101 protein-coding genes are annotated in these 109,900 nt (G+C 61.9%); 56 read left to right on the top strand and 45 right to left on the bottom strand.

All coding sequences use genetic code 11. The features are described from left to right. The 3 genes from LCF59_RS08710 to LCF59_RS08720 all read left to right on the top strand — a co-directional run. Positions 1–385 (top strand): bifunctional adenosylcobinamide kinase/adenosylcobinamide-phosphate guanylyltransferase (locus LCF59_RS08710; RefSeq protein ID WP_292287072.1); only part of this gene is annotated, 385 nt, incomplete at its 5' end. Then, positions 369–1,385 carry a nicotinate-nucleotide--dimethylbenzimidazole phosphoribosyltransferase gene (gene cobT, locus LCF59_RS08715; protein ID WP_292287073.1) on the top strand — a complete coding sequence of 339 codons (1,017 nt, stop codon included), beginning with the start codon at positions 369–371 and terminating at the stop codon, positions 1,383–1,385. The genes LCF59_RS08710 and cobT, both read left to right, overlap by 17 nt. Continuing rightward, positions 1,382–2,116 carry an adenosylcobinamide-GDP ribazoletransferase gene (locus LCF59_RS08720; RefSeq protein ID WP_292287074.1) on the top strand — a complete coding sequence of 245 codons (735 nt, stop codon included), beginning with the start codon at positions 1,382–1,384 and terminating at the stop codon, positions 2,114–2,116. Before cobT ends, LCF59_RS08720 begins: the two co-directional genes overlap by 4 nt. Positions 2,117–2,316: 200 nt before the next feature. Here the strand turns inward: LCF59_RS08720 and LCF59_RS08725 are convergent, their stop codons facing one another. The 3 genes from LCF59_RS08725 to egtD all read right to left on the bottom strand — a co-directional run bounded on the left by LCF59_RS08725 (position 2,317) and on the right by egtD (position 5,022). Beyond that, complete coding sequence (locus LCF59_RS08725; protein WP_292287075.1) at positions 2,317–3,789, bottom strand: sodium:solute symporter; 1,473 nt, start codon at positions 3,787–3,789, stop codon at positions 2,317–2,319. A 3-nt stretch (positions 3,790–3,792) separates the two neighbouring features. Continuing rightward, complete coding sequence (locus tag LCF59_RS08730) at positions 3,793–3,972, bottom strand: hypothetical protein (protein WP_292287076.1); 180 nt, start codon at positions 3,970–3,972, stop codon at positions 3,793–3,795. Between the two features lie 93 nt (positions 3,973–4,065). Continuing rightward, positions 4,066–5,022, bottom strand: a complete 957-nt coding sequence (gene egtD, locus LCF59_RS08735; protein ID WP_292287077.1) for an L-histidine N(alpha)-methyltransferase — start codon at positions 5,020–5,022, stop codon at positions 4,066–4,068. Positions 5,023–5,156: 134 nt separating this feature from the next. On the opposite strand from egtD, the gene LCF59_RS08740 reads away from it, so the two are divergent. From LCF59_RS08740 to LCF59_RS08750, 3 genes are read left to right on the top strand one after another with little or no spacing between them, the layout of a single operon-like run. Further along, positions 5,157–6,143, top strand: coding sequence for a phytanoyl-CoA dioxygenase family protein (locus LCF59_RS08740; protein WP_292287078.1), 987 nt, complete (start codon positions 5,157–5,159; stop codon positions 6,141–6,143). Beyond that, positions 6,140–6,982, top strand: a complete 843-nt coding sequence (locus LCF59_RS08745; RefSeq protein ID WP_292287079.1) for a methyltransferase domain-containing protein — start codon at positions 6,140–6,142, stop codon at positions 6,980–6,982. The genes LCF59_RS08740 and LCF59_RS08745 overlap by 4 nt, the downstream gene beginning before the upstream one ends. A 25-nt stretch (positions 6,983–7,007) precedes the next feature. Then, positions 7,008–7,910: a class I SAM-dependent methyltransferase gene (locus LCF59_RS08750; protein ID WP_292287080.1), complete on the top strand. Its 903-nt coding sequence runs from the start codon at positions 7,008–7,010 to the stop codon at positions 7,908–7,910. A gap of 107 nt (positions 7,911–8,017) precedes the next feature. Here LCF59_RS08750 and LCF59_RS08755 read toward each other — a convergent pair whose 3' ends face one another. Both LCF59_RS08755 and nth read right to left on the bottom strand, forming a co-directional pair. After that, positions 8,018–9,010: an adenosine kinase gene (locus LCF59_RS08755; RefSeq protein ID WP_292287081.1), complete on the bottom strand. Its 993-nt coding sequence runs from the start codon at positions 9,008–9,010 to the stop codon at positions 8,018–8,020. Further along, on the bottom strand, positions 9,007–9,651 hold the full coding sequence (gene nth / locus LCF59_RS08760; protein ID WP_292287169.1) for an endonuclease III: 645 nt from the start codon (positions 9,649–9,651) through the stop codon (positions 9,007–9,009). Before nth ends, LCF59_RS08755 begins: the two co-directional genes overlap by 4 nt. Positions 9,652–9,773: 122 nt before the next feature. On the opposite strand from nth, the gene LCF59_RS08765 reads away from it, so the two are divergent. From LCF59_RS08765 to LCF59_RS08775, 3 genes are all read left to right on the top strand, one after another. Further along, positions 9,774–10,625, top strand: coding sequence for a methylated-DNA--[protein]-cysteine S-methyltransferase (locus tag LCF59_RS08765; protein ID WP_292287082.1), 852 nt, complete (start codon positions 9,774–9,776; stop codon positions 10,623–10,625). A 168-nt stretch (positions 10,626–10,793) separates the two neighbouring features. Further along, the gene (locus LCF59_RS08770) at positions 10,794–11,462 is read left to right on the top strand and encodes an OmpA family protein (RefSeq protein WP_292287083.1); all 669 of its coding nucleotides are present in this window, start codon (positions 10,794–10,796) and stop codon (positions 11,460–11,462) included. Positions 11,463–11,609: 147 nt separating this feature from the next. Beyond that, positions 11,610–12,164: an NADPH-dependent FMN reductase gene (locus tag LCF59_RS08775; RefSeq protein WP_292287084.1), complete on the top strand. Its 555-nt coding sequence runs from the start codon at positions 11,610–11,612 to the stop codon at positions 12,162–12,164. Here the strand turns inward: LCF59_RS08775 and LCF59_RS08780 are convergent, their stop codons facing one another. Then, positions 12,165–12,854, bottom strand: coding sequence for a sugar transferase (locus LCF59_RS08780; protein ID WP_292287085.1), 690 nt, complete (start codon positions 12,852–12,854; stop codon positions 12,165–12,167). A gap of 905 nt (positions 12,855–13,759) precedes the next feature. On the opposite strand from LCF59_RS08780, the gene LCF59_RS08785 reads away from it, so the two are divergent. From LCF59_RS08785 to LCF59_RS08810, 6 genes are all read left to right on the top strand, one after another. Continuing rightward, positions 13,760–14,374, top strand: a complete 615-nt coding sequence (locus tag LCF59_RS08785) for a ribonuclease H-like domain-containing protein (RefSeq protein ID WP_292287086.1) — start codon at positions 13,760–13,762, stop codon at positions 14,372–14,374. Between the two features lie 16 nt (positions 14,375–14,390). After that, on the top strand, positions 14,391–14,984 hold the full coding sequence (locus LCF59_RS08790; protein WP_292287087.1) for a hypothetical protein: 594 nt from the start codon (positions 14,391–14,393) through the stop codon (positions 14,982–14,984). Between the two features lie 14 nt (positions 14,985–14,998). Continuing rightward, positions 14,999–15,466, top strand: a complete 468-nt coding sequence (gene lptA, locus LCF59_RS08795; protein ID WP_292287088.1) for a lipopolysaccharide transport periplasmic protein LptA — start codon at positions 14,999–15,001, stop codon at positions 15,464–15,466. Then, positions 15,466–16,224: an LPS export ABC transporter ATP-binding protein gene (gene lptB / locus LCF59_RS08800; RefSeq protein WP_292287089.1), complete on the top strand. Its 759-nt coding sequence runs from the start codon at positions 15,466–15,468 to the stop codon at positions 16,222–16,224. Before lptA ends, lptB begins: the two co-directional genes overlap by 1 nt. Before the next feature lie 225 nt (positions 16,225–16,449). Then, complete coding sequence (gene raiA / locus LCF59_RS08805; protein ID WP_292287090.1) at positions 16,450–17,013, top strand: ribosome-associated translation inhibitor RaiA; 564 nt, start codon at positions 16,450–16,452, stop codon at positions 17,011–17,013. A 39-nt stretch (positions 17,014–17,052) separates the two neighbouring features. Continuing rightward, positions 17,053–17,517 (top strand): PTS sugar transporter subunit IIA, encoded by a 465-nt coding sequence (locus LCF59_RS08810; protein ID WP_292287091.1) that lies wholly within the window; start codon positions 17,053–17,055, stop codon positions 17,515–17,517. A 12-nt stretch (positions 17,518–17,529) separates the two neighbouring features. On the opposite strand, the gene LCF59_RS08815 is transcribed toward LCF59_RS08810, so the two are convergent. The 8 genes from LCF59_RS08815 to cysQ form a co-directional block, all read right to left on the bottom strand. Next, complete coding sequence (locus LCF59_RS08815) at positions 17,530–18,966, bottom strand: sulfotransferase family 2 domain-containing protein (RefSeq protein WP_292287092.1); 1,437 nt, start codon at positions 18,964–18,966, stop codon at positions 17,530–17,532. A 4-nt stretch (positions 18,967–18,970) separates the two neighbouring features. After that, positions 18,971–20,677 (bottom strand): beta-1,6-N-acetylglucosaminyltransferase, encoded by a 1,707-nt coding sequence (locus LCF59_RS08820; protein WP_292287093.1) that lies wholly within the window; start codon positions 20,675–20,677, stop codon positions 18,971–18,973. Further along, entirely contained in the window at positions 20,674–21,684 is a 1,011-nt protein-coding gene (locus tag LCF59_RS08825; protein WP_292287094.1) for a glycosyltransferase family 2 protein, read from the bottom strand. Before LCF59_RS08825 ends, LCF59_RS08820 begins: the two co-directional genes overlap by 4 nt. A gap of 43 nt (positions 21,685–21,727) precedes the next feature. Next, positions 21,728–22,945: a glycosyltransferase gene (locus LCF59_RS08830; RefSeq protein WP_292287095.1), complete on the bottom strand. Its 1,218-nt coding sequence runs from the start codon at positions 22,943–22,945 to the stop codon at positions 21,728–21,730. Next, positions 22,926–23,906, bottom strand: a complete 981-nt coding sequence (gene galE / locus LCF59_RS08835; RefSeq protein WP_292287096.1) for a UDP-glucose 4-epimerase GalE — start codon at positions 23,904–23,906, stop codon at positions 22,926–22,928. Before galE ends, LCF59_RS08830 begins: the two co-directional genes overlap by 20 nt. Before the next feature lie 3 nt (positions 23,907–23,909). Then, a complete protein-coding gene (gene galU / locus LCF59_RS08840) occupies positions 23,910–24,800 on the bottom strand; it encodes a UTP--glucose-1-phosphate uridylyltransferase GalU (RefSeq protein ID WP_292287097.1) in 891 nt (296 codons plus the stop codon). Between the two features lie 124 nt (positions 24,801–24,924). Beyond that, the gene (locus LCF59_RS08845; RefSeq protein WP_292287098.1) at positions 24,925–26,148 is read right to left on the bottom strand and encodes a glycosyltransferase; all 1,224 of its coding nucleotides are present in this window, start codon (positions 26,146–26,148) and stop codon (positions 24,925–24,927) included. A gap of 8 nt (positions 26,149–26,156) precedes the next feature. Next, positions 26,157–26,954 (bottom strand): 3'(2'),5'-bisphosphate nucleotidase CysQ, encoded by a 798-nt coding sequence (gene cysQ / locus LCF59_RS08850; RefSeq protein WP_292287099.1) that lies wholly within the window; start codon positions 26,952–26,954, stop codon positions 26,157–26,159. A gap of 124 nt (positions 26,955–27,078) precedes the next feature. On the opposite strand from cysQ, the gene LCF59_RS08855 reads away from it, so the two are divergent. After that, positions 27,079–27,909, top strand: coding sequence for an ABC transporter permease (locus LCF59_RS08855; RefSeq protein WP_292287100.1), 831 nt, complete (start codon positions 27,079–27,081; stop codon positions 27,907–27,909). On the opposite strand, the gene LCF59_RS08860 is transcribed toward LCF59_RS08855, so the two are convergent. Next, a complete protein-coding gene (locus tag LCF59_RS08860) occupies positions 27,910–28,512 on the bottom strand; it encodes an alpha-ketoglutarate-dependent dioxygenase AlkB (RefSeq protein ID WP_292287101.1) in 603 nt (200 codons plus the stop codon). 210 nt (positions 28,513–28,722) lie between these two features. Here LCF59_RS08860 and dnaK point away from each other — a divergent pair, with 210 nt between their 5' ends. From dnaK to radC, 3 genes are all read left to right on the top strand, one after another. Beyond that, positions 28,723–30,648, top strand: a complete 1,926-nt coding sequence (gene dnaK / locus LCF59_RS08865) for a molecular chaperone DnaK (RefSeq protein WP_292287102.1) — start codon at positions 28,723–28,725, stop codon at positions 30,646–30,648. A 78-nt stretch (positions 30,649–30,726) separates the two neighbouring features. Then, a complete protein-coding gene (dnaJ, locus tag LCF59_RS08870) occupies positions 30,727–31,884 on the top strand; it encodes a molecular chaperone DnaJ (protein WP_292287103.1) in 1,158 nt (385 codons plus the stop codon). Between the two features lie 109 nt (positions 31,885–31,993). Continuing rightward, positions 31,994–32,722, top strand: a complete 729-nt coding sequence (gene radC, locus LCF59_RS08875) for a DNA repair protein RadC (RefSeq protein WP_292287170.1) — start codon at positions 31,994–31,996, stop codon at positions 32,720–32,722. Positions 32,723–32,745: 23 nt separating this feature from the next. Here the strand turns inward: radC and LCF59_RS08880 are convergent, their stop codons facing one another. The 3 genes from LCF59_RS08880 to secA form a co-directional block, all read right to left on the bottom strand. Then, complete coding sequence (locus LCF59_RS08880) at positions 32,746–34,305, bottom strand: phosphate ABC transporter substrate-binding/OmpA family protein (RefSeq protein WP_292287104.1); 1,560 nt, start codon at positions 34,303–34,305, stop codon at positions 32,746–32,748. 21 nt (positions 34,306–34,326) lie between these two features. Continuing rightward, positions 34,327–35,289 (bottom strand): translocase, encoded by a 963-nt coding sequence (locus tag LCF59_RS08885; RefSeq protein WP_292287105.1) that lies wholly within the window; start codon positions 35,287–35,289, stop codon positions 34,327–34,329. A 114-nt stretch (positions 35,290–35,403) separates the two neighbouring features. Continuing rightward, the gene (gene secA, locus LCF59_RS08890) at positions 35,404–38,115 is read right to left on the bottom strand and encodes a preprotein translocase subunit SecA (protein ID WP_292287106.1); all 2,712 of its coding nucleotides are present in this window, start codon (positions 38,113–38,115) and stop codon (positions 35,404–35,406) included. Between the two features lie 173 nt (positions 38,116–38,288). Here secA and LCF59_RS08895 point away from each other — a divergent pair, with 173 nt between their 5' ends. From LCF59_RS08895 to mutT, 3 genes are read left to right on the top strand one after another with little or no spacing between them, the layout of a single operon-like run. Further along, positions 38,289–39,140, top strand: a complete 852-nt coding sequence (locus LCF59_RS08895; protein WP_292287107.1) for a peptidylprolyl isomerase — start codon at positions 38,289–38,291, stop codon at positions 39,138–39,140. Positions 39,141–39,142: 2 nt separating this feature from the next. Next, entirely contained in the window at positions 39,143–40,372 is a 1,230-nt protein-coding gene (gene argJ, locus LCF59_RS08900) for a bifunctional glutamate N-acetyltransferase/amino-acid acetyltransferase ArgJ (protein WP_292287108.1), read from the top strand. Between the two features lie 4 nt (positions 40,373–40,376). Next, positions 40,377–40,775 (top strand): 8-oxo-dGTP diphosphatase MutT, encoded by a 399-nt coding sequence (gene mutT, locus LCF59_RS08905; RefSeq protein WP_292287109.1) that lies wholly within the window; start codon positions 40,377–40,379, stop codon positions 40,773–40,775. Positions 40,776–41,127: 352 nt separating this feature from the next. On the opposite strand, the gene infB is transcribed toward mutT, so the two are convergent. The 7 genes from infB to LCF59_RS08940 form a co-directional block, all read right to left on the bottom strand. After that, complete coding sequence (gene infB / locus LCF59_RS08910) at positions 41,128–43,617, bottom strand: translation initiation factor IF-2 (RefSeq protein ID WP_292287110.1); 2,490 nt, start codon at positions 43,615–43,617, stop codon at positions 41,128–41,130. Continuing rightward, positions 43,614–44,261: an RNA-binding protein gene (locus LCF59_RS08915; protein WP_292287111.1), complete on the bottom strand. Its 648-nt coding sequence runs from the start codon at positions 44,259–44,261 to the stop codon at positions 43,614–43,616. Before LCF59_RS08915 ends, infB begins: the two co-directional genes overlap by 4 nt. Before the next feature lie 32 nt (positions 44,262–44,293). Then, a complete protein-coding gene (gene nusA, locus LCF59_RS08920) occupies positions 44,294–45,982 on the bottom strand; it encodes a transcription termination factor NusA (RefSeq protein ID WP_292287112.1) in 1,689 nt (562 codons plus the stop codon). Between the two features lie 5 nt (positions 45,983–45,987). Next, a complete protein-coding gene (gene rimP / locus LCF59_RS08925; protein ID WP_292287113.1) occupies positions 45,988–46,557 on the bottom strand; it encodes a ribosome maturation factor RimP in 570 nt (189 codons plus the stop codon). Positions 46,558–46,764: 207 nt separating this feature from the next. After that, entirely contained in the window at positions 46,765–50,850 is a 4,086-nt protein-coding gene (locus tag LCF59_RS08930; protein ID WP_292287114.1) for a translocation/assembly module TamB domain-containing protein, read from the bottom strand. Between the two features lies 1 nt (position 50,851). Further along, positions 50,852–52,612 (bottom strand): autotransporter assembly complex family protein, encoded by a 1,761-nt coding sequence (locus LCF59_RS08935; protein ID WP_292287115.1) that lies wholly within the window; start codon positions 52,610–52,612, stop codon positions 50,852–50,854. Between the two features lie 241 nt (positions 52,613–52,853). Next, complete coding sequence (locus LCF59_RS08940) at positions 52,854–53,339, bottom strand: hypothetical protein (protein ID WP_292287116.1); 486 nt, start codon at positions 53,337–53,339, stop codon at positions 52,854–52,856. Between the two features lie 187 nt (positions 53,340–53,526). Between LCF59_RS08940 and LCF59_RS08945 the strand changes: the two genes are divergently transcribed. Then, a complete protein-coding gene (locus LCF59_RS08945) occupies positions 53,527–53,811 on the top strand; it encodes a hypothetical protein (RefSeq protein WP_292287117.1) in 285 nt (94 codons plus the stop codon). Beyond that, positions 53,783–54,487 (top strand): hypothetical protein, encoded by a 705-nt coding sequence (locus LCF59_RS08950; RefSeq protein ID WP_292287118.1) that lies wholly within the window; start codon positions 53,783–53,785, stop codon positions 54,485–54,487. Before LCF59_RS08945 ends, LCF59_RS08950 begins: the two co-directional genes overlap by 29 nt. 268 nt (positions 54,488–54,755) lie before the next feature. Here the strand turns inward: LCF59_RS08950 and LCF59_RS08955 are convergent, their stop codons facing one another. The 4 genes from LCF59_RS08955 to rbfA all read right to left on the bottom strand — a co-directional run bounded on the left by LCF59_RS08955 (position 54,756) and on the right by rbfA (position 58,082). Further along, positions 54,756–55,535 (bottom strand): 3'(2'),5'-bisphosphate nucleotidase CysQ, encoded by a 780-nt coding sequence (locus tag LCF59_RS08955; RefSeq protein ID WP_292287119.1) that lies wholly within the window; start codon positions 55,533–55,535, stop codon positions 54,756–54,758. Then, entirely contained in the window at positions 55,522–56,868 is a 1,347-nt protein-coding gene (locus tag LCF59_RS08960) for a TldD/PmbA family protein (RefSeq protein ID WP_292287120.1), read from the bottom strand. Before LCF59_RS08960 ends, LCF59_RS08955 begins: the two co-directional genes overlap by 14 nt. A gap of 79 nt (positions 56,869–56,947) precedes the next feature. Beyond that, positions 56,948–57,712: a phosphodiester glycosidase family protein gene (locus LCF59_RS08965; protein ID WP_292287121.1), complete on the bottom strand. Its 765-nt coding sequence runs from the start codon at positions 57,710–57,712 to the stop codon at positions 56,948–56,950. After that, the gene (gene rbfA / locus LCF59_RS08970; protein WP_292287122.1) at positions 57,687–58,082 is read right to left on the bottom strand and encodes a 30S ribosome-binding factor RbfA; all 396 of its coding nucleotides are present in this window, start codon (positions 58,080–58,082) and stop codon (positions 57,687–57,689) included. Before rbfA ends, LCF59_RS08965 begins: the two co-directional genes overlap by 26 nt. 85 nt (positions 58,083–58,167) lie before the next feature. Here rbfA and dapB point away from each other — a divergent pair, with 85 nt between their 5' ends. After that, on the top strand, positions 58,168–58,986 hold the full coding sequence (gene dapB, locus LCF59_RS08975) for a 4-hydroxy-tetrahydrodipicolinate reductase (protein ID WP_292287123.1): 819 nt from the start codon (positions 58,168–58,170) through the stop codon (positions 58,984–58,986). Between the two features lie 85 nt (positions 58,987–59,071). Beyond that, entirely contained in the window at positions 59,072–59,434 is a 363-nt protein-coding gene (locus LCF59_RS08980) for a dihydrodipicolinate reductase (RefSeq protein WP_292287124.1), read from the top strand. 3 nt (positions 59,435–59,437) lie between these two features. Here the strand turns inward: LCF59_RS08980 and LCF59_RS08985 are convergent, their stop codons facing one another. After that, positions 59,438–59,620, bottom strand: coding sequence for a DUF1674 domain-containing protein (locus LCF59_RS08985; protein WP_292287125.1), 183 nt, complete (start codon positions 59,618–59,620; stop codon positions 59,438–59,440). A gap of 79 nt (positions 59,621–59,699) precedes the next feature. On the opposite strand from LCF59_RS08985, the gene LCF59_RS08990 reads away from it, so the two are divergent. The 7 genes from LCF59_RS08990 to LCF59_RS09020 all read left to right on the top strand — a co-directional run bounded on the left by LCF59_RS08990 (position 59,700) and on the right by LCF59_RS09020 (position 68,281). Then, positions 59,700–60,980 carry a transcription antitermination factor NusB gene (locus LCF59_RS08990; RefSeq protein WP_292287126.1) on the top strand — a complete coding sequence of 427 codons (1,281 nt, stop codon included), beginning with the start codon at positions 59,700–59,702 and terminating at the stop codon, positions 60,978–60,980. Positions 60,981–61,063: 83 nt separating this feature from the next. Further along, positions 61,064–62,812 carry a heparinase II/III family protein gene (locus LCF59_RS08995; RefSeq protein ID WP_292287127.1) on the top strand — a complete coding sequence of 583 codons (1,749 nt, stop codon included), beginning with the start codon at positions 61,064–61,066 and terminating at the stop codon, positions 62,810–62,812. Between the two features lie 21 nt (positions 62,813–62,833). Next, a complete protein-coding gene (purH, locus tag LCF59_RS09000) occupies positions 62,834–64,423 on the top strand; it encodes a bifunctional phosphoribosylaminoimidazolecarboxamide formyltransferase/IMP cyclohydrolase (protein ID WP_292287128.1) in 1,590 nt (529 codons plus the stop codon). A 43-nt stretch (positions 64,424–64,466) separates the two neighbouring features. Next, positions 64,467–64,937 (top strand): signal peptidase II, encoded by a 471-nt coding sequence (lspA, locus tag LCF59_RS09005; protein WP_292287129.1) that lies wholly within the window; start codon positions 64,467–64,469, stop codon positions 64,935–64,937. 59 nt (positions 64,938–64,996) lie between these two features. Further along, positions 64,997–65,521, top strand: coding sequence for a DUF3035 domain-containing protein (locus LCF59_RS09010; protein ID WP_292287130.1), 525 nt, complete (start codon positions 64,997–64,999; stop codon positions 65,519–65,521). Positions 65,522–65,636: 115 nt separating this feature from the next. Then, complete coding sequence (locus LCF59_RS09015) at positions 65,637–66,980, top strand: pitrilysin family protein (protein WP_292287131.1); 1,344 nt, start codon at positions 65,637–65,639, stop codon at positions 66,978–66,980. Beyond that, positions 66,977–68,281: a pitrilysin family protein gene (locus LCF59_RS09020; protein ID WP_292287132.1), complete on the top strand. Its 1,305-nt coding sequence runs from the start codon at positions 66,977–66,979 to the stop codon at positions 68,279–68,281. The genes LCF59_RS09015 and LCF59_RS09020 overlap by 4 nt, the downstream gene beginning before the upstream one ends. Before the next feature lie 100 nt (positions 68,282–68,381). On the opposite strand, the gene dapA is transcribed toward LCF59_RS09020, so the two are convergent. Continuing rightward, positions 68,382–69,257, bottom strand: coding sequence for a 4-hydroxy-tetrahydrodipicolinate synthase (gene dapA, locus LCF59_RS09025; protein WP_292287133.1), 876 nt, complete (start codon positions 69,255–69,257; stop codon positions 68,382–68,384). Positions 69,258–69,388: 131 nt separating this feature from the next. On the opposite strand from dapA, the gene LCF59_RS09030 reads away from it, so the two are divergent. Then, positions 69,389–71,353 (top strand): lytic transglycosylase domain-containing protein, encoded by a 1,965-nt coding sequence (locus LCF59_RS09030; protein WP_292287134.1) that lies wholly within the window; start codon positions 69,389–69,391, stop codon positions 71,351–71,353. On the opposite strand, the gene LCF59_RS09035 is transcribed toward LCF59_RS09030, so the two are convergent. Both LCF59_RS09035 and mnmD read right to left on the bottom strand, forming a co-directional pair. Continuing rightward, positions 71,318–72,184, bottom strand: a complete 867-nt coding sequence (locus LCF59_RS09035; protein WP_292287135.1) for a DMT family transporter — start codon at positions 72,182–72,184, stop codon at positions 71,318–71,320. The two genes, LCF59_RS09030 and LCF59_RS09035, sit on opposite strands and share 36 nt — an antisense overlap. 3 nt (positions 72,185–72,187) lie before the next feature. Then, positions 72,188–72,862, bottom strand: coding sequence for a tRNA (5-methylaminomethyl-2-thiouridine)(34)-methyltransferase MnmD (mnmD, locus tag LCF59_RS09040; protein ID WP_292287136.1), 675 nt, complete (start codon positions 72,860–72,862; stop codon positions 72,188–72,190). A gap of 47 nt (positions 72,863–72,909) precedes the next feature. Here mnmD and LCF59_RS09045 point away from each other — a divergent pair, with 47 nt between their 5' ends. Then, positions 72,910–73,962: an FAD-binding oxidoreductase gene (locus LCF59_RS09045; protein WP_292287137.1), complete on the top strand. Its 1,053-nt coding sequence runs from the start codon at positions 72,910–72,912 to the stop codon at positions 73,960–73,962. Here the strand turns inward: LCF59_RS09045 and LCF59_RS09050 are convergent. The 4 genes from LCF59_RS09050 to LCF59_RS09065 form a co-directional block, all read right to left on the bottom strand. Next, complete coding sequence (locus LCF59_RS09050; RefSeq protein ID WP_292287138.1) at positions 73,940–75,424, bottom strand: PLP-dependent aminotransferase family protein; 1,485 nt, start codon at positions 75,422–75,424, stop codon at positions 73,940–73,942. The two genes, LCF59_RS09045 and LCF59_RS09050, sit on opposite strands and share 23 nt — an antisense overlap. Before the next feature lie 120 nt (positions 75,425–75,544). Continuing rightward, on the bottom strand, positions 75,545–77,020 hold the full coding sequence (locus LCF59_RS09055) for an ABC transporter substrate-binding protein (protein ID WP_292287139.1): 1,476 nt from the start codon (positions 77,018–77,020) through the stop codon (positions 75,545–75,547). Between the two features lie 150 nt (positions 77,021–77,170). Next, a complete protein-coding gene (locus LCF59_RS09060; RefSeq protein ID WP_292287140.1) occupies positions 77,171–78,445 on the bottom strand; it encodes an acetylornithine deacetylase/succinyl-diaminopimelate desuccinylase family protein in 1,275 nt (424 codons plus the stop codon). A 53-nt stretch (positions 78,446–78,498) separates the two neighbouring features. Next, complete coding sequence (locus LCF59_RS09065) at positions 78,499–79,476, bottom strand: DUF2125 domain-containing protein (protein WP_292287141.1); 978 nt, start codon at positions 79,474–79,476, stop codon at positions 78,499–78,501. Positions 79,477–79,543: 67 nt separating this feature from the next. On the opposite strand from LCF59_RS09065, the gene LCF59_RS09070 reads away from it, so the two are divergent. From LCF59_RS09070 to LCF59_RS09080, 3 genes are all read left to right on the top strand, one after another. After that, on the top strand, positions 79,544–80,074 hold the full coding sequence (locus LCF59_RS09070; RefSeq protein ID WP_292287142.1) for a gamma-glutamylcyclotransferase: 531 nt from the start codon (positions 79,544–79,546) through the stop codon (positions 80,072–80,074). 72 nt (positions 80,075–80,146) lie between these two features. After that, entirely contained in the window at positions 80,147–81,337 is a 1,191-nt protein-coding gene (locus tag LCF59_RS09075) for a biopolymer transporter ExbB (RefSeq protein WP_292287143.1), read from the top strand. A gap of 3 nt (positions 81,338–81,340) precedes the next feature. Continuing rightward, positions 81,341–83,539, top strand: a complete 2,199-nt coding sequence (locus LCF59_RS09080; RefSeq protein ID WP_292287144.1) for a peptidoglycan -binding protein — start codon at positions 81,341–81,343, stop codon at positions 83,537–83,539. Positions 83,540–83,542: 3 nt separating this feature from the next. Here LCF59_RS09080 and LCF59_RS09085 read toward each other — a convergent pair whose 3' ends face one another. The 3 genes from LCF59_RS09085 to gloB all read right to left on the bottom strand — a co-directional run bounded on the left by LCF59_RS09085 (position 83,543) and on the right by gloB (position 87,743). Continuing rightward, the gene (locus LCF59_RS09085; RefSeq protein ID WP_292287145.1) at positions 83,543–84,391 is read right to left on the bottom strand and encodes a M23 family metallopeptidase; all 849 of its coding nucleotides are present in this window, start codon (positions 84,389–84,391) and stop codon (positions 83,543–83,545) included. Between the two features lie 101 nt (positions 84,392–84,492). Next, a complete protein-coding gene (clpA, locus tag LCF59_RS09090) occupies positions 84,493–86,817 on the bottom strand; it encodes an ATP-dependent Clp protease ATP-binding subunit ClpA (RefSeq protein WP_292287146.1) in 2,325 nt (774 codons plus the stop codon). A gap of 158 nt (positions 86,818–86,975) precedes the next feature. Then, positions 86,976–87,743: a hydroxyacylglutathione hydrolase gene (gene gloB, locus LCF59_RS09095; protein ID WP_292287147.1), complete on the bottom strand. Its 768-nt coding sequence runs from the start codon at positions 87,741–87,743 to the stop codon at positions 86,976–86,978. Positions 87,744–87,805: 62 nt separating this feature from the next. On the opposite strand from gloB, the gene LCF59_RS09100 reads away from it, so the two are divergent. The 8 genes from LCF59_RS09100 to LCF59_RS09135 all read left to right on the top strand — a co-directional run bounded on the left by LCF59_RS09100 (position 87,806) and on the right by LCF59_RS09135 (position 96,562). Continuing rightward, complete coding sequence (locus LCF59_RS09100) at positions 87,806–88,669, top strand: methyltransferase domain-containing protein (RefSeq protein ID WP_292287148.1); 864 nt, start codon at positions 87,806–87,808, stop codon at positions 88,667–88,669. Positions 88,670–88,899: 230 nt separating this feature from the next. Continuing rightward, entirely contained in the window at positions 88,900–89,466 is a 567-nt protein-coding gene (locus LCF59_RS09105; protein WP_292287149.1) for a F0F1 ATP synthase subunit delta, read from the top strand. Next, on the top strand, positions 89,467–91,005 hold the full coding sequence (atpA, locus tag LCF59_RS09110; RefSeq protein WP_292287150.1) for a F0F1 ATP synthase subunit alpha: 1,539 nt from the start codon (positions 89,467–89,469) through the stop codon (positions 91,003–91,005). A 12-nt stretch (positions 91,006–91,017) separates the two neighbouring features. After that, the gene (locus LCF59_RS09115; RefSeq protein WP_292287151.1) at positions 91,018–91,896 is read left to right on the top strand and encodes a F0F1 ATP synthase subunit gamma; all 879 of its coding nucleotides are present in this window, start codon (positions 91,018–91,020) and stop codon (positions 91,894–91,896) included. Between the two features lie 16 nt (positions 91,897–91,912). After that, positions 91,913–93,337, top strand: coding sequence for a F0F1 ATP synthase subunit beta (gene atpD, locus LCF59_RS09120; protein ID WP_292287152.1), 1,425 nt, complete (start codon positions 91,913–91,915; stop codon positions 93,335–93,337). 63 nt (positions 93,338–93,400) lie between these two features. Then, a complete protein-coding gene (locus LCF59_RS09125; RefSeq protein ID WP_292287153.1) occupies positions 93,401–93,835 on the top strand; it encodes a F0F1 ATP synthase subunit epsilon in 435 nt (144 codons plus the stop codon). 106 nt (positions 93,836–93,941) lie between these two features. Continuing rightward, entirely contained in the window at positions 93,942–94,292 is a 351-nt protein-coding gene (locus tag LCF59_RS09130) for an H-type lectin domain-containing protein (protein WP_292287154.1), read from the top strand. A 257-nt stretch (positions 94,293–94,549) separates the two neighbouring features. Beyond that, on the top strand, positions 94,550–96,562 hold the full coding sequence (locus LCF59_RS09135) for a M3 family metallopeptidase (protein ID WP_292287155.1): 2,013 nt from the start codon (positions 94,550–94,552) through the stop codon (positions 96,560–96,562). Between the two features lie 48 nt (positions 96,563–96,610). Here LCF59_RS09135 and LCF59_RS09140 read toward each other — a convergent pair whose 3' ends face one another. Then, positions 96,611–96,943 (bottom strand): metalloregulator ArsR/SmtB family transcription factor, encoded by a 333-nt coding sequence (locus tag LCF59_RS09140; RefSeq protein WP_292287156.1) that lies wholly within the window; start codon positions 96,941–96,943, stop codon positions 96,611–96,613. A 230-nt stretch (positions 96,944–97,173) separates the two neighbouring features. On the opposite strand from LCF59_RS09140, the gene LCF59_RS09145 reads away from it, so the two are divergent. The 5 genes from LCF59_RS09145 (at position 97,174) to LCF59_RS09165 (ending at position 99,739) form a co-directional block, all read left to right on the top strand. Next, on the top strand, positions 97,174–97,521 hold the full coding sequence (locus tag LCF59_RS09145) for an AtpZ/AtpI family protein (protein WP_292287157.1): 348 nt from the start codon (positions 97,174–97,176) through the stop codon (positions 97,519–97,521). Continuing rightward, the gene (locus LCF59_RS09150; RefSeq protein ID WP_292287158.1) at positions 97,505–98,254 is read left to right on the top strand and encodes a F0F1 ATP synthase subunit A; all 750 of its coding nucleotides are present in this window, start codon (positions 97,505–97,507) and stop codon (positions 98,252–98,254) included. Before LCF59_RS09145 ends, LCF59_RS09150 begins: the two co-directional genes overlap by 17 nt. Positions 98,255–98,314: 60 nt before the next feature. Next, on the top strand, positions 98,315–98,539 hold the full coding sequence (locus LCF59_RS09155) for a F0F1 ATP synthase subunit C (protein WP_292287159.1): 225 nt from the start codon (positions 98,315–98,317) through the stop codon (positions 98,537–98,539). Positions 98,540–98,624: 85 nt separating this feature from the next. After that, positions 98,625–99,170 (top strand): F0F1 ATP synthase subunit B', encoded by a 546-nt coding sequence (locus tag LCF59_RS09160; protein WP_292287160.1) that lies wholly within the window; start codon positions 98,625–98,627, stop codon positions 99,168–99,170. Then, complete coding sequence (locus LCF59_RS09165; RefSeq protein WP_292287161.1) at positions 99,167–99,739, top strand: F0F1 ATP synthase subunit B; 573 nt, start codon at positions 99,167–99,169, stop codon at positions 99,737–99,739. The genes LCF59_RS09160 and LCF59_RS09165 overlap by 4 nt, the downstream gene beginning before the upstream one ends. Before the next feature lie 146 nt (positions 99,740–99,885). On the opposite strand, the gene LCF59_RS09170 is transcribed toward LCF59_RS09165, so the two are convergent. The 3 genes from LCF59_RS09170 to LCF59_RS09180 form a co-directional block, all read right to left on the bottom strand. Further along, on the bottom strand, positions 99,886–100,545 hold the full coding sequence (locus tag LCF59_RS09170) for a YggS family pyridoxal phosphate-dependent enzyme (RefSeq protein WP_292287162.1): 660 nt from the start codon (positions 100,543–100,545) through the stop codon (positions 99,886–99,888). Then, complete coding sequence (locus LCF59_RS09175; RefSeq protein ID WP_292287163.1) at positions 100,536–102,005, bottom strand: tetratricopeptide repeat-containing sulfotransferase family protein; 1,470 nt, start codon at positions 102,003–102,005, stop codon at positions 100,536–100,538. Before LCF59_RS09175 ends, LCF59_RS09170 begins: the two co-directional genes overlap by 10 nt. Positions 102,006–102,103: 98 nt before the next feature. Further along, the gene (locus LCF59_RS09180; RefSeq protein WP_292287164.1) at positions 102,104–103,033 is read right to left on the bottom strand and encodes a porin; all 930 of its coding nucleotides are present in this window, start codon (positions 103,031–103,033) and stop codon (positions 102,104–102,106) included. 401 nt (positions 103,034–103,434) lie between these two features. On the opposite strand from LCF59_RS09180, the gene LCF59_RS09185 reads away from it, so the two are divergent. Further along, on the top strand, positions 103,435–103,818 hold the full coding sequence (locus LCF59_RS09185) for a DUF3576 domain-containing protein (protein WP_292287171.1): 384 nt from the start codon (positions 103,435–103,437) through the stop codon (positions 103,816–103,818). A gap of 128 nt (positions 103,819–103,946) precedes the next feature. On the opposite strand, the gene LCF59_RS09190 is transcribed toward LCF59_RS09185, so the two are convergent. Further along, on the bottom strand, positions 103,947–105,209 hold the full coding sequence (locus LCF59_RS09190) for a glycosyltransferase family 4 protein (RefSeq protein WP_292287165.1): 1,263 nt from the start codon (positions 105,207–105,209) through the stop codon (positions 103,947–103,949). A gap of 174 nt (positions 105,210–105,383) precedes the next feature. On the opposite strand from LCF59_RS09190, the gene leuS reads away from it, so the two are divergent. The 4 genes from leuS to LCF59_RS17785 form a co-directional block, all read left to right on the top strand. Beyond that, a complete protein-coding gene (gene leuS, locus LCF59_RS09195; RefSeq protein WP_292287166.1) occupies positions 105,384–107,966 on the top strand; it encodes a leucine--tRNA ligase in 2,583 nt (860 codons plus the stop codon). After that, a complete protein-coding gene (lptE, locus tag LCF59_RS09200; RefSeq protein WP_292287167.1) occupies positions 107,953–108,447 on the top strand; it encodes an LPS assembly lipoprotein LptE in 495 nt (164 codons plus the stop codon). The genes leuS and lptE overlap by 14 nt, the downstream gene beginning before the upstream one ends. Beyond that, positions 108,444–109,469, top strand: a complete 1,026-nt coding sequence (gene holA / locus LCF59_RS09205) for a DNA polymerase III subunit delta (RefSeq protein WP_292287168.1) — start codon at positions 108,444–108,446, stop codon at positions 109,467–109,469. Before lptE ends, holA begins: the two co-directional genes overlap by 4 nt. A 308-nt stretch (positions 109,470–109,777) precedes the next feature. Further along, positions 109,778–109,900: 2Fe-2S iron-sulfur cluster-binding protein (locus LCF59_RS17785; RefSeq protein WP_367273373.1), on the top strand; the 123-nt coding region annotated here is incomplete at its 3' end.

Genomic DNA, 109,900 nt, shown 5'->3' on the forward strand with positions numbered 1-109,900 from the left:
CGATCGCAAAGCCCGACGCCCACCCGAGGCCTGGACCAACCTCGAAGCACCCATCGACTTGGCCGAGGCGCTGCACGCAACCGATGGCGACGTGCCCCGGCTGGTGGATTGCCTGACCCTGTGGCTCACCAATCTGATGCTGGACGAGGCCGATTGGCGGGCCGAGACCGACACGCTGATCAAGACACTGGCCGAGCAAAGCGCGCCGGTCGTGCTGGTGTCCAACGAAGTCGGTTTTGGTATCGTCCCCGAAAACAAGCTGGCCCGCGCGTTTCGCGATGCGGCAGGTCAGGTCAATCAGGCCGTGGCCGCCGCCTGTGAAGAAGTCTGGCTTGCCGTGGCGGGTCACCCTGTGAAGGTAAAACCCAATGACACTCCTTTCTGAAATCCAGTCGTTGGCGGCTGTCGAAACGCTTGCCGAAACCCTGCCTTCGCATGATACCGATTCGGTGCGTGCGGCCATCGACCGTCAGAACAGCCTGACCAAACCGCCGGGTTCCCTTGGCCGGCTCGAAGGCCTGGCGGCTTTCATGGCCGGGTGGCAGGGCACGGCCCGCCCAACGATTGACCGTGCGCAAGCGGTTGTTTTTGCGGGGAACCACGGTGTTTGCGCACAGGGCGTGAACCCGTTCCCGCAAGACGTCACCGCACAGATGGTGGCGAATTTTGAAAATGGCGGGGCGGCCATCAACCAACTCTGTCGAGCGACCGGCGCCGAGCTTTCGGTCGTTGCGCTGGACCTTGACCAGCCGACGGGTGACATCACCCAAGGGCCCGCCATGTCCGAGCAGGAAACGCTCGTGGCGATGCGGCGCGGGGCCGCGGCCGTGGAGGCGCGGGCGAATGTGCTTGTCCTAGGCGAGATGGGTATCGGCAATTCGACAATCGCCGCGGCCTTGGCCTTGGCGGGTTTCGGAGGTGGCGCCGAAGACTGGGTCGGCCGCGGCACCGGCTCTGACAAGGCCGGTCTCGCGCGGAAAACCGATGCGGTCGCCCGCGCTGTCGCGCGTCACGCGGACGCGACTGGCCTGGGTATGCTGGCCGCATTGGGTGGGCGCGAACAGGCCGCGATCTGCGGTGCCGTGCTTGGGGCGCGGGCGCTGCGCATTCCGGTGATCCTCGACGGGTTCATTTGCACTGCCGCGACGGTGCCTCTTTACAAGGTTGACCGGCGTTTTCTTGATCATTGCGTCGTGGGCCATCTGAGCCGCGAACCCGGACATGCGCGGCTGATTTCCGCGTTGCAGCAAGAGCCGATACTCTCTCTCGATATGGCGCTGGGCGAAGGGTCCGGAGCGGCGCTTGCCCTGGGCGTGCTGCGTGCCGCGCTGGACTGTCACAATGGCATGGCAACATTCGGGGAAGCCGGCGTAGCGGACGCATGAGCCTGGGAACGCGCTTGGCCGAACTGCAGGTGGCGATCATGCTGCTGACACGTCTTCCGGCGGGGAAGATCAATGGCGCGGTGCCGGACCTGGCGGCGGCGCGGTGGGCCTTCCCCATTGTCGGGGGGCTCATCGGCTTCTTGACCTGGCTTGCCTATGCGGGCGCCCTGGCCATTGGCGCGCCGCCTGCAATCGCCGCGGTGTTGGCCGTGGCTGCCTTGACGTTGCTCACCGGTGCGCTGCATTTCGACGGGCTTGCGGACTATGCTGATGGTATCGGTGGCGGCCGGGACAAGGCCCATGCCCTCGAAATCATGCGAGACAGCCGCGTCGGCAGCTATGGTATGCTGGCAATGATCATCGTGGTCGGTCTGTGGACCGTCTCGGTCAAGACCGCGGACCCCGGCCCGCTGGCCTTTGTGGGCGCCGCAATGCTGAGCCGTGCGGGAATGGTCGTCGTGCAGGAAATATTGCCCCCGGCGCGGCCTGACGGGATGGCGCAGTTGGCATCCGGACAGTCCCGGGCGGCGCGGGTCGTTCTGGCAGCGGTGGCCGTTGGCGCATTGCTGTTCTGGACTGTGCCTCTTGGCGTCTGCATTGCCGCGGTGACAGTGGTTGCGTGGCAGGCGCGCCGCAAGATCGGTGGCCAGACCGGCGATGTCCTTGGGGCTGTGCAACTTCTGTCAGAGACGGCGATCTGGGTTGCGCTTGCGTGTATGGCAGGGTCGTGACAGCCGTCGCTGCACGTGAAAGTCGGGGGTCCCGGTCGAGGGGCGCAAGCCGTCCTTGCCGCAGGGAGCGACATCCACGCGGTGATGCTGCTCAGTGACGGACTGCACAAACCATGGGCCGTCCTGCGGCGCTCACATGGCGGTCGTGTCCCGGTGTGCTGCGTGCCGGTCTTCCGTGCCAGGCAGGACGGATCAAGACGCTACCAGGCCCCCATCCGGTCAAGTTCGGGGCGCAGCGTGCCCTTGAAATCGAGCGCCTCGGCCCGGGGCCGGGTGACGAGGCTCACGCCGACAAAGAGCGCCACCGTCACACCGATCACGCTCAGCGCGAGCGTGGGGTCGAAAACGCTTACGCCGGCCCCCATCGCCATCCAGATCGCCGTTGCCGCGCCGCCCAGGAGCGAGGCCAGCACGCCCAAGGCGGTGCCGCGACGCCAGAAGAAGGCGCCGATCGTCGCGGGCACCGTCACGATCAGACCCGCCGCCGAAAGGGCTGCCAGTTGATCGACGATCGCCGCCTCGCGCACTGCGAACCCGGCGGCGAAAAGCACCACCAGAACAACCACCACGCGGCCGATGAAGATCTGGCTTGCGTCGCGCCCGTCGCCCTGGCGCAGAAGGTCGCGCGCGACCATCGAGCCCAGCGTCAACGCGATGGAATCGAGCGTGGACACCGCGGCTGACAGGATCCCGACGATCAGCAAGAGGCTGACCGCGACGGGCACCGCCCCCGAGCTCAGCAGCGCCGGCGTCGCGTTGGCCGGGTTATCGAGTCCGGGTGCGATCACCAGCGCCGCGAAGCCCCAGATCACCGCGATTAGTGTGAACACCAGGCCAAAGCCCAGCACCCAGAGGATCATCCGCCGCATCGCGGCCATGTCCTCGACAACGAAGAGCCGTTGGCTGACCTGCGGGTTGGACAGCGGGAAGAAGAACCATGGCAGCGCCAGCGCGATGAAGGTCGGGAAAGACCAGAGCCCCGGACCCGGCACGTCGAGCCACGGGCCGCTCTGCTCTGTCACCTCGGTCGTGAAGGCGTCGAGCCCGCCGATGTAGGAGATCGCGAAACCGACGGCCAAAACCCCTGAAACCAGCATCACCGCCGACTGGCCCGCGTCGGTCCAGGCGACCGCACGAAGACCGGCTGCCAGGGTCCAGAAGATGGCCAGTACCGCGCCGATGGCGATCGCCACCGGCAGGCTGATCTCGCCACCTGTCACGCCGGACAACAAAAGCCCGATCCCGGCCATTTGGGTCGTGCAGTAGGGCATCAGGAAGATCAGGCTCAGTACCGCCACAAGCCGCGCGATGTTGCGGTCGCCATAGCGCGCGCCCAGCATCTCGGCGGGGGTGATGAAGCCCCATTTCTGCGCTGCCAGCCAGAAGCGCGGACCGAAGACGACCAGAAGCGTGAGGCCGGAAAAATAGACCAGTTCGAACCCGAGCGCGCCGATCCCGCCACGATACGTCAGCCCGGTCAGCACCACGAGCATGAACGCCGAATAGGTTGTCGCGGCGTAGGACAGCCCCGAAACCATTCCGCCAAGACGCCGACCGCCAAGATAGTAGTCGGACGCGGTCCCGGTATTGCCACGCGCCGCCGCGTAGACGATGGCTCCGCCGATCACCGCAAAGGCGATCACCGCGCCCCAGACGAGATAGGGGTCGATCATGGCTCAGACCCTCCAGCGCGAGACGCCGCCAACGATCAGCACGACGATGGCCACGCCGAAGGCGGACCAGAACCAGAAGACGTCCAGGGCGGCTGCGCTGCCGCCAAGCAGCCCGTAAGGCACCGTGATGCCGGCGAGGATGACCGCGCCCACGAGCACCAGCCAGGTTGTGAATCCGTTCATCTGTTCCGATCCCGTTCGTTTCATGCTGCCACGCGGCACCCCGAAGTTTACAGGACCGGGGCAGGCTTTCAACTGGCCGCCGTGCCGATTGTGTCAGGTGCGGTGCAGGATCGCGACCGCGAAGAGCGCCTGCGGGTCCGTCAGAACCTCGGCCAGGTGCCAGCCCGCCGTCCGGGCCAGCTCCGACAGGCTCTCGACGGAGTATTTGTGGCTGTTCTCCGTATGGATCGTTTCGCCCGCTGCGAATTCCACGACATGATCGCCGATCTGCACGCTTTGGTCTTCAAGGCTTTGCAGATGCATCTCCACCCGGGCCTCTGTCGCGTTCCAGATCGCCTTGTGCCGGAATGTCTCGAGGTCGAACTCGGCTCCGGCCTCGCGGTTGAGCCGCCTGAGAAGATTGAGATTGAAACGGGCCGTCACCCCGCTGGCATCGTCATAGGCCGCAACGAGTGTCTCGGGCGCCTTTACCAGATCGACGCCGAGGATCAGCGTGTCGTGATCCGGCCATTCACCCAGCCGCATCAACAGCGCCCGCGCGGCATCAGGACTCAGGTTGCCGATGGTCGAGCCGGGAAAGAACCCGACAACCGGCTGCCCCCCGAGATCGGGCAGGGGGACGGGCTGCATGAAGTCGGCGACCACCGGCCGGACATCGAGGCGGGGAAAGTCCGTGGCGAGCTCTGCTGCCGAGGCGTGCAGGAAATCCTCCGAGATATCGACGGGCACATAGGTGGAAAGGCCTTTCAGCCCGTTCAGCAGCAAGCGCGTCTTGACGCTCGCGCCACTGCCGAGTTCCACAAGCGCGGCGCCTGCGGGCACATGCGCCTCTATCCGTGCCAGCCCGGTCTCCAGGATCGCGCGTTCGGTTCTCGACGGGTAGTATTCGGACAGCTGCGTGATCTCTTCGAAGATCGCGCTGCCGCGGTCGTCGTAAAACCATTTCGGCGAAAGCCCCTTGGGGCTGCGTGACATCCCCGCGATCACATCCGAGTAAAGGGCGCTGTTGCCGATTTCCGGTTTGCGAGGCTCCATCGTGCGTGCATCCATGATATCTCCGATCGGTTGTGGCAACCCGACGTGACCTAACCCGCCGGATCGAAATATCCAGCCGATGCCGGTATCCGGCTTGCCGGTGCGGCGTGATGCTTTAGGTCCGTGCGCAGATGATGAAAGGACCCGACATGGCCGAAACGACCACGCCCGAGAGCGATGCCACCGATGTGAGCCAACCCTGGGATCAGGACAACCAGGCCTGGTGGGACTGGTATGTCAGTCTTGCGGAGAACGATGGCGCCGACGAGGCGGTCCTCGCCGCTGCGCCCTTGCCGGATGTGGCGATCCCGACAGATGACGAGGTCATCGCGGAACTGGCGGCGCCCTACACCCTGACCGAAGACCAGATCGCGTTTTTCCGGGAAAACGGCTTCATCAAGCTCAAGAAGGTGTTTTCGCCGGGGACTGTTCTGAAGCTGCGGGCCGAGTTGATCCGGTTGTTGAAGGCTGAATTCGATGTCGACCCGGACACCGGCGCGCGCGACCGGTTCCTGAGCCTCGAAATGGTCTGGCCGGATAATCCGCTGCTGCGGGCCTATGTTCTGTCGCCCCGTCTGGGGCAGATTTCGGCGGACCTGCTGGAGGTGCCGGCGGTGCGGCTGTACCATGACAACGTTCTCGCCAAACAGGCCGGGTGCGGGCGCACGCCGTGGCATTTCGACGATCATCACTTCCCGCTCGATACGCATGACGTCGTGACCGCCTGGGCCCCGGCCCAGCCGATCCCTGTGGAGATGGGACCGCTGGCCTTCGCCTACCCGCTGGACGTGCACAAGCTGGTCGATGCGGTGACCTTCGAAAAGACGGGCACCGGCTATGATCGTGGCGTGGCCGAGGTGTTTGCCCGCAACGGCGTGACCGTGGACGAGACCCCGTTCGAGATGGGCGAGGTCAGCTTTCATCACAACCTGAATTTCCACACCGCCGCGCGCAATCGCACGGATCGCAGTCGGGTGGTTCTGGCCAACACCTATTACGCTGACGGCGCGCGTATCGTGGATGCACCGACGATGGTGTCCGGCGACTGGCAGAAATTCATGCCGGGTGTCGGGCCGGGTGATATCGCGGCCAGTCCGCTCAACCCGGTCTGCTGGCCGGTCGGGGATGCCGAATGAGCAGCGATATCCTGACGCGCAGCAGCACCCATTGGTCCGAGGCCGGCCGCGCCGGGATGGATGCGTTTTACACACTTGCCACCGACGACTACAGGCATCTGGCCGAGGCGCGCGACTGGGCGACCTGGATGTCGGAGGCGCAGTCACGGGCGGGTGGCCGGTCCCTGCGGCTGCTCGACGTGGCCTGCGGATCGGGCAAGTTTCCCAACGCGCTCGTCCGGCATGCGGGCGTGGCTGAGGCTGGGCTGAACAAGATCGCAACCGACCTGTTGGACCCTTCGGCGTTTTCCATCGCCGAGGCGCGCGCGGCTCTGCCCGTGCCCTTCGCGGCAAGCGCGGAACATGAAACGACCCTGCAGGATTTCACTCCGCCGCCGGAGGGGTATGATATCGTCTGGGCGACCCATGCGCTTTACGCCGTGCCCGCCGCGGATCTGCCTGCCGCCGCCCGGCGCTTCTGCGATGCGATTGGCCCCGGGGGGCGCGGCGTGATTGCCCATAGTGCCGCCGCCGGGCATTACATCGAGTTTCACCGCCGCTATCTTGAGGCTTTCGCCGCAGCGGAGGTCGCCCCCTATATCTCGGCCGAGGATCTGGCGGCCGCGCTGCGTGACAGCGGTGCCGAGGTTTCGGTAACAGAGGTGCGCTACGAGAGCGTCGCAGGGCCGGACGATACGGCGGCTGTCGAGGGATACCTGCAACGCTGCGTCTTCGATGACAGTGTTTCGCTCGCGGAGATGCAGGCCCGCGACCCGGTGACAGAGTGGCTGACGGCGGCGCAGGCCAAGGACGGCTGGCGCTTTCCGCAGCTGGTGCACCTGATGGATATCACCGTCTGACCCCCCGAAGAACTGGAGATTGCGAGTGAATGATCACAGCCCCCTGAGGTCTGCCTGGACCGACAGTCTTGTCCGTGGCCAGCGCCCCGACGCGGCTGCCTTGCGCGCCCATCTGCGGGCCGTTCATCGTGACCATGCGGGGTTTACCGAAACCTGCGCGCGGGCCTGCTGCGATGCCGCCGGGCGCACCAGCTACGACTGGCTCGCCGAAGCGGTGCCGGAAACAGACGGAGCACGGGTGCTCGATCTCGCTTGCGGGTCCGGTCCGCTGCTGGACATCCTGCACCATCGCAATGCGGGGCTGCGCCTGACGGGTCTGGACATGTGCCCGGAAGAACTGGCTCTGGCGCAGGCGCGTTTGCCTGCGGGGTCGGCCGATTTGATGCAGGCCGAAGCGCAGGACATGGAGCGCATTTCGGACGGGTCGCTTGACGCGGTTCTGTGCCACTGGGCGTTGACGCTGATGGACCCTGTCACGCCGGTGCTTGACGAGGTGCGGCGCGTCCTGGCGCCGGGCGGGCGGTTCGTGGCGCTGGTGGATGGCCCGATGGAAGCCGCGCCGGGGTATACTGCGGTGCATGATCTCATTTACGGGTATGTGCAGTCTGAACTGCCCGGCTATGGCGAGATCGATCTGGGCGATCCCCGGATACGCGGAACTGACAGCCTGAGCGATCTGGTTCGCGCTGCCTTTCCCGCCGCGACAGTGACTGTCGAGACCAGCGTGGTCACGATGGAGGGCGCCGCCACGGACGTGGCCGAGGCGGCGGCCGGTTTCTTCTATGCGGCGTTCATCCTGTCACCCGCATCGCGCGAGAAGATGCTGACAGAGCTTGCGGGTCTGCTCTCAACCTCCGGGCCGGGCGGGAGCGCCGTGCCACAAGGCAGCTTCGCAATGCCGATCAACCGGCTTCTGGTCACGACCTGACCGTGACGATGCCGATCGCGCTCTGCCTCACGGAGTGCGCGGGCACCATCGAGCGCAAAAGGTGGTCTTGCGGAACGTGACGCGCCTCCGGGCCTTGGGTCCCGCGGTCAAACCAACCCGGCAGTTTTGAACATCTGTTGCAGGTCCGCCTCGGGTCGCGGCCCGATATGAGAGATCACTTCGGCGGCGGCGACGCATCCCATGCGCCCGCAGGTTTCCGTATCGCGGCCCGTGGCCAATCCATAGAGGAAGCCGGCCGCGAATTGGTCGCCGGCCCCTGTCGCGTCCACCGGGACCACTTTTTCGACCGGGATATTGACCCGTTCACCTTTGTGGATGATCGACACCCCATCGCCCGACCGGGTGCAGACCACCAGCGGGCAGATCGCGGCAACGGCGGCCAGATCGGCCTCAAGGTCGTTGTTCTGGTAAAGCGACATGATCTCGGCCTCGTTGCCGATGACATAATCCATCTCGTTTTCGATCAGGTCCAGGAAATCCGCGCGGTGCCGTTCGACGCAGAACGGGTCGGAAATCGCGATCCCCGCCTTGCCGCCCGCCGCGCGGCAGGTGCGGGCGGTGCGGATGAAGGCGTCTTTTCCCTTGTCCTTGTCGAAAAGGTAGCCTTCGAGGAACACGATCTCGGCCTGCGACGCCACGTCTTCTGACACGTCCTCGGGACCGAGTTCGGCCGAGATGCCAAGGTAGGTGTTCATCGACCGTTCGCCATCGGGCGAGACAAAGATCATCGACCGCGAGGTGGGTAGCTCGCCTCCGGCGATGGGTGCGTTGACGAAATCCGTGCCGCCGTTTTTCATCGCGTCCGCATAGAACCGGCCCAGCGCGTCGTCATGCACCCGTCCGATGAACCCTGTGCGCAGTCCCAGATTGCCCAGACCGGCCAGCGTGTTTGCGACCGATCCACCGGGGGTCTGCGTGCGTTCGGTCATCGCGGCATACAGCGTCTCGCCCCGGGCGCGTTCGACCAGTTGCATGATGCCTTTCTGAATGCCCATCTGGTCCAGAAACGCATCCTCGGCGCGTGCGATCACATCGACAACGGCGTTGCCGATGCCGACAACCTGGTATGTCTTGCTCATGTCGTTTTGTCCTCGAATTTACAAAGATCGCGGATCACGCAGGCGCCGCATTTGGGTTTGCGGGCGACGCAGGTGTAGCGGCCGTGCAGGATCAGCCAGTGATGGGCGTGATGCTGAAAATCGACCGGGATATGATCCTCGATCGCACGTTCGACCGCCACCACGTCCTTGCCGGGGCAGATCCCGGTGCGGTTGCCGACGCGAAAGATGTGGGTGTCGACCGCCTGCGCGGGATAGTGCCACCACATATTGAGCACGACATTCGCGGTCTTGCGACCCACGCCGGGCAGGCTTTGCAACGCGGCGCGGGAATTGGGCACCTCGCCGTCATATTGATCGACCAGGATTCGGCTGAGCTTTATGACATTCTTGGCCTTGTTGCGGTACAGCCCGATGGTCTTGATATGCTCGATCACGCCGTCTTCGCCAAGTGCGAGCATCTTGTCCGGGGTATCCGCGACCTGAAACAGCGTTTTGGTGGCCTTGTTCACCCCGGCATCCGTGGCCTGCGCCGACAATGCGACGGCCACGACGAGGGTATAGGCGTTCACATGATCCAGCTCGCCCTTGGGTTCGGGTTCGGCCGCTTGGAAACGGGTAAAGATTTCTCGGATCGTGTGATAATCGACTTGCCGCGCCATGACCGCCGGTATGCCGCGCAGGCGCGCGTGGGACAAGTCCTCAGATTGCGCAGGTTTCGGGTCGCCCGTGGCCATGACTGTGGGATACAGATTGCGCCACAGCAGCACGAAGGACCGAGTGGATGACCCTGACCCATCTCGCAGACGACAGCCAAGGCTACCATTTCCACGTCATGCGGCGCGCGCTCGATGTGATAGACACCAAAGGTCCGAACGTGTCGCTTGATGAACTGGCGTCCGAGATGAACATGAGTCCTGCGCATTTTCAGCGCGTGTTCTCGCGCTGGGTGGGCGTCAGCCCGAAACGGTACCAGCAATACCTGACACTGAGCCACGCCAAGGCGCTGTTGTCGGATCGTTTCACGACGCTGGGTGCGGCACATGCCACTGGTTTGTCGGGGGGCGGACGATTGCATGACCTGTTCCTGCGATGGGAGGCGATGAGCCCCGGAGATTTCGCCCGAAAGGGCGCGCATCTGACCGTGTACTGGGGCTGGTTCGAAAGCCCGTTCGGCCCCGCCCTTGTCATGGGGACCGGGAAGGGTCTCTGCGGGATCGGCTTTGCCTCCGAATGCACCGAGGACGAGGCGATGCGGGATCTTACCAGCCGCTGGCCCAACGCCCTCTATGTCGAGGCGCCGGACCGGCTCGAACCCTGGGTGCGGTCCGCTTTTGGCCAAGCAAAGAGCGATGTGCCGCTTTTCATGATCGGCGCCCCGTTCCAGATCAAGGTCTGGGAAGCCTTGATGCGGATCCCGTCCGGGCATGTCACCACCTACTCGGAAATCGCCGAATTCATCGGCCATCCGAAGGCGGTCCGCGCGGTGGGGACGGCGGTGGGGCGCAACCCGATCAGCTTTCTGATTCCGTGCCACCGTGCCCTGCGAAAATCCGGCGGGCTGGGCGGCTATCACTGGGGCCTGCCGGTCAAACGTTCCATCCTCGCCTGGGAATCCGCCCGCGCCGACGCATGACTGCCGTGCGCGGAATGACGCATGACTGCCGTGCGCGGAATCAAGCCGATTTCACCGGGACAGAAGGCGTTTGTTCGGGTATGGTATGGGGTGTTTGTTCGGGTATGATATCGCATAGCAACGATAAAACCCTTACCTACAGGCGCAGTTGGAAGAGGCAAAAACACTATGACACTATCGAAATTCTCACTGGCTACGGCGCTTTGTGGCTCGCTTGCGCTGTCCGCTTGCACAACCGGCCAGTTCAATGATCCGAACGACCCGAACCGCCAGGCCAAGACCGGTGCCCTGATCGGGGCGGGAACCGGGGCCGTCGTCGGTGCCCTGATGGGCAACGACCCCGAAGAGCGCCGCCGCAACGCGGCTGCGGGCGCGATTCTTGGCGGCGGTGGGGGTGCCCTCATCGGCAACCGGCTTGACAAGCAGGAGGCGGACCTGCGGTCCCAGATCGGCAATGACAACGTGACGATCCGCAACACTGGCGAGCGGTTGATCGTGACGCTGCCGCAGGACATCCTGTTCGCAACCGACAGCGCAACGCTGCGCCCCGACCTGCAGCGCGATCTGCGCAGCGTGGGCCAGAACCTTCTGGCCTATCCGAACACCACGGTCCAGGTTGTCGGGCATACCGACAACACGGGTGAGGCTTCATACAATCTCGACCTGTCGCGTCAGCGTGCGCAATCGGTGTCGAACATCCTGGCGAATGAAGGCGTTTCGTCCTCCCGGATCCAGAGCATCGGGCGCGGTGAGGATCAGCCGATCGCAAGCAACCTGACGCCGGAAGGCCGGGCGCAAAACCGGCGCGTCGAAATCGTGATCCTGCCGACGGCGTAATCCAACCCGCCAGAGCCAACATAACCCGCGCCAGTCCTGGCGCGGGCTTTGCACGTGTCAGTTGCGGATCCCGCGTTGCGACAATTGATTTGCACGCAATCCGCATCAGGTGTGTCGTCACATCCATTGTTCGGAGAAGTTACATCCATGTCGAAACTCATGCTTCTTGGTTTGTGCGGTTCATTGCGCCGCGCGTCTACCAACCGTTTATTGCTGCACGAGGCGGCGCGCCGCTTTGGCGATGCTACTTTCGCGGAGGGAGATCTGCGGTTTCCACTGTATGATGGCGACCTCGAAAGCGAGGAGGGTGTGCCGCCAAGCGTTCAGACGCTGGCAGATCAGATAGCGCGCGCCGACGCGGTGGTGGTGTCAGCGCCGGAGTACAACAAGGGGATTTCCGGGGTGCTGAAGAATGCTCTGGATTGGGTCAGCCGCACCGAAGGCACGCCTTGGGCCGACAAACCCGTTGCGATCATGTCGTCCACGGCGGGGCGTGCCGGGGGGGAGCGAACGCAGAACATGACGCGGCTGTGCCTTGTTCCGTTTCGCCCGCTTCTCGTGCCGGGGCCAGAGGTTCTTGTCGGAGCCACGTTCAATCAATGGGACGAAGATGGCCGCCTGACGAACGAAATCAACGCAAAGGCATTGGATGGATTGATGGCGAACCTGCGCCGCGCGGCGGAGGCGTCCATCTCGGCGTGATCAGCAGCCTGTGCCTTTGGTCACCACGCTGACGGTTTTCCACATGACCGACAGATCCTGAGTGAAGGTCATTTTGCTCAGGTAGTCGGCATCGTACTGCGCGCGCTCGGCAAAACTGCTCTCGTTGCGCGCGGAGATTTGCCAGAAACCTGTCAGCCCCGGGCGCAAGGCGTAGTATGCCGAACCGGGATACATCGCCTGCTGTTCCACCATCATGGGGCGTGGGCCGACAAGCGACATATCGCCCTTGAGCACATTCCAAAGCTGCGGCAGCTCGTCCAGAGATGTCTTGCGCAGGATATGGCCGACCCTGGTGATCCGCGGATCATTCTGAAGCTTCTGGTTGCGATCCCATTCGTTGCGGGCGACCGGGTCGGCTGCGAGGTGTCTTTGCAGCGCTGCATCGGCGTTGTTGACCATGCTGCGCAGCTTCCACATCGTGAATGTCTTGCCGAAGCGTCCAACGCGGGTCTGCTTGTAGAACGGATTTCCACCGTCACGCGACACAAGCAGCGCGCAGAGACCGACAACGATCAGGACCGGAAACGCCGCCGTCAGAACCAGCAGGATGTCGAGGCCGCGCTTGAAGTTGTCGCGATAGACACTGCGCGCTTCCCGGGTGGTGAACACCGAGTTGACCAGCGTCTTGATTTCATTGCCTTGCGGAGACTGACGGACGTGCAGTGTCATGTGGAACACCCTTTGATTTTGTGCCAAAGCCAACCGTGACGCTGCCGCAGACAAGAAAGGACCGTTTGCTTGCAGCGTCGGGCTGCAATCAGCGTTCCGGCCTTGTGGCGCGGACGGTCAGACTTTCAGACTATTTGGCAGACCTCAGCAGACGACTTTACGCTACTCCCCAGTGGACGCACCAACCCCCAAGTGCCAGATTTAAAAGTGACAGGAATGTGGCCTGCCGCCTCTGATTGCGGTTATGACTGCTTGCCGCATTTCCGTCAACTTTCATGCTGGAGAAAGCGAAGATGTGCCGTGGACTGCATGCCCGGAGCTGTGCAGACTCTGTTGAAATCGAACATTTTTTCTTGAAGAGGAAGCGCAGAATTATTGACGAAAGCTGACCAATCAAGCGGGACACACCGCAAGGCCCGGTCCTTGGAGGGTAACATGCGACACAGGTCGCGTTTCAGGGATCGCATGGATATCGCGGTCCCCGTGATCAATACCGTTTTTGGCGCGTCATTGATCACGAAACGGATCAGCTATTCAGACAATCCTGGTCCTAAGCGCTTGTTGTGGCCGTCGGCGAAACAGATGCCGTTGACAGCCATCGTGTTTGGGTCGTGCCGACTGTTCCCGAGTTTGCGACAAAGAACCATCTGCCGCGGTCCTCTGAAAGCCTATTCCGGCAATCAGAAAGTCCAGGCGGCGGACCCTCATAGACATCACGAAATGTAATAATTTGAAATAATTTTGCCTTGAGTTTGCACAATCGAAATCCTGTTCCCGCCACATTCCGCCCGAATCTGGTCCAAGTTCGCAGAATCGGGTCGAAGTTGGGCAAAGCCGGACAGGTTGCGCCACAATTGGCGACGGTCTATCTGCAAGACGTTGTTCTCAGCCAGGATTGGTTTTCCATGTCCCACAAAGTTTATGCGCGCGATCTGCCAGATGATCTCGACCTTGGATCCGAAGTCGCGATTGATTGCGAAACGATGGGTCTGCATCCGCACCGCGATCGCCTGTGCGTTGTTCAGTTGTCCAACGGGGATGGCAGCGCGCATTTGGTGCAGATCGAAAAGGGGCAGACCTCGGCGCCGAACCTTGAACGGCTTCTCACCGATCCGAAGGTGCTCAAGCTGTTCCACTTTGGCCGTTTCGATATCGCAGCATTGCAGAACACCTTCGGCGTCGTCACCGCACCGGTCTATTGCACGAAAATCGCAAGCCGCCTCGTGCGCACCTACACGGACCGGCACGGATTGAAGGCGTTGCTTCAGGAACTCTTGGGCATCGATATTTCCAAGCAGCAACAATCCAGCGATTGGGGCGCGCCGGATCTGAGCCAGGCGCAGGTTGATTATGCCGCGTCGGATGTTCTGTACCTGCACCGGTTGCGCGACGCGCTTCAGGTGATGCTCGAACGAGAGGACCGGGCCGACTTGGCGCAGAGATGTTTCGATTTTCTGCCGACACGGGCGCGTCTTGATCTTGTCGGTTGGCCGGATACCGATATCTTCGCGCATTCGTGACCGGTCGGATCGCCAGATGTATTCGCGTCTGATCGCTTGGTTGAAGATCTTTCTGCCGCTGGGCGCGCTTGTGCTGTTGTCGACGATCTTTCTCTTTTCGCGCGGGCCGGACCCGATCGCACCCATCCCCGTCCTGACCGGTGGCGCCGACCCGAGCAAGAGCGAACAGATCGGCGCGCCGTTTTACGCAGGAACCACCGAAAGCGGACAGGGCCTGACCCTTGCCGCGCGGCAGGCACGCATGGGTGACGACGAGAACGCAGGGATTGTCGCCGACGATCTGCGCGCGGTGATCGACATCGACCCCGGCAACCGCATCACGATTGATGCGGCCCTCGGGCGGGTGGACGACGAAGACCGGCTTGTGCTGCGCAACGGTGTCACGCTCGAAAGCAGTTCGGGCTATTCCGTGCGCACGGACGGGATGGACGCCGCAATCGATCGGGTCGACATGGAAAGCACCGCGCCGGTGCGAGCGGACGGGCCTGGCCTGACCCTTTCGGCCGGAAAATTGCTGGTCCGGGACACGGAACAGGGAGCCGACATTCAGTTGCTGTTCACCGATGGGGTAAAGCTGGTATACAGCCCGCAACAAAGTGAGGCCCGGTAATGAGACGAACAGTGATGACACTCCTGATGCTGGGGCTTGCCTTTGGCGCGGCGGCGCAGGGCACAGCGGTTCCGTTCGGCACTGTGGACCAGGACACATCCCTTCCGGTCGAGGTCAGCGCGGATTCGCTCTCAGTCTCGCAGAACGACGGGTCGGCGCTGTTCACCGGAAACGTGGTGATCGGGCAGGGCGAAATGCGTCTCTCCGCGCCGCGCGTTCTGGTGTTCTACACCGAAAACCAAAACGGGGTGGAACGGCTCGAAGCGACCGGCGGTGTTACATTGGTCAATGGCGACCAGGCCGCCGAGGCGGACCAGGCGCAATACGAGGTCAATCGCGGGACGATCCGGATGACGGGCAATGTGCTTTTGACCCAAGGGGCCAATACGCTGGTGTCCGAGAGCATGGATGTCGATCTCGAAGACGGCACCGCCCAGATGAACGGGCGGGTGCGCACCGTGTTCTCATCAGAAGAGAACTGATGTCCACTCCGGCCTTTTCAGTGACCGAAGGGCAAAGCGGGCTGATCGTCTGGAACCTGCGCAAGAGCTACAAGAAACGCGTGGTGATCCGCGACGTATCGCTCGAGGTGCAGCGCGGCGAGGTGGTGGCGCTGCTCGGCCCCAATGGCAGTGGCAAGACCACGTCGTTCTATGCGATTGCCGGGTTGCTCAATCCCGAAGGCGGCACTGTGCTGATCGACGGGCATGACGTTACCTTCTTGCCGATGTACCGCCGCGCGCGCTTGGGAATCGGGTATCTGCCACAGGAAATGTCGATCTTTCGCGGCATGACGGTGGAGGACAATATCAGCGCCATTCTCGATATCAGCCAATCAGACAGGCATCGCCGCCGCGAACGGCTCGAGGAATTGCTGGGCGAGTTTTCGATCGAACATCTACGTCGCGCGCCCGCGCTGGCCTTGTCGGGCGGGGAACGGCGCCGCGTTGAAATCGCGCGCTGTCTTGCGGCCGATCCCAAGTACCTGCTGTTGGACGAACCCTTTGCCGGCGTCGATCCGATCAGTGTCGGCGATATCCGCCACCTTGTTGCCGATCTCAAGAAACGGGGCATCGGCGTCCTGATTACCGACCACAATGTGCGCGAAACGCTCGAAATCGTGGATCGGGCGTATATCCTGCACGATGGAAAGGTGCTGATGTCCGGTTCTCCCGAAGAGGTCGTGCGCAACGAAAACGTGCGCCGGGTCTATCTTGGAGACAGCTTTCGGATTGGATAATTCCCACGGCTTTTGATGGAAGTGATTGACAGGTCGCCGTGCCGGGATTGAAATGGAGCCATGGCGTTTGAAGACTCAGACCGTCACGTTGTGCACTGCCCGCCACCCCGGCGGGTCAACGGGATCAAGCGGGCGTCGCGTCATATTCCTTTTGCTCCTGAACGGACCGGCGGGCAGGCCCGCACAGTTCGGCTGCAAGACCAGAACAATAAAAAAGGATATCCTATGCGTTACCAGATAACCGGCAAACAGATCGATGTTGGGGAGGCGCTTCAGGCTCATGTGAAGACCGAACTTGAAGCCATGCTGGGCAAGTATGCGGGCCGCCCGACGGACGCGACAGTCATCTTCTCCAAGAGCGGCCATGAATATGTTTGCGAGACGGTGGTTCACCTGTCGACCGGTTTGAACGCGACGGCCAAGGCACATGCAACCGAGATTTATTCAGCCTTTGACGGTGCTTGCGAGAAGATGGACAAGCAGTTGCGCCGCTACAAGCGCCGCCTCAAGGACCACCACAAGGATCGGACAGAGCCGGTTGAACTCTCCGGTGCGTCCTCGTATATCCTCGCCAGCGACGCGGAAACGCCGGATGACGAACCTGAATCACTTCAGCCGATCATCGTGGCAGAGATGGAAACGCAAATCCCGTCTTTGTCGGTTGGCGAAGCGGTGATGCAAATGGAATTAGCGGGATTGCCGGTTTTGGTGTTCCGGAATGACAAGAAGGACGGTGTCAACGTCGTGTATCGCCGGGACGATGGAAACATCGGCTGGATCGACCCCTGATCGACATTCGAGCACCGCTCTTCCAACAAAGAGCAGCCCATGAAATTCGCAGACCTGTTGAGTTCGAAGGCCGTCAAGGCCGTGACGACAGCATCCAGCAAGAAGCGCGTAATGCATTCGATTGCCGAGGTGGCAGAGTCCGCCTACGGGATTCCGGCCCAGCACGCGGTTGAAGCGCTGCTCGAACGAGAAGGCCTTGGCCCCACGGGTGTGGGCCATGGCGTCGCCCTGCCACATGCCCGACTCGACAAGGTCGAAAAGGTGGCCGGTGTCTTCATCCTGCTGGAAAAACCCATCGATTTCGAGGCGGTCGATCGTCAGCCAGTCGACGTGATCTTCGCGTTGTTCGCGCCAGAGGATGCCGGCGTTGAACATCTCAAGGCTCTGGCCTTGGTGTCCCGCACGCTGCGGGACCAGACGTTCTGCACCAAGCTGCGGTCAAACCCCGACCCGTCGACCCTGTACACCATTATCACCGAAGCGGCTGCTGTTCAGGCGGCTTGATCCCCGCCTGCCTCAGGCGGTCGCGTCGCGATCGAAATCAGTGAAGCCGAACATCATGTAATCACGCGGATAGACATCGCGGCACAGCTTTTCGAGCTGCGAATCGTAAATCTGCAAGAGCCTGATCTTGTGCGTGTCCTCTGTCGGCAGGGCCGGAACGACATCGACGCCGACCGCCTGTGCCAGACGGGGAAGGGCCGTGGCCATGTCTGCCTCGCGGATTAGGTGGTCTGGCAAACAGAAATCCGCCATGCCCTGCAAGACCGCGACCTGGCTGGCCCAATGTGCGTCGATCCGGATGCTGGTCTGCCCGTTCAGGTTCGAGCGCAGGAAGCCCAGGAACCCCTGGAAGGCGACCTTGTGAGCGCGCAGGTCGTACCCCGGATCATTCGGATCCTGCGGCATCGCGATGCCGTGGGACCGAATCAAGTGCCGGCGGATCTTGGTGAAACTGCCCGGTCCCGTGGCAAGCACCTTGTCGCAGAACGCAGCATGGGCGCGCGCCAGGGGGTGCCGCAGAACGGTAAAGCGGCGATGACCGGGATGGTCCCGCATCCAGCTGCGCAAAGTGTTCTGGTTGAACCTGGTGACAAGCTCTGAGTCGTCCCCTTCGAGCGCCGCCATCCATGTCGTCACACTGGTCTGCGGGCCGGACCGGATCGGCATGAACAAAAGCGGGTGCCGCGCCGAGCCGACATATGTCGGCACCACCGGTCCCCGCCGGGGTTCGAAGTTCGGTGTCCGCCCCAGATCGAATTTGTCCATCGCGCGCAGGGATGTCTGCATCTGGTCAAAGTTGGACACCTTGTCCGACACGGGCTGCGGGTTCTGCGGCTTGAGTTCGGACTGGAACGCCTCCGGTGCCATCTCGATCCCCAGCCAAGCGGCCAGACCGCTCAGGATCTCGGTGTCGTTCAGATCGTCATATCCGATGTAGTAGGCCGACTGACCCGTCACCTGCAGCGCGCGCGTCACCTCGATCTGAAAGGCCTGTGTCCGTCCAAGATGACGTTCAAATTCATGCATGTCGAAATGTGCCTTGGCCGCCTTGCGGTTCTGCACATTTGTCAGTTTCCATTGGTCGGTCGCACGCGCGATCTTGAGGCTGATATAGCTATCCAGAGGGTTCCGCGTGAGGATGATCTTGCCGCAGCGCGGATCGCCCAGGAGCGCGGGCAGGATGCGTGGGTCATGGTCACTGAAATAGCGAAAACCGCCAAGTCCGCCGGATTGTGACCGGATCGTCGACAACAGCCTTTCCGGGGTGTCCTCGCGCTCGCGCAGCGTGATGCCAAGAACATCGTCCCGGTTCGGATAGCCGATGAAATTGGGATTGAACGCCTCCCCGTGACAGGTCACGCCGGGGATCTGGTTGAGATAATCCTCCAGGAGGTTCGAGCCTGTCCGCATCTCGGCGAAAACCACGAAGTGATCGAAGCGAGCGGTCAAGGGGTCAGTCTTTCACGAGGTATGGACGCGGGCGGAGTGCATCAGGTGCGGGGCCTTGTGCAATCGGGTCGGCGGGGAAATCCCCCATCAGATAGGGATGCATGCCTTGGTTCTTCAGATTTTGCAAAAACTGCCCAAAACCGGTCAGGTCCACTATGCGCGGGGCCTCCGTGAGCCGGCGATTGGGCTGAAAGCCGATCTCGTCCACGATCACCTGAATCGCTTCCATCGGGCTTTCGATGAACTCTGCCATCGTCCAGATCCGCCTGCGGCACTTGGAATAGGGCGAGCGCAGCGAATCGAGCATCTCGGTCTCGATCTTCTGCAACTGTGCAGCTTCGCGCCGCAGGTCCGCGAAGCTGCGGTTCGATTGGAACAGCGGGATCGCCCATGCTCCCGAGATCACCGAAACCTGCGCGTTCGGGTCCTTGGCGATGTCCCACATCACATGCCGCGTGCTTTTCGGCCCCAGTTGGAAACACTGCCGTTCGCCGCGCGTGTTCCACAAAAGGTTTGTCAGGAACATCTTGGGATCATAGTCGCGCAACGTCGCATTGTCGGATAGCGCACCGTTCATGAAGCTTTGCCCATCTGCGAAATGCGCCCGGTCCGGTGCGAAAAGATGTCCGTGCACCCGCGCGCCTGTTACCTGTGACAGCCAGGGCTCAAAATCGGTGAACAATTCGGTGAACCCTTGAAACACCGAATACTTGGCCGCTGTCACGCCGTTTTCCCAATCCTCGTTGGGGTGGCGGCTTTGCATGTAAAGCCCGGGACGCCCCCGTGTCCGGCGATCCACCGCCTTGGCAAAGATGCGGTCGATCTTGCCGGGGTTGGGTTCCTGAAGGCTCAACTGGCCGGGTTTGGGACTCAGGAACGTCGTGTAAAGACGATCCGCATTGTGCCAGATCTTGCGCGCCACAAAGCAATCCGACCGGCGCAGCAATTGCAGATGGTCATCGTAGAAGATGTGCGGCTTGCCCTGGAAATCGAATTTCGAAAGGGTCAGCGACCGGCTGACGACATTGGTCGAATAAAGCCGCGTCAGGGTCTGGAAATAGCTTTCATCGGGGATCCAGACATGACGGAAATACCGGTCATAGATCTTGCGCTTCGGGTCTTCGAGAATAGAGGCCAGCGTCTGTCGGGTCAGGCACCACCATTGGCTTCCCATATGCGGCGTCAAACCATCGGGGATCTTGCGGCTGTAACCGATCTTGCGCTGCAACTCGACAAAGTGGTCAAACAGGTATCGGTTGCGCCGCCATGAAAACGGGAACCGCATGGTAAAACGTTCCTCGTCCAGCCCGCCTATGGTCCAGGGCACATCTGCCGTTGTTGCGCTTTCGATATGGTCAGTGCGGGGTCGGGCCTTGAGGTAGTCGACCAATTCCTGCACCGGGCGCAGCGGCAGGCAGGCGCCAGAGGTCAGGTAGACATGGCTGACGTCCTCGAACTCGGACAGCATCAATTGGCTGGCATCCTGACTGGCCGCCACCAGCCCCCATGTTCCCCAGTCGCAATGATGCCTGCGGGAAAACCGGATAAGGGGATCGTCGGCCAGCCGTTCGGCGAAGATCCTGAAGCGCTTTTTCGGCACCACCTGATCCACATGGATCACCACCGGGCAACCGGCCTTGGTCCAGTGGCGGGCCACCTGCTCCGCGCGATGCAGCGCGGTGTGGGCCAGCATCACGATCCCGATGCTCATGCCCAGTTGCCCATCGACATGAGGCCGAGAATCTCAAGCTGGCGCCAGTTGATGTATTTCTCGGACCATTTGCACCAAAGCTCGGGATTGTCCTTCAGCGCACTGGCATAGGCAACGTATTCCTGGCTTCCGGCATAATGTTCGCGGCGCTTGAGCTCTTCCATCGCTTTTTCGTTGAACGTACTCAGGAACTTGGTGTGCAAAAGCGCGCCCGAGGCCTTTTCGCCGCCCCATTCGTCATACACCTTGTTCAGGCCGCGCGGCAGGAGCATGTGTGTGGAACTGGCATAGGCATAACGATGGTGCCATTTGACCAGCGGGATCTTGTTCAGGGCCGGTGCCGCCTCGGGACGGTCGGCAAAGAACACGCGTGCCCGCGGCCCGCCCTGGATCCACAGGTTTTCCAGGAGATGATTGCGTTTGACCGTGTAATTCCCGGAATCGAACCATGCCGCGATTTCAAGAGGGTTCTGGCCCGCCTGGTAGGGCACCGCGTCGATCCGGCCCTTGGGATACATGTCCAGCAGCATCGCGCTGAAGGATTTGATCGCGGACGCCTCGAGCCAGTCGGTCAACGCCGGCAAGGGGCGGGAATCGCAGAACGGGTAAACGAAGAATTCGTCGGGATCGACAGTCAGGCACCAGTGACCGTGGCCATATCTGCGCAGCAACCAGTTCATCCAGTCCATGCCGAAGCGGGATCGCTTGTAGCTTTTGCGCGTGTGCCAGACCGACACATCGGGCTGCGCAGCGAGCAGTTCCGCCGTGCCATCCGTGCTGTCATTGTCGACAAAAATGAAATGGGACACGCCCATTTCCCGGTAGTATTTCAGGAAATAGGGCAGCCGGATGCCTTCGTTGCGCAGCGTGCAGAACACCAGAACGTCCTTGCGGCGGATCAGATCGGTGCGGTTGGAGACAGGTTTCAGTTCGCGGCGTTTGCGGAACGCGCGGAGTCTCCAGCGTTTTCGCTGAAGCCTTAGCCGGTATCTTTGCGCCAATCCCAAGGATCAGTTGCCTGTCTTTGCGGCCGCGTGGAACGTCCGGGTATCAAAAGGCGGTAAACAGTTTGTTGAAATGCGCCTGCCATTGTGGGGCAATACCCCCGTACATTCTATACTGATCACCGGTTTGGTCCCGACGTTTTTGCGCCAGTTTCTCTATATGCTCATGCCAAAGGTAGCGTGCTGATTCGCTGGCGTAAACAGGGTATTCGCCCAAGACCTCCTGGAAGACTGGCAAAGCTGTGCATATCACCGGCACATTGAGCGCTGCAGCCTCGATCGCGGGGTAGCCGAAACCTTCGGCCCGGCTTGGAAACAGCAATCCGTTGCTCTTTTCCAGCAGCGCCCACATCGCGCTGTCGTCCAGATCGGACAGTTCATGCACGTTTCGCGGCCGCGCATCGAGACGGTCAAACACCGGCTTGTTCATCCAGCCGCGCCGCCCGCACAGTACCAGGTGCGGATCCTCGGTGCCGGTGTAGGCGTGCCAAAGGTCCAGCAGAAACCCGATATTCTTGCGCGGCTCTATCGTGCCGATCGCCACGAAAAAGGGCTTTCCGGTCCATGGACCGATTGGCGCCGTGCCGATTGTCATGGACGGCTGGCCGGGCCAAAGAACGTGAATGACATCCTCCTCAAGCTTCGCAGCGTGCGATAGAATTTCTGCCTTGGTCTGTTTCGAATTGCACATCACGATATCGGCGTGCTGGTCCACGCGGTCGAAAAACCGTTTGAAGGCCAGTCGGGATGTCGGTGTCTGCACCTCGGGCAGGTCGAGCGGGATCGTGTCATGCAGATAGACCGCGATCCGCGTCGCGTCGCAGGCGCGCAGGGCACGGATAATCCGGTCATCGAAATTGGACTGCCCCGTATTGAGGTAAACGGTTCCCCTTGGCAGGTGCCGTTTCAGCATCCCGGTCAGCCCAGGTCCCGTTGACCGGTCCAGCGCCATCCGGCGCAGCCCGGTTTCCGTTTCCCCGCGCCGTGGAGCCTTGCGCCGCGACAGGCGCGATATCAGGTCGCTGTGCTGCCACATTGGTCTGTCGCAATGCGTCAACAGGTGTCGGCAAGCAGTCCTGTCCAAAAGCAGAAATCCAAGCCGCGTCCGCACAAGCCCGAAAAGCGGCGCCGGATCGTCTGCCAGATGCGCGATATAGGCCCGTTCGATCCTGTCGATCCCGGTGGGTCGCAGCCCGGCCCGGCTGACGGTTCGGGTCACATCCAGAAGATGCGCCGGCGCAGGGCTATTCGCGATAATCTGCAACTTGATGCCACCGCCATGCATCTTCGATCATCTGTGGCATTGTCGATTTGCACGGTTTCCAGTTCAGCTCATGCTCGGCCCGGTTCGACCCCGACACCAGCTTGATTGCATCGCCGGGCCGCCGGTCGCCCAATGTCGTGGGGACGTCCATATTCGTCACGCGGCGCGCGGCATCGATCACGTCGCGCACCGAAAAGCCCGACCCGGTGCCAAGATTGAAGGCCCGGCTCCCCTTGCCCTCAAGCAGCCAACGCAAGCCAAGAAGATGCGCATCGACAAGGTCGGAGACATGCACATAGTCGCGGATGCAGGTGCCATCCTCGGTCGGATAATCCGTGCCGTATATCGTGACCCCGTCCCGAACGCCTGCCACGGCATCCAGAACAATCGGCACGAGATGCGTTTCCGGCCTGTGGAATTCGCCCACCTGCGCCTCTGGATCAGCGCCTGCCACGTTGAAATAGCGAAAGACGACGTGGCGAACCCCATGCGTGGCCCCGAAATCACGCAGCATTTGCTCCACCGCCTGTTTTGACGCGCCATAGGCGTTGAGCGGCTGCTGTTGCGTCGTTTCGTCCAGAATGACGTTGTCCTGGTCGCCATAGGTCGCACAGGTCGATGAAAACACGATGTCAAGACAGCCATGCTCGACAGCCGCCTCGATCAGGTTCAGCGACCCGAGAACATTGTTGCGCCAGTAAAGACCGGGGTTGCGCATCGCCTCGTCCACACGGCTTAACGCGGCGAAATGCAGGATCGCTTTCGGTTCATAGGTCTCGAACGCGCGGCCTATTGCCTCTGCATCCGTCAAGTCACCTTGAATGAAGGGCCCGAATTGGACGGCATCGCGCCAACCGGTTGACAGGTTGTCAAAGGTAACCGGGGTAAACCCGGCCTGTGCCAGCGCCTTGCAGGCATGCGACCCGATATACCCCGCGCCGCCCGAAACGAGAATGTTCATGGATCACTCTGCCGCGTTTTCGGCTTGTATGACGGAGTCCAGGAACCCGCGCAAATCATCCCTGAGATCGTCACGCGCCAATCCGAAGGCAACGGTCGCCTGAAGGAAGCCGGCCTTGGATCCGCAGTCGAAACGCTGACCTCGGAAGCGATAGCCATAGACACCTGTCTTGTCGATTTCCTGTGCTATGGCATCGGTCAACTGGATTTCGCCGCCGGCACCGGATTCGAGCTTGCTCAGGTTTTGCAGAACCTTTGGATCGAGGATGTAGCGCCCGATCACGGCAAGGTTCGACGGTGCATCCCCGGGTGCGGGTTTTTCGACCATGCCCTTGACCGACACCATGGATCCCATGTCCTCTTGAACGTCCAGGATGCCATAGTTCGATGTCTTGCTTTGCGGCACTTCCATGGCCGCAACCATGTTGCCGCCGGTTTCCTCGTAGGCTTCGACCATCTGCTGCAGGCATGACTTTTCCGCCGAGATCACATCGTCCGGCAGCATCACCGCAAAAGGCTCATCGCCAATAAGACGTCGCGCACACCACACCGCGTGCCCAAGGCCAAGCGCCTTGTGCTGGCGCATATAGGCAATGGCGCCGCTTTCCATGTTTGTTGATTTCAGGGTTTCGAGGATATCGAGCTTGCCCTTGTTGCGCAGCTCTTGCTCGAGCACGGGGGATTCGTCGAAATAATCCTCGAGCGCGCTTTTCCCGCGCGAGGTGATGAAGATGAATTCCTTGATTCCGGCGGCGCGCGCCTCGTCGATGGCGTATTGCACAAGCGGCCGATCCACGAGCGTCATGATCTCTTTCGGGACAGATTTCGTGGCCGGCAGGAAGCGCGTTCCAAGCCCGGCAACTGGAAAAACGGCTTTGGTGACTTTTCTACGCATCGTGGCTAATCCTCATTAAACTCGTCTCGTCACGCGTCGCGTGTTGTGTCAGTCTATCTGATTTGAGTGTATGACAGAACAGCGGAAACAATGCGGTCTTTTGCAGATTTTTGCCTTGGTGTCCCTAATCTCCGCAGCGTATTTCGGAAATTGCGCGAATACCCGACAATCGGTCAAGTGTATCGCGCATACGTCGCGCTCGTGTGCCGCGCTGTACCAGAGGTTCGGATCGCAGTTCACGTCCGAATATCCCGCCGGTATGGCGCCAATAGCCCGCGTCTGTAAACGAAACCTGATGAAACCTCGCATCAAGCCTGTAGTCAAAGACGCTCACCCGGTGCCCGCTTTCGATCAAGGACCGGAGCTTTGCCGTGTCCGCCGGTCGTGACAGGTAGACATCGCGCCCGGTCTGTTTCGGTGCTTCCGGTACCGCATCTTTCGGGTCTGGAAACTCCCGCGGCATCACGGCGGGCCGCTGCAATCCTGCATCATACCCGCGGCGCAGGTCGCGGATCAGGCGATAGGCCGTGTCCGGCCCGAGCGCACCGGAGTGCATGTGCCGCAAAAGCCAATTCCGCCGGTCCAGAAGAAACATGTCGCGCGCCTCTTGCGCGACTGCGTCCGGGCAATGCTTTGCATGAAACACCGCTGCCGAGGCCGCGATCTCGAACACGCTTCGCGGCGTCCGGTCGGCGCCTCTGAAGGCGCTTTCCCCGTTGGCGTGGTGAACCACAGCGCTGGGCACGAACATCGTGGCCCCGCCGGCGCGCGCAAGGCGCAAGGTCAGATCCGTTTCGTCAAGGTAGAACGCAAAGCGTTCGTCAAAGCCGGCCTGGTCGACCAGACAATCCCGGCGGATCGCCATATTGGTGCCGTGCAATCGCGGATACCGGTCGTCTGACAAGGTCACGGGTCCCGGGGCGGTCGCGTCCAGCGCCAGCGGATATGATCGCCCGAAAACATCAACGCGGGACGCAGCCTGCTGTACGGAGATCCCGTTCCGGCCAAGCGTCGTGCCCCCGGCCTGCGCCACGTCTGGATCGTCAAAAACCCTTGCAAGATGGGCCAGCCATGTCGGTTCGGGCACGGCATCATCGTCGATAAAGGCCACCACCGCGCCGCGCGCCATCGAAACGCCCAAGTTGCGGGCCGCCGAGATATTGGGCCGATCAAATTCGTGGACGGCAATGCCGCCCATCTTTCGCGCCACGCTTGCCCCGTCGGGGCAGGCAACGACCCGGATCTCCAGGCGCGGATAGTCCAACTGGCCTAATGCGAGCAGGCACCGCCGCAGCCATTTCGGTCGATTGCGACTGACAACGATCACGCTGATCGGGAGGGCCGCCATCCCGCGTGTCAGGCGGCAGACAGGTCGATGCCCGGGGCCGCTGCAACGAAGAACGGGTTGGAGAATGTCGGCTTGCCATAGGTCAATGCCTGCAAATCATCCAGCCGCAGCACCTTGCCGCCGGCCCCGTTCAGGACAGCATGGCCGGCCGCCGTATCCCATTCCATCGTCCGGCCCAGCCGGGGATAGAAATCCGCCTCTCCCGTCGCGACAAGACAGAACTTGAGCGACGATCCCGCGCTCTTGCTGTCCTTCACCGGGTAGCGGTTGATGTAATCATCCGTTGCCTGATCGCGATGAGACTTCGACGCGACCACCATCAGCGCGCCGGTATCGGGGTCCGATACATGAATCGTCGTCTGCACCCCGACCGTGGCTTTCGCAAGATCGCCGGTTTCCTCGACGCTCTGCCCATGCGCGTCTGTATAGAACAACCGTCCCTTGGCGGGGGCATAGACAACACCGCGCGTCGGCACGCCGTTTTCGACCAGCGCGATATTGACCGTGAAATCACCTCTGCGCTGGATGAATTCCTTGGTGCCGTCCAGAGGATCGACGATCAGGAAGTCGCGGACATCCTGATCATGCGTCTCCGACTGTTCCTCGGTCACAAGCGCGATCTCCGGAAAGGCCGCGCGCAACCCGGCAGAGATCAGCGCATCCGCCGCCTCGTCGGCTTCGGTTACCGGGCTTTCGTCGGACTTGGCGCGTATATCGAAGTCATCGGCATGGTAAATCTCCATGATCCTGTCGCCTGCCTCAAGCGCAAGCCTGCGCAATGTGTGCATCAGTGCATCATGGTCCATGGCAATCTGTCCTCGCGTCGATTGATTTGAAAGCGCGTGTCTTTTATCGTCTGCTTAACAAATGTCCGCAACAACAGTCAGACAGGTTGGCGCAAATCGTGGACAGAGGCAGAGGCAGGCACAGATGTTCCAGAAATCGGCTCCGAGCAACCGGGCGGCTTCGGCTGTAAATATCCTCGAACTCATCTACCATGATACGGTCCGATCCATTCGCAAGACCCATGGCAATGCGTTCATGTCCATCGCGATCAGCGTTTTCCAGTCGCTGATGTTCGTTCTCTTCTTCTATGTCATGTTCAGCATAATGGGTCTCAAGGGATTGGCGCTGCGCGGGGATTTCGTGATTTTCCTGCTGACCGGCATCTTCATGTTCATGACTCACAACAAGGCGGTTGGTGCGGTTCTGGGGAGCGAAGGACCGGCCAGCCCGATGTTGCAGCACGCGCCCATGAACACCGTGATCTCGATCATCTCCGGCATGCTCTCGACGCTGTATATCCAGGTTCTTGCGATGTTCTTCATCCTGTTTGTCTACGATGTCGCGATCAATCCCAATGTGCTCAATGAAATCGTCGATCCGCCGCGGGTCATGGGCATGTTGCTTCTGTCCTGGTTCTCGGGGGGCGCGATCGGGTTGGTATTCCTCGCGCTGAAGCCGTGGCTGCCCGGTCTGACAGGCACGCTCTCCACCCTTTACAAACGCGCGAACATGATCGCCTCTGGCAAGATGTTCGTGGCAAACCAGTTGCCCAGCACCATGATCGCCATTTTCGACTGGAATCCCTTGTTCCATACAATCGATCAGGCGCGGGGGTTTGCCTTTATAAATTACGCGCCGCGCTACACCGATTGGCACTACGTGATGTACCTGTCCCTGACCTTGCTGATGGTCGGGCTGATGGGCGAATTCTACACGCGCAAACACGCCTCTGCGTCGTGGTCGGCCCGGCGCTGATCAGGTCACGACCCGCAGGGTCAGATTGATTCGCCCGCCCTTCGGCAAGAGCGTCGAACTGCCGGCGCGCACGCGATCGATTCCATGGAAGGCGCGACGCGCGTCTCCGGCCATGACCACCACATCGCCGGACCCGAGCCAGAGCGACTCCGTCTTGCCGCCCCGCGTGGTATTGCCCATACGGAACAAGGCCTCGTCGCCCAGCGATATGGACAGCACCGGCTGGGCCATGTCCGCTTCATCGCTGTCCTGATGCATCCCCATCTTGGCCGTGTCGTCATACCAGTTGATCAAGCAACACTCCGGCGCACGTGCCTCGGGCACCAAGGCGCGCCAGACCTGCGTCACACTGGTGGGGATCGGCGGCCAAGCCAAGCCCGACGGATGTTCCGTTTCGTAGCGGTAGCCTTTGCGGTCGGTCACCCAACCAAAGTCCCCTGCCGCACTCATCCGCACGGACATCGGCTTGCCGCGCGGCGTCACGGGCTGAACCAACGGCGCCTGAGCCAGGCATTTGCGCAGGTCCGCGACGATGGCGGCCTGTTCCCCGGCATCCAGATACCCTGGATGAATCTCGAACCCTCGGATGGATAACACGGTCATTTTGCCAGAATAATCCGCCCGGTCCCGGAATACACACCGAAATTTTAAGAAAATCACCCTAGCAGCGACGCTTGCAGGCGTCCCGATGCCTCCTTATATACCGACCGGACCCGCTGGACGAACACGGCCAGTGGAATGAAATGCGGGGCGGGATGCCGGAATGGGTCTTCGTCTCGTGACATCGCCTTGAGAAATGAAGGGATCGAAAAAATGGCCAAAGTGATTGGTATTGACCTCGGTACAACGAACAGCTGCATTGCGATCATGGACGGGTCGCAGCCGCGTGTGATCGAAAATGCGGAAGGGACGCGCACAACACCCTCCATCGTCGCGTTCACCGACGACGAGCGCCTTGTCGGCCAGCCGGCAAAGCGTCAGGCTGTCACCAACCCCGAAAACACCGTCTTCGGCGTCAAGCGCCTGATCGGTCGTCGCAACGATGACCCGGATCTGGCCAAGGACCGCAAGAACATGCCGTTCGAAGTGATCGACGGCGGCAATGGCGACGCATGGGTGCGCGCCAAGGGGGAAAAATACAGCCCCTCCCAGATTTCCGCCTTCATCCTGCAGAAGATGAAGGAAACTGCCGAGAGCTATCTTGGTGAAGAAGTGGATCAGGCCGTTATTACCGTGCCTGCCTATTTCAACGACGCCCAGCGTCAGGCCACCAAGGACGCGGGCAAGATTGCCGGCCTCGAAGTGCTGCGGATCATCAACGAACCGACAGCCGCCGCGCTGGCCTACGGTCTCGACAAGAAAGAATCCCGCACCATCGCGGTCTATGACCTCGGCGGCGGTACATTTGACGTGACCATCCTCGAAATCGACGATGGCCTGTTCGAAGTGAAATCCACCAACGGCGACACCTTCCTGGGTGGTGAAGATTTCGATATGCGGATCGTCAATTACCTCGCGGACGAGTTCAAGAAAGAGAACGGCGTCGACCTGACGCAAGACAAGATGGCGCTCCAGCGTCTCAAGGAAGCGGCGGAAAAGGCCAAGATCGAACTGTCCAGCTCCAGCCAGACAGAGATCAACCAGCCCTTCATCTCGATGGACGGAAAAACCGGCCAGCCGCTTCACATGGTCATGAAACTGACCCGCGCCAAGCTGGAAAGTCTCGTGGGCGATCTCATCAAATCCTCGATGAAGCCGTGCCAGGCCGCGCTGAAAGATGCCGGTCTCAAGACCGACGATATCGACGAGGTGGTTCTCGTCGGCGGCATGACCCGCATGCCGAAAGTAAGCGAGGAAGTGACCAAATTCTTCGGCAAGGAGCCGCACAAGGGTGTGAACCCCGATGAGGTTGTGGCGCTCGGCGCGGCCATTCAGGCCGGCGTCCTGCAAGGTGACGTCAAGGATGTTGTCCTGCTCGACGTGACCCCGCTGTCGCTCGGTATCGAAACGCTGGGTGGCGTGTTTACCCGCCTGATCGATCGCAACACCACGATCCCGACCAAGAAGAGCCAGATCTTCTCGACAGCCGAAGACAACCAGAACGCGGTGACCATCCGGGTCTTTCAGGGTGAGCGTGAAATGGCGACCGACAACAAGATGCTCGGTCAGTTCAACCTTGAGGAAATTCCGCCCGCACCGCGCGGCATGCCGCAGATCGAGGTGACCTTCGACATCGACGCAAACGGCATTGTCTCTGTTTCGGCCAAGGACAAGGGCACGAACAAGGAACAGAAGATCACGATCCAAGCCTCTGGTGGTTTGTCGGAAGACGACATCGAAAAGATGGTTCAGGACGCCGAGCAGAACGCGGAATCCGACAAGGAACGCCGGGAGATGGTCGAGGCGCGCAACCAGGCCGAAAGCATCATCCACTCGACCGAGAAATCGGTGGAAGAGCATGGCGACAAGGTCGATCCGACCACGGTCGAAGCGATCGAACTGGCCATTGCTTCGCTCAAGGATGATCTGGAGGATGAAAAATCCACTGCCGAGAAGATCAAATCCGGCATCCAGAACGTGACCGAATCCGCGATGAAGCTGGGCGAGGCGATTTACAAGGCGCAGCAGGACGAGGGCGGCGATACCGAAGCCCCTGCTGCGGACACTTCGGAGGGTGGCGACGATGATACGATCGTCGACGCGGACTTCGAAGATATCGACGAAGACAAGCGCGCCTGAGGAATATTCAGGAGGAACCGATAAGGGGCCGGTCCGGACGCCGGGCCGGCCCTTTACGTTCTGGTGAAGGAGGGCATGATGTCCAAACGTGACTATTACGATGTGCTCGGCCTGTCCAAAGGTGCCTCGGCGGATGAAATCAAGAAAGCCTACCGCAAGAAGGCAAAAGAGCTGCATCCCGATCGCAACGCGGACAATCCCGAGGCCGAAACCCAGTTCAAAGAGGCGAACGAAGCCTACGAAGTTCTCAAGGATGACGACAAGAAGGCGGCCTATGACCGCTATGGCCATGCGGCTTTCGAAGGCGGCATGGGCGGCGGTGGCCGGCCCGGTGGCGGCTTTGGCGGCGCACAGGGGCAGGGCGACTTCGCCAGTGCCTTCTCCGATGTGTTCGACGATCTCTTCGGCGATTTCATGGGCGGACAACGTGCGGGCGGCCGCCAGCGCGCATCCCGCGGTGCGGATCTGCGCTACAACATGCGCATCACGTTGGAAGACGCCCATCAGGGGTTGCAAAAGACCATACAGGTGCCGACTTCGGTCCAATGTGATGCGTGTTCGGGGTCGGGGGCCGAAGGTGGGGCAGAACCCACAACCTGCCCGACCTGTTCCGGTATGGGCAAGGTCCGCGCGACCCAGGGGTTTTTCACGGTCGAACGCACCTGCCCGACCTGTTCCGGTCTCGGCCAGACGATCAAGAATCCCTGCAAGGTTTGCAGCGGGGCGGGGCGTGTCCAGAAAGAACGGGCGCTGTCGGTCAACATCCCTAAAGGGGTTGAAACCGGTACCCGCATCCGGCTTGCCGGAGAGGGAGAAGCCGGTCTGCGCGGCGGCCCACCGGGGGATCTCTATATCTTCATCGAAGTGGCGCAGCACGACCTCTTCGATCGCGACGGCGCGCATCTGCACTGCCGGGTGCCCGTTTCGATGATCGTCGCTGCGCTTGGCGGCAATATCGAGGTGCCCAGCATCGACGGTGGCCGCAGCCGGGTCGCCATCCCTGCGGGCAGCCAGTCCGGCCGCCAGATGAGGTTGCGTGGCAAGGGCATGCCCGCGTTGCGCGGTCAGGGTTCCGGCGACATGTTCATCGAACTGGCAGTGGAGACCCCGGTCAACCTGACGTCCAAGCAGAAAGACCTGCTGCGTGAATTCGAAGAGCTGAGCGAAGACAACAACCCTGAATCGAAGAGCTTTTTCAAATCCGTGAAGGGTTTCTGGGATTCCATGAAAGGCTGAGCCGATGGCCCCGCGATCTGCGGGGCCATTAGCGTTTCGTTAAGCCCCTCGCGCGCATGATGCGCAGATGGCGCTCGATCCTCCCCCCTCCCAACGATCCCTGTTCGAAATGGCGGCGGTGGCCCCGGCGCCGCCTGCGGCCAAGGCTGACAGGTCAGACAGGCAACCGCCTTATGTCGCGGGGCACCGTCAGCGCCTGCGGGACCGTTTCATGGACGGCGGCGCAGACGCCTTGCCCGATTACGAACTGCTGGAACTGGTGCTGTTTCAATCGCTCAAAAACGGCGATGTGAAACCGCTTGCGCATCGGCTGATCAAGACGTTCGGCGATTTCAACGGCGTGCTGTCCGCCTCTGTTGAACGATTGAAAGACGTAGAGGGCGTCGGGCCCAGGATCGCCTGTGACCTGAAATTGATCGAAGCGGCAACCCACCGTATGTCGCGCGGCCGGGTGCTCAAACGGCCGGTGATTTCAAGCTGGGCGGCCCTGCTGGAATATTGCCGCGTGACCATGTCCCACCGCGAAACCGAACTGTTCCGCATCCTCTTCCTCGATCTCAAGAACATCCTGATTGCCGACGAAATCCAATCCACTGGCACGGTCAATCATGTCCCCGTTTACCCGCGCGAAGTGGTCAAACGGGGCCTGGAACTCAACGCGTCCGCGCTGATCCTTGTCCACAACCACCCATCTGGCGATCCAACACCGTCCAGCGCCGATATCGACATGACCGACCAGATAGCCCGCGCCTGCGACACGGTCGGTATCGTGATACATGACCACCTTGTCGTCGGAAAATCGAGCGAGGTAAGCTTCAAATCCGAAGGCTATCTGTAAGGCATGTCGCGTAAAATCGGAGCCTACCTCACCCAAACCTCGACCCTGCGGTTCACCTGCCGACCCCAACGCGCGTTGTCACAGGCCATGGGCATCGCCTCACCAAAGGCATCCGTGGAAAACTGCACATGCGACAGATGCGAGGCCTCTACCTCCGCTTCGATCGCCTGCCGCACCGCTTGTGCGCGCCGGGCAGCGATCTCCAGATTGCCCGTCGCTGGCCCCTGGCCGTCGGAAAAGCCGACAAAGATCATCTGACGCCCGTCATAGACGCCGGCTTCCACCGCATGGGCCAATTGTTGAACGTTCGACCGCGATTGCGCATCGAGCCGCGCTGCGCCCGGTTCGAACCGGAAAGAGGTCGACAACCGCCGCAACGGGGTCAGCGTCCCGACCATCCGCTTCAATTCGGCCAGCCCATCCGGCCCGTCGGCCACACGGATCGCATTGGCGAAGCGGTCGCCCTGGGCATTCAGCGCGATCTCCTCGGGCGCCTGGTCGACGAACCCGGCGCGCCTCGTGATGATCTGGGCGGGCCCCGTTCGCGTGTAAGACAGGAAATCGCGCGCCAGCTTGGGCAACCGCCGGGCCGGGACATAAAGGAACATCGGCGCGGTCAGCGGGTAATCCTCGGTCTTGATCGACAGGCGATTGGCGCGCAGCTTGAACGCGCAGGGTCCGGTCAGCGCCAATGGCTTGCTGTTTCCGATCTCGGAAAAGCTCGCCACCCCGATACCAAGCTGGTCGCCCGCGACCGCTTGCGCCAGCGCGGTATTGGTCCTGTGGCGCTCCACGGTGTCGGCAAGCGTCAGGCGCGCCGGCTTGAGAACCCGATCTTCCACCGCCTGTGCGATCCCGGACTGCGCATCGCGCAGATGGAGCGTGATCGGCGCATCCGGTCCATCCAATGTGCGCCAATTGTCGATCTCGCCGGACAGAATGCGCGACAGGTCGGATACCGATATCGCGGAGACCGGGTTCACCGGCGACACGATCACCGTCATCGCATCAAGCGCCAGAACCCGGCTGCGGTTTACATCGTCCAACTGGCCCAGCCCGACTTCGGCGGCCAATGCCAGTTCACCACGCCGAATCTCGCGCAGGGCCATGACAAGATCCGCCTCGTCTGCCAGAAGATCGGCGAACCCCTCATCGGTACTCGACACGCGAAACTGGAAGCGCCCAACGATTGTGGCGTCATCCCTGCGGGACAGGACATATTCGAAATGGGCTGAATCCTGCGTGATCCGCTCCGCCCGTAACCCGTTTTGCAGGGCGAACCCTTCAACCAGCGCGGGCATCAGCACGTCGCCAATGGTTGATGAGCCGGAAATGGAAAGCTGCGCGACGAAATCTGTCAGCGACGGGCATCCCGGCCCGTCGCATTGAACCCCCGATCCATCGACCGTCAGTTCGCCGTATTGCGTCTCGACCCGGTAGAATTGCCCGTCAAAGCCCAAGAGCGTGCCCGACAATTCGATCGCCCCATCGCGCGAGGTCAAGGTGATATCATCTGCCCCGGCTGCGGCGCAGGTTACACCGAGAAAAAGTGCGGCCCAGAGCGCCGCACGGAGATGTTTCATGAAGAGCCTCGAACCCGCCGCTTATTTTGTAGCGATTGTCAGGTCTTCCACAATATTTTTCAACATCAAGAAATCGCCCACCGCGTCACAGCCGGGCACGTCGATGGTCAGCTCCTTGGAGACAAGGTCGCGTTCACCGCGAATCTCCAGGGTTTGTGCCTCAACGACGCGGTCGCAATTCGACGACAGGATCTCGGTTTCGACCGTCAGGGCGACGGTGCCATCGGCATCGATCATCCCGGTCGGAAAGGTATAGACCTCGGCCAGCAAGGGATCGGGCGCATCGGCTGACCCCAGCTTGGTCAGAAAGCCACCGGTGCCGCTGGCCGCGCGGGCCGGCAGCGCGCCCGACCCCTGCCAGATATGGCCGTCGGAAAAGTATTCCGCGTCAAACTCGCGCGCATGAAGCTGGAGCCCGGCGGCGCCGCGCCATTGCAGCACAACCCGGTCATAGAAGGGCACGGATGTCACCTCCGTGTGCGCAACGGCCCCGCCGCCATCCATGAACGACGCGATCACCAGCGCGGTCTCGTCCAGCGCGGGCACATCGACCTGCACAGTGCCATCCGGCTGCATCAGTTCGGTGAACATCAGCCCGCTGTGATGCAGCGTCACGCGTTCGCTGCCGTGGCAGGGGGCTTCGATCCTGACCGTCATCATTGCGCCGGCGGCCGGGGTCGCCGTCATGTCCACATCGCAGGCAAAGCCGGTGTCATCCGGCGCTCTGGGCGGCGAGAATTCGGGTTCTTGGACAGGGGCGGTTTCGGTGGAAACCACGGCGGCCGGAAGCTCTGCCGGCCCGGGCCGGTCCTCGGGGAGGATGCCGCGCGGTATCGAGGACACCTCCTGTACGTCCGACACTTCCAAAGGAGCTTGCGCTTTTGCCGGGCCGCCCGGTGTCGGCAGGTATTGCATGGCCCCGCCGATACCCAATGCTGTGGCAATCGTTCCAATGGCGACAAGCCGGGATTTTTTTCGGTCCATGACAGACTCCTGGTGCAGACACTGCATCCATTTGTCTGGCGGAGGATTCGGGTATGCCTAGGGCAGCGGTTGGGTCACTTTGCGACGCCATTGTGGCAAAGGCGCCACAAGATGCTAGGTCAGCCGCCCATGACAATGCTTGAATTTCTTGCCCGACCCACAGGGGCAGGGATCGTTCCGGCCCGGATTGCCCCATGTTGTCTGATCGTTCTCGTCGAACCCGTCAGCCGCTTTCTCGGGGTGCCCCGGCGCCGGACCCTGTTCCGGTGTCGCGGCTTCGGCGGCTTGGGACAAGGAGGCCCGTTGGGCGGCAAGCTGCTGCATCATGGCCTTCTGCTCTTGCTCGGTCATCGGACGCACCTGGCCCAACTGCTTGCTCACGTCCTCGCGCAGGCTGTCGAGCATCGATTCGAAAAGCTGGAACGCCTCGGACTTGTATTCGTTCAGAGGATCGCGCTGCGCATAGCCCCGAAAGCCCACGACGGACCGCAGATGTTCCAGCGTCAGAAGATGATCGCGCCACTTGCTGTCGATGGTCTGGAGCAGAACCTGCTTTTCGATCTGGCGCATGGTGTCCGACCCGAACGCCTCGGTCTTTTCGGTCATCATGGTGTCTGATGCGTCTTCGAGCCGTTCCCGGATCACGTCGGCATCGACGCCCTCTTCGTCTCCCCAGGCGACGACGGGGGCATCAACCCCGGCAAGCTCCTTGACCTGCTCTTGCAGACCTTGGGTGTCCCATTGGTCGGCATAGGACTTGGGCGGAATATGCGTGTGCACCAGATCATCGATCACCTGGTGGCGCATGTCCTGCGTGATCTCTGCCAAGTCCTGCGCTTCCATGATTTCGCGGCGCTGGCTGAAGATCACCTTGCGCTGATCGTTCATCACGTCGTCGAACTTGAGCAGCTGCTTGCGGATGTCGAAGTTGCGTCCCTCGACCTTGGCCTGCGCGCGCTCCAGTGATTTGTTCACCCACGGGTGCACGATCGCCTCGCCGTCTTTCATGCCCAGCGTCGACAGCACCTTGTCCAGACGTTCGGACCCGAAGATGCGCATCAGGTCATCGTCCAGCGACAGGAAAAAGGACGACCGCCCCGGATCGCCCTGACGGCCCGACCGGCCGCGCAACTGGTTGTCGATGCGGCGGCTTTCGTGCCGTTCGGTGGCCAGAACGAAAAGACCTCCCGCTTCGATCACGGCCTTTTCGTCGGCCTCGTGTTCCTTTTCGATCCGGGTCCGGATCGCTTCGGGGTCGCCCTCGGGATCGGCCGCGATCGCTTCGATGATCTGGAACTCGACATTGCCGCCCAGTTTGATGTCGGTGCCGCGCCCGGCCATGTTGGTGGCAATCGTGATCGCACCCAGCTTGCCGGCATCGGCCACGATCTGCGCTTCCTGTTCGTGCTGGCGCGCGTTCAGAACGTTGTGGGTCAATCCGGCCTGCGTCAGCAGCTGGCTCAGCATCTCGGATTTGTCGATCGACGTGGTGCCCACCAGAACCGGCTGGCCCTTTTCGTGTGCTTCCTTGATCTCGGCCACGATGGCGTCGAACTTTTCCTGCGCCGTGCGGTAGACCTTGTCGTCCTCGTCGATCCGCGCGATCGGGCGGTTCGTCGGCACTTCGACCACACCCAGACCGTAAATCTCGGAAAATTCATCCGCTTCCGTCACGGCGGTGCCGGTCATGCCCGAGAGCTTTTCGTAAAGCCGGAAATAATTCTGGAAGGTCACGCTTGCCAGCGTCACGTTCTCGGGCTGGATGTCACAGCCTTCCTTGGCCTCGATCGCCTGGTGCAGACCTTCGGACAGGCGGCGCCCGGACATCATGCGTCCGGTGAATTCGTCGATCAGAACAACTTCGCCATCGCGGACGATGTAATCCTTGTCCTTCTGGTAGAGCTTGTGCGCCCGCAGGCCTTGGTTCACGTGGTGAACGATGGTCGTGCTTTCGGGGTCGTAAAGCGATTGCCCCTCCGGCAGTTGCCCATGCTCGACCAGCGTCTGTTCGAGGAACTCGTTGCCCTCGTCGGTGAAGGTCACGTTGCGGGTCTTTTCGTCGATGGTGAAATGCTCGTCCGTCAGCAACGGAATGATCTTGTCGATCGCGACATACAGATCGCTGCGGTCCTGTGCCGGGCCCGAGATGATCAGCGGCGTGCGGGCCTCGTCGATCAGGATCGAATCGACCTCGTCGACAATGGCAAAGAAATGATCGCGCTGGTTCATCTGGTTCAGCTCGGATTTCATGTTGTCGCGCAGGTAATCAAAACCCAGCTCGTTGTTCGTGGCATAGGTTATATCGCTGGCATAGGCTGCCTGCTTCTCATCTTCCGGCTGGCGCGGATAGACCACCCCGGTGGTCAGCCCGAGGGCCCCATAGACCTTGCTCATCCATTCGCTGTCGCGTTTGGCTAGGTAATCGTTCACCGTCACGATATGCACGCCGCGTCCGGTCAGGGCGTTCAGATAGGCCGGGAAAGTCGCGACCAGCGTCTTGCCCTCGCCGGTCTTCATTTCAGAGATATTGCCCTGGTGCAGGAAAATTCCGCCCATGAGCTGCACGTCAAAGGCCCGCAGACCCAGCGCGCGCTTGGCGGCTTCGCGGCAATTGGCAAAGGCTTCGGGCAACAGCGAATCGAGCGCTTCGCCATTGGCGTGGCGCGCTTTCAATTCGGCTGTTTTCTCGATCAGCTTCGCATCGTCAAGCTTTTCGAAGTCTGCCTCAAGCGCATTGATCTTGTCGATCAGCGGGCGCGTCGCCTTGACTTTGCGGTCGTTCGGCGTTCCGAACACGGATCGTGCGACTTTACCAAATCCCAGCATGTCTCTCTTTCAGCTTTGACGTCTTCGTGTGCGGCATCTGCTTGCCCGCCTCGCACACAGCCCATATGTCACAGGAGAACGCTGGCCTTGCAGAGCCTTGTCGCGATGTAAGGTCAGGGAAATACACTGTCAATGTTGCCGCGTCTGCGGGCGGGGCTCTGAAAGGACCAAACATGACGAATCTCCGCACGAAACTGTCCGCAGGCGCCGTTGCCCTGATGCTGGCGCTCCCGGTTCAGGCGCAAGAGTCCCTGACTGCCGATTCCGTGGTGGCGACGGTCAACGGCACGGATGTCACGCTGGGTCACATGCTCATGGTGCGCGGGTCCTTGCCGCAGCAATACCAAGAGCTGCCGGACGAAGTGCTCTGGGACGGCATCCTTGACCAGATCGTGCAGCAGACAGTCCTCAGCCAGCAGGACACCGACGAAGAAAATCGCCGGATCCAGTTGGCGCTTGAAAACGAACGCCGCGCACTGCTCGCGGCACAGGTGATCAAAGGGCTTGTGGCGGAGGGCGTCACCGATGAAGCGATCCGGCAAGCCTATGAAGACCAATACGCCGAAAGTGATTCGGGCGTGGAATTCAACGCATCGCATATCCTCGTCGAGACCGAGCAAGAGGCCGCCACCGTCGTCGAGCAATTGAACGATGGTGCCGATTTTGCCGAAGTGGCGAGCGCGAAATCCACAGGTCCCTCGGGTCCCAACGGGGGTGAGCTGGGGTGGTTCGGCGCCGGCATGATGGTCCCCGAATTCGAGGCCGCGGTTCAGGACATGGAAGTCGGCGAAATTTCCGAACCGGTGCAGACCCAGTTCGGCTGGCACGTCATCATGCTCAACGAAACGCGCGACAAGGCGGCCCCGGCCCTCGAAGAGGTGCGCGAAGAGATCGAAACCAAGCTCAGCCAGGAGCTTGTCGCCAGCAAGATCCAAGAGCTGACCAGCAACGCCGATGTGACCCGCACTGCCAAGGAAGAGGTGGATACCTCCGTTCTCAGCAATCTCGAATTGCTGGAGGAATAAGCTTGGCCAAGATCACGTCTGTGTCGCCGCTGGCTCCGGCCCGATTTCCGGATCTTCCCGCGATCGGCGGCGCGCGCTTTGCGACGACGGCTGCGGGTGTCAAATATGTTGGGCGCTCCGACGTGATGCTTGCCCTTCTGGACCCCGGTTCGGTGATCGCCGGGGTCTTCACCAAATCCGCCACGCGGTCGGCCAATGTTCTGGATTGCCAGGAAAAAATTCGCCTCTCCGACGAAAACGGCGCGGCAATCCTTGTCAACTCCGGCAACTCCAACGCCTTCACCGGCAGGGCCGGGGATGATTCCGTCCGCGCCATATGCGCCGCAGTGGCAGAGGTCTCGGGCCTGCCGGCCACGCGCGTGTTTACCGGTGCCACCGGCGTGATCGGCGAACGCCTGCCGCATGACCGCATCACTGCTGCGGTGCGGGGCCTCCATGACAATCTGGACGAAACCGGTTTGCCCGACGCCGCCCGCGCGATCATGACAACCGACACTTTCGCCAAGGCGGCGACAACCACCGTCCATCTGCCCGGTGGGCCGGTCCGGATCGCTGGCATCGCCAAGGGCTCCGGTATGATCGCCCCGGATATGGCAACGATGCTGGTCTACATCTTCACGGATGCCCGCATCGCGCAAGACGACTTGCAGAAACTCGTCTCCGCGCTCAATGAAATGACGTTCAATTGCATTACCGTCGATAGCGACACGTCCACCTCTGACACGCTTCTGGTGGCCGCCACGGGCGCGTCGGATGTCCCGGTGCCTGCGGAGGGCACAGCCTTCCGGGACGGGCTGCACAGCGTCATGCTCGACCTTGCGCAGCAGGTCGTGCGCGATGGCGAAGGTGCGACGAAATTCGTTGAAATCACCGTCACCGGCGCGCTCAGCCCCTCCGACGCCAAGACCCACGCCTTGGCCATCGCCAACTCCCCGCTGGTCAAGACGGCGATCGCGGGCGAGGACCCCAACTGGGGCCGTATAGTGATGGCGATTGGCAAATCCGGCGCAGCTGCCGATCGCGACGCGCTCAGCATCTCCTTTGGCGATGTGAAGGTGGCGAGCAATGGGTGGGTCGACCCCGATTACCAGGAAGAACAGGGGGCGGCGTTGATGAAAGAGCAGGATATCACCATCACCATCGACCTTGGCATGGGCTCTGGCGCCGCCACCGTCTGGACCTGCGATCTGACCCACGGCTACATTTCGATCAACGCCGATTACCGGTCCTGAGCGCATGAAGATCGTTCTTGTCTCTGCTGTCGCGCTGATCGACCCGGATGGCCGCATCCTTCTGGCGCAACGCCCCGAAGGCAAATCCATGGCCGGTCTTTGGGAATTTCCGGGCGGCAAGGTAGAGCCGGGCGAGACCCCGGAGCACGCCCTGATTCGGGAATTGCACGAAGAGCTTGGCATCGACACATGGCAAAGCTGCCTTGCACCGCTGACCTTTGCGTCGCATGGCTATGCTGATTTTCACCTGCTGATGCCGCTTTTTGCCTGCCGCAAATGGAATGGCGTCCCCGAATCGCGGGAAGGACAGGCGCTCAAATGGGTGCGCGCAAACCGCCTTCGCGAGTATCCGATGCCGCCCGCCGACATCCCGCTCATCCCGATCTTGCGCGATTGGCTTTAGGGGGGGCAGACCCGTGGGCCCGAATGCCCGGTCGCGGCAGACGCATGTAAAAGTTGTGTCAGGCGAATTTTCGCACTGGCAAAGATCTTCGCAAAATTCTACAAAAGACCAGTCAAGCCTTGGGGGAGATTTGGCGTGCTGAAAACAATACTCATCGGAAGCTATATATCGGTGCAGGGCGTCCTTGAACGGACCTTGCCGGATGGGCGCATCTGCGTTCGCGTGGGAAACCGCGTTTTTACAGGCGCGCCTGTCGCAACGTCTGCTTGAGGCTCCTGAAACACCTGAAAGAAAAAGGGCAGCGAAATCGCTGCCCTTTCTTTTATAATGGCTTTTGTGATGGTCGCGCCCCTTACTCCAGGACGCGTTCGACTTCCTGACGCTCGAAAATCTCGATCACATCGCCCTGGCGAATGTCTTCGTAATTTTCAAAGGCCATACCGCATTCCTGACCGGACTGAACCTCGGCAACTTCGTCCTTGAAGCGCTTGAGCGTCTTGAGCGTGCCTTCGTGAACCACGACGTTGTCGCGCAACAGGCGCACACCGGCGCTGCGGCGGGCAATGCCTTCAGTAACAAGACAGCCTGCAACCTTGCCCACATTCGACACCTTGAAGACTTCGCGAATCTCCGCATACCCGATGAAGGTTTCCTTGATCTCGGCGCTCAACAGGCCCGATGCCGCGGCTTTTACGTCGTCCACAAGGTCATAGATCACGCTGTAATAGCGAATCTCCACACCCTTCTGGTTCGCCGTGTTCCGCGCCGACGCATTGGCCCGCACGTTGAAGCCCATGACCGGCGCATTCGAAGCCTCGGCCAGCCCGATATCGGTCTCGGTGATCGCACCGACGCCGGAGTGAAGCACACGCACGCGCACCTCGTCGTTGCCGATCTTCTCCATCGCCTGAACGATGGCCTCGGCAGAGCCCTGCACATCCGCTTTGACAAGGATCGGAAGCTCGGACACGTCCTCGGCTTCCTTGGCCTTCTGCATAAGCTGTTCGAGGGTCGTTGCCGCACCCGCTGCCGCGCGCTTTTCCTTGGCGACATTGGCGCGGTATTCCGCGATCTCGCGCGCCTGCGCTTCGGTTTCGGTCACGTTGAGAACGTCACCCGCCTCGGGCGTGCCATTCAGGCCCAACACCTCGACCGGCACTGACGGCCCGGCTTCCTTGACCCGCTCGCCCTTGTCGTTGATGAGCGCGCGAACCTTGCCGTATTGTTCGCCGACCACAAAGATGTCGCCCTGGCGCAACGTGCCGTTCTGCACAAGAACGGTCGCGACGGGACCACGGCCGACGTCAAGTTGTGCCTCGATCACCGCACCCTGGGCAGCCCGGTTCGGGTTTGCCTTGAGTTCGAGGATTTCGGCCTGAAGCGCGATCGCTTCCAGCAGTTCCGGAAGACCCTTGCCGCTGACCGCCGACACTTCGACGTCCTGCACATCGCCCGACATCTCTTCCACAACCACTTCATGTTGCAGAAGATCCGTGCGGACCTTCGTCGGGTTCGCTTCGGGCTTGTCGATCTTGTTGATCGCCACGATCATCGGCACCTGCGCCGCTTTCGCGTGGTTCAGGGCCTCGATGGTCTGTGGCATCACCGCGTCATCGGCAGCAACCACAAGCACGACGATGTCCGTCACTTGTGCGCCACGGGACCGCATGGATGTAAAGGCCGCGTGCCCCGGTGTGTCGAGAAAGGACAGAATCGTGCCATCCTTCGCCTTGACCTGGTAGGCGCCGATATGCTGCGTGATCCCGCCCGCCTCGCCAGAGGTGACGTTGGCTTCCCGGATCGCGTCGAGCAACGACGTCTTGCCGTGGTCGACGTGGCCCATGATCGTGATGACCGGCGGGCGGGGTTGCAGATCTTCCTCCGCGTCCTCGATTTCCTTGATCACATCCTCCACGTCCGCGTCCGAAACACGGGTCACGGTGTGGCCGAACTCCTCGATGATCAGCTCGGCTGTATCGGCGTCGATACTCTGATTCTGGGTCGCCATGATGCCGCTGTTCATCAACGACTTGACGACATCGCCCACACGCTCCGCCATCCGGTTGGCCAGTTCTGCCACCGTGATCGCCTCGGGCAGCTTGACATCGCGCTTGACCTTTTCGCGCGGTTGGTTTCCGCCAATGGCTTTCTGGCGCGCACGCTCTTGCTTGCGCTTCATCGCGGCCATGGATTTCTGACGTCCGCCTTCACCGCCAAGCGCCTGGTTGAGCGTCAGCTTGCCCGAGCGGCGACCGCTGTCGTCGTTGCGGCGGCGCCCGCGATCATTGCGATCCTTGTCGGTCTTGCGAGGCGTGGCTTGCGCGGGCTTCTGCCCACCGCCCCCATCCGAGGGCTGCTGCCGCGCCGCCGGGGCCGCGCTTGGCTCCGGAGCTTGCTTGGCCGCTTCGGCAGCCTCGCGGGCTTTGCGCTCTTCTTCGGCCTTTTGCTTGGCGCGCTCTTCAGCCTCGCGCTGTTCGCGCTCCTTGGCCTCTTTTTCGGCACGCATCCGCTCGCGCTCTTCGGCGCGGGCTTTTTCCTCGGCTTCGCGCCGCGCCGCCTCTTCGGACTCGCGCGCCTTGGCCGCCTGCAACGCCTTCAGACGGCGTTCCATCTCCGCATCGGAAATCCCCGCGGGTCGCTTGCTTCCCGTGGCGCTCATCGCCGACGTGGCCGCGCTGCCCGCTGCGGATTGGGGCGCGCCGGGCTTTGGTACCACAACGCGCTTGCGCTTGGTTTCCACCACGACGTTTTTGGTTCGCCCGTGGCTAAAGCTCTGCTTCACGTTCCCGGATCTGGGACCGCCGCGCAAACCCAAAGTCTTTTTGCCGTCGTTATCGCTCATTTAGCTCTTTTTTCCTTCCCAGCAGCCGCTGCCGCTGTCACTGCATCGGACGTTCCGATGCGAAAGCCCTTCAATCTTTGAGCTTCCTCTACAACACGTTGCGTGAGTCCACCAGCACCAAGCGCGGCGTGTATCACAGTTTGTCGCCCAAAAGCCATTCCAAGCTCGTTTGCCGTAAGCCAACCAATGTAATGGCCGTAGTGCGGGGTGCTGAGTTTGGACTTCCCGCGGCTTGATCCGTCTTCGGCCTGCAACAGGACTTCGGCGGTTTCCTTTGACAGGGTGTCCTTGACTTTCTCGTAGCCGGAAACGGCCTGGCCGGATTTTCTGCTTAAACTTATCAGATCGACGACACGTCGCGCAAGCTGATGCTCGATATCCTGAACAAGCGTCTCTGGCACCCGGAGTTGCTTTCGGGCTGCGCGGTGAAACATGTTCTTTTTTATCGCCGTTTCAAGGGCAGGGCGCGTCGCCGTCACCCAAAGCCCCCGACCGGGCAGTTTGCCCGCCAGATCGGGGTAGAGCGTGTCTTCCGGCCCGACGACAAACCGCAACAGCGCGGATTTCGGGCGCACTTCTCCCGTCGCAATGCATTTGCGCTCTGGTCCGGTCTCCCGATCCTTGTCTTTGCCGCCGCGTGTCACGTTCGGTGTCACCCTCCCTGGGTGCGCACAGGTCAGGCCTGCGCGTCTGCCATTTCCTCATCGGGGGCGTCGTCGCCCTCCTCGTCGGTCTCAAGCTCGGTCGGGTCGACCCAGCCCAGAAGAACCCGCGCGGTCATCACAAGATGCTGCGCTTCTTCAAGAGACATCTCGAACGGTTCGAGCAGGCCATCGTCCTTGTGCCGTTCGCCATCCACGGTGGTCCAGCCGCCGGCCAGTTCCCAATCCGCGCAGGTCGCGAAATCTTCCAGCGTTTTCACGCCATCCTGTGCCAGGACTTCGATCATCTGCGGCGTCAGCCCGTCAAAGTTGACCAGGCTGTCCTCGGCCCCCAGTTCACGGGCATTGTCCAGCGCCTTTTGCGCCTGCGCCTCAAGGTTTTCGCGTGCACGGGTCTGAAGCTCTGCGGCTGTGTCCTCATCGACGCCGTCGATGACCAGAAGCTCGTCCAATTCGACGTAGGCCACTTCTTCAAGGTTGGAGAACCCTTCGGAAACCAGCAATTGCGCAAAGAACTCGTCCAGGTCGAGTGTTTCGACAAAGAGCTTCGTGCGCTCTTCGAATTCCTTCTGGCGGCGGGCCGATTCTTCTTCCTCGGTCATGATATCGATATCGAGCGCTGTCAACTGCGAGGCCAGACGCACGTTCTGGCCGCGACGCCCGATTGCAAGGCTCAGTTGTTCATCGGGAACAACAACCTCGATCCGCTCGGCCTCCTCGTCCAGAACGACCTTGCTCACCTCGGCGGGCTGCAATGCGTTCACGAGGAATGTCGGCACGTCCTCGTTCCACGGGATGATGTCGATCTTTTCGCCCTGAAGCTCGTTGACGACGGCCTGCACGCGGCTGCCGCGCATCCCGACGCAGGCGCCGACGGGGTCGATCGACCCGTCATAGGAAATCACTGCGATCTTCGCGCGCGATCCCGGATCGCGGGCCACAGCCTTGATCTCGATGATTCCGTCGTAGATCTCCGGCACTTCCATCTTGAAAAGCTCGGCCATGAATTCCGGCGCTGTGCGCGACAGGAAGATCTGCGGCCCGCGCGTCTCGCGGCGCACATCCTTGATGTAGCAGCGAATCCGGTCGCCGTTGCGATAGCTCTCGCGGCCGATCTTCTCGTTGCGGCGCAGGATGCCTTCGCCCCGGCCCACATCGACGATGACGTTGCCGTATTCCTCGCGCTTGACCACACCGTTGATGATGGTGCCCGCGCGATCCTTGAATTCCTCGAACTGGCGGTCCCGCTCGGCTTCGCGCACCTTTTGCAGGATCACCTGCTTGGCGGATTGCGCGGCAATCCGGCCCATCTCCACCGGTGGCACTTCCTCGATGAACTCATCGCCGATCTGCGGGCTGCCGGTGAAGTCCTCGACCGGCCTGGACTCGCGCAGCCAGACCGCGTTCTGGTTCGCTTTCGGCGCCCGGAAATACTGTTTGGCTTGCTCGGTGGTCATCTCGGACTGGTAATTCTCGAGCTCTTCTTCTTCGACTACCGTGCGCACGCGGGTAAAGTCGGCACGGCCCGTCTTGCGATCGATCGCCACGCGAATGTCCATCTCGGATCCGTAACGCGACTTGGCCGCTCGGGCGAGGCTCTCTTCCATCGCCTCGACCACGAGACCGGGGTCGATCATCTTTTCACGCGCCACCGCTTCGGCGGTTTGCAACAGTTCCAACTGGTTGGCTGATGTGATTGCCATGCGCTTTACTCCTCTTCGGGCCCTTCGGCCTCGATCACGTCGTCAAAATTGGTCTCGTCAAAGCCTTGCGCCTTGCGTGCCTTCAGCATTTCCTTGATCAGCTCCTCGGTCAGAACCAGCTTGGCATCCGAGAGCCAGTCGAAGTTCAGCCCGATCGTGCCCTCGTCCAGGTTGACCAGCACCTCGTCCTCCTCGACACCGGCCAGCACACCCTTGAAGCGTTTGCGCCCGTCGATCAGCTCGGAGGTTTCCAGCTTGGCTTCGTAGCCCTCGAACGTCTCGAAATCCTTGAGCCGGGTCAAAGGCCGGTCGATCCCCGGCGATGATACCTCCAGCGTGTAGGTATCAAGAATCGGGTCCTCGACATCCAGCGTCGCGCTCACGGCGGTGCTGATCGCGGCACATTCATCCACTTCGATCCCGCCATCCGGGCGCTCTGCCATGATCTGCAAGGTCGATGTCTTGCCGCCCATCAACCGGATCCGCACGAGCTCGAACCCCATGTCCTCGATGACAGGGGTGATGATCTCGGCCAGACGACGGTCCATCGCGGCTTTTGCGATCAGGTCAGACATTGATGCTTACTCTCCAGACACAAAAAAACGGGCGCGCGGCCCGTCGAAGAATTCGGTGGGTGAAGGCCGAAACCGACACGCCGCTATTGGCTTGGATATACGCAGCGTATCCCGGTTCCGCAAGGGGATTCGTTCCCGCATCGTCAACACCACGAAAAACACCCTCAGACCCGCTGGACGCGGTGCGCCCCGCACCGGGCTGAAACCTCAGTAATCCCTTTCGAAAAAGACCCCGACAGATGAATTCCCGGTTGTGTCGGTACTGCCCCGCGCCGTGATGTCCGATGTCACGTCAAGGTTCAGGTTGATCTCTGTCTGGCCGCCGCTTTCCACGACGATATCCGAATAGACGTTGTCGGAAATGTATTTTCCTGCGCGCACCGCCGTTTCGCCCTCCGAGGTTTGCGTGACGTCCAGATCATCCAGACCGAAGCTGTTGCGCAGCCCTGACAGGATCCCGCCACCGCCGCGGCCGGCCAGCGTGGCCACCGCGTTGGCCAGTTCCAGCGCCTGAAGCGCCGACAGGTTCGACAAATCCCGCCCGAAAAGAAGCTGCGCCAGAACCTCGTCCTCCGGCAATTCGGGGCTGGAGCTGAAGGTGATGTCGGGCGATGACGCGGGCCCGTCCAGAATGATGCGCACCGTGATCCCGTTCGCCTCGGTCGCGGCCACAAAGCGCAGCACCGGGTTGAAACTGCCGCTCAACTGGATGCGCCCCTCGTCCAGCGTGAACCGCTGGTTCAGGATATCCAGACGTCCGCGCACCAGTTCGAAACCGCCCTGCGGAATGATGTCCGATGTTGGCCCGGTGAGCCGCAGCAGCCCCGAAAGCTCGGCATCCAGCCCGCGCCCCCGGACAAACACCTGCCCCGGCGCGCGCAGCGTCAGGTCCAGGCGGGTCGACGACGGACCGCTGCGTTGCGGTTCCGCGCCGGAGGTCGGGGGCGCGTCCCCCAGCCCGGCGCGATCCAGCGTGCGCATCACCGGACGCGTCGCGCCCAGATGATTGACCGGCGGAATATCCGCCAGCGCCGTCACCCCCGATTCGGGCACTTTGATTTCGGTCTCGTTGAGTTGCAGATCGCCGCTGATCAAAAGCGACCTGCCTATCGGCCCGGTCAGGTTGACGGTGCCATCGACGCTTGAGTCATAAAGGTCCACATCGCGAATGCCGAACCGGTTCAGCGTCGCTGTCAGGTTGGCATCAAAGCCATCCAGTCCCAGGCGCCCGTTCACATCGACCGATCCGCCGTGATTGCCCGGTGCCGACAACGCGATCTGCGCCGCACCACCTGCCAGCCGTATCTGCCCCTCGATCGGCGTCAGGGTGATGCCCAGCGTGGGGGCGCTCAGTTCCGCGCCGCGCGGCGTGATCGTGCCCGACAGGCTGGTCAGCGCCAAGGGACCCGACATCGTCAGGTCCAGATCGGCCCGACCGTTCAGCCTGCGCGGCGCGATGAAGACATTGGCAAGGCCAAGCGGGGCGGTCCCGTCGACTTGCAGGTTGGCCCTGCCGGCATTGGTGACCGCGCCATCAACCGCCAGCGCGGTGCCGCCGGGACCATCCAGAGCCACATCCACGCCGTATCCATCGCTGCGCTGCTGCACGCTGCCATCCATGGCAAGCGCGCCTTCGAAATCCGGCGCAATTAGCCCGACATTCGCGAGCCGTGCAGAGATATCGAGGTTGCTCAACGGCCCGCTTGCCCGGGCAGTGATCTCGGGGGTCTGGACCTGTGCCGACAACCGGTCCAGGGTGCCGTTCTGACCGGCCGCGCCAAACTCGAACCGCGTGACGCCGCGCAAAAGTTGGTCCACCACCGGGTTCCCGATGCCAAGACCCGATCCTTGGCCGCTGCCCGAAAGATCGAAGGTGCCGCCATCTTCGTAAGAGCCGCGCAGGTCGGCGCGCGCTTGCCCGCGCAACGATTGACCGGCCAGGGCCGACAGGGGGGCAAGGTTGCCTGCATCGACCGACAGGTCAAATGTCGCATCCGGGGCACTCAGCGCCCCTGTCACCGTGGCGGACCCGGTCGCACCGAGTGCTCCCGCGTCCAAACGGATCGTCTGCACCGTCAGGCGTTCGCCTGCCTGGACCCAGTTGAACCGTGTCATGGCGCTCGGGGTCGAGCCGACCGCTTGTGCGAGCCGATCATCGGCCAGCCGCACTGCGGTCCCTTCGACTGTCAGATCGCCGTCCGCCGACACAAGCCCGCCACTGTCGGTCTGCGAAATCGCCCCGGTGCCGCGCACCGACAGCGCATCGGCCGACACTTGCGGCGATCCCAGGTCGTTGACGCGGATATCCGCGTCCCAGCGTCCATCCGGTCCGCCGGTCGCTTCAAGCGTGACCGTCCCGCTGTCCAGCTCCATCCCGCCTGCAAACGGCAGGCGCACCGCTTGCGACCCGTTCGAAAGGTCCGCCGTAATGGCCATGTTGCGCAGCGTCGCACCGTTCAGCAGCACCGTTCCGTCCAGAACTGCGGCGCCAGCGGCTTCGCCCGGAAATACCCTGTCCAGATCGGCCAGCCGCCCGTCAAGACGCAGCGACGTGTCGGCGCTCGTGATCTTGCCGGTCGCGCTCATGGTCAACGCGGAGGTCGCGACCCGCGCGGAGCGCAGCGTGGTCCCGGTTTCGTCGCGCCGCACATCCAGCCGCGCCGATCCGACACCGTCCAGAAGACGATCCGCGATGTCCTGGCCGATCGACACGCCCACCGTTGTGCCGTCGATCACGATGTCGGCCATGCCCGAGACCGGTGCAATCGCCCCGTCGATCCGCATGTCGACCCGCCCGCCAAGGGGCCGCCCGGCCACCGCTGAAAACCGGTCGAGCCGTTCGGCCGCGAGTGTCAGGTCCAGCGCCAGCGGCATCGCGTCCTGCGCTGTCCAGGTCGCAGTCCCGTTCAGGCCATAATCTTCGCCCGCCGCTTCGATCCCGGTGACGCGAAGCGGCTGGCCGCTCCGGTAATCGACCCGTGCCTGGCCTGACAGGTCCGTGCCCACGGCTTCGGCCAAGTCGGGATCGGCCAGCGCAAGATCATTCGCGGCAAAGGACAGGTCCAGCCCGAGTGTCCCGTCTTCGGCCAATCGCTTCTGGTCGATCGTGCCCCGGCCTTGCAGCGCCAAGACATCCAGCGTCGCGGCCGGGTTTTCGAAGTCCGACACCCGCGCATCGAAGGTGAAATCGCCGTTCAGCGCCGCATCGAACGTGACCGACGCCACCTGCGTGTCGCCGTCGCCAAAGGGCAACACAACCGGACCGCCCTCGGGGCTGGAAATCTGGCCCGTGGCGTCCAGCGCATCAAGCCAGCCGCTTTCAGATACTTCCGCGCTGCCGCTTAGCGACAGCGTGTTGGCGGTGAGATCGAACTGCGGCACGTCCGTCCGCCCGGACGCATCGCGAATGACCCGCGCCTGCAGGGAGATGTCGTCGCCGAAGAAGTCCCGCCTGTCTTCCGTCAAAAGCGGTGTCGGATCGCCGTCTATATCGACCTGGAGGTCGAAACCGCCCGTGTCCGCCGGGGCCAGAATTCCGACAGTCCCGGTGATGCGTGGCTCATCATTTGTGGCCAGCTCCAGATCGGCCGTGAAATCGTCGATCTGCCCGTCACCCGCCACGGTCAGGGCAATCGACGGCGCCCCGGGGATGCCGACACGCTTGGAAACCAACCCGCCTTCTGCTTCCTCGGCAGTCAGATCGACCGCCAATCGTCGCGACGATGGATCATAGCTCGCCGCCACTTGGATCACTGCCTGCTGGCCGTCCACACGGTTCAGACCAAGCTGCACCGCGCCGCCGCCGTCATCCAGCGTGGCTGACCCGTTGACGGCGAATTCGGCCTCTTCTCCAAGCAGCGAAGCGCCAAGCTGAACCGAGGTCAGCGCGAATTCCTCGATGCGAATCTCGACAGGAAGATCGGGAATGGAAAACGGTTCGGCTTCCGCGCTCGGCACGTCCGTCCCGGCATCGGGCGCACGCGACACGACGACCGTTTCGGCGGTGAAAGAGGTGACATCCACGATCCCGCGCAACAGGGCCGCGCGGGTCCAGTCAAGCTCCACGTTCTCGGCCCGGAACCATTCGCCGGACTCGTCGGAGATCGACAGAAGCGCGATGGACGCTTCGCTCGACAGCGCGCCTTGGAAACCGCGTATCCGCACGTCGCGGCCCGCGCCGGACAGCGCGTCCTGCAGCAGGCCGGCAAGATAGCCGGGGTCTTCCTCGCTGTCCTGGGCGGCCGCAGACAGCGGCCAGTATAGGACCATCAGCAGTGTCAGAATGAAACGCATCTCAGAAAGCCTGCCCAATACCGATGTAAAGTTCATAGGCCTGGCCGGCGTCATCGCCTGTCACCGGCGTCGCCACATCCACCCGGATCGGACCGATCCCGGTATCGTAGCGCAGGCCAATCCCGGCCCCTGCGTGCCAGTCGCTGTCGCCACCAAAGCCGCTGTCTTCGGTGACCATGCCGGCATCGTAGAACCCGACAAGGCCGATATTGCCGCGCACCTTTGCGCGCAGTTCCGCCGAAACCGCGGCAAAGCTCTGGCCGCCGGTGAATTCGCCATTGTTGGCCGTCACGCCCAGCGACTGGTAAGGTTGCCCCCGCACCGTGCCGCCGCCGCCGGAATAGAACAGGTAGTCTGGCACGGTTCCTTCAAGGTCCGGCCCCCAGACCGACCCGATCTGCGCCCGGCCTGCGAGCACGAAACGGTCGTCTTCACCCAACCCCAGATAAGCCCGTGCATCCGAACTGACCTGCACCCCGCTTTCGGTGTCGTCCAGGCCAAGGAACGGAAGTCCGGTCGCCGAGATGTAAAATCCGTCAGTCGGGTTGAGGGTGTCGTTGCGCGTATCGTAGCTCGCACCGAAGGTGGCGGTCAGCAGTTGAAACTCCCGCGCGCCGAACGCGTCCTCGGTGTCGATATAGCGATAGCCAAGCCCGAACGTCCCGGTAAGCTCATCGGAAAACCGATGCGTCAAACCCGAGGAAAGGCTTGCCTGATCGCTGCTGAACCCCGGCTCGTTCAATTGCTCGATCGAGGCGCTCAGGTAAAATTCGGTATCCGGCGTAAAGGTTGCAGGCCGCCCGTAGGTGAGTCCCAGCTTGTAGTCGATATCGTTCTCGTCGGTGCCGATCCCGGAAATCTCGGCGTCGACTCTCAGCCGCTCTGCGCCCTGAAACAGGTTCCGGTGCAGCCAGAAGGCGGTCAGCTTGCCGCCCTCTTGCGTCGAAACCTCGGCGCCAAAGCCGAACCGCCGTGGCTTCTGTTCGGCCAGTTGCACGTCCAGGTCGAGCGTTTCGTCCGGTTCCGCCGTTTCCGCCTCTGAAATCGCGACGGAACTGAACACACCGGTCTGCCGCAACCGGCGCTCGGCCTGCGCGATCTCTTCGGGATCGAACACCGCGCCGTGCGGGATGCCGGCAATCTCGCGAATACGTCGGGCGTGGATCGTGTCATTGCCCGTCACCCCGATATCCCCGAACCGCAGACGTGGCCCGGGGGACAGATCGAGCTTGACGTCCAGCTCCCGGTCCGGGTGATTGGCGGTGATCCGCTGATTGACCAGCCGTGCCTTGGCGTGACCCGCGTTGCGCCAGCCTGTGATGCCGGCATCCACTGCGGTGCGGATCGGTGGGGTTCCGGCCCGTGCACCGCTGCGGAAGCTGTCCGGTATCCGGGTTCCCTCGGCCAGGGGGGCGATCTCGGCCTGGCCAAAGCGGAACCGTGATCCCGGATCGACCTGCACAAGGATCTGATCAATGTTGCCCGGCGCTTCGAAGGGCGAAATCCCGGCCGCTTCCCGGCCATCGATCGTGATCGAAATCGCCGGGGCAAAGCGTCCCGCCGCGTACATGGCCGCTACCAGACGCCCATAATCCGTCTGCGCCGCAGCCAGAAGCGCTTGTGGCGTGGGGGTCTCGGTATCCAGCAGATCAACCATGGACATCGCGTCCTTCAACTCGGAGCGAAGCGCGTCTCCCCCGCCGGACACATTCAGATCAAGCGTTTGGGCGGCGCCCATGCCGGGTAGAGCCAAAAGGCACACGCACAACATCCTGCGGTCAAACCTGGTCATCCGCCCCAAACCTCGTTCTTACACCTGAAAAGGCATAGCAGTTGAACCACCAACTCTGCAAATGAGTTCCCCGTTCCGGGCAATCACGATTTTGCCGCACGGGCGCCCCGCGGATGACCCGCACAGGAAAAGGCGGGCATGACGATGGGGCTGTCATGCCCGCAAGGGGCAAAGGGTCAAGGGCCACAGGCCATTTGCCGGCCTGCCCGCGTCAGTGCCGCGCCAAGCTGTACCCTTTGTGCCGAAGGCACGGCAGGGCGTAGGCCGGTGTCGTGCCGCGCCGCGTCTGCACCGTCATGTTGCAGGCGCGGGGCAAGCTGCGCAGGCGGATATTGTTTCGCTCAAGGCAGCGCCCCATGACCACGCGGTTCAAACGCCCGCCCTTGATCTGCCGCACACAGCGCGCGGGCAGGGCTGCCCTGTGCCGGCCCGGCACATGACCGCGCGGCACGACTTTGGGATAGCTCTGCGATTGTGTGATCTGGGGTTTTTGCGGGTGTCGCGTGATCGTGACTTTGTCGTCGTCCCGATCTCTGTCGCGCGCATTCTGGATCGCCTTTCCGATGATGAAAACCGTCGCCGCCCCGGCCAAAAGCCGCGCGATATCCTCTTCGGACGCCGCCTTTGCGGGGACAGGTGAAAACGTGGCGATGGTGGTGGCGACAACCAGGACAGCTGCGATGAATTTGCGTGACATGAGAGGGCATCCTTTCGATCGGTGACGCGCCGCACCGGGCGCTTTGAAAGGGCAGGGAGGTTGCACCCCGCCGCCTGTATCTGCCATCTCGGCGAGCTTTGACACGTCAGGCAATAACGCGCCCCGGTTATGCGATAACCACGGCACCATTATTGAATTTCCCCGCGCGCCGCCGCAGGGTGAACCCATGAAACACGTCTTTCCTTTTGTCGTCCTTGCCGCGCTCTTGGCACCTGCCGCCGCTCAGGCCGATTGCTATGCCGATTACAAGGCGAAACAGGACAATCCCCTGCGCTTGCATTATGGCGTGGCCGAGATTTCGGGCCCCTGTTCGGTGAACGCTGCGCAACGGCAACTTGCGACCCGGCTTGCACAAGCGGGCTGGACATTGCTCAATGTGGTGTCGGTGTTCGACGAAGACGGGTTAGCCGAAAGGAAAGACAGTGCCGGATCGAACTTCCTCCGCTACTGACGCGCGACGCTCCGGCACCCGGATCGTGGCCATCGGGATCAGCGTGATTGTCGGCCTGCTGCTGCTGGCCGGTATCGTGCTGTTTCTGACCTTGCCCGATGGCAACGCGTTCAATGCGCGGGTCGAGCGGATTTTCGTCGAAAACGACGACCTCACCTCGCAGGCCGAAATCAAGCTGCTCGAGATCCTCGCCCAGTCCGGCACCGCATTCTCCGACACGCTGGCCGGGTATCGCACCGCGATTTTCGTTCTGCTGATCTTTGCGACCGCGATGCTGGTCGCGGCCTTGGTGTTTCTCATGTTGCTGGTCATGCTCAATCGCCGCATGGCCCAGATCGAGCGCTCGGGGATCCAGGTCAACTCTCTCATCGTCAGCCGGGAGGAAAACACCGTCTACCTGAACACGATGGGATTCAAGCTGACCGATGCGATGATGGAGACGATTTCGATTCTGGCCGAAGCGCGACTGGACGACGACCTGCTGTCCGGTGCCCAGATCGAAGCGATGGTGTCCGGCAAGTCCGCAGCCGATTGCGACGAAGCCGCCGGGGCCACCCGGATCAAGCGCCTGCGCGACGGGTTGGGCAACCAGCTGGTCAGCGAGTTGCTGATCAAGAATATCGCCCGCCGCGGTTATATGCTCGCCATCGACAAGGACGTCATCGAGGTGGTGTAAGCCGGGACATCCGCAAAGCGGGACATCCTTTGCGCCCACCGTATTTGCGCCCATTGTTCCGGCCGCATGTTCTCATGTCGGGCTGCAAGGCAAATCCGTACGAATAAACCGTACGGCTCCGCGCCGCGCCTTGTACGGTTGAACATGCCCTGTCGTGTCATCGGTTAGGGTTGGGGGCAAATCCGCGCGATTTGGCGGGATGTCACCCTGCGTCGCATGCCGGCCCGTACAGCGGCCCCCGCTCAACCGTACAAACCGTACGGCGCGGTCAGGTATACACCAACTTCGCCGCGATCTGGGCATGCAGATCGGGCGCCGCGCCAAGCACCCCGGCTGTCTGCGGCACAGCGTTGTTGAACCGCAGGTCGACTCCCTGCCGATCCGTCACTTTCGCGCCTGCTTCCGACAGGATCAGCGCCCCTGCCGCGATGTCCCATTCCCAGCTTGGCCGCAGCGTCAGCATGGCATCATACCGCCCCTGCGCGACCAGGCACAGCCGGTAGGCCAGCGACGGGCGGTGTGCACGTACGAACTCAGGAACCGGCGCCCGCCAGTGCTTGGGGTCCATGTTGGGCGTGGTCGCCAATACGCGCGCTTCCGAAATATCTGTTTTATGCGAAAGGCTTATCTGCTGTTCATTCAGGAACGTCCCCTGCGAGAGGCCCGCCGCGTAAAGCAAGTCCAGTTCTGGAAGAAACACCACGCCCTGCGTCACGACGCCATGCTCCACCACGGCCAGCGAATGCGCCCAGGTGCGCTCTCCTTTCACGAAACTGCGGGTGCCATCAATCGGATCGACGATGAACAAGCGATCCTGCACCAGCCGCTCGGCGCTGTCCGGCGTTTCCTCGCTAAGCCAGCCATAGCCGGGCCGGGCCGTGGTCAGGCGGTCTCGCAAGGCGCGGTCCACGGCGATATCCGCTTGCGTCACCGGTCCGGCATCGCCAGGTTTTTCGTTGACTTCCAAGCCCTTGGACTTGTGGTACAGGGCGATTTCGGCCGCCTCCCTTGCGGCCTCGATCAAAAGTTCAAGATCATTCTCCAGCAAGCGTCAGACCTTCCACCAGAAGCGATGGCACAACCCGGCTCAACCACGGGCGTGCATCGTTGGCTGGCGTGATTTGCTTGAGCATTTCGACAAGATTGCCCGCAATCGTCACACCGCTCACCGGGTAGGCGACCGCACCATTCTCTACCCAGACGCCGGCTGCCCCGCGCGAATAGTCCCCTGTGTTGGGGTTGATCGTGGACCCGATCATCGAGGTCACGACAAGCCCGGTTCCCATCTCGGCAATCAGGCCTTCACGGTCCATAACTCCTTGAGTCAAAGCGATATTCGACACGCTGGGCGATGGCCCCGCGGTGGTCCCGCGCGCGGCGTTCCCGGTGGGTTGCAGTCCCAGCTTGCGCGCCGTGGCCAGATCGAGCGTCCATCCCGTCAACACCCCGTCCTTGACGATATCGCGCTTTTGCGTCGGCAAGCCTTCGGCGTCGAACGGGCGCGACCCGGCAACGCGGACACGGTGCGGGTCCTCGGTCAGGCTCAGATGCCCTGGCAGGACCTCTTTTCCCAATAAATCCAGCGCCCAGGATGATTTGCGCGCGATCGCAACCCCATTGATCGCCATCAATAAATGCCCGATCAGTGACGATGAAATCCGTTCGTCGAACAACACCGGGTAGGCCCCGGTCTTGGGCTTGCGCGGGTTCATTCGTTCCAGCGTCCGCTCTGCCGCCGTGCGGCCAATATCTTGCGCCGACCGCAAATCCGACTGGAAGATCCGTTGATCCGCGTCGTAATCCCGCTCCATCCCGGTTCCCGTGCCCGCAATCGCCACGCAGGACGTGGAGCGTGAGGATCGCTGATATCCGCCAGAAAACCCATTGCTTGCAGCAAGGTAGACGTCCTGCGACCCATAGGCGGCGGAGGCTGATGAAACCTGTGTGATCCCATCCACCTGGAGAGCCGCGCTTTCCGCCTCCCGCGCGTCCCGCTCCAACGCGTCCGGCGTCGGCTCGGGCGCGGGATCGTACATTTCCAGCCGCTCGAAAGACCGGTCCTCGGCCAATTGCGCCGGATCGGCCAGGCCGACATGCGGGTCTTCCGGTGCTTCGCGCGCCATCGCAACGGCCCGCTCGGCCATCACCGCAAGGCTGTCCGACCGCACATCCGACGATGACACGTTCGCCACGCGCTGCCCGACAAAGACCCGCAACCCGATGTCCGTGGACTCGGACCGCTCCGCCTGCTCCAAAGCGCCGCCGCGCACATCGATCGAGACCGAATTGCCGGTCACGGCAACCACGTCTGCGGCATCCGCGCCGGCGGCCTTGGCCCGCTGCAGCAAGTCTTGCGTCAGGGTGTTGAGCATCTGTGTCATGGGGCCTCCGGTGCCTCTGCCTGCGAGGCAGTGACGTAGAGCGGTCGGGACGTCACCGCAACCCTGAAGGGTCAATACACTAAGGCTCGACCGTTTCGACCACACCCAGAATCGGACCCATCCAGCGCCCGAAATCCGACCGGTTGAGCCCGGGAGCATGCAGGCGCGATACGCGGCCGTCCAGGAACAACGCCTGCGGCAGGTCAAGGTCATCGCGAAAGATGCGCCCGAATTCGTGGAATGTCACCGGCGCGTCCGAAATCGCGAAAACCACCCGCGTGCCGTCCTCGGAGGTGCCAACCCCGTTCCGGATATACCGCGAGGTGCCGTCCTCCAGGAACCTTGGGTGCAAATTCCCGTCGATCACCAACATCGGACCCGATTGCGTGGCATGGCGACAGTCCGGGCGCGCCGCTTCATAACGAAGGGTCTCGATCACATCGGCCCGACCTTGCTGGATGCAGAACACGCCGTTGGGCAAAAGCCCGAAATTTCCGGGACCTGCAGTGGGGATCACCCGCATGACCTCTTGACCGTTCTCGATGTAATGCCCGACAGGCGCGCGGTCGTCATGGTACATTCCGCCGTTCATCGCGACGGAGAGACGCCGACCCTCGGTCTTCAGTTCTGCGTCGATTGCAGAAAACTGGCCAAACCTGTCGCCCGATGGCGCATCAAGGAACAGGCGCAAATCGTCGGTGCGCGGATCAATGTCGCAGGCGGTGTAGCGCAGGCCGTCAAAGTTGCGCTCCTCGCAGACGACTTCGGACTGGGCAGTCAGGGTCGTGCCAAGCAGCGCAAGCGCCGCCAGCGTGCCCCTAGTTTTCCACGTCACGGCGGACATCGTCTTTCTCGAAAATGCGGCGGGTATCGTCCATCCGGTCGAACGTGTCGTCCAGTCGAAAGCGTAGTTCGGGCGAGAACTTGAGCGTCAGGTTCTTTGCCACGATACGCCGCAATTCGTTGCGATTGCGGTTCAGAAGCCCGAGAAGTTCGTCCTGCCCATCCCCCATCAAGGGCACGACGAAAGCTGTTGCCACCTTGAGGTCGGGAGATGTGCGGACTTCGCCCACTGTAATGGAATAGCGATTGAGGTCCGGATCGTGAATGTCGCCACGCGCCAGCACGTCCGCCAGTGTGCGCCGGATCAATTCGCCAACGCGCAGTTGCCGTTGGCTCGGTCCGTCAGAGCTGTGAGATCGGTTTTTTGCCATGAACGGGACATAAGGCTTCTGGCAGCCTTTGCCAAGCAGGGGACCAACCGCTATTGAGGCGAAAATTCACCGGCGGAGAATGGGCATGAGCGAAGAGGTCGGCGTGGTTGTCACCGGAGTATCTGGACGCATGGGACAGATGCTCGTGACAGAAATCGAAAAAAACTCAAAGCTTTACCTTGCCGGTGCCATAGACCGCGCCGGGCATGACTGGGTGGGTCAGGATTTGGGCACAGCGATGGGCAGGGGCGCCAACGGTGTGATAGTGGCGGATGACCCGCTGGACAGTTTCGCGCGTGCTCAGGCGGTGATCGACTTCACCGCGCCCGCCGCCACTGTCGGGTTCGCCGAACTGGCGGCGCAGGCCCGCGCCGTGCATGTGATCGGGACAACCGGCCTGTCCGAACAGGACCTGACCAAGATCAAGGCCGCGGCGCGCCACTCGGTTGTCGTGCGCGCCGGCAACATGAGCCTTGGCGTGAACCTGCTTACGGTGCTGACGCGCAAGGTCGCTGCGGCGCTCGATGCGGATTATGATATCGAGGTGATCGAGGCGCACCACAACCAGAAGGTCGACGCGCCCTCGGGCACAGCCCTGATGTTGGGTGAGGCCGCAGCGGAGGGGCGTGGCGTCGATCTGCGCGAGGTGTCGGACCGGGGCCGCGATGGGATTTCCGGCGCGCGCGACCGGGGCGCGATCGGGTTCAGCGCCATCCGCGGGGGGGACATCGTGGGTGAACATGATGTCATGTTCGCCGCCGAAGGCGAGCGTATCATCTTGCGCCACATCGCCAGCGACCGGGCGCTTTTCGCGCGCGGTGCGCTCAAGGCGGCGCTTTGGGGCCAGGACAAGGCGCCCGGAGAATACGACATGCTGGACGTTCTGGGGCTGTCCGAAGGCTGACACGGAAAGGCGCGATGCCGGAAACCTTTTGATCCAGATGCGCGTTGGACACGTATTCTGCGTAACCCAAGCCCGAGAGGATCAAATGTTGACCCGTGTTTCCCTGATCGTGGCCGCCGCGGTTGCACTTGGCTTTCCACAGAGCGCTGCCGCCGAATTGAAGCGGATCGAAAGCAAATCCGAATTCGTGCAGATTGTGCAGGGCAAGACCCTGTCGCGACCCCTGGTGCGTCTGGCCGTCGATCAGAACGGTGGCATCACGGGACGGGGCGTGACCTGGGATGTGACCGGCTCCTGGTCTTGGCAAGACGGCTTCTTTTGTCGGGACCTGACCTGGGGAGGTGATGACCTTGGCTATGATTGCCAGGAAGTACGCGCCAATGATAGCGAGGTGCGGTTCACCTCGGATCAAGGGGCCGGAGACACGGCAGATTTCCGACTGCGGTGAGTTTCAGAAATCGATCGCCAAGCCGCCTTTTTCCCAATCCCCGTAACGCACCGGTTCCGGTCCGTCACGGCCGCCGAGCTCTTTCGGTAAGGGGGCTTCCGAGGCTGCCTTCTTGCGCCGCGCTTCGGCTTCGGCCAAGGCACGTTGCGCGGCGGGTGGCAAATCGATGGGGTTATCGGAACTCATCTCGGGCTTTCCTCTTGTATGAGTTTGATATACGCGCCATCCGGTCCCTGACAACCCCGGTCCAATACAGGAAAGTCCTTTGCCCGCACCTGCCTCTCCGCGTCGCGTAGCTCTTGATGGGTTGAGCCAGATTATCGGCGAAGGCCGGATCCTTTCGGATGTCATGGCCGATCCGCTCTGGCAGGACCTGACACCCGCCGAACGCGCTGCCGCGCAACGGCTTGTCACGGACACGCTTCGGTATCTGGGCCGAGCGGATCACCTCTTGGCCTCCAACCTGCAGCGCACGCCGCCCTTGAAGGTCATGAACCTTCTTCGATTGGCGACGGTGGAGTTGATGACCGGCGGCGCTGCGCATGGTGTCGTGAACGATGCTGTCAACCTTGCTGCGGGAAACAAGAAAACCGCGCCCATGAAAGGGTTGGTGAACGCCGTGTTGCGCAAGATCACGGCGCTGGATCAAAGCGCCTGGGATGCGGCGCCGGACACGATGCTGCCCAAATGGCTGCGTCCCAAGCTTGCCAAGGACTGGAGCAAAGCGGGTGTCGCACGGATCGAACGCGCCCATGCGGTGCCGCCGCCTGTTGATCTGAGCGTGAAATCCGACGCGCAGGGGTGGGCAGACACCCTTGATGGGACGCTGTTGCCCACCGGGTCCGTTCGCTTGTCAGCGCGGGGGCAATTGTCAGCATTGCCGGGGTTCGACACCGGCGATTGGTGGGTGCAGGACGCCGCTGCCGCACTGCCGGTTCAGCTTTTGGGGGATGTGACAGGGGCGCGTGTTCTCGACATCGGCGCGGCGCCGGGCGGCAAGACCATGCAGCTTGCCGCGCGTGGCGCAGACGTGACGGCGCTGGATGTATCCGAACCGCGCATGGTGCGGCTCAGGGAAAATCTTGCCCGGACAAAGCTGGCAGCGCGGACTGTTGTGGCAAATGCGCTGACACATCAAGACGACCCGTTCGATGCGATCCTGCTGGACGCACCCTGCTCCGCGACCGGCACGATCCGGCGGCATCCCGATCTTCCTTACGTCAAATCACAGGCGGGAATAGACGATCTGGTCAAGCTGCAACGCAGCCTGCTGCTTCGTGCGGTTCACTTTCTCAAACCGGGCGGGAAACTGGTCTTTTGCACCTGTAGCCTGCTGCGCGAGGAGGGAGAGGATCAAGTCAAGTGGCTGTTGTCGCAGACGGGCGATCTGACCCTGCTTTCCCCCTCGGCCGCCGGTCTTGACACGCGCTGGATCAGTCCTGAAGGCGGCGTCCGCCTGCGGCCGGATTATTGGCCGGACCGGGGCGGCATGGACGGATTCTACATGGCAGTGTTGCAGCGCAATGGCAGTCCGCCGCCCGCCTGACAATTCCGCCGTGACTTGCCTCGGTCACAAAGCTATGGTGCTGGGAAAAACCGCCTGCGCAAAGCCAGGCAGAGGCAGAGCTGATGTTTCGACTGGACGCCGCAAAACGGGCGCAGACCCGGCTTTTGGACCGTGTTCACGCGCGCCTGTCCGCGCGCGTCCGGCCGGCGACCGCCTTTGTCGGCCAGCCCGAACCACGAGCCGTCGGGTCCTATGCCCGCGGGCGGCAGCTGACGGCGGGCAATCTTTTGTTCGCGGGGCATCTGGTTGAAGCGCCGGGCGCGATCCTTTGGGATATTCCCCCGCCGGATGATATTTTCCTCGAAGAACTTCACGGTTTCCACTGGCTTGACGACATGGCGAGCGTTGGCGATCCGGTAACGCGCAAAACCGCGCAGGCTTGGCTGTTCGAGTGGATAACCCGCTATGGCAACGGATCCGGCCCGGGCTGGACAGCGGAATTGGCCGGGCGACGCGTGATCCGGTGGCTGCATCACGCGTTTTTCGTGTTGGGCGGCTCCACGCCGGAACAATCGCGGGCGTTCTTTCGGTCCATCGCGCAGCAGACGATATTTCTAAACCGCCGCTGGCACAGCGCGTGCCCCGGATTGCCCCGCTTCGAAGCGTTGACGGGACTCATTTCAGCCGGCCTGTCCCTGCAGGGCATGGAGGCACAGGCCGACCCTGCGATCAAGGCGCTGGGCCAGGAATGCGAGCGTCAGATCAACGAAGGAGGCGGCGTTTCGACCCGCAACCCCGAAGAGTTGATGGAGGTGTGCACCCTTTTGATCTGGGCACGCGATGCGTTGCAGGAAACGGCCCGCGCGCCGGAGCCCGCACATATTCACGCGATTGCCAAGATCGTGCCAACGCTTCGCGCATTGCGCCATTGCGATGGTGGCCTCGCGCGATTTCACGGCGGTGGGCGTGGTATGGAGGGGCGGCTGGACACCGCGCTTGCTGCGGCGGGCGTAAAGGCGCAGGTTCCGCAGAACCTTGTCATGGGGTTTGCGCGCCTGTCCGCCGGCCGCACCTCCCTGATCATTGACGCGGCGCCTCCGCCGACAGGAATGTCCAGCATCAATGCCCATGCTTCGACGCTTGCCTTCGAGCTCACGTCCGGGCGGCGTCCTCTCGTCGTGAACTGCGGGTCGGGATCGGCCTTTGGCGAGGACTGGCGCAGGGCGGGGCGGGCGACCCCATCGCATTCGACCCTGTGTCTTGACGGCTATTCCAGTGCGCGCCTGGGAGACACGACCCGGGTCGGCTCGATCAAGCGTGAGCTGCTTGACGATGCGCCGAGGAATGTGCCGGTGGAAATATCGCGCGCCACCGACGGCATCCGATTCGAGGGCGGGCATGACGGGTATTCGCGGACGCATGGCCTGACCCATGCGCGCATCCTCGAGCTGACATTCGATGGCCGCGGGGTCGTGGGTGAGGACCTTTTGGTGGCACTCAACAGCAACGGCAAGGCGCAGTTCGACAAGAAAATGGAAGACAGCCGCCTGTCGGGTATCCCGTTTGACATTCGCTTCCACCTGCATCCCGAGGTCGACACCGCCATCGACATGAATGGAACCGCTGTTTCAATGGCTTTGAGAAGTGGCGAGATCTGGGTTTTCCGCTACGCCGGGCGGTGCAACCTGTCGCTGGAGGCGTCGGTTTACCTTGAAAAGGGGCGATTGCGCCCCCGCGCGACGAAACAGGTCGTTTTAACCGGTCGCGCAATGGAGTATGCAACCCGCGTTCGCTGGTCTTTGGCCAAGGCGCAGGATACCGCCATCGCGGTGCGGGACCTGGCCGAGGACGATGCGATGCTGCTGAACTGAACACTGGGAATTTTTGCTGCCATGACCACTCTTGCCCCCCTGCGACGCGCCTTGCTTTCCGTGTCTGACAAAACCGGCCTCGTCGATCTTGCCAAGGCGCTGGATGCGCGGGGGGTCGAGATCCTGTCCACCGGCGGGTCCGCCAAGGCGCTGCGCGACGCGGATGTGCCGGTCAAGGACGTGTCCGAGGTGACTGGCTTTCCCGAGATGATGGATGGCCGGGTCAAAACGCTGCACCCGATGGTGCATGGCGGGTTGCTGGCCCTGCGTGACAATGACGATCATGTCGCGGCAATGTTCGCGCATGACATCAAGGCGATCGACCTTCTGGTGGTCAATCTCTACCCGTTCGAAGAAACGGTTGCCAAGGGTGGCGACTATGACACCTGCATCGAGAATATCGACATCGGTGGCCCGGCGATGATCCGCGCCGCCGCCAAGAACCATGCCTTTGTCACCACCGTTGTCGATGTCGAGGATTACAAGGGATTGTTGGCCGAGCTCGATGCAAACGATGGCCACACGACTCTGGCATTCCGTCAGCGGCTTGCGCAGATCGCCTATGCCCGCACCGGGGCGTATGATGCCGCGGTCAGCACGTGGATGGCTGGCGCGATCGGCGAGGACACGCCGCGCCGCCGCGTCTTTGCCGGAACTTTGGCGCAGCCATTGCGCTATGGCGAAAACCCGCATCAGGGGGCGGCGTTCTATCACGATGGCAGCAACCGCCCTGGAGTTGCTGTGGCAGAACAGATCCAGGGCAAGGAGCTCAGCTACAACAACATCAACGACACGGATGCCGCGTTTGAACTGATTTCGGAATTCCTGCCGCGCGATGGCTTTGCCTGCGCGATCATCAAGCACGCGAACCCGTGCGGCGTGGCCAAGGGACGGACTTTGAAAGAGGCGTACCAAAAGGCGTTCGATTGTGACCGCACCTCTGCCTTTGGCGGGATCGTTGCGCTGAACTCGACGCTGGACGGGGAAACCGCCGAGGCGATTTCCGAGATTTTCACCGAGGTCGTGATTGCTCCGGGTGCGCATCAGGCGGCCAAGGATGTCTTCGCGGCCAAGAAAAACTTGCGTCTGTTGATGGCGCCGGGACTGGCGAACACCGCAGAGCCGGGGACCGCCTGGACCCAAGTTTCGGGCGGGATTCTGGTCCAGAACCGCGACAATGGGCGGATTGATCTGGATGATCTGAAGGTGGTGACCAAAATCGCACCCACGGACGACCAGATGCGCGATCTGGTATTTGCCTGGACCGTGGCGAAGCATGTCAAGTCGAATGCCATTGTCTATGCCAAGGACCGGGCCACCGTGGGCGTCGGCGCGGGCCAGATGAGTCGGCTTGACAGCGCGCTGATCGCCGCGAAGAAGGCCGACCGCATGGCCGAGGCGCTGGGCTTGTCAGAGCCGCTTACCAAGGGCAGCGCGGTGGCGTCCGACGCCTTCTTCCCCTTTGCCGATGGCCTGATGGAAGCGGCGGCGGCGGGTGCCTCCTGTGTCATTCAACCCGGTGGCTCGATGCGTGACGACGAGGTGATCAAGGCTGCGGATGACGCCGGGCTGGCCATGGTGCTCACCGGGATGCGGCATTTCCGGCACTGATTTTACCAAGCGGTAAGAGCCTGCCGCAGCGAAAGGAATTTTGATGCGTCTGGTCGCCCTCGTTTCCCTGATCGTTTTCGTGGTCGACCAGATCAGCAAGTGGATGGTGGTCCATGTGATGGACCTTGCCCGCGTCGGCGCCATCGACCTGTTTCCACCCTATCTGAATTTCCGCATGGCGTGGAATACCGGCATCAATTTCGGGCTTCTGTCGGGGCATGCCGACTGGACACGTTGGGTGCTTATTTCGGTGGCGCTGGGCATCGTGCTGTTTGTGCTTGTCTGGATGCGGCGCGATCCGCCTGGGCGCATGGGGTTGGTCTTTGGGGGTCTGTTGATCGGCGGTGCGCTTGGCAATGTCGTGGACAGGTTGCTCTATGGGGCCGTTGCGGATTTTCTCAACATGTCCTGCTGCGGGATTTCCAATCCCTATGCGTTCAACGTGGCCGATATCAGCGTGTTCATCGGGGCCATTGGCCTTGCGCTTTTCCCGGGCAGCAAAAACGCCCCGTGACGGGGGCGGCAGGATGCGTTAAAGCAAGTCCGAGGCGAACACGGAGGCGGGCAGAAAACATGCCGCGCACATTGATCATACTGGCACTTTTGGCGCTGACCGCATGTGGCACGCGGCAGGACACCGCCGATCGTGACACCAATCTGCGCGAATTGCGCAATCCGTCGGGCGCGCCCGAGGAGTTCTCGATCGTGCCGCCGAAACCGTTGCAGACGCCCGACACCCTTGTCGAACTGCCCCAGCCAACACCGGGTGGCGCCAATCGCACCGACCAGACCCCGCTCAAGGATGCCGTGGCAGTGCTGGGCGGATCACCCGAACGCCTGGGCGTGCCGGCAGGCATCGGGGCCGGCGATCAGGCGCTTGTCGCACGGGCGTCGCGGTTCGGACGCGAACCGGGCATTCGCGACCAGCTGGCGCAAGCCGATCAGGAATTCCGCGAGCGTCGGTCGTTGTTCAACTGGCGCCTGGTGCCTGAAGACACGTATAACCGGGTCTATCGCAGGCAGACGCTTGATCCCTACGCAACGCTGGAGGCCGCGCGCAGGGCCGGGGCGCTCACACCGTCTGCACCGCCGCGCTGATCGCAACGCCGCTGCGCCGTCACGCCTGACAGGTCTTGCGGCTCACGATGCCGTTGGCCGGGTTGAAACCGCCCCGATGCATCGTACGTTAGCTCCAAACTAAGGAGGTTTGCCTATGCGTCGCCTTATTGCCCTTGTCGGGCTTTGCCTGTGTGCAGCCGCGCCGCTGCGCGCGCAGACAATCGAAGATCAAGTCAGCTCGTTCCAGCTTGATAACGGGATGGATGTTGTCGTGATCGAGGACAGCCGCGCACCAGCGGTGGTCCATATGGTCTGGTACCGGGCTGGATCGGCGGATGAACAGGCGGGGGTGTCGGGCGTTGCACATTTTCTTGAACACCTGCTGTTCAAAGGCACGGAAAAGCTGGAGCCCGGTGAGTTCAGCGAGATAGTCAAGGCCAATGGCGGCCGCGACAATGCCTTTACGAGCTTTGATTACACCGGGTATTTCCAGCGCATCGCGGCAGACCGTCTCGGTCTGATGATGGAGATGGAAGCGGACCGGATGAAAAACATCCAGCTCGACCGCGAAGACATTCTGACCGAGCGTGACGTGATCATCGAGGAACGCAACCAACGGGTCGAGAACGACCCCGGCGCCCTTTTCCGCGAACAACGCATGGCCGCACAGTTCCTGAACCATCCCTATGGCACGCCGATCATTGGTTGGCGGCACGAGATGGTGGGCCTCGATCTGGATGATGCGATGGCCTATTACGAGCAGTTCTATTCGCCGAATAATGCGGTTCTGGTCGTGGCGGGGGATGTGAACGCCGGCGACGTTTTGGAAATGGCGCAAGAGCATTACGGCCCGATCCCGAAGAATGAGGCGTTGCCGGACCGGGCGCGACCGTCGGAACCGCCGCAGATGGCGGAACGCCGTATCACCTTCACCGACCCGCGCGTGGCGCAGCCATATGTCACGCGCACCTACCTTGCCCCGGAACGCGACCCCGGCGATCAACGCAGCGCGGCGGCCTTGACGCTGCTGGCACAAGTGCTGGGCGGGTCGCAAACATCTGTCTTGCCGCAAAAGCTGCAATTTCAGGAGAAATCCTCGGTTTACTCCAGCGCGTTCTACAGCGGCTTGTCACTGGACGACACGACCTTCGGCCTCGTCAATGTGCCCGTCCCGGGCGTGAGCCTTGATCAGGCCGAGGCCGACCTGGATCGCGTGATCGCCGAGTTCCTGGAAACCGGCATCGATCCCGAGCAGCTTGACAGGATCAAGTTCCAGCTTCGTGCGTCGCAGGTTTACGAGCTGGACAGCGCGAGTTCATTGGCGCGGCGCTATGGGGCGGCGCTGACATCGGGGCTGACCCTCGAAGACGTGCACGCTTGGCCCGATCTCCTGCAATCCATCACGCCGGACGAGATTATCGCCACGGCGAAAGAGGTGTTCGACAGGGACAAAGCCGTGACCGGCTTTCTGCGCGGCTCCGAGGAGGTGACACAATGAAACTTTTTGCTCCGCTGGTCGCTCTGCTGGTGCTGGCAGCGCCGCTGCAGGCCGAAATTGACATCACCGAGGTTGAAACCCCTGGTGGCATCAACGCATGGCTGGTCGAAGAACCGTCCATCCCGTTCGTATCGCTTGAGTTGCGGTTCAAGGGTGGAGCTTCGCTCGACCTGCCGGGCAAGCGGGGGGCCACCAATCTCATGGCTGGATTGCTGGAAGAAGGCGCAGGCGATCTTGATGCCCGCGGCTTTGCGGAACGTGCGGAATCGCTGGCGGCGCGTTTCGATTTCGATGTTGGCGACGATTCCGTGTCCGTTTCGGCACGGTTCCTGACGGAAAACCAGGACGAGGCGCTTGCGCTTTTGCGCGATGCGATCACTCGACCACGCTTCGATCAAGATGCGATTGACCGCGTCAAGGCGCAGATCGTGTCCAGCATCCGGTCTGATGCTCAAGACCCGGACAGCATCGTGGGGCGCGCGTTCGACGAGTTGATTTTCGGCGATCACCCCTATGGGTCCCCCATCGAGGGCACGGCGGAAAGCGTGGCCAACCTGACGCGCGACGATCTTGTCGAGGCGCATCAGGGCGCGCTGGCCCGCGACAATGTCTATGTCGGCGCGGCGGGCGATATCTCGTCCGAGGACCTGGCGAATGTTCTGGATACTCTTTTGACCGATCTGCCGGAAACGGGCGCGCCGCAACCTGCGGATATCGAGGTCGAGACCGAGGCCGGGGTGACCGTTGTCCCGTTCGATGTACCGCAATCCGTGGCCATCTTTGGGCATGACGGCGTCGCGCGTGACGATCCCGATTTCTTTGCCGCCTATGTTCTGAACGAGATCCTTGGTGGAGGCGGCTTCGAGGCGAGATTGATGGAAGAAGTTCGCGAGAAACGTGGTCTGACCTATGGTGTCTACAGCTACCTGGTGCCCAAGGATCATGCCGCGCTCTATCTTGGCCGCGTGTCGAGCGCGAATGACCGTATCGCCGAGGCCATACAGGTGATCCGCGATGAATGGGCTAAGATGGCGGAGAACGGTGTCGCGCAAGACGAGCTGGACAGCGCCAAAACCTATTTGACCGGGGCCTATCCACTGCGATTTGACGGCAACGGGACCATTGCGAATATCCTTGTCGGTATGCAGATGGACGATCTGCCCGTGGATTACGTCAAAACCCGCAATGACAAGGTGGAAGCGATCACGCTTGAGGACATCAAGCGCGTCGCGGATCGGGTCTTGAAGCCGGATGCGTTGCGCTTTGTTGTCGTGGGACAGCCAGAAGGGCTGGACTCCTAAACAGCCCGGTCACATGGCACAGGGAAAAAGGCCGCGCCGGTGGTGCGCGGCCTTTTTGTCAGGCTGAAATCCTTCGACGGGATTGCCGGAATTTGCTTGCCTAGTTCAGCAGTCCTGCATGCCGCAAACCGTTGTCGATCAGATCGCGGGTCGGCTGCGACACCGGGAAAAGCGGTGCGCGCATTTCCTCGTCACACAGGCCCAATCGGCTCATGGCGTATTTCGCGCCGCTCAGCCCCGGTTCGACAAATATGCTTTGATGCAGCGGCATCAGCCGGTCCTGCAAGTCCAGTGCGGTGATGTAATCCCCGGCAAGCGTCGCCTCTTGCATCTGCGCGCAAAGTGCGGGGGCCACGTTTGCCGTGACCGAGATCATGCCGACGCCGCCCTGTGCGTTGAAGCCATGCGCCGTTGCGTCCTCTCCCGAGAGCTGAACAAATTCGCGACCGCATGTCTGGCGCTGCAAGCAGACGCGGGCCAGATCGCCGGTCGCGTCCTTGACGCCGATGATGCGGGGCAGCTTGGCCAATTCGCCCATCGTGCTGGGCATCATGTCGACAACCGACCGACCGGGAATGTTGTAGATGATGATTGGCAGATCGCAGGCATCGTGCAGCATGGTGAAATGCCGGATCAAGCCATCCTGCGTCGGCTTGTTGTAATAGGGTGTCACCACGAGCCCGGCCTGTGCCCCGGCCTTCTGCGCGTGTTGGAGAAAGCGGATCGCTTCGTCGGTGTTGTTCGACCCGGCACCGGCGATGACCGGGATGCGGCCGTCCGCTGCGTCGACCACGTGCGACACGACAGTCTCGTGCTCGGTATGGCTCAGTGTCGGGCTTTCGCCGGTCGTGCCGACGGGGACAAGCCCATGGCTTCCCTGATCGACATGCCAATCCACCAGACGTTTGAGCGTGTCAAAATCCACCGCACCGTTCTTGAACGGTGTGACCAGTGCAGGCATTGACCCTTTGAACATTGTCACGCTCCTTTTTCAGTGACAGCCTATCCGCCGTTGCAGCCGTCCCGCGAATGTGAGTTGAAGCTGGCGATCCGTCGGTTACCCTCTAGCGACGCGTCTATCCTGTTTCAGCGGAGAAATTGCAAGTGATGTTTCGGTGGACCGCCTTCCTTGTGCTCATTGCGATCGCGCTGCCTTTGGCAGGGGTTGCCCAGCAAAACCCAAGACCATTGGAACGCGCGATGGACGAGATGCGGCGCGGCAACTGGTCTGCCGCGCAGATCGAGGCACGCGGAGACGGGCAGGCGGCGCTCGATGTTATCCTGTGGCACTACCTGCGTGCAGGGCAAGGCGCGCCGCGGGAAATACAGGCTTTCCTCGCCCGCAACCCGGATTGGCCCGGTCTTCCGTATCTCAAGGAAAAAAGCGAAGGCGCGATGGCCGGAGCCACGAACGCGGCTATCCTGGACTTCTACGACGCGCATGTTCCGGAAACTGGCGCTGGTGCTCTGTCACTGGCGAGGGCGCAAGCGGCATCCGGCGATCGTGATGCTGCAACCGCAACCGTTGTTGCCGCATGGCTGACACTGCCGCTGACCTCGGGTGAACATGAAGACTTTCTGGAGAATTTTGGGGCGGCCTTGTCGGGGCAGCACGCGAAAAGGCTGGACGCGATGCTCTGGCGCGGCTTCGACAGCAATGCGCGCGCCATGTTTCCGCTGGTCGATGACGGTTGGCGCGCGCTGGCCCAAGCGCGGATTGCCCTGCGCAATGATGCGCCCGGTGTCGACGTCCTGATCGAGGCTGTTCCGCTCGAGCTTGGTGCGGATGCTGGACTGGCGTATGAACGGTTCGCCTGGCGGATGCGCAAGGGCCGCACAGACGATGCCTTGGACCTTGTGCTGGCGCGGTCGAAATCGCCCCATACACTTGGTCGCGCCGACATCTGGGCGCGACAGCGCGACGACCTGGTGCGCCGGTTGATGTGGGCAGGAGAGCACCGGACAGCCTATGAGGTTGCCGCCAGTCATGGTCTTACCGACGGGGCGTCCTTTGCGGATCTGGAGTGGCTTTCTGGGTACCTGTCCTTGCGGTTCCTGGAGGCACCGGACCGCGCAGTGGACCATTTCGAGGCGTTGCGCGGCAGCGTGGAGACACCGATTTCCCTGGGCCGCGCCGGGTATTGGCTTGGCCGTGCGGAAGACGCGGCGGGTCAAGCGGGTGCGGCCGCCGAGGCTTTTGCGTTCGGGGCGCAATACCAGACCTCGTTCTACGGGCTTTTGGCGGCCGAGGCAGGTGGCCTTCCGCCCGACCCACGTCTGTCGGGAACAGAGACCTTTCCAGACTGGCGCGATGCGCCGTTCACCAAATCGTCCGTGTTTTCGGCGGCGATTCTTTTGCTGGACGCCGACGAGACGGTGTTGGCGGAACGCTTTCTGACGCATCTGGCGGAATCGCTGGATCGCACGCAAATCGGGCAGATGGGCCAAATGCTGGATCACCTGCAGCTGCCGCATGTTCAAGTGATGCTGGGCAAGCGCGCGGCGCAATATGGCCACGAGCTACATGCGCCCTACTATGCCCTGCACCCGCTTGCCGATGTCGATCACCCGGTGCCGACCGAGTTGGTTCTGGCCATCGCGCGCCGCGAATCGGAATTTGACCCGAGGGTGATCTCTCCGGTTGGTGCACGGGGCTTGATGCAGGTGATGCCGCGTACCGCGCGCGAAGTCGCGGAATGGCTCGATATGGAGTATTCCGAACGCAGGCTTCTGATCGACCCGGTCTACAATTCCGTGCTTGGCGCGCGTTATCTCGCGCGCCTTGCGCGCCAGTTCGACGGCAATGCGGTGATGATCGCGGCAGGGTACAACGCCGGTCCGAGCCGTCCTGTACGCTGGATGGACGCGTGGGGCGATCCGCGCAAAGGCGAGATGGATATCATCGACTGGATCGAGCATATCCCGTTCACCGAAACCCGGAATTACGTGATGCGGGTCACCGAAAGCCTGCCGATCTACCGCGCGCGTCTGGGGCGCGACCCGCACCCGGTGCCGTTTTCGGAGGAACTGACGGGGTCAACCCTTTTGCCGCTGCCGCCAAAGGGTGAATAGTCCCGCTCCCACGATCAGGCTTGCGCCGAAGATCACATTGGGGCGGATTGCCTCTCCGAAGACCAGAATGCCAAGGCTCGCCGCGAAGGGCAGTTGCAGATAGGCAAAGGGCTGCACCGCGCTGGCCTCGGCCACGTCGTAGCATTTGATCAGCAGGAAATGCCCGCTCGCGCCAGTCACGCAAAGCAGGGCCATCATGACCCAGTCGAGCGGCACCATCGGTTCCCAGAACCAGATGCCGATGGCGGTCATGAACACCGCGCCTACCGTGCCGGTCCAGAAAAAGCTGGTCGCGGCGCTGTCCTCGCTGGCGGCATAGCGGGTGAGCAGACCGTAGAGCGCGAACATGAAAGCCGCGATGCCCGGTATGATGGCAAGCGGGCTGAACACGCCAAAGCCCGGTTGCAGGATGATCAGGATGCCGATGAAGCCGACACCGATGGCGGCCCATCGCCGCCAGCCCACCTGTTCGCCCAGGATGGGGCCGGACAGCGCCGCGATCAGCAGTGGATAGCAGGCAAAGATCGCGTGGCTTTCGACAAGGCCCAGATAGGTGAAGCCTAGCACCATGACGCAGATCTCGGCTGCCAAGAGCAGCCCGCGAAAGCCTTGAAGCCACGGTTGCGTGGTGGCGGCGGCGGCGCGCAGACCACCGGCGCGGCGGCTTGCAATGAACATGACGAAAGCGGCAAAGAACCAGTATCGGATCATCACCACGATCAGCACGTTGTATTCGCTGGCCAGATGTTGCGACAGCCCGTCCTGCATGGCGAAGACGAAAGTTGTCGCCACCATGAGCCAGATGCCAAGCTGATTGTTCGTCTGGGTCATATGTCAGGCGGCCTTTCGGGCGATGGTCATGTGGCGTTTGCGCCCGAAACCGGGCACGCGCTTGGTGACAAGCCCTGCCGCATCGAGTGCGCGGCGCACATGCCCTGCCGCGGTATAGGTTGCGGCGGTGCCGTCAGGCGCGGTTTTGCGCGCGACCAGAGACAGCAACTCCGGTTCCCAAAGTTCCGGGTTCTTGGCGGGAGAAAAGCCATCAAGGAACCATGCGTCCACCGACCGCGTCAGGTTTTGCAGGGTGACGCGGGCATCGCCCTCGACCATTGAAAAACGCAGATCAGTCAGGCTGATTTGCCGTGCGCCTTTGGCCCAGACCGGGGCGAGTTCGTCCGCAATGGGTTTGAGATCGGGGAACGCCTGTTGCGCGCGGATCATGTCGGCGGGCAGCATGGGGAAGGCTTCGAAACTGGTGAAATGCAGAAGCCCTTTCTGGCCGCTGCTGCGCCACAGATCCACCGCGGCCAATAGATTGAGCCCGGTGCCGAAACCCAATTCAGCGATATGAAAGCCGTCGCGGAATCGCGCGGGCAGGTCGTTGCCCGCCAGAAACACATGGCGGGTTTCGGCGAGGCCGTTGTCGAGCGAAAAATATGGGTCGTCGAACCGACGAGAGACGGGAACATCCCCATAGCGCCAGTCGAGCGGTTCCGTCTGGAGTTCCATGATGACATACCTTAACGACAGCGCGACCTTGGCGAGGAGAGACCCAAATGGCAATGCCCGAAATCGCATCCGACATCACCGTGCGCGGGGCGGGAATTTTCGGCCTGAGCATCGCGTGGGTGCTTGCCTGTCGCGGGGCGCATGTGCAGGTTATCGACCCACATGGCGCGGGAAGCGGATCGAGCGGCGGTCTGGTCGGAGCGCTGGCGCCGCATGTTCCCGAGAACTGGAACGACAAGAAGGCGTTTCAGTTGGACAGTCTGCTGAGCGCCGAGGCGTTCTGGGCCGAGGTGCAGCAGGCTGGAGGTGTCGACCCCGGTTATGCGCGCACCGGCCGGTTGCAGCCGGTTGCTGACGAACATGCGCTGGACCTGGCACATGCGCGGACCCGAGGGGCCAAGGCGCTCTGGCACGGGCGCGCCACCTGGGACGTGATCCGCAGCGAGGATGCCGGGGAGTTCGCTCCGCAGACGCCATCGGGGTTTCTGATCCACGACACCCTGACCGCCCGGATGCATCCCCGTCAGGCCTGTGCCGCGCTCGTGGCGGCATTGGCCGCAAAGGGCATTGAGATACTGCCAGAGGCCCCGGACCGTGGGGCAGTGATATGGGCCACCGGGTGGCGCGGCTTGCTGGACCTGTCCGAGACAATGGGCAAAGCCGTCGGCGCCGGGATCAAGGGACAATCAGCGGCCTTTGCCTATGACGCAGGCGCAGTGCCGCAGGTGTTTGCAGATGGTCTGCACATCATTCCGCATGCCAACGGCACGATTGCTGTTGGGTCGACAAGTGAACGGGAGTTCGACCAGCCGGAGCGCGTAGATGACCAATGCGAGGACCTGATCGCGCGGGCCATCGCCGTGCTGCCGGTTCTTGCGGAGGCCCCGGTGGTGGATCGCTGGGCCGGGGTGCGCCCCCGCGCGCGGTCGCGGGCCCCGATGCTGGGACCATGGCCCGACCGAGAGGGGCATTACATCGCCAATGGTGGCTTCAAGATCGGGTTTGGCATGGCACCGAAAGTCGCAGAGGTGATGGCAGACCTGGTTCTGGACGGCCGCGAGTCCATACCGCCCGGGTTCAGGGTCGCGGCGTCGCTGTAACAGGCGTGGCGTCTATGGCTTTTGCGATCTCGGCCACGCCGGGATCGATCCGTGCTTGGGCAATGGAACTGTAGGCGACCCGATAATAGTTCCGGGGTGGAGCCGACCCGGCAAAAAAGGACGCGCCGGGTTCGATCAGCACCCCGGCCTTGGCCAAGCGCTCTGCCAATTCTTCGCAATCGACATGATCGGGTGCGCGCATCCAGAAACTTGATCCGCCGTAGGTGCCCTTGCCGGCGATGGTAAGACCGTATTTGCGGATCGCGTGTTCCATGATCGCACGCCTGTCATGAAGCGCCTTGCCGGTGCGGCGGATCAGGCTGTCGTAGTGACCAAGGCTGAGGAAATAGGCGGTGGTCCGTTGCGTCAGGCCCGGCGGATGGCGCATCATGTAGGCCCGCAGCGCGCGGGCCTCGCGGATGAAGGGGGCCGACCCGACCATGTAGCCAAGCCGTAAACCGGGAAAGAGAGACTTTGAAAAACTGCCGATATAGATCACGCGCCCGTCGGTATCGAGACTCTTGAGCGCGGGCATTGGCGGTTTGAGATAGGCCATTTCGAATTCGTAGTCATCCTCGACAATCAGCGCATCCAGATCGCGCGCCCGCGACAGAAGAGCCTGCCGCCGGGAAAGCGGCATCGTACAAGAGGTCGGGGATTGGTGACTGGGCGTGGTGAACACCACATCGGTCTTGGCCGGGATGGCGTCTGGTGGGAGGCCATCGGCGTCCACGTCCAGAGCGCTCAGGTGACATCTGGATTGCATGAGCATATCCCGCAAAGGCGGATAGCAGGGGTTCTCGATCACCGCGCGGCGGCGTTGTGTGAGCAGCACCTGGCTTGTCATCCAGAGCGCATTTTGCGCGCCCATCGTAATCAGAATCTGGTCCGGTGTGGCGGTGATCCCGCGCCGGGGCAGGGTGTGGCGCAGGATGAATTCCACCAGTTGCGGATCGTCCTGATCGAAATAATCGCGTGTCAGCGCCCCGAAATCACGCACGCCCAACGCCTGCAAGGCGCATAACCGCCAGTTCGCGTGATCGAAAAGTTGCGGATCGGTTTGACCATACAGAAACGGATAGCGGTATTGCGCCCAATCATGAGGTTTGACGAGGCTCGTCCCGCCGGTGAATTTCCGACCCAGCGCGCGGGACCAATCCACGGCGTCCTCCGCACGGGGGGGAGTTTCAAAGTTTGGCGGCTCCGGGGCGTCGGCAGAAACGTAATACCCGGACCGGCCTTTGGACGTCAGGTAATCATTCGCCAGCAGTTCGGTATAGGCCAGCGTGACGGTGATCCGGCTGACCCCGAGATGCGCGGCCAGCTTGCGGCTGGAGGGAAGTTTTTCACCGCGGCGGAACCGCCCGGAGAGGATGCCCGCGGCCACCATTTGCTGGATACGCGATTGCAGCGTGCCCTTGGTGTCTGGCTTGAGAAAGAAGGTTTCGACCGGGATTGCCATGAAGCGAGCCTAGTTTGGACTTATCGCCTTGGCAATCTGGTCTTAAGGGCCTGTCTGATCCGTTTCGGGGTGTTCGGCCGGAATGCGGGATTGCCCCCGGCCAAAGCTGGCAGTGCGCGGTTACTCCGACCAGCTTACGCCGGTCAGGTCTGTCGCCTGTGTCGGGGCGTTTTTCCAAAGCCCGTTGATCCGCGCATCCGCGATCGTCGGAAAGGCCAATTGGAACAGGTACCCGTTGACATAATCATCCGCGATCATGGTCTGTGCCCGTGCGAGCATCTTGGACCGTTGCTCGGGATCGCTGGTTTCGGCCAGATCGCGGATCAGCGTCTGGAACTCGGGATTGTCATACTGGAAATAGTAATCGGGGCGCGCATAGATGCCAATGTCGAACGGCTCGGTATGGCTGACGATGGTCAGACCGAAATTCTTGCCGCGGAACACTTCCTCCAGCCATTGCGCCCATTCGAGATTGGTGATCTCGGTCTCGATCCCGATCTCGCGCAGTTGCGACGCGATGATCTCGCCGCCGCGACGGGCATAAGAGGGTGGTGGCAGTTTCAGAGTGGTCGTGAAGCCATCTGCATAACCGGCCTCTTCCAAGAGGGTTATGGCTTGTTCCGGGTCGTAGGCGGACTGCGTGGTCAGATCGACATAATCGGGGTTGTGCGGTGCGAAATGCGTGCCGATGGGGGTGCCAAGACCGAACATCGCGCCGTCGATGATCGTCTGCCGGTCGATGGCATGGGCCACAGCCTTGCGCACCTTCACATTGTCGAAGGGGGCCTGCTTGTTGTTGATGCCAAGGATCGTCTCGCCTTCGGTTGAGCCGACAAGCACCTGAAAGCGCGGATCGGCTTCGAATTGGGGCAGGTTTTCCGGCGCCGGGAAGCCTGCGAAGGCGTCGATATCCTGTGCCATCATCGCTGCGAAGGCGGCGGTCGGATCCGAGATGAACTTGAACGTCGCCGCTTCGAGCGCCGGAGCCTCGCCCCAATAATCCGGGAAGCGGCTCAACTCAATGCGGTCCCCCTGGACCCATTCTTCGAACGTGAAGGGGCCGGTGCCGATCGGGGTCTGCTTGATTCCCTCGATGCTTTCAGGCGCGACGATCACCGCGTCGCCCCATGCCATGTTGAACAGGAAATTGCCGTCTGGGGCCGAAAGCGTGACCTCGACCGTTTGCGGATCGATGACCGTGACCTCATCGATGCCGTCGAAGAGGGACTTCTGCGCGTTGGCGCTGTCGTCCGCGCGGGCGCGGTCGAGGGTGAACTTGACATCCTCGGCCTCCATTGCGCTGCCGTCATGGAATGTCACGCCGTCGCGCAGATTGAAGATGTAGGTGGTGCCGTCCTCGTCGATCTCCCAGCTTTCGGCAAGACCGGCCACGACCGACCCGTCCGACATGAATCGTGTCAGCCCTTCGAAAACGTTGGAATAAAGCACCGAGTCGATCGCTCCCGCTGCCGCGCTTGTCGGGTCCAGGTGCGGTGGTTCGAGTTGCAGCGCGATGGTGAGGTCGGTTTGCTGCGCCAGCGCAGGCGATGTCAGCAGCGCGGCGCAAGCGGCTCCGCGAAGGAAATGAGCGGTCATGGTGTCCCTCCAGTTGTTGTTTCGAGTGTCACGTCAAATTCCGTCGTGTTCAAGCCTCGGATTTTTCGTTTGGGGTTGGCTTGTGGTCTTGCGGCGGAGCGAGGGGCGCTGCCCCTCGCGCTCCCCGGGATATTTCTCAACCAGAGAAGCCTAGGGGAGCAGCAAGCTTTCGAGGCTGCGCCCCATGACCTTGGCACTGTCGAGCATGTCGGTGACACCGATCCATTCATCCGGTTTATGCGCAAGTTCGAGCACACCGGGGCCGTAAGCGATGCAGTTCTTCAGCTTGCCAATTCGATCGATATGTTTCTGGTCATAGCTTCCGGGGGAGGCAACATAGGTCGGCGCTTGTCCCAGAACATCGCGGATGGCCTCGTGAACGGTGGAAACGATCGGGGCCGCCTTGTCGGTCATCGACGGGATCACGCGATTTATTTCCCGGATTTCGTAATCGAAATTGTCCCGTCGTGCCTTCAGGTCGTCGAGAAGGTCGATCACCTCTTGCCGGACCGCTTCGATTGGCTCTTCCATCAGGAAGCGGCGGTCGATCACGATGCGACAGCTGTCTGGCACACAATGCGCAGGCAGGCCGGTGTCATCCGCGGCCTGTTCGGATTGACCGCCGTGAATCGAGTTGATGTTCATCGTTGATTGCCGTGCGCCTTCGGGGACGACAGGCATTTCCGTCCAGCGCGATGCCATGGCCGGAAACAGCGTCTCTTCGAAGGCGTGCAGCACAGCCCCCATGTGGCGCACGGCACAATCGCCCAAAAAGGGCATGGAGCCATGCGCGATTTCGCCTTTTGTTTCAATTTCTGCCCACCAGCCGCCGCGATGGCCCAGGCAGATGCGGTCCTTGTTCAGAGGTTCGGGGATGATCACATGTTGCACACGGTCTGGCGCGAACCAGCCTTGTTCGGCCAGGTAAGCCACACCGCCGTAGCCGCCTGATTCCTCGTCCGCGGTACCGCTGATCTCGATGGAGCCAGCGTATCCTGGATGTTCTGCGATGAAGGCTTCGGCGGCGATGATCGATGCGGCGAGACCGCCTTTCATGTCACAGGCGCCGCGCCCGTAGATCCTGTCGCCTTCGATATCTGCGTTGAAGGGATCGCGTGTCCAGCCCTGGCCAACCTCAACGACATCGGTGTGGGAATTGAAATGCACGCAAGGGCCCGGCCGCCCTCCTTCATGGCGGGCGATCAGGTTCCAGCGCGGATAGCGCTCGCTGTCTCCGAGCGCGTCCTGGGCGCGGACCCATGTCGTCTCGAACCCGGCTCTGGTGAGCCGATTGTCGAGGTAATCGCAGATCGCGGCATAGTTTTCGCCCGGCGGGTTCAACGTGGGAATCGCGATAAGATCTCGCGTCAGCGCGATCAGGTCCTCGCGCGTGGCCTCAATCCTCTGGTAGAGTTTTTCAAGCATGTCGCACCTCTTTTTCCGATGCTTGTCGCGTGGCATGACCGGATTGGCAAGGGTCAGGGCCAGCGCAGCGGCGGGATGCGCCCAACCGGGACCGGCCCCAAAAGCAGCGTGCCATCATTGATGCCGAGGGTGACATCAAGACTGTCGCGGGTGCCGTTGAAGGTAGACAGCATCGCAAGCAGATCGATCAGCCCATCTGCGGCTGCGGCCGGCAAATCGCCGTTTTCGCGCGCCGCGTCGATCCCGTTGCGCCAGTTTTCGGCCGAGATCGACATGTCGCCGGTCAAAACACCCTGCGGATCGATGCTGGCGGCAAGGGACACTCGGAACGTCACGTCGCCATATGTGATTGCGGATCGTTTCAAGTTGACCCGCGTGGGTCTTGGCGGGCTATCTGACCGCGTGTCGAGGCGCAAAGGCCGGTCGAATTCAATGTCCATCTGTGCGCGCAGTGAGGCGGGCGCGTCGGACCCGATGCCGGAGGCTGCGGTTGGAAGGGATGTGGCAATGCGGCCTGCGGAAACGGCAATACGGTAGGTGGCGTCCGTGGTGGCGAATTTTTCCAGCGCGAAATTTGCATCTGCCACCGCAACAGAGACGTCGGGGCCGGCAATGTTCAAAACCGGAGCTTCGGCATTGCTGCGCAGGATCTTCTGATCCTCGAAAACGACGCTGGCGCGCAGACCATCCGAAGAGACTGCCATTTCGCCATCCGGCATAACGAGCGTCTGCGTATCGGGCCACACCAGGATCACGTGAGCGGGTTTGTAGCTGAGCGCGAGGATTTGAAGAAAAGGCGCGCGCCAGGCAAATCCTCCCTCGGGTCCGGTGATGTCCGGGTTGGTGATCGTCAGATCGGTACGGCTGGGAAAGCCACGCATGGTCAGGTCTGTGTAAGTCGCCGTCCAGCCCTTGGCGCTTTGCCCGGCGAACCAGTCTTCGACGTCAGATCGGAGATCCTGCGCCGCGTGGAACCACCAGCCGCAATAGGCCAGTGTTGCAACGATTATCACGACAAGTAGGCGTTTCACCCGGGCATCCTCTTTCGTTCGTGGCTTGTTTGGTGTTTACCGCGCTCAATTGGGCAGGACCAGCAACATGACGCTTTGGGTGTTCGGATACGGATCGCTTTTGTGGAATCCCGGCTTCACGCCAGTGGAGTCGGTTCATGCGCGGCTTCATGGCTACGCACGCAGCTTTTGCATGCGGTCGGTCCATCATCGTGGGACGAATGATCTGCCGGGCCTTGTTCTGGCGCTTGACGCGCAAAACGGCAGTACCTGCGACGGTTTGGCGTTGAAAATGCACGAGGCAGAATACGATGCGACCATGGCCTATCTGCGTGAGCGCGAACTGGTCTCTGCTGCCTATATCGAAAAGATGCTGCCGCTAGATCTGGGTGATGGGCGCGAGGTCACCGCAGTCACTTACGTGATCGACGCCGACCACAAACAATATTGCGGATCGCTCCTCCTTGAGGAGCAGGCGCAAATCATCGCGCGGGCCGTTGGCGGGCGGGGACCGAACAGCGAATACCTGTTCAATACGGCAACGCATCTTGCGGAGTTGGGCATTCCTGATGCAGACTTGAACTGGTTGTATGATCGTGTGCGTGAGTTGATCGCTTAACGTCTTGGCGATTGGCGGCGAACCGCCTAGGGTGCGTCGAGACGAACAAGAAACGCGTCAGGAACCGTCCGAATGGACCAGCCCGACATCGAGGCCGAGCCACATTTCTCCCAGCCTGTCCGCCAGGTGCTGTTGATGCTCATTGTGTTGGGCCTCACAGGATTTGGCGCGTTTTTCGCATTGCCGCGGGTGTTGCCCGTGTTCCAGGCGAACCCGTATCTGAACGGGTTTATCATCTTCGTGTTCGTGATCGGCGTGTTGGCCTGTTTCTGGCAGGTCTGGCAACTGATCCAATCCGTCCGGTGGATCGAGCATTTTGCGCGGGACCTTGGGCGCGGGTTCCAGGAAAAGCCGCCGCTTCTGCTGGCGCCGATGGCAACTCTGTTGCGGTCGCGCGGCAAGCGGATGCAGATCAATACCACCTCGACCCGGTCGATCCTTGATTCCGTGGCGACCCGGATCGACGAGGCGCGCGAGATCACGCGCTATATCGTGAGCCTTCTGATATTCCTTGGCCTTTTGGGAACGTTCTACGGTCTTGCCACCACGATCCCCGCCTTGGTTGATACGATCCGGGGGCTGGCCCCAGAGCAGGGCGAGTCGGGAACCGAAGTGTTCGGGCGCCTCATGGACGGGTTGGACAGTCAGTTGTCCGGGATGGGCGTCGCGTTCGCGTCGTCGCTTCTGGGATTGGCCGGGTCGCTTGTCGTGGGCCTGTTGGAGCTGTTCGCCGGGCACGGGCAGAACCGGTTTTACCGCGAGCTCGAGGAATGGCTCAGTTCGATCACAAAGCTCGGATTTTCCAGCGGCGATGCAGAGGGTGGCGGTGAATTGGGCGCGGCGGGTGTCGTGCTCGACCAGATGATCGAGCAGATGGAAACGATGCAGCACCTCTTTGCCCGGTCCGAAGAAAGCCGCTCCGAGATCGAGAACAGGCTGGGCCAGTTGAGCGACACGCTGGAGCGGATGACCGAACGCATGGAAGCGACGGCCCCAAGCGCCGCGTCCTTCGCCCGGATCGCGGAGACCCAGGAACGGTTGATCGATGTGCTGAGCCGGACATCGGAGAACGAAGGGCTGGATGCGGAAAGCCGGATGCGGCTTCGCTCCATCGACGTTCAGATGTTGCGCATCCTCGAAGAGGTGGCGGCCGGGCGACAGGAGACAATGGCCGAACTGCGCACCGATCTGTCGGCGATCAACCGCGGATTGGATCGGCTCGCGCGGACAACGGGGCGCAAGGCCGACAAAGGCGAGGTCTAGCCAATGGCCCTTTCGCGGCGCACCGGGACGCGGTTTCAAGCCTCGATCTGGCCGGGTTTCGTCGACGCGATGACCGGGCTTTTGCTTGTTCTGATGTTCGTGTTGACCATTTTCATGGTTGTGCAGGCGGTCCTGCGCGACACGATCACCGGTCAGGAGAATGAACTCGACACCCTGACCTCGGAAGTCCAGGAATTGTCCCGCGCACTCGGGGTTGCGGAGCGACGCAACACCGCGCTGAGCAACGAGTTGGGAGAGCTGACCTCCACGCTGGATGACACGCAGGCGCGTCTGACCGAGCAGGAGGCGATTATCGCATCGCTTTCGGCCACACGTGACCGTCAGTCGGCTGCGCTTGACGCGGCGAACGACCGCATAGCGTCCTTCGAAGAGCAGGTGGCCGGTCTTTTGTCGGAGCGCGATGCAGCCCGCGACCGGGCTGCAGGGCTTGTGTCAGAACGTGATGCGGCGCGCGAGAGGGTCGCCGAGCTGACCGAAACACGGGATGAACTGATCTCCGAGCAAGAGGCACTGAACCTTGCGCTTGCCAGCGCACGCGACGAGATCGACGCACAGATCGAGACTGCCCGCCTTGCCGCGTCGCGTCGCGAAGCGCTTGAGGCCTTGGTGGCCGATCTGCGTTCACGGAACGCCGAAGCGACGGAACAGGCCAGTACGCTGCGTGCCGAAGTCGAAAGCCTCGAGACCGAATTGAGCGAGGAGGAAGCCGCGAAACTGGCAGAGGCTGCGGCGGCCGAGACGTTGCGCGACCGGTTGAAAGATGCCGATGCGGAACTTACGGCGATGACACTGGCGCTGGAGGAACAGCGCGCGAAAGCCGAGGAAACGCTGACCCTGCTGGCAGCCGCGCGCGCCGCCGAGGACGAGTTGAACACACAACTGGCGGCGGCCTTGCTCGAAGGTGAGGAGACCGCGAAGACCTTGCAATCCCGTCTGGAGTCGCAAGCAGACGAGATCGACCGCCTGGAATCCGAACTGGACGCGGCGTCGGTCGAGCAGTCAACATTGACGTCGCTGGAGGCGCAGTTGTCCGATGCCTTGGCGCGTGTGACCGAGGCCGAAGCCTTGGAAGACCGGCTCGAAGACTTGCGGGCCGAAAACGCGGCCTTGTCGCAAGATCTGAGCGTGTCTGAACAGTCCACTGCCGAGATGCAGGCCACTCTTGAGACGTTGCGCGCTGCCTTGGCCGAGGCGAAGGCAGAGGCGGCAACGCGGTCGGACACGGCGCAAACGCTGGAAAGTCGGTTGGCGGCCGCCCTTGCAGAGCAATCGACCACGGAAACCACGCTGGAGGACACGCGTGCCCAATTGGCAGCGGCTGTCGCAGCGAAAGTGGCGGCGGAAACGGCCCTGCAGGATCGACTGTCCGAAGCAGAGCGGCGCCAGACGCTTTTGGCACAGGCGCGTGACCGTCTTGCGGCGGAACAGGACCGCGCCACTGAGGCGCAGCGCCGGACCGAGGTATTGAACCAGCAGGTCGGTGCGCTGCGACGTCAGCTTTCGTCGTTGCAGGCACTTCTCGACGAGGCCGAAGCGCGGGATGCCGAGGCCCAGATCCAGCTCGACAGCCTTGGCAGCGAACTCAACGCGGCCCTGGCGCGGGTTGCCGCGGAAGAACGGCGCCGCCGGCAATTGGAAGAGGCGGAACGCCAGCGTCTGGAAGACGAACGCAAGCGGCTGGAGGAGGAAAGGCAACGGCTTGCCGGGCAGAATCAGGACTTGGAGCGGTACCGTTCCGAATTTTTCGGCCGCCTGCGCGACGTGCTGGGGGACCGTGATGGCGTGCGAATCGAAGGGGACCGCTTCGTGTTTTCGTCGGAAGTCCTGTTTCCTCCAGCAGAGGCCAGCCTGTCGCCCGAGGGCCGCGCACAGATCGCAAATGTCGCGTCGATCCTGCGGGACGTGGCGCAGGAAATTCCCGCCGGCCTCAATTGGATCATTCGCGTGGACGGGCATACCGACAATCTGCCCTTGTCCGGACAGGGGGAATTTGCCGACAATTGGGAACTGTCGCAGGGCCGGGCGCTGTCGGTGGTTCGCTACATGATCGACGAGCTGGGAATTCCGCCGCAGCGCTTGTCGGCAAACGGGTTCGGGGAGTATCAACCCGTGAACACCGAAAACACTGCAGAGGCGCGTGCACAGAACCGACGTATCGAATTGAAGCTGACCGAACAATAGCCGCTATTGCACCGACACGTCGGCGTGGCGCACGGCAATGATCCTGTCGCCTCGTATCATGCGGGCATAACCCCGGTAATCGCCCTTGGGCCATCCCAGATCTGGCGCGCGTCGCCCATAGGCCCGCATCAGCTCGGCCTGATCATCGCCGAGCCGCGCGCTGTGTTCGAAAATCATTCCCTCGGGGCCGGTCAGGGTGAAGGCGATCTGGTCGTATTTGTTGCCGTGAAAGGCGTGGGCATAGAGCACCATCGCATCTCTGGGTGTCAGGGCGGCCCGGCGAGCATCGCCGCTTTTCACGTCGATAAGGTCCGGAACGGCGTCCGAAATACCGACGGTGAACAGCCCCGCATCCGTATATTTCGGCGTGTCACTCCAGAGTGTCTGCAGCGGGGTGCTGCACGCGTTGTCCTGTTTCGGGGCAAAGGGATCCACGACCTCTGTGCCTTGCGTGACTGTCAGGTGCAGATGCGGATAGTTGGTAAGCCCGCTTAGCCCGACTTCGCCCAGAAACTGCCCGCGCAAAACACGCTGACCCGGGGTCACACGCACGGAGCCGAGTTTCATGTGGCAGTAAACCGACTGGTAGCCGTTGCCATGGTCGATCCGCACTGCGTTGCCGCATTCTTGGCCGTTCAAATCGGTGCCGGGGACATATGGTTGATCGGGCCGTGTGTTGCGGATGGCCTGAACACGGCCGTCAGCGGCCGCGATCACGCGCACGCCCTTGTTCATCTGGTCAAAGCCGAGAAGAGCGAAATCCGTGCCGCTATGGCCATCACTTGTCTTTTGGCCGCATCGGTAATCAGCGATGTCTTCGCTCTGGGCCACATCGGGGTAGTTCTCGATCACGCAGGTCTCACCCAAGACGCACTCGATCGGCGGTCCCAGAAAAGAGACGTCCGCCACAGACTGTGTGGCAGACGCGAGAAGTATTGCAAAAACCGTCCGGATCACTCGGCCGTCAGAAGCGGGGGCTTCTTGCTGGACAGCCGCGGGTCTTCCGGGCCGGAAAGATCAAGCGTGAGCTTGCCATCCTTGACGGACACCTTGACGACACCGCCCTTGGCAAGTTGGCCGAACAGGAGCTCCTCGGCCAGCGGTTTCTTGATCTCTTCCTGAATCACGCGACCGAGGGGGCGTGCGCCCATCTTGTCGTCGTAGCCCTTTTCGGCAAGCCATTCCGCGGCCGGTTTCGTCAGCTCTATGGTCACGTTGCGGTCCATCAGCTGCGCCTCGAGTTGCAGCACGAACTTTTCGACCACACGCAGGATCACGGATTTCGGAAGCGGTCCGAAGGAAATCACCGCGTCCAGGCGGTTGCGGAACTCCGGCGTGAACGTGCGTTCGATGGCCGCCGTATCCTCGCCCTCGCGACGGTCGCGCGCAAAGCCGATGGCCGCCTTCGCTTGTTCCGTGGCACCGGCGTTTGATGTCATGATCAGGATCACGTTCCTGAAGCTGATCGTGCGCCCGTTGTGATCTGTGAGCGACCCGTGATCCATCACCTGCAGCAGGATGTTGTAGACATCCGGGTGCGCCTTTTCGATCTCGTCGAGCAGAAGCACACAATGCGGGTGTTGATCGACCCCATCTGTGAGCTGCCCGCCCTGGTCGAACCCGACATAGCCCGGGGGAGCCCCGATCAGGCGGCTGACGGCGTGCTTTTCCATGTATTCCGACATGTCGAAGCGCAGCAGCTCTACACCGAGCGTGTCCGCCAATTGCTTGGCCACTTCGGTTTTGCCAACGCCCGTGGGCCCGGCAAAGAGATAGTTGCCGATGGGCTTTTCAGGCTCACGCAGACCGGCACGGGCCAGTTTGATCGCGGAGGACAACGCGCCGATCGCGGCATCCTGCCCGAAGACCACGCGCTTGAGGCTGCCTTCCAGATCCTTGAGCACCTCTGCATCGTCCTTGGAGACGTTCTTGGGTGGGATGCGTGCGATCTTGGCGACAACCGCCTCGATCTCTTTTGCGCCCAGCGATTTGCGGCGTTTCGATTCGGCAACCAAATGCTGCGCGGCCCCTGCTTCGTCGATCACGTCGATGGCCTTGTCGGGCAGCTTGCGGTCGTTGATGTACCGGGCTGAAAGCTCCACGGCCGACTTGATCGCGTCAGCGGTATATTTCACGCTGTGGTGCTTTTCGAAATAGGGCTTGAGACCCTTGAGGATCTTGACCGCGTCCTCGACCGTGGGTTCGTTCACATCGATTTTCTGGAAACGGCGGCTCAGCGCGCGGTCCTTTTCGAAATGTTGACGGAACTCCTTGTAGGTCGTGGATCCCATTGTCCGGAGCTTGCCGCCCTGCAGGGCAGGTTTCAGCAGGTTGGACGCATCCATCGCGCCGCCAGAGGTCGCCCCGGCGCCGATCACGGTGTGAATCTCGTCAATGAACAGCACCGCGTCGGGGTGTTCTTCCAGCTCGGTCACAACCGCTTTGAGCCGTTCCTCGAAATCACCGCGATACCGTGTGCCCGCCAGAAGCGCACCCATATCGAGCGAATAGATTGTCGCGTTCCGCAGAACTTCGGGTGTTTCGCCGGCGACGATCTTGCGTGCGAGACCTTCGGCAATGGCCGTTTTGCCAACCCCGGGGTCCCCCACCAAAAGCGGGTTGTTCTTGCGACGGCGGCAAAGCACCTGGATGCAGCGTTCCACTTCGGAGCTGCGACCGATCAGGGGGTCGATATCGCCTTCGCGCGATTTCGCGTTCAGATCGACGCAGTATTTTGCCAGCGCCGATTCCTTTTGTTCGCCTTGCGGCTCCTGGGCCTGTGCTTCTTCCTCGGGTTCCGACGCGCCGGTAACAGGGCGGCTTTCTCCGTAGGCCGGGTTCTTTGCCACGCCATGCGCAATGAAATTGACCGCGTCATAGCGGGTCATGTCCTGATCTTGCAGGAAATAGGCGGCATTGCTTTCGCGTTCCGCAAAGATCGCGACCAGCACGTTTGCCCCGGTGACTTCGGAACGTCCCGAGCTTTGGACATGAATCGCGGCCCGCTGAATCACGCGCTGGAACGCGGCTGTTGGCACCGCTTCGGAGCCTTCGATGTCTGTCACCAGATTTGACAAATCATCGTCGATGTAATCGACCAGCGTGGTGCGGAGTTCCTCGGTATCAACGGAGCATGCTTTCATCACACGCACCGCATCGGGTTCATCGACCAGCGCCAGCAGCAAATGTTCCAGCGTGGCGAATTCGTGTGATCGGGAGTTGGCCAGAGCCAGCGCCGAGTGGATTGCCTGCTCAAGAGTGTTCGAAAATGAAGGCACGGATGAGTGCTCCTTCTGTCTTTGCTTTGCGCCGCAGGGTACGGAACAACTGTGATCTTCTTCTTAAAGTTTGGTCGTTGCAGACAAAGCTTCAAGTTTTTTCTTCGGCTTGACACGACACAATTGGCGGATTGCGCACAAGTTCATGTGATTTTGCCTCAGTACCGGTCTTTGCGGGCCCGAATTTCGGCAAACACGTCGACCGGGTCTGACCCGGTCATATCGAGGTGCGCCTGAATGGCGGGGTCCGTGGCGCGCAGGAACGGGTTTGTCGCCACTTCCTCGGAGAGTTTGCTGGGAACCGTCGGTTCGTCGTTGCCTCGCATGATATCTATGCGGTCCATGCGGTCTTTCAAGGCATCGTTGTCGGGATCGACAGTCAGGGCAAAGCGTCCATTGTTCCGGGTGTATTCGTGACCCGAACAAATGAGCGTTTCCGGATCCAGCTCGGCCAGCTTTTGCAGGCTCTCCCACATCTGGGCAGGCGTACCTTCGAACAGGCGCCCGCATCCAAGGGCCATAAGGCTGTCGCCGGTAAAGGCATAGCGCGACGCGTCCAGGATAAAGGCGATATGCCCCTCTGTGTGTCCGGACACATCCAGTATGCCGACCTGCTCGCCCCCGAAATCGAACGCATCGCCTTCGGCGACCTCGCGGTTCAATCGGGGCAAGCGGTGCCTGTCGGCGCGCGCGCCCGTGACTTTTGCATCATAGTGCCCCAACAGATCGTCCACCCCGCCGATATGGTCATGATGGTGGTGGGTCAGCCAGATGTCGGTCAGCGACCAGTTCCGCGCTTTCAATGCGTCCAGGACCGGTCCCGCGTCAGGAACATCAACACAGGCTGTGTCACCACTTTCACTGTCGTGCACGAGGAATACGTAATTGTCGGACAGTGCGGGAAGGGTGACGAGTTCAAGAGGCATGGCGTTTCTTTCTGTCGTGGTTACACTCTGGTTTACGTAGCCCAAATAACGTGGAGGCCCAAATGCATCTCGATGTCCAGCGGCTGCACAACTTCTACTATCGCAGTGCGCTTGGCCGCGTGGCACAACGTGTCGTGCGCGATCAGGTTCTCGCATTCTGGCCCGAAGCGAAACAGCAATGTGTCGGTGGCTTTGGCTTTGCCGTGCCGTTGTTGCGCCCGTACCTGCCGGACGCCCGTCGCGTGATCGGCCTCATGCCGGCGCAGCAAGGGGTGATGCCTTGGCCGGCGGGGCTGCCCAATGTGTCCGTCCTGAGCGAGGAAACGCTCTGGCCCATCGAGACCGGACGCTTCGACAAGCTGGTGGTCATGCATGGGCTGGAGACGTCGGAACGGCCCTCTGCGCTGCTCGAGGAAATCTGGCGCGTGCTGGGGCCGGGGGGCAAGGTGCTGATTATCGTGCCCAACCGTTCCGGGCTTTGGGCGCGGTCGGATGCGACACCCTTCGGCTTCGGGCGCCCGTATTCGATGGGGCAGCTCGAAGCACAGTTGAAAGCGCACAACTTTGCGCCGCAACGGCACAAGGCGGTTCTCTACCAACCCCCATCCACGCGACGCTTCTGGATGAAGACGGGACGGTTCTGGGAACAGATGGGGCGCAATGTTTCGGCGATCGTGGCCGGTGGCGTCCTGATGGTCGAAGCGACAAAGGCAAGCACAACGCCGCGCGGAACCAAGGTGGAAAGCCGGGTTCTCAATCCGCTCGGCAACCTGGTGCCGAAACCATCGGGCAAGCCGGTGCGCGCACGCGTGCAGGGCAAAGCCGCCGCCCGGGCATGTGACGACCGATGCGACAGATACGTGTCGGCGCGGTCTGATACAGGCCCGGATGACGCGGGGTGCACCAACAGGAATCGCCGGAAATAACCGCGTTCAAGGCGAAAGATGAAACTTTCTTGCGCGCAATCGGTCGCACCTTGTGGTAAGCCCTTGTAAACATGGGGGACGGAGGCAGGTCCAAAATCACCTTACCGTGTTGCGGGCTTGGAGCACCTCTGCTACATCCGCGCTGATTTCTATGCCTCGCGGCATTTACCAAACTGAAAACGCCTCTGACCACCGGGACTCCGGGGGATCGGAGACAGAATAGCGGAAGGGTGGACGTGTCTGAAACAGCATCCATTTCCTCGGGCATAGCGGATCGTTATGCCATGGCGGTTTTCGATCTCGCCAACGAGGGTAAAGAGCTCGACAAGCTCGAAGCCGATCTCGATGATCTGTCAGCCGCGCTATCCAGCAGTCCGGAACTGACCGACCTGATCCAGTCACCGGTGTACAGCCGCGACGAGCAAGCGGACGCAATCGGCGCCGTGGCGGCCAAGATGGGCCTGACCAAGACGCTGCAGAACGTGCTGTCGCTGATGGCGTCCAAGCGTCGCCTTTTTGTCCTCCCGCAGATGATCAATCGCCTGCGCGATCTGATCGCCGAGGAAAAGGGGGAGGTGACCGCGGATGTCGTTTCCGCCGTCAAACTGACCGACAAACAGTCGAAAGAGCTTGCCAGCACGCTGAAGACAAAGGTTGGCAAGGACGTCAAGATCAATGCGACCGTTGATGACACGCTCATCGGTGGACTTATCGTTAAAGTGGGCTCGAAAATGATCGACACGTCGGTCCGCTCCAAGCTCAACTCCCTGCAAAATGCTATGAAAGAGGTCGGATAAATGGGTATCCAAGCAGCCGAAATTTCTGCGATCCTAAAGGAGCAGATCAAGAACTTCGGGCAGGACGCCGAAGTCACCGAGGTGGGCCGCGTCCTGTCCGTCGGTGACGGCATTGCGCGCGTTTACGGCCTTGATAACATCCAGGCGGGTGAAATGGTCGAATTCCCGGGTGGCATCCGCGGCATGGCGCTGAACCTCGAAGCCGACAATGTCGGCATCGTGATTTTCGGCTCTGACCGGGACATCAAGGAAGGCGACACCGTCAAGCGCACGAACTCGATCGTGGATGTGCCCGTCGGTGATGGGCTTCTGGGCCGCGTTGTCGACGGTCTGGGAAACCCGATTGACGGCAAGGGTCCGATCAAATCCAAGGGCCGCGCCGTTGCCGACGTCAAGGCCCCCGGCATCATCCCGCGCAAATCGGTGCACGAGCCGATGGCAACCGGCCTCAAGGCGGTCGACTCCATGATCCCGATTGGCCGGGGCCAGCGAGAGTTGATCATTGGCGACCGTCAGACAGGCAAGACCGCCGTGGCCCTGGACGCGATCCTCAATCAGAAGTCCTACAACGATGTCGCCGGCGACGACGAAACCAAGAAGCTCTATTGCGTATACGTCGCGATTGGCCAGAAGCGCTCCACAGTGGCGCAATTGGTCAAAAAGCTCGAGGAGAGCGGCGCGATCGAATATTCGATTGTTGTCGCTGCAACCGCGTCCGACCCCGCGCCGATGCAGTTCCTTGCGCCCTATGCGGCGACCTCCATGGCGGAATATTTCCGCGACAATGGTCGCCACGCGCTGATCGTCTACGATGACCTGTCCAAACAGGCCGTTGCGTATCGCCAGATGTCTCTGCTTCTGCGCCGCCCGCCCGGCCGCGAAGCCTATCCGGGCGACGTTTTCTACCTCCACTCGCGTCTTCTGGAGCGTTCGGCCAAGCTGAACGAGGATAACGGGGCAGGGTCGCTGACCGCACTGCCTATCATCGAAACGCAAGGCGGTGACGTGTCGGCCTTTATCCCGACAAATGTGATCTCGATCACCGACGGTCAGATATTCCTCGAAACCGAACTCTTTTACCAGGGTGTCCGCCCGGCCGTGAACACCGGCCTGTCGGTGTCGCGCGTCGGCTCCTCGGCCCAGACCAAGGCGATGTCCTCGGTTGCCGGCCCGGTGAAGCTGTCACTCGCGCAGTATCGCGAGATGGCTGCATTTGCGCAGTTCGGCTCCGACCTCGACGCGTCGACACAGCAGTTGCTGAATCGTGGCGCGCGCCTGACCGAGTTGATGAAGCAGCCGCAGTATTCGCCGCTGACCAACGCGGAAATCGTGTGTGTCATTTTTGCAGGGACGAACGGATATCTCGACAAGTTGCCGATCGATCGGGTCAAGGACTTCGAACAGGGCTTGCTCAGCCACATGCGTGGCAAGCGCGAGGATATTCTTGACTGGATCACCAAAGAGGATCCGAAGATCAAGGGTGATGCCGCCGACAAGCTCAAGGCTGCTATCGACGAATACGCCGCCGACTTTTCGTAAGGAGACGCGGCAATGCCCAATCTCAAGGACCTGAAAAACAGGATCTCGTCGGTCAAATCGACCCGCAAGATCACCAAGGCCATGCAAATGGTGGCCGCCGCAAAATTGCGGCGGGCACAGGACGCGGCTGAAATGGCGCGTCCTTACACGGAACGGTTCAACGCCGTGATGGGGTCGTTGGCCGCCAGCGTTGGCGACAGCGATACCGCGCCGAAATTGCTGCGTGGAACGGGCAAGGAAGATGTCCATCTTCTGGTAGTCATGACGGCAGAGCGCGGGCTGTGTGGCGGTTTCAACGCCAACATCGCCAAGCTGGCCAAGCAGAAAGCCGCCGATCTGGTCGGGCAGGGCAAGACCGTCAAGGTCCTGACCGTCGGCAAGAAAGGCCGCGATGCCATGAAGCGGGATTACGGCGATCATTTCGTCGGCCATATCGATCTGACGGACGTCAAGCGTATTGGCTATGCAGATGCCCAGGGCATCGCCAAGGATGTGCTTGCGCGCTTTGACGCCGAAGAATTCGACGTTGCGACGATCTTCTACGCCGAATTCGTCAATGTCGTCAGCCAGACGCCCAAAGCTCAGCAAATCATCCCGGCAGCGTTCGACGCCCCCGAGGAAGAGGGCGGGTCGAGCACGCTTTACGATTACGAACCGGACGAGGAATCGATCCTTGCCGATCTTTTGCCCCGCGGTGTCGCAACACAGATTTTTGCGGCGCTTCTGGAAAACGGGGCATCCGAGCAGGGGGCCCGGATGAGTGCGATGGACAATGCCACGCGGAACGCGGGCGATATGATTGACCAGCTCACCATTGAATACAACCGTTCGCGTCAGGCCGTGATTACCAACGAACTGATCGAAATTATCTCGGGCGCTGAGGCGCTCTAAGAACCGGAGACGAAACATGGCAAACGAAAAAGGCAAAATCACCCAGGTGATCGGTGCCGTCGTGGACGTTCAGTTCGGCGATCACTTGCCGGCAATCCTGAACGCGCTGACCACTGACAACAACGGCAAGACGCTGGTTCTGGAAGTGGCGCAGCACCTTGGCGAAAACACTGTCCGCACCATCGCGATGGATGCCACCGAAGGCTTGGTGCGCGGTCAGGAAGTCGTGGACTCGGACGGTCCGATCTCGGTCCCGGTGGGCGATGCCACTCTCGGCCGCATTATGAACGTCGTCGGCGAGCCGGTGGACGAAGGCGGTCCGGTCAATTCCGACGAACGCCGTCCGATCCACGCGCCGGCCCCCGAATTCGCGGAACAGTCAACCGAATCGGAAATCCTCGTCACCGGAATCAAGGTGATCGACCTGCTGGCACCCTATTCCAAGGGCGGTAAGATCGGTCTCTTCGGCGGCGCCGGCGTGGGCAAGACCGTTCTGATCATGGAATTGATCAACAACATCGCCAAAGTGCACTCCGGGTACTCGGTGTTTGCCGGTGTTGGGGAGCGGACCCGCGAGGGCAACGACCTTTATCACGAGATGATCGAATCCAACGTGATCAAGCCGGACAACCTGGCGGAAAGCCAAGTGGCGCTGGTCTACGGCCAGATGAATGAGCCTCCGGGCGCACGTGCCCGCGTCGCGCTGACCGGCCTGACCCTGGCCGAACAGTTCCGCGACGCGTCCGGGACAGACGTTCTGTTCTTCGTCGACAACATCTTCCGCTTCACGCAGGCGGGCTCCGAGGTGTCGGCGCTTCTTGGCCGTATTCCCTCGGCTGTTGGCTATCAGCCGACGCTCGCGACCGACATGGGCCAGATGCAGGAGCGGATCACCTCGACGAAATCGGGCTCGATCACCTCGATCCAGGCCGTCTACGTGCCCGCGGACGACCTCACGGACCCGGCACCTGCGACAACCTTTGCGCACCTCGACGCGACAACGGTTCTCAACCGTGCGATTTCGGAGCTCGGGATTTACCCCGCTGTTGACCCGCTCGATTCCAACTCGCGCCTGATGGACCCGCAGATCGTGGGTGAAGACCATTACCAGGTGGCGCGTGACGTTCAGGGGATCTTGCAGCGCTACAAGTCACTTCAGGATATCATCGCCATTCTGGGGATGGATGAACTGTCCGAAGAGGACAAGCTGACGGTGGCCCGTGCCCGCAAGATTCAGCGCTTCCTGTCGCAGCCGTTCGACGTGGCAAAGGTTTTCACCGGCTCCGACGGGATCCAGGTGCCGCTCGAGGACACGATCGCATCGTTCAAGGCGGTTGTGGCCGGCGAGTACGACCACCTGCCCGAAGGGGCGTTCTACATGGTTGGTGGCATCGAGGACGTGAAAGCCAAGGCCGAGAAAATGGCAGCCGACGCGGCCTAACACGGGCGCTCATGCGTTCTCGCGGCCGAGGTCGCGGGGACGAGACCCAAAAGGAGATCCCTCATGGCAGAGACCATGCAATTCGATCTGGTCAGTCCCGAACGCAGCCTGATGTCCGATCAGGTCAAGTCGGTTCAGATTCCTGGCGCGGATGGTGACATGACAGCGATGCCGAACCATGCGCCGCTGATCACGACACTGCGGCCTGGCATCCTGACGGTCGAGACCGAGAAAGGCACCGAGGAATTCGTTGTCACGGGCGGTTTCGCGGAAATTGGCGAGGGCCTGTCGGTCCTGGCCGAGCGGGCCGTGCCGCGCGCGGACATGGACCAGGCGGCCTATGAAGCGATGGTTGACGAGGCGCACGAGACCTACAAGAAGACCAAGGAAACGTTCAAGAACGAGCCGGGTCCAGTCGATGACGCGGCGAAGCTGTTGTCCGACATGGTGGCCGTTGGCTCGCATATCGGGCTGTCGCCCAAGCAACCCGCCCTGTGACACCCGGATCTGGTTGAACCAAGGAAAGCCTCGCTTTGCAGCGGGGCTTTTTTGTTGGACGTGGCGTGCAGACCTATGGAAATCATGGACGGATCGGGAGGCTGGCATGCAGATCGTCAACAACGCGCGTGTTGGAATTGATCAGGGATCGGTCGATCTTTTCTCGGATTTCGAGGAAGGTGGCGAGATGTGGACCGGCGCGGGATCGCGGATGCGGCGCAGCTGGGTACGCTTTGGCCAGCCCTTCGCAGCGCCGCCGATGGTGCATGTATCGCTGACCCTCTGGGACATGGACAGCGCTCATAATGTACGGGCGGATCTGACTTCGGAGAATGTGAGCGAGGCCGGTTTCGACGCGGTCTTTCGGACCTGGCTGGACACGCGGGTGGCGCGGGTTCGGATTTCCTGGATCGCGGTCGGAACAGTTTCGAGCGAGGATGACTGGGACGTCTCCTGATTTTGTCCCATGCGTGAGACGCCTCCTCACCCCAGGGATTTCAAAGACTTGCAGAGACAGTTTTACGATTGATTAACCTTTTGGGGCATAATCCCGCGCGTCGCGCGGTTCCCTCGAAGGATGCTGACCCCGATCCAATCCTGACATGGCCCAGCATGGCCCGGCGGCAGGATCGATGAATGATCCGCCGAAATTGAGGCATTGTTGTCGGCCTGCGTCGCGCCTAGGTTTCCAAGGAACAACTGCTGGAGTTTTCGATGACCAATCCGCTGCTTGAGACCTGGGACACGTCATTTGGCCTGCCGCCGTTTGATCGCGTGGACGACACAGATTTTGCCCCCGCGATCGAGGCTGCGATGGCGCAGGATCTGGCCGAGGTCGAGGCGGTCGCCAATAACCCGGAGCCGCCGAGTTTCGAGAACACGATCGAGGGCCTGATGGCCACCGGCGCCTCGCTGGACCGCGTTTTGGGAGTGTTCTACAATCTTGCCGGGGCCGACAGCACCGACACACGCGAAGAGGTCATGCGAGAGTTTTCGCCGAAACTGGCGGCGCATGCGGCGGCGATCTACGGCAATCAAGCCCTGTTTTCCCGGATCGAGCAAGTGTGGCTGGCGCGTGATGCGCTGGACCTGACGCCGGAACAGGCGCGGGTGCTGATGCTCACCCATCGCGGATTCCTGCGCGCGGGTGCCGCGCTGACCGGAGATGCGGCGGCGCGGATGACGGAGATCAAGGGGCGGTTGGCCATGCTTGGCACGCAGTTCGGGCAGAACCTTCTGGCGGATGAGCGCGGGTGGCAGCGTGTGCTTTCGGATGAAGACTTGACCGGGCTACCGGAGTTTGTCGTCGATGCGCTTAATGGGGCGGGACGCGAGCGTGGGAGCGACGGACCGGTCCTGACGCTGTCGCGGTCGGTGATCGTGCCGTTCCTGCAATTTTGCCCGAACCGGGCCTTGCGCGAAGAGGCCTGGCGCGCCTGGGTGGCGCGCGGGGCCAATGGCGGCGAGACGGACAATCGCGAGATTGCCGCAGAGGTTCTTGCCCTGCGACAGGACCGCGCGCAGTTGCTCGGGTATGCCGATTTCGCGTCCTACAAGCTTGAGACAGAGATGGCGAAAACGCCCGAGGCGGTGCGGTCTTTGTTGATGGGAGTGTGGGAGCCTGCGAAGGCGCGGGCGCTGGAAGATGCGGCATTGCTCGAAGAGCGGATGCGCGCGGATGGCATCAACGGGCCGTTGAAGCCGTGGGACTGGCGTTACTATTCCGAAGCGCGGCGGCGGGACGAGTTCTCTTTGAACGAGGCAGAGGTGAAGCCCTATCTGCAACTCGACCGCATGATCGAAGCGGCGTTTGCCTGTGCAAACCGCTTGTTCGGGCTGCAATTTCGTCCGCTTGATGTGCCGCTCTACCATCCCGACGCGCGCGCCTGGGAGGTAACGCGCAACGGTGCGCATGTGGCGGTGTTCATCGGGGATTATTTCGCACGGGCGTCGAAACGGTCGGGCGCATGGTGTTCGGCCTTTCGGTCGCAGCGCCGGTTTCCCGATGTGCAGGGGCCGATCGTGGTGAATATCTGCAATTTCGCCAAGGGCGACCCAGCGCTCTTGTCTTATGACGATGCGCGAACGCTGTTTCACGAGTTCGGCCATGCGTTGCACCAGATGTTGTCGGATGTGACCTATGACATGATTTCCGGCACCTCGGTGGCGCGCGACTTTGTCGAGCTGCCAAGCCAGTTGTTCGAACATTGGCTGGAAGTGCCGGAGGTCTTGCAGGAGTTCGCGACCCATGCCGAGACCGGCGACCCGATGCCGAAAGAGATGCTGGACAAGGTTCTTGCCGCCGCGAGCTATGACATGGGGTTCCAGACGGTGGAATATGTCGCGTCGGCGCTGGTGGACCTGAGTTTTCACGAAGGGGACCCGCCCGACGACCCGATGGCAGAGCAAGCGCGGGTGCTTGCCGATCTAGGGATGCCGGAGGCGATCGTGATGCGGCACGCGACGCCGCATTTTGCGCATGTCTTCACCGGAGACGGCTATTCCTCGGGCTATTACAGCTATATGTGGTCCGAGGTGATGGATGCGGACGCGTTCGAAGCGTTCGAGGAGGCGGGCGGCGCGTTTGATCCGCAGATGGCCGAAAAGCTGGAACGGTTCATCTTGTCGGCCGGCGGATCCGAGGAGGCAGACGTGCTTTACACCAGGTTCCGCGGACGGATGCCCGGGGTTGAGGCGCTGCTCAAGGGGCGCGGGCTGGTGGCCTGACCAAGGTCTGTGCCTTGCCGGTTGCCGGCCCGTCCCAAACGGATCGGCTCAGTCTTCGGAGGTCAGCTTTTCGGTTTGCAGGAAGCGTTCGAAGGCATCGAGGTTGATGGCTTCGAATTGGCCGAAGGCCTGCATCCAGATGCTGACATCGCGCAGCGCGTCGGGTTCCAGTTTGCACCATTTCACCCGGCCGCGTTTTTCCTGGCTGATGAGGCCGGCGTTGGACAGGATCGCCAGATGTTTGGAAATCGCGGTCAACGACATGTCGAAAGGGTGCGCCACGTCGGTGACGGCCATATCGTCTTCAAGCAGCATCGTCAGTATCTGACGGCGCGTCGGATCGGCCAGGGCGGCGAAGACGATGTCCAGTGTCGGGGTCATGCAGCGCAGTAGACGACAGGGTCGGATAAACTCAACCAGAAAGTTTAATATGCGCCTTGGTGCCGCGGTGCGGGCTGGACGGCTGCGCGGCATCGGTCCGCTGCGCCGTGTTTTCGTGAAAACTGTTTTATATCAGAGGTATAACGGAATGATCCCAGTGGGTCATGAGCGCTTGACTCGGGCCATGCCGCGCCGTAGCACATGCGCAAGGTTCCGAAGGGGGCGATGACGTGTCTGAAAGCGATCCGAAGCAACGGCTGAAAGAGCTGGAAGCGCGGATTGCGGCGGCCAAGGGGGTCGAAAAGGACAAGCCGCACCAAGAGGAACACTACAGCCAGGCGCAACATGCGTGGCGCATGGTGATTGAATTGGTATCCGGTCTCGGGATCGGATTCGGCGTCGGATACGGGCTTGATGCGCTTCTTGGAACGCGGCCCTGGTTGATGGTGCTGTTTGCATTGCTGGGCTTTGCGGCGGGGATCAACGTGATGATCCGGACCGCCAAGGAGCTTCAGGGACAAAAACTGGCCGAGATGGCCGGAGAGGACGAGAGGGATCGACATGGCGACGGAAGCTGAAGGCGGCGGGCTGGTATTTCACCCGATGGACCAGTTCATCGTCAAGCCGGTGTTCGGCGACGGTGCGGTGGGTATGTTTACCTTTACCAACATGGCGTTGTGGCTTTTGCTGGCAGTTGTTTGCGTGATCGCGCTGATGGTGCTGGGCACGTCCAAGCGCGCCACGGTGCCGTCGCGAATTCAATCCGTGGCCGAATTGGCCTATGGTTTCATCTACAAGATGGTCGAGGACGTGACCGGCAAGGATGCGGTCAAGTATTTCCCCTACATCTTCACGCTGTTCATGTTCATCGTGTTTTCCAACTTCCTCGCGCTGATCCCGACCTCGTTTTCGCCGACATCGCATATCGCCGTCACGGCTGTTCTGGGCTTCGGCGTCTTCATCGCGGTGACCGTTCTGGGGTTCGTCAAGAACGGCGCCGGATTCCTGGGGTTGTTCTGGGTGGCGAGCGCGCCCCTGGCCCTGCGCCCGATCCTCGCGATCATCGAGCTGATTTCCTATTTCGTGCGCCCTGTGAGCCACTCCATTCGTCTTGCAGGCAACATCATGGCGGGCCACGCGGTTCTCAAGGTGTTCGCGGGCTTTGCCGCGATCACGGCCGTCGCGCCCTTGTCGATCCTCGGCATTACCGCGATCTTTGCTCTCGAAGTGCTCGTGGGCTTTATCCAGGCCTATGTGTTCACGATCCTGACCTGCGTGTATCTCAAGGACGCGCTGCACCCGTCACACTAAAACACGGTGCGTGACACCACGCACCCTATGCTTCAACTTCCAATCGTAAGGAGAATTCACATGGAAGGCGATCTCGCACACATCGGCGCAGGCCTGGCAGCAATCGGTTCCGGCGCAGCCGCAATCGGGGTGGGCAACGTGGCCGGCAACTACCTCTCGGGCGCCCTGCGCAACCCGTCCGCTGCTGCATCGCAGACGGCCACGCTCTTTATCGGTATCGCGTTTGCAGAAGCGCTGGGGATTTTCGCGTTCCTCGTGTCGCTGCTGCTGATGTTCGCCGTTTAAGCTTCGGACGAGTATCCTTACGCGCGGGCGGTGCTGCGATGACGCAGCCCGCCCGATGTAACGACAGGTTCCGACGGAGGACGACATGGCAACCGAAACCACTGGTACAGCCAGCGCATGTGTGGGTCCGGATGGCAGCGCCATCGGCATGCCGCAGCTCTGCGCCGACTGGATGCCGAACCAGATTTTCTGGCTTCTGATCGCGTTGATCGCGATTTATCTCGTCTTGTCCCGAGTTGCCTTGCCGCGCATCGCAACCGTTCTGGCGGAACGACAAGGCGCAATCACCAACGACATCGCGGCGGCGGAAGACCTCAAGACGAAGGCGGCCGAGGCGGAAGAGGCCTATAACAAGGCACTGTCGGATGCCCGTGCTCAGGCGCAGGACATCATTGCAAAGAACAAGGCCGAGATGCAGGCCGAACTCGACAAGGCTATCGCCAAGGCGGATGCCGAGATCGCCGCGAAATCCGCTGAGTCCGAGAAAGCAATTTCCGAAATTCGCGCCTCAGCCGTGGAGAGCGTCGAAGCGGTTGCCAAGGATACGGCGGGAAGCATCGTTGCCGCGCTGGGTGGGCAAGCGGATGATGTCACGATTTCTGCCGCGGTCGACGCGCAGTTGAAAGGGTGAGCGACATGCAACGTATCACATTGAGTGCCGCCGCGACCATGCTGGCCAGCCCGGCCTTTGCTGCCGGGGACAAGCCCTTCTTCTCGTTGGGCAACACCGATTTTGTCGTGACGCTTGGCTTCCTCGTCTTCATCGGCATCCTGATCTATTACAAGGTGCCGACGTTGCTTGTGGGCATGCTGGACAAGCGCGCCGACGGTATCCGCAGCGAACTGGACGAAGCCAAGGCGCTGCGCGAAGAGGCGCAGGCGCTTTTGGCCTCTTACGAGCGTCAGCAGCGCGACGTTCAGGAACAGGCGGATCGGATCATCGCGCATGCCAAGGAAGAGGCCACCCTCGCCGGTGAGCAGGCGCGCAAGGACCTGGAAAAATCCATTGCCCGGCGTATGGCCGCAGCAGAGGACCAGATCGAATCGGCCCGCACCAACGCGGTGAAAGAGGTTCGGGACCGGGCAATCGCGGTCGCGGTCCACGCGGCGCGTGACGTCGTGGCCAAGCAGATGACAGCCAAGGATGCGACCAAGAGCATCGACGACGCGATTTCCGAAGTGGGCAAGAAACTCCACTGACGCGCAGCCTGTCTGTCTGGAGTTCAAGGGCCCCGGTTCACGCCGGGGCTTTTTCGTTGTGCGGCAGGCCAGATACGCAAAGCCCGAATCCGGGGCCGCTTGGGCGGCTTGCGTGGACCTTCAGACGATTGATCTGCCAGACCCGGTCAATCCGGCTCTGGAACCCGCGCGCCGAAGAGGGCCGATCCGACGCGGATATGCGTGGCACCAAAGGCGATGGCCTGTTCGAAATCGTCACTCATGCCCATCGAAAGCCCAGACAGCCCGTTGCGGTCGGCCAGCTTGCGGAGCAGGGCAAAATGCAGCGACGGGGTTTCGTCGACCGGGGGGATGCACATGAGACCCTGCACCGGCAGGTCGAGGGCCTTGCAGTCCTTGAGGAAGGCGTCGGTATCATCGGGGGCGATCCCGGCCTTTTGCGGTTCCTCGCCGGTGTTTACCTGGACGAAAAGCGGTGGGCACTGCCCCATCTCCTGTGCGAGGCGGGCAAACGTCTTGGCGAGCTTCGGTCGATCCAGCGTGTGGATCGCATCGAATAGTTCGAACGCCTGGCGGGTCTTGTTGCTTTGCAGGGGGCCGATGAGGTGCAGGTCGATGCCGTCATAGCTTTCGCGGAAGTCGGGCCATTTGCCGGCGGCCTCTTGCACGCGGTTTTCGCCGAATGCGCGGTGGCCTTCGTCGAGAACGGCGGCGACGCGGGCGTTCGGTTGCACTTTGGAAACGGCGATCAGGGTAATGCCGGATGGATCACGGTCCGCGTCCCGTGCGGCCTGTTCGATGCGGGTGGTGATATCGGTCAATCCCATGGTGTGTCTCCCCATGCGTCAAAGAAAGGTTGCAGCGCGCTTTCGTAGCGGCGCCATGCGGCGGCAGAGCTTTGGTAGATCGGCTGGCGGACCTGATGCAGGCTCAGGGTTTTCACGGTGCCCGTGTTTTCATGGAAGCTGAGGCATTGGTCTTCCCAATCAAGACCGGCGGCCGAGATCAATGCACGGGACTGCGTGTCCGGGTCCGACACGAGGTCTTCGTAGCGGATTTCCGTGAAGCGGTCCGGCAGCGTGTCGCGCCAATGGGCGATGATCCGGCGGAAGGCTTTGATCGTGTCGGCGATCGTCGCGAAATCATTGGCATAGCGATGCGTGCCGCCACGGAAGTGGTTCTTGTAAATCGACAGGGCGATGTCGCGCGGATCGCGATGCACCACGATGAAGCGCGCGTTGGGCAGCGTGGCGTGCAAGAGACCGTAGATCAGAAAGACCATGATGGATTTGTCGGTCAGCCATGCCGCGTCGCTTTGTGCGCGCCCCCGATTCTGCTGCTCCAGCCGCTTGGCGAACCGGGCCAGCTCGGTCTGTGGCAGGCCTGCGAGGGTTTTCATCTCGGCCCCCGCGCCGAAGCTGGTGTAGGCGGTCCGCAGGGCGGTTGCCATTTCGCCGCCTGCATGGGCGTGTGAATGGCTGGCGATGATCTGTTCGGCAAGGGTGGTGCCCGAGCGGGGCAGGCCGGTGACAAAGATCAGGCCCGGCTGGGTGCCAGCGCTTTCGGAGACCGGGACAAGACCGGCTTGGGCGTCGACCACCCCGCGCCATTCGTCCCGGCGCGCGGCGATGTCATCGGGCCAGAGCGCGGCCTGTTCGGCATTGGCGCGGTGCAGGTGGGGGAACACCTTGTCGCTTTGCCGGGTATCTTCCATCGCCTTGGCGAGCGCGTAATGGATATGCATGCGGCCCTGTGCCGACAGCTTTGGATGTCTGGCCAGCCGACGCATTGCCCCGATCAGCGGGTCCGCCGGTTTGAAGCGAATCGTGGCGGCGAACATGCGGTACAGTTCGGCCTCGTTCGGGTGCTTCTTGAGCAGGCGGCGGAACAGTTTTTCCGAGGCGTCGAATTGGCCGATCTGTTGCAGGTAGAGCGCCTTGTCGGCTTGCGGAGCGATGGCGGACCGATCCAGTGCGATCCTGGCGTCAAAGAGATCGAGCACGCGGTCGGTGTTGCCAGCGCCGCGATGCGCTGCGATCGCCTCGTCGAGGATCGCGGGTTCTGTCGGGCGCAGGGCGTAGGCCCTTTCGATGGTACGGCACCACGTGGCGACATCCCCCATCTGGGCGGCGATCCGGGCGCGCTGGAACGGGAATTCGGGTGTCTGGGGGTGTTTGAGGGAAAGGGCATCCAGACGCGCAGCGGCGTCGCGCAGATTGCCGGATTTGGCAAGCTGCAAGGCGCGGGTATACTCTGCCTTGATCTGTTGGGGTGTGCCGGTGTTCATATCCGCCTCTTTTGACGGCTTTGCTACTTGGCCCCGGCGCAAAAGAAAAGAGCGGGCGCAATGCCCGCTCTTTCCTCAAGCAATCTGGTCAAAAGCTATCAGAAGCTCATCGACAGACCCAGCGTGTAGGTGTCGCTCTCGTTGTCGTTTCCATCATCGCTGTTGCCATAGCCCAGGTGACCGGCAAGACCGCCACCGAGGTCGTATGTCGCCGCCAGACCAAAGCCCGAGCTGTCGGGTGTGTTGCTCAGCGCCCAGTCTTCGTACTCACCGTAGTTCACACCAATGGCCAATGCGTTCATGGTGTATCCGACGCCGATTGCCATGTGCGTGCCATCGTCGGATACGCCGTCGATGTCTGCCGTGGTGTAGTTAATGCCGGCGGACACGCCGTTGGCAAAGGTGGTGTCGAGGCTCAGGCCGATGAGGTCAGCAACATCCTCCTGAGTCTGGTAGCCAAGGCCAACGCCGAGCGTCAGGCCGGCCAGATCGCCGGAGTAGCGCGCACCCAGACCGTAGACCGGGTCGAGGGTGCCGCTGTCGTCCATTTCGACCGAGAAGTGACCGGCGAATGCGTCAACCGCGTAGGACGCGCGTGCGATCTGGCCGTCAAACGTTCCGTCGAGGCCGGAGTTCGCGTTGAAACCGGCGTGGATGGTTTCGTCGTCACCCAGGGAAGCTCCGGCGAGGTTGACTTCCTGCATGACAGCGTCGAGCGCACCATCGGTATCGCCCATGTCCAGGCGCAGGCCGCCGTAGGACAGGAAGTATGTTTCGCCACCCTGTGTGGACGGGTTGAACGCGTTGCCGCTGGCGGTTTCATCCAGGTCGATGGAGGCACCAAACGCCAGGCCACCATCGGATTCACCGGTCATGGAGAACGTGACGTCGATGTCTGTGTGGAACTGGTCTTCGATGTTATCGCCACCGGCAACACCGATTTCTGCATAGCCCGAGAGGCTGACTTCGGCTGCGGCAATGCCTGCAGTTGCAACCAGCGCGGTGGAAGCAAGAAGAAGAGTTTTCATGTTTTTCCCTCATGTGTTCGTAAGGCACGTACCAAACCGGATGGTCCGGATTAGCTGCAAACTCTATGCTCTTTGGGGGGATGTGTTTGCAAGCCAAGGCGCGCCGCGTTTTCCAACTTCGACTCCTGTGATGCTCATTTGCCACAAGCTTTGGCCGGGCCTTTCGCCCTGGAAAGAACACGGCCTCATGGCCTTTGACCAAGTTCGGCTTGTCGTGTTTGGTGTCGGCTTGTATGCACAGCCGCAGGCAAACAGGCAATCGAGGGCAGAAACCCATGGACCTTAGACGTATCAGGACCGGAGTCGGGGTCGCCCTGGTGGCTTTTTTGCTGACAGGGTGCGGGATATTTGGCGGGTCGTCGGACCGCGAACCCGTCGAGACGCGCCCGGCCGACGAGATCATGGATGAGATCATCGACGAACGCCGTCCCGGCGGGGCGCGGTCCTCGATCTTTGACTTCTTCCGCAATCGCGATGACGCGGGGCAGGTCGGCGCCGTCAACAAGTATATCTGGAATGCGTCGCTGGAGACGCTGGATTTCCTGCCAGTGGAGTCGGTCGATCCGTTTACCGGCGTGATCACAACAGGTTACGGCAGGCCACCGGGCGGCGGACGCGCCTATCGTGCGACGATCCTTGTCAATGATCCGGCGCTGGACGCGCGGTCGTTGAACCTCGCGATCATGACGCGGTCTGGTCCCGCAAGCGGCGCCACGGTGCGCGCGGTCGAGGATGCGATCCTGACGCGGGCGCGCCAATTGCGGCAGCGGGACAGCCGGTTCTGACACCAGTTTTACAGGCCCTGCGGTGGGGCCCGAGAATCCGGAAGACGTCCTGCCCGACACCTTCGGGCCGGTCCGCTTCTTGGTGACACCAACAGGGTGGCAGGCGTCTGCCGGCATGGGTCGGCGGTTCAGTCCGAAGGGTGTCGCACCGGGGCCGTGCGGGCCAGATCGTCGACCCATTGCAATTGGCGCGGCAGGCAGATGCGGGTCAGATCATAGCTGTCCTGGGCGAATTTGCGGGCATTGGCGCCAAGCTGCGCACGCCGCGCCGGCGAATCGAGCAGGGCGCAGGTTTCATCGACCAATGCCGCGCCGTCGAAGAAATCCACCATCACGCCGGTCTGGCCGTCGATGATCGCTTCGCGCACTGGCGCTGTATCCGAGGCGATGATGGCACATTCGGCGGACATCGCTTCGAGCAGTGACCAGGACAGAACGAAGGGATAGGTCAGGTAAACATGGACGCGGCTGACCTGAAGGACCGACAGGAACGTCTCGTAGGGCACGCGGCCCAGGAAATGCACGCGCGCCCAGTCGGTGTCGGGCATCTGTGGGCGGACCTCGTCAATGAAAATCTGTTTCCAGCTTTTGCCATCCGGTGGTTTCGCGCCGTAGCTGGTTTCATCCCCGCCGAGCAGGACAACCTGTGCGCCGGGTCTGCGGCGCAGCAGGTCTGGCAGGGCGCGCAGGAAAATGTGATAGCCGCGATAGGGTTCGAGGTTGCGGTTCACGAAGGTCACAACCTCGTCTTCGGGCGTGACGGTCCGGCCATCCGGCAAGTCCAGCGCGGCATTCGGGTTGGCGGTGATTCGGTCGGTATCGACACCGTCGTGGCAAACGGTGATGCGGTCGCGATACGCGTCCGGGTAGGTGCCCGCCTGGTATTGCGTCGGGCTGAGACCGGCATCCATCACCTCGGCATGCAGGCGATTGTTGATGTTTTTCATCCGCAGGCGCAGGGCGTCGCGATCCGGGGTCTTGCTCGGAAATTCCGGGTCAAAGCCTGTCTCGGTGCCGCTCGCGCGGTGGTATAATTCGCAATACAGACCCAGCCGCGCGTCCGGCCAGACGTCTTTCAGGAACAGGCTCTCGCCCCATCCATGATGCGCGACAATGACATCCGGATTGTACCCCTGCTCGCGCAGGGCGAGGGCGGCATCATGGCAGCCGGTGCCGCGCAGCAGCTTGGTTTCGAAATCCGCAAGCCATGGATGAATATCGCGGGAGGACGCCCCCTTGATCGTATAGGGCAGAATGCTGATGCCACGCCACTTGGCGGGTTCCTTGACCTTCGGGGTCAGCACGACAACCTGATCGCCGCGGGCGGCCAGCGCCGGTCCAAGATGTTTGAACTGGCCTGGGAAATTCTGGTGGATCAGCAGTATCTTCATCGCGCCGGGGGACTGTTGCGGGTGTTTGCTACGGTATGACCTCAAAAAAACGGCATCACAATGGCAAGGGCACCGTCTTGGGGCCGGGGCGGGACTGGACGATCTCGCGGCATCGTCCTATCACGCGCTGAAACACGCCGCAGACCACAGACAGACCATCACAAGGACAGGCCCATGTCGCGTTATGATCCCTCTGCCATCGAGCCCAAATGGCAGGCCGCCTGGGAAGACCAGCAGACGTTCCGCGCCGTGCGGTCGGAGGACAAGCCGAAATATTACGTGCTCGAGATGTTCCCGTATCCGTCGGGGCGGATTCATATCGGCCATGTGCGCAACTACACGATGGGTGACGTGATCGCGCGCTACAAGCTGGCGACCGGGCACAACGTGCTGCACCCGATGGGGTTCGACGCCTTCGGTATGCCTGCCGAAAACGCTGCTATGGCGTCGGGCGGGCACCCCAAGGACTGGACCTATTCCAACATCGACACGATGGTCAGCCAGATGAAGCCGCTGGGCTTTGGCCTTGACTGGTCGCGCATGTTCGCGACCTGCGACCCGGAATATTACGGCCAGCAGCAGGCGCTGTTCCTCGATTTCCTCGAAGCCGGGCTGGTCTACCGCAAGAACGCGGTGGTGAACTGGGATCCGGTCGACATGACGGTTCTGGCGAATGAACAGGTGATCGACGGCAAGGGCTGGCGGTCGGGGGCCGAGGTGGAGCGCCGCGAGCTGACGCAGTGGTTCTTCAAGATCAGCGATATGTCGGAAGAGCTGCTGGATGCGCTCGACGGGCTGGATGACTGGCCCGCCAAGGTCAAGCTGATGCAGGCCAACTGGATCGGCAAGTCACGCGGGCTTCAGTTCGCGTTCTCGACGATTGACGCGCCAGAGGGACATGACCGGATCGAGGTGTATACCACGCGGCCCGATACGCTGATGGGGGCATCCTTTGTCGGCATTTCGCCGGATCATCCGCTGGCCCGGCATCTGGAGCAGGACAACCCGGACCTGGCCGCCTTCAATGCCGACTGCCGCAAGGGCGGGACCACGGAAGAGGCGCTGGAGAAGGCCGAGAAGCGCGGCTTCGACACCGGGCTGCGGGTGCGGCATCCATTTGACACGGCATGGGAATTGCCGGTCTATGTCGCGAATTTCATCCTGATGGATTACGGCACAGGCGCGATTTTCGGCTGCCCCGCGCATGATCCGCGCGACCTTGAATTTGCCCGCAAATACGACCTGCCGGTGGTGTCGACCTTTGCCTCGTCCGAGGATGAAGGACACACGTTGCCCGAAGATGGCGGCCCGGCCTATGTGCCGCCCAAGACCGAGACGGTGATTTATGTCCGCGGCTTTGCCGGCGAGACCGAACAGACCGGCGCGGCCGCGATCGACGCCGCGATCGACTTTTGCGAGCAGAACGGCGTCGGCCACGGTGTGACCAAGTTTCGACTGCGCGACTGGGGGCTGTCGCGTCAACGCTACTGGGGGTGCCCGATCCCGGTGGTGCATTGCGATGCCTGCGGCGTGGTGCCCGAGAAGAAAGAGAACCTGCCGATCGCGCTGCCCTATGACGAGGATGGCACGGCGATTGATTTCAGCGTTCCGGGCAACCCGCTTGACCGGCACCCGACCTGGCGCGATTGCGCCTGCCCGACCTGTGGCCAGCCCGCCACACGTGAGACCGACACGATGGACACCTTTGTCGATTCGTCGTGGTATTTCGCCCGCTTCACAGCACCGCGCGCGGATACGCCGACCAATCTGGACGATGCGGCCTACTGGATGAATGTCGACCAGTATATCGGCGGCATCGAACACGCGATCCTGCACCTGCTCTATTCGCGCTTCTTTGCGCGCGCGATGCACGTCACCGGGCATCTGCCCGAGAAATGCAAGGAGCCGTTCAACGCGCTGTTTACGCAGGGGATGGTGACACATGCGATCTACCAGACCAAGGGCGCCGATGGCCGTCCGGTCTATCACTACCCGGAGGATGTGGACCTGCGCGACGGCAAGGGGTTTCTGAAGGACGGCACCGAGGTGCAGATCATTCCCTCGGCCAAGATGTCAAAGTCCAAGAACAACGTGGTCGATCCAGTTGCGATCATCCAGCAATACGGCGCCGACACGGCGCGCTGGTTCGTGCTGTCCGACAGCCCGCCCGAACGCGATGTGGAATGGACGGCCTCTGGCGCCGAGGCGGCGGCAAAGCACCTTGGCCGGGTCTACCGCATCGCGGCGGAGGTGGCCGGGGCCGAAGAGGCCCCGACAGCAGAGGACGACGCCCTGCTGCGCGAGATGCACAAGGCGATCCATGACGTGACCGGTGGGATCGAGAGCTTTGGCTTCAACGCCTCGATTGCCAAGCTCTATGGCTTTACCAATACGCTGGCGAAATCGAAGGCCGGCTCCGACGCCAAGCGGCAGGCCGCCAAAGCGCTGGCACAGCTGATGTCGCCGATGACCCCGCATTTGGCCGAGGAAATCTGGGCGCTTCTGGGGGGCGAGGGGCTTGTCGCGAAGGCGCCCTGGCCGGTGGCCGAAGAGGCGATGCTGGTCGAGGATACGATCACGCTGCCCGTACAGGTCAACGGCAAGCGGCGCGACGAGATCAGCGTGCCCAAGGACATGGACAAGGCCGAGGTTGAAAAGCTGGCGCTGGCAACCGATGGTGTGACACGCGCGCTGGATGGCGCGAGCCCCAGGAAGGTGATCGTCGTGCCGGGTCGGATCGTGAATGTGGTTGCATAGACGCCAGACGCTTTTCGCGCTGTCGGCGCTGTTTGCCGGCGCGGCCTGCGGGTTCAGGCCCGCCTATGGTCCGGATGGCGGCGCGTCGGCTCTTGTCGACAATCTCAGGGTGACCGCGCCGAAGCGGCAGGACGGCTTTGCGATTGCGCAGCGATTGGAGGACCGGTTCGGCCGCAACGATGCGGGGCGCTATGTGCTGGATGTGACCCCGTCGATCCAGCGGCAGGGATTGGCCACGTCGGTCGCGGGGACCACGAACCGGTTCAGACTGACAGGCGACGCGCGTTACGCGTTGAGGGACACCACAGGCGATACGGTTGTGCGCCAAGGCAAGGTGACAAATTTCACCGGGTTTTCTGCCACGGGATCGACCGTGGCGACCTTGGTGGCCGAGAGGGATGCGAAAGCGCGGCTGATGGTGATCCTCGCCGACCAGATCGCGGAGAGACTGGTGATCGCGGCCGAAGGTTTGCCGACATGAAGCTGTCCCCGCGCGAGGCATCCGGCTATTTCGCCCGGCCCGATCCGGGAAAATGCGGCCTGCTGATCCATGGCGAAGATGCGATGCGCGTGGCGCTCAAGCGGCAAGAGGTGATCGCGGCGCTGATCGGACCCGAGGGGGAGGGCGAAATGCGGCTGACGCGGATACCGGCAGCCGATTTGCGCAAGGAGCCCGCCTTGCTGGGCGATGCAATCAAGGCGGTGGGGTTCTTTCCCGGCCCGCGCGTGGCCTTTGTCGAGGAGGCCAGCGATTCCGTGGCCAAGGCGGTGGCCGCCGCGGTCGAGGACTGGCAGCCCGGGGATGCGCAGATCGTGGTGACGGCGGGGCAGTTGCCCGCCAAGTCGGCGCTGCGCAAGCTGTTCGAAGGGCATTCCAATGCCTATGCGGCCGCGCTTTACAACGATCCGCCCAGCCGTGCGGAGATCGAGGCGGAGCTGACGCGGGCCGGGTTGCTGCGGCCGGACGGGGCGGCAATGGAATTGCTGACCTCGCTGTCGCGAGAGCTGGATCCGGGAGATTTTCGCCAAACGCTGGAGAAGATCGCGCTTTACAAGCTTGCAGATGACACGCCGCTTGCCCCCGATGAGGTGACACTCTGCGCGCCGGGATCGACGGAGGCGGACCTGGATGATGTCCTGAACATCGTCGCCGAGGGGCGCACCGGCGAGATCGGCCCGGTCATGGCGCGGCTGGAGGCACAGGGCACCGCTGCGGTGACGCTGCTCATCATGGCGGTGCGGCATTTCCGGGCGCTGCATACGGCGGCGTCCGACCCCGGTGGCGTTGGGCAAGGCATGGGGCGCTTGCGCCCGCCGGTCTTTGGTCCGCGCCGGGACCGGATGTCGCGCCAGGCGCAGGGCTGGGGCATGTATCGGCTGGAGCAGGCATTGCAGATGCTGCTGGCAACCGATCTGTCGTTGCGTTCTGCCGGACAGCACGGGCCGGCACTGGCCATCGTGGAACGTGCCTTCATCCGGTTGGCGATGCTGGGGCGCCGGTAGCACGGACCGGGCGGCCGTCCAAAGCTGGCGGTCTGACGTGGAGCGAAGCGCGGGCGTTCGGGACGCGCCGGGTGACGTGAGCGCAAGGGCTTTCGAAAGCCCTTTGAAACACGGTTTCGAAACCGTGTTGGAAATCGCGTTCGAACGCGATTGTCCAAGCCCTTTCGAAAGGGCTTGCCGCGCTCTCGCAGGAGAGAATTGTTCGTATTGGAAACCGGTCAGCCGCAAATCTGCGCCAAGGTGTCGGGATTGTTGATCCACAGCCGCCCCCGGATCGGGTTAGACTACCGGCGACAAGGGAGAGCGCAATGACTGACACGATCCGATTCACGTTGGACGGAACCGAAGTTGAGGCCCGCGCCGGAGAGACGATCTGGGAGGTGGCGCACGGGCGGGGCCTGGTGATTCCGCATCTCTGCCACAAGCCCGCA

Source organism: Marivita sp., from assembly GCF_020055675.1.
GTDB lineage: Bacteria > Pseudomonadota > Alphaproteobacteria > Rhodobacterales > Rhodobacteraceae > Marivita.

What these genes read in the sequence shown, in the direction of transcription:
- cobT (WP_292287073.1), top strand. Translation starts at nt 369, where the DNA reads ATGACACTCCTTTCTGAAATCCAGTCGTTGGCGGCTGTCGAAACGCTT.
- LCF59_RS08720 (WP_292287074.1), top strand. Translation starts at nt 1,382, where the DNA reads ATGAGCCTGGGAACGCGCTTGGCCGAACTGCAGGTGGCGATCATGCTG.
- LCF59_RS08725 (WP_292287075.1), bottom strand. Translation starts at nt 3,789, where the DNA reads ATGATCGACCCCTATCTCGTCTGGGGCGCGGTGATCGCCTTTGCGGTG.
- LCF59_RS08730 (WP_292287076.1), bottom strand. Translation starts at nt 3,972, where the DNA reads ATGAACGGATTCACAACCTGGCTGGTGCTCGTGGGCGCGGTCATCCTC.
- egtD (WP_292287077.1), bottom strand. Translation starts at nt 5,022, where the DNA reads ATGGATGCACGCACGATGGAGCCTCGCAAACCGGAAATCGGCAACAGC.
- LCF59_RS08740 (WP_292287078.1), top strand. Translation starts at nt 5,157, where the DNA reads ATGGCCGAAACGACCACGCCCGAGAGCGATGCCACCGATGTGAGCCAA.
- LCF59_RS08745 (WP_292287079.1), top strand. Translation starts at nt 6,140, where the DNA reads ATGAGCAGCGATATCCTGACGCGCAGCAGCACCCATTGGTCCGAGGCC.
- LCF59_RS08755 (WP_292287081.1), bottom strand. Translation starts at nt 9,010, where the DNA reads ATGAGCAAGACATACCAGGTTGTCGGCATCGGCAACGCCGTTGTCGAT.
- nth (WP_292287169.1), bottom strand. Translation starts at nt 9,651, where the DNA reads ATGGCGCGGCAAGTCGATTATCACACGATCCGAGAAATCTTTACCCGT.
- LCF59_RS08765 (WP_292287082.1), top strand. Translation starts at nt 9,774, where the DNA reads ATGACCCTGACCCATCTCGCAGACGACAGCCAAGGCTACCATTTCCAC.
- LCF59_RS08770 (WP_292287083.1), top strand. Translation starts at nt 10,794, where the DNA reads ATGACACTATCGAAATTCTCACTGGCTACGGCGCTTTGTGGCTCGCTT.
- LCF59_RS08775 (WP_292287084.1), top strand. Translation starts at nt 11,610, where the DNA reads ATGTCGAAACTCATGCTTCTTGGTTTGTGCGGTTCATTGCGCCGCGCG.
- LCF59_RS08780 (WP_292287085.1), bottom strand. Translation starts at nt 12,854, where the DNA reads ATGACACTGCACGTCCGTCAGTCTCCGCAAGGCAATGAAATCAAGACG.
- LCF59_RS08785 (WP_292287086.1), top strand. Translation starts at nt 13,760, where the DNA reads ATGTCCCACAAAGTTTATGCGCGCGATCTGCCAGATGATCTCGACCTT.
- LCF59_RS08790 (WP_292287087.1), top strand. Translation starts at nt 14,391, where the DNA reads ATGTATTCGCGTCTGATCGCTTGGTTGAAGATCTTTCTGCCGCTGGGC.
- lptA (WP_292287088.1), top strand. Translation starts at nt 14,999, where the DNA reads ATGACACTCCTGATGCTGGGGCTTGCCTTTGGCGCGGCGGCGCAGGGC.
- lptB (WP_292287089.1), top strand. Translation starts at nt 15,466, where the DNA reads ATGTCCACTCCGGCCTTTTCAGTGACCGAAGGGCAAAGCGGGCTGATC.
- raiA (WP_292287090.1), top strand. Translation starts at nt 16,450, where the DNA reads ATGCGTTACCAGATAACCGGCAAACAGATCGATGTTGGGGAGGCGCTT.
- LCF59_RS08810 (WP_292287091.1), top strand. Translation starts at nt 17,053, where the DNA reads ATGAAATTCGCAGACCTGTTGAGTTCGAAGGCCGTCAAGGCCGTGACG.
- LCF59_RS08820 (WP_292287093.1), bottom strand. Translation starts at nt 20,677, where the DNA reads ATGAGCATCGGGATCGTGATGCTGGCCCACACCGCGCTGCATCGCGCG.
- galE (WP_292287096.1), bottom strand. Translation starts at nt 23,906, where the DNA reads ATGAACATTCTCGTTTCGGGCGGCGCGGGGTATATCGGGTCGCATGCC.
- galU (WP_292287097.1), bottom strand. Translation starts at nt 24,800, where the DNA reads ATGCGTAGAAAAGTCACCAAAGCCGTTTTTCCAGTTGCCGGGCTTGGA.
- LCF59_RS08845 (WP_292287098.1), bottom strand. Translation starts at nt 26,148, where the DNA reads ATGGCGGCCCTCCCGATCAGCGTGATCGTTGTCAGTCGCAATCGACCG.
- cysQ (WP_292287099.1), bottom strand. Translation starts at nt 26,954, where the DNA reads ATGGACCATGATGCACTGATGCACACATTGCGCAGGCTTGCGCTTGAG.
- LCF59_RS08855 (WP_292287100.1), top strand. Translation starts at nt 27,079, where the DNA reads ATGTTCCAGAAATCGGCTCCGAGCAACCGGGCGGCTTCGGCTGTAAAT.
- LCF59_RS08860 (WP_292287101.1), bottom strand. Translation starts at nt 28,512, where the DNA reads ATGACCGTGTTATCCATCCGAGGGTTCGAGATTCATCCAGGGTATCTG.
- dnaK (WP_292287102.1), top strand. Translation starts at nt 28,723, where the DNA reads ATGGCCAAAGTGATTGGTATTGACCTCGGTACAACGAACAGCTGCATT.
- dnaJ (WP_292287103.1), top strand. Translation starts at nt 30,727, where the DNA reads ATGTCCAAACGTGACTATTACGATGTGCTCGGCCTGTCCAAAGGTGCC.
- radC (WP_292287170.1), top strand. Translation starts at nt 31,994, where the DNA reads ATGGCGGCGGTGGCCCCGGCGCCGCCTGCGGCCAAGGCTGACAGGTCA.
- LCF59_RS08880 (WP_292287104.1), bottom strand. Translation starts at nt 34,305, where the DNA reads ATGAAACATCTCCGTGCGGCGCTCTGGGCCGCACTTTTTCTCGGTGTA.
- LCF59_RS08885 (WP_292287105.1), bottom strand. Translation starts at nt 35,289, where the DNA reads ATGGACCGAAAAAAATCCCGGCTTGTCGCCATTGGAACGATTGCCACA.
- secA (WP_292287106.1), bottom strand. Translation starts at nt 38,115, where the DNA reads ATGCTGGGATTTGGTAAAGTCGCACGATCCGTGTTCGGAACGCCGAAC.
- LCF59_RS08895 (WP_292287107.1), top strand. Translation starts at nt 38,289, where the DNA reads ATGACGAATCTCCGCACGAAACTGTCCGCAGGCGCCGTTGCCCTGATG.
- mutT (WP_292287109.1), top strand. Translation starts at nt 40,377, where the DNA reads ATGAAGATCGTTCTTGTCTCTGCTGTCGCGCTGATCGACCCGGATGGC.
- infB (WP_292287110.1), bottom strand. Translation starts at nt 43,617, where the DNA reads ATGAGCGATAACGACGGCAAAAAGACTTTGGGTTTGCGCGGCGGTCCC.
- nusA (WP_292287112.1), bottom strand. Translation starts at nt 45,982, where the DNA reads ATGGCAATCACATCAGCCAACCAGTTGGAACTGTTGCAAACCGCCGAA.
- rimP (WP_292287113.1), bottom strand. Translation starts at nt 46,557, where the DNA reads ATGTCTGACCTGATCGCAAAAGCCGCGATGGACCGTCGTCTGGCCGAG.
- LCF59_RS08930 (WP_292287114.1), bottom strand. Translation starts at nt 50,850, where the DNA reads ATGCGTTTCATTCTGACACTGCTGATGGTCCTATACTGGCCGCTGTCT.
- LCF59_RS08940 (WP_292287116.1), bottom strand. Translation starts at nt 53,339, where the DNA reads ATGTCACGCAAATTCATCGCAGCTGTCCTGGTTGTCGCCACCACCATC.
- LCF59_RS08945 (WP_292287117.1), top strand. Translation starts at nt 53,527, where the DNA reads ATGAAACACGTCTTTCCTTTTGTCGTCCTTGCCGCGCTCTTGGCACCT.
- LCF59_RS08960 (WP_292287120.1), bottom strand. Translation starts at nt 56,868, where the DNA reads ATGACACAGATGCTCAACACCCTGACGCAAGACTTGCTGCAGCGGGCC.
- LCF59_RS08965 (WP_292287121.1), bottom strand. Translation starts at nt 57,712, where the DNA reads ATGTCCGCCGTGACGTGGAAAACTAGGGGCACGCTGGCGGCGCTTGCG.
- rbfA (WP_292287122.1), bottom strand. Translation starts at nt 58,082, where the DNA reads ATGGCAAAAAACCGATCTCACAGCTCTGACGGACCGAGCCAACGGCAA.
- dapB (WP_292287123.1), top strand. Translation starts at nt 58,168, where the DNA reads ATGAGCGAAGAGGTCGGCGTGGTTGTCACCGGAGTATCTGGACGCATG.
- LCF59_RS08980 (WP_292287124.1), top strand. Translation starts at nt 59,072, where the DNA reads ATGTTGACCCGTGTTTCCCTGATCGTGGCCGCCGCGGTTGCACTTGGC.
- LCF59_RS08985 (WP_292287125.1), bottom strand. Translation starts at nt 59,620, where the DNA reads ATGAGTTCCGATAACCCCATCGATTTGCCACCCGCCGCGCAACGTGCC.
- LCF59_RS08995 (WP_292287127.1), top strand. Translation starts at nt 61,064, where the DNA reads ATGTTTCGACTGGACGCCGCAAAACGGGCGCAGACCCGGCTTTTGGAC.
- purH (WP_292287128.1), top strand. Translation starts at nt 62,834, where the DNA reads ATGACCACTCTTGCCCCCCTGCGACGCGCCTTGCTTTCCGTGTCTGAC.
- lspA (WP_292287129.1), top strand. Translation starts at nt 64,467, where the DNA reads ATGCGTCTGGTCGCCCTCGTTTCCCTGATCGTTTTCGTGGTCGACCAG.
- LCF59_RS09010 (WP_292287130.1), top strand. Translation starts at nt 64,997, where the DNA reads ATGCCGCGCACATTGATCATACTGGCACTTTTGGCGCTGACCGCATGT.
- LCF59_RS09015 (WP_292287131.1), top strand. Translation starts at nt 65,637, where the DNA reads ATGCGTCGCCTTATTGCCCTTGTCGGGCTTTGCCTGTGTGCAGCCGCG.
- LCF59_RS09020 (WP_292287132.1), top strand. Translation starts at nt 66,977, where the DNA reads ATGAAACTTTTTGCTCCGCTGGTCGCTCTGCTGGTGCTGGCAGCGCCG.
- dapA (WP_292287133.1), bottom strand. Translation starts at nt 69,257, where the DNA reads ATGTTCAAAGGGTCAATGCCTGCACTGGTCACACCGTTCAAGAACGGT.
- LCF59_RS09030 (WP_292287134.1), top strand. Translation starts at nt 69,389, where the DNA reads ATGTTTCGGTGGACCGCCTTCCTTGTGCTCATTGCGATCGCGCTGCCT.
- LCF59_RS09035 (WP_292287135.1), bottom strand. Translation starts at nt 72,184, where the DNA reads ATGACCCAGACGAACAATCAGCTTGGCATCTGGCTCATGGTGGCGACA.
- mnmD (WP_292287136.1), bottom strand. Translation starts at nt 72,862, where the DNA reads ATGGAACTCCAGACGGAACCGCTCGACTGGCGCTATGGGGATGTTCCC.
- LCF59_RS09045 (WP_292287137.1), top strand. Translation starts at nt 72,910, where the DNA reads ATGGCAATGCCCGAAATCGCATCCGACATCACCGTGCGCGGGGCGGGA.
- LCF59_RS09050 (WP_292287138.1), bottom strand. Translation starts at nt 75,424, where the DNA reads ATGGCAATCCCGGTCGAAACCTTCTTTCTCAAGCCAGACACCAAGGGC.
- LCF59_RS09055 (WP_292287139.1), bottom strand. Translation starts at nt 77,020, where the DNA reads ATGACCGCTCATTTCCTTCGCGGAGCCGCTTGCGCCGCGCTGCTGACA.
- LCF59_RS09060 (WP_292287140.1), bottom strand. Translation starts at nt 78,445, where the DNA reads ATGCTTGAAAAACTCTACCAGAGGATTGAGGCCACGCGCGAGGACCTG.
- LCF59_RS09070 (WP_292287142.1), top strand. Translation starts at nt 79,544, where the DNA reads ATGACGCTTTGGGTGTTCGGATACGGATCGCTTTTGTGGAATCCCGGC.
- LCF59_RS09075 (WP_292287143.1), top strand. Translation starts at nt 80,147, where the DNA reads ATGGACCAGCCCGACATCGAGGCCGAGCCACATTTCTCCCAGCCTGTC.
- LCF59_RS09080 (WP_292287144.1), top strand. Translation starts at nt 81,341, where the DNA reads ATGGCCCTTTCGCGGCGCACCGGGACGCGGTTTCAAGCCTCGATCTGG.
- gloB (WP_292287147.1), bottom strand. Translation starts at nt 87,743, where the DNA reads ATGCCTCTTGAACTCGTCACCCTTCCCGCACTGTCCGACAATTACGTA.
- LCF59_RS09100 (WP_292287148.1), top strand. Translation starts at nt 87,806, where the DNA reads ATGCATCTCGATGTCCAGCGGCTGCACAACTTCTACTATCGCAGTGCG.
- atpA (WP_292287150.1), top strand. Translation starts at nt 89,467, where the DNA reads ATGGGTATCCAAGCAGCCGAAATTTCTGCGATCCTAAAGGAGCAGATC.
- LCF59_RS09115 (WP_292287151.1), top strand. Translation starts at nt 91,018, where the DNA reads ATGCCCAATCTCAAGGACCTGAAAAACAGGATCTCGTCGGTCAAATCG.
- atpD (WP_292287152.1), top strand. Translation starts at nt 91,913, where the DNA reads ATGGCAAACGAAAAAGGCAAAATCACCCAGGTGATCGGTGCCGTCGTG.
- LCF59_RS09125 (WP_292287153.1), top strand. Translation starts at nt 93,401, where the DNA reads ATGGCAGAGACCATGCAATTCGATCTGGTCAGTCCCGAACGCAGCCTG.
- LCF59_RS09130 (WP_292287154.1), top strand. Translation starts at nt 93,942, where the DNA reads ATGCAGATCGTCAACAACGCGCGTGTTGGAATTGATCAGGGATCGGTC.
- LCF59_RS09135 (WP_292287155.1), top strand. Translation starts at nt 94,550, where the DNA reads ATGACCAATCCGCTGCTTGAGACCTGGGACACGTCATTTGGCCTGCCG.
- LCF59_RS09140 (WP_292287156.1), bottom strand. Translation starts at nt 96,943, where the DNA reads ATGACCCCGACACTGGACATCGTCTTCGCCGCCCTGGCCGATCCGACG.
- LCF59_RS09150 (WP_292287158.1), top strand. Translation starts at nt 97,505, where the DNA reads ATGGCGACGGAAGCTGAAGGCGGCGGGCTGGTATTTCACCCGATGGAC.
- LCF59_RS09155 (WP_292287159.1), top strand. Translation starts at nt 98,315, where the DNA reads ATGGAAGGCGATCTCGCACACATCGGCGCAGGCCTGGCAGCAATCGGT.
- LCF59_RS09160 (WP_292287160.1), top strand. Translation starts at nt 98,625, where the DNA reads ATGGCAACCGAAACCACTGGTACAGCCAGCGCATGTGTGGGTCCGGAT.
- LCF59_RS09170 (WP_292287162.1), bottom strand. Translation starts at nt 100,545, where the DNA reads ATGGGATTGACCGATATCACCACCCGCATCGAACAGGCCGCACGGGAC.
- LCF59_RS09175 (WP_292287163.1), bottom strand. Translation starts at nt 102,005, where the DNA reads ATGAACACCGGCACACCCCAACAGATCAAGGCAGAGTATACCCGCGCC.
- LCF59_RS09180 (WP_292287164.1), bottom strand. Translation starts at nt 103,033, where the DNA reads ATGAAAACTCTTCTTCTTGCTTCCACCGCGCTGGTTGCAACTGCAGGC.
- LCF59_RS09185 (WP_292287171.1), top strand. Translation starts at nt 103,435, where the DNA reads ATGGATGAGATCATCGACGAACGCCGTCCCGGCGGGGCGCGGTCCTCG.
- LCF59_RS09190 (WP_292287165.1), bottom strand. Translation starts at nt 105,209, where the DNA reads ATGAAGATACTGCTGATCCACCAGAATTTCCCAGGCCAGTTCAAACAT.
- leuS (WP_292287166.1), top strand. Translation starts at nt 105,384, where the DNA reads ATGTCGCGTTATGATCCCTCTGCCATCGAGCCCAAATGGCAGGCCGCC.
- lptE (WP_292287167.1), top strand. Translation starts at nt 107,953, where the DNA reads ATGTGGTTGCATAGACGCCAGACGCTTTTCGCGCTGTCGGCGCTGTTT.
- holA (WP_292287168.1), top strand. Translation starts at nt 108,444, where the DNA reads ATGAAGCTGTCCCCGCGCGAGGCATCCGGCTATTTCGCCCGGCCCGAT.